Here is a 115,343-nt window from a genome sequence, read left to right as displayed (position 1 = left end):
GGCGGCGACTATGACGCGTACCGGCCGACTTTCGCGGAGAACGTGATCGACTTCAACGGCCGCAAGGGATACGACAGCACTGCCGTCGAAGCTGGCGTGCCCATCGTGCCGGCGGTGTCCATCGGTGGCCAGGAAAGCCAGCTCTACCTGTCCCGCGGCACCTGGCTCGCCCGGCGGCTAGGGCTCAAGCGACTGCTCCGCAGCGACATCCTGCCGATCTCGTTCGGCTTTCCGTTCGGGTTCTCCGCCGCGATCCCGCCCAATCTGCCGCTGCCCGCCAAGATCGTCATGCAGGTGTTAGACCCGATCAACCTCACCAAGCAGTTCGGCGAGGACCCTGATGTCGACGCGGTCGACGAGCACGTACGGTCGGTGATGCAGCAAGCCCTCAACGACCTCGCCGCCAAGCGCCGCTTCCCGATTCTGGGCTAAGCCATGCGTATCAGACAAGCATTCGGCTTGATCGCCACCATGCGCCGGGCAGGGTTGATCGCTCCGCTGCGACCAGACCGCTACCTGCGGATCGTCGCCGCCATGCGCCGCGAAGGCATGGGGTTTACGGCGGGGTTCGCCGGTGCGGCCCGACGCTGCCCGGACCGCCCCGGCCTGATCGACGAACTGGGCACGCTGACCTGGCGCCAGCTCGACGAACGCGGCAACGCGCTGGCCGCGGCGCTTCAGGCCCTGCCAGCCGGACCCCCCAGGGTCGTCGGCATCATGTGCCGCAATCATCGCGGCTTCGTCGATGCGCTGTTGGCGGTCAACCGGATTGGCGCGCACATCCTGTTGCTCAACACCTCCTTCGCCGGTCCGGCACTGGCCGAGGTGGTTACCCGCGAAGGCGTCGACACTGTCGTCTATGACGAAGAGTTCAGCGCGACGGTGGATCGCGCGCTGGCGGAAAACCGCAGGCCACCCGTATCGTGGCGTGGACCGACGAAGACCACGACCTGACCGTTGAGAAACTTGTAGCCGCGCACGCCGGACGGCGGCCCGAGCACACCGGCAGCCACGGAAAAGTGATCCTGCTGACCTCCGGAACCACCGGAACACCCAAGGGCGCCAGGCATTCTGGCGGTGGCATCGGGACACTGAAGGCGATCTTGGACCGCACGCCGTGGCGGGCCGAGGAGGTCACCGTGATCGTGGCGCCGATGTTTCATGCCTGGGGCTTCTCGCAGCTGGTGCTGGCCTCCTCGCTGGCCTGCACGATCGTCACGCGACGCAGGTTCGACCCGGAGGCGACGCTGGACCTGATCGACCGCCACCACGCGACGGGTCTGGTGGTGGTGCCGGTGATGTTCGATCGCATCATGGACCTGCCGGCCGAGATTCGAAACCGCTACGACGGCCGGTCGTTGCGGTTCGCCGCCGCGTCGGGTTCTCGGATGCGGCCCGATGTCGTGATCGCATTCATGGACCAATTCGGCGACGTGATCTACAACAACTACAACGCGACCGAGGCCGGGATGATCGCCACCGCCACACCGGCGGACCTGCGGACCGCACCCGACACCGCGGGTCGGCCCGCCGAAGGAACCGAAATCCGGATCCTGGACCAGCAGTTCACCGAGGTGCCCACCGGCGAGGTCGGCACCATCTACGTCCGCAACGACAGCCAATTCGATGGCTATACATCTGGCGCCGCAAAGGATTTCCATGCCGGGTTCATGTCATCGGGCGACGTCGGCTACCTCGACGAGAACGGCCGGCTGTTCGTCGTCGGGCGCGACGACGAGATGATCGTCTCCGGCGGTGAGAACATCTACCCGATCGAGGTGGAGAAGACGCTGGCCACCCACCCCGACGTGGCCGAGGCCGCGGTGATCGGCGTGGACGACCAGCAGTACGGCCAGCGGCTGGCGGCCTTCGTGGTGCTCAAGCCCGGTGTTTCGGCCACCCCGGAAACCCTCAAGCAGCATGTCCGAGACAACCTGGCCAACTACAAGGTACCGCGCGACATCGCCGTCCTCGACGAGCTGCCACGCGGCATTACCGGCAAGATCCTGCGCACCGAGCTGCAATCACGGGTCGGCAGCTAATGCGATTTCGGCGGATGGCACGCCCGAGACCGTTAACACGTGCAGCGGTGGAATTGCTCAATGCCGCCAACGGATTACGCCCACTGTCCGGTAGCGGCTACAGCACGGTTCTGGCGTTTTGGTTGGGCTGGCCGACGTCGGAAGTGCCAGGAGTGTACCTAGGCGCCTCCGTGCTGGACGCACTGCGCCGCGGCCGCCGAGGCGACTTCGGTGGGCTGAAAGGAAAGGCGGCACTGGCCTTAACGGCAGCGGCCTGGGTGATCCTTGCGTTGATCCGCTACCGCGGCGCCACCACCCCTGGACCGGTGCTCGAAGCGGGCCTGACCGAACAGCTCGGGCCCGACTACGCTAAGGAACTCGCTACCCTGCCCACGGAACCGATGCGTAGCAGAGGTCGCAATCTCCCGCTGCGTACCGCCATGGCACGCCGGCGCTACGTCGAGACGACGAACGTCGTGTGCTACGGCCCATACGGGCGGGCCAACCTGGCCGACATCTGGCGCCGCCGCGACCTGCCACGCGACGCCAAGGCACCGGTGCTGGTACAGGTGCCCGGCGGCGCCTGGGTACTGGGGTGGCGCCGCCCGCAGGCGTATCCGTTGATGAGCCATCTGGCTGCGCGCGGCTGGGTATGCGTGTCGCTGAACTACCGGGTGTCGCCGCGCCACACCTGGCCCGACCACATTGTCGACGTGAAGCGCGCGCTGGCGTGGGTCAAGGAAAACATCGCCGCCTACGGCGGGGATCCGAATTTCGTTGCCATCAGCGGCGGTTCGGCCGGCGGCCATCTGTACGCCCTGGCGGCGTTGACCCCCAACGATCCGCGATTTCAGCCCGGGTTCGAACAGGTCGACACCTCGGTGGCGGCAGCGGTTCCGGTATACGGGCGTTACGACTGGTTTACGACCGATGCGCCGGGGCGTCGGGAATTCGTCGGGTTGCTCGAAACGTTCGTGGTGAAACGGAAATTCAGCACGCACCGCGACATCTTCGTCGATGCCTCACCGATCCACCATGTGCGGGCCGACGCCCCACCGTTCTTCGTTCTGCACGGCCGCCACGACTCCCTGATCCCCGTGGCCGAAGCCCATGCGTTCGTCGAGGAACTGCGGGCGGTGTCGAAGTCGCCCGTCGCCTACGCGGACCTGCCCCACGCCCAACACGCCTTCGACGTCTTCGGCTCCCCGCGGGCGCATCACACCGCCGAGGCCGTGGCCCGCTTCCTGTCTTGGGTGTACGCGACCAACCCGCCGGCCACGTAGTCAGCTATAGGCCAGCTATTGCTATTCCGCGGCACGCTCCAGCTCGGCCAGTGCCGGTTCGATGGCATCGGCCATCTCGTCGATGTCGTTGGCCACCTCGGGTGTGGTCACCAGGCCGAAATCCAGATAATCCTGGTAGGAGAAGCAGGTGATGTTCAGCGCCACGTCCATCACCGGCGGCCCCAGGGGCACCAGCGAATCCAGCCGCGCGCCGGCCATATATAGCGGGAAGGGTGGACCGGGGACATTGGAGACGACGAGGTTGATTGGGGCCAGGTTGTGTGACAGCCCGCTGGCCGTATAGGCCCGGGCGGCCAGCTGCAGCAGACCCGGTGGCGTGGTCTCGGTCAGCCCCATGATCTGGTGCGCGGAGAGCGCCTTAGCCATTTCCTTGGCGCTGAGGGTGCTCTCGTGGATGGCCGCCAGGCGCTTGGCCGGATCCTCGATATGGGTTGCCAGCGACGCGGTCATCGAGCTGACCTGGTTCCCGACGTCGGCCTTCGTTTCCTCGCTGCGGGTGGAGACCGGAATCTGCGCGATCAACGGCTTGGCGGGCAGCTCGTCACGCTTCTGTAGGTATTGCCGGGCCGCCCCGGCCACCAGCGCCAAGACGACGTCGTTGAGCTTGACGCCGAACGCGTCCTTGACCGCTTTGGCCCTAGCCAGCTCGACGCGTGTGCCGGTAACCCGCCGGTGCGGCGACACCGGCGCATTGAACCGCGTCTTGGGCGCTTCGAAGTATCGCGCCGGTTTGCCGGCCACACCCAATGCCGCGATCTGTTGACGCACGGTTTGCTCCAGCAGCCTGACGATGCGGAAGGGCGTCATGATGCCCACGTTGATCAGCGCACCTATCGCCCGGCGTTCCAGGCCCGGAATCTGGAATCCCACGAAGCCGACCGTTTCCTGTTGCGGTGGTCGTGGTTCTGGTGTGATGTCCAACAGGATTTCGCCCAGCCCGGCACCGGAGACACCGTCGACGATGGCGTGATGCATCTTGGTCAGCGTGGCGATGCGGCCGCCCTCGACGCCCTCGATGACCCACAGTTCCCACAGCGGCCGGGAACGGTCCAGTTTGTAGGACATCAGCCGTCCGACGAGCTCCTCGAGTTCGCGCCGCCCACCGGGAGCCGGAACACCGATGCGGCGGATGTGAAAGTCGATGTCGAGTTCCTCGTCCTCGACGAACCACGGCCGGTCCAGTCCGAGCGGGGCGCCGGTGACCCGCCACCGCAACTGCGGGATCTCCGGCAGCCGTTCGATGATCAACTCGCGGAGCCGCTGAAAGCTGTATTCGGGCGCGTCGCTGGGATCGCAGATCGCCAGTGCGCCCACGTGCATATGCCAGCCTGCGGTTTCCGCGGACCAAAACGCAGCATCAACGCTCGAAAGCCGCTTCATGGTATGACCGTAGTCCCCGGCGCGCCGTCGAGGCCAGCTTCTGCGGTCTCGCGACCAAGTTATCGTCAATGTGTGCAAGCTTCGGCCCAAACATCGGCGAGGCGGTATAGCTTCCCGTCGTACCGGCGACCGCCAGCCGAGAAGCTCGTTTTCCCAGTGTTGCTGGGGATTCTCACGCTGCTGCTGAGTGCGTGCCAGACCGCTTCCGCTTCGGGTTACAACGAGCCGCGGGGCTACGATCGTGCGACGCTGAAGTTGGTGTTCTCCATGGACTTGGGGATGTGCCTGAACCGGTTCACCTACGACTCCAAGCTGGCGCCGTCTCGTCCGCAGGTCGTTGCTTGCGATAGCCGGGAGGCCCGGATCCGCAATGACGGATTCCATGCCAACGCTCCGAGTTGCATGCGGATCGACTACGAATTGATCACCCAGAACCATCGGGCGTATTACTGCCTGAAGTACCTGGTGCGGGTCGGATACTGCTATCCGGCGGTGACGACCCCCGGCAAGCCGCCATCCGTGCTGCTGTACGCGCCGTCGGCGTGCGACGAATCGCTGCCTTCACCGCGGGTAGCCACCGCGCTTGTGCCTGGAACACGTTCTGCAAACCGGGAGTTCAGCCGATTCGTCGTCACCGAGATCAAGAGCCTCGGTGCCGGAGGGCGCTGCGATTCCGCGTCAGTCTCTCTGCAGCCGCCCGAGGAAATCGAAGGGCCAGCAATACCCCCGGCAAGCAGCCAATTGGTGTGCGTGGCACCGAAGTAAGTCAGCCCGCTAGGCGTCTTCCAGCAGATCGGGCGTCACTACGGACTCCGTATCGGGGATGCCGTCCACCTTCGCCTTACGATCCGCCATCGACAACAATCGCCGAATACGTCCGGCTACAGCGTCTTTCGTCATCGGAGGATCGGCAAGCCGGCCCAGCTCCTCCAGCGACGCCTGCCGGTGCTCGACACGCAATTTGCCGGCCGAGGCCAAGTGCTCGGGCACCGTATCGCCGAGGATCTCCAAGGCACGCTCCACCCGGGCGGCCGCGGCAACCGCGGCCCGCGCCGAGCGGCGCAGATTGGCGTCGTCGAAATTGGCGAGCCGGTTGGCCGTCGCACGCACCTCACGACGCAGCCGCCGCTCCTCCCAGACCAGCCGGGTGTCTTGGGCCCCCATCCGGGTCAGCAGTGCGCCGATCGCCTCACCGTCGCGCACCACCACGCGATCGGCACCGCGCACCTCACGAGCCTTGGCGCCGACCCCAAGCCGGCGTGCCGCACCCACCAGCGCCAGCGCGGCCTCCGGGCCCGGGCAACTGACCTCCAACGCCGAGGAGCGTCCCGGCTCAGTCAGCGACCCGTGCGCCAAAAATGCTCCTCGCCACGCAGCTTCAGCGTCATCGATGCTGCCGCCGACGACCTGGGCCGGCAGACCCCGCACGGGACGACCGCGCATGTCAAGCAGTCCGGTTTGGCGTGCCAACGCCTCGCCGTCGTTGGCGACCCGCAGCACGTAGCGGGTGCTCTTGCGAATCCCGCTGGCCGACAACACATGCACCACCGCCGTGTAGCCGTAGAGCTCGAAGATCTCCTTACGCAGCCGCCGTGCGATACTGCCCAGGTCCAGCTCGGCTTCGACCACCACGCGGCCGCCCACGATGTGCAACCCGCCGGCGAATCGCAGCAGAGAGGTGACCTCCGCGCGCCGCGCGCTGACGGACTTCACCACCAGTCGGCTCAGCTCGTCTTTGACATCGGTCGTCATCGCCACGCGTCGTCACCCCTCGGTCGTCCACCGTCGATCGGTATCTCCTGTGTGGCCGCCACCGGAGGCTCCGACGCGCCGACGTCGCGCGCACACACCCCGTCGAGGACCGCCGCCAGCTTGCCCGGGTCATGTAAAGGTGTACCAGGTCTGGCGACATCGGCGAAGTGGACCTCGGCCTGCAGCATCGTCGCCGTGCGGCGCAGTTGCTCCCGCTCCCGTTCGCTCGGCACTCGTTCGGCGTCGATGATGATGTCGTGAACGGTGAACCCGGGCGCGTGTTGGGCTAGCACGTGCAGATGACGCTCCACCGAGAAACCGGCCGTCTCTCCCGGTTCAGCCACCAGGTTGAGCACCAGGGCACGGCGGGCCGACGTTGCTCGCAGCGCTGCGGCCAGACCCGGCACCAGCACATGGGGTATCACGCTGGTGAACCACGACCCGGGCCCCAGGACCACCAGATCGGCAGCCATGATGGCGTCGACAGCCTGCCGGGTCGCCGGCGGGTCAGTCGGCAGCAGCCGCACCCGGCGCACCTTTCCGGGCGTGGTCGCGATCGCCACCTGGCCACGGATCAGGCGGAACATGCGCGGGTCGGCCTCCAGACCGGAGACATCGGCCTCGATCTGAAGCGCGACCGGGCACATCGGCAGCACCCTGCCTTTCACCCCGAGGATGCGCCCGAGTTCGTCAAGAGCCGCGACCGGATCGGCCAGCACCTCGGACAGGCCCGCTAGCATCAGATTGCCGATCGGATGTCCGGCCAGCGCACCACTGCCGCCGAATCTGTGCTGCAGAATAGTTGCCCACAGGCGTCCGTGCGGGCTATCGGATGCCAACGCCGCCAAGGCCATTCGCAGATCGCCCGGCGGCACCACATCGAGCTCGCTGCGCAGCCGGCCCGACGAGCCACCGTCATCGGCGACGGTCACCACGGCGGTAACGTAGGGTGTCAACCGGCGGGCCGCAGACAGCGTCGCATACAAGCCGTGTCCGCCGCCCAGCGCGACGATGCCATCGGTCATTCGCGACCCAGATCCCGGTGCAGCGCCCGCACCGACAGTTGCTGATCGGAGCGCAGAAGTCCCATCAGTGCTTCAGCGATCGCGACGCTGCGATGCTTACCACCGGTACAGCCGATGGCGATTGTCATATAGCGCTTCCCCTCTCGGCGGTAGCCGTCGACAACCAGGGATAGCAACCGATGGTAGGACTCGAGGAACTCAGCCGCGCCCGGCCGGTGCAGCACATAGTCGCGCACGGCCGGATGTTGGCCGGTCAGTGGCCGCAACTCGTCCACCCAGTGCGGGTTCGGCAGGAACCGCACGTCCATGACCATGTCGGCGTCCATCGGCAGGCCGTACTTGAACCCGAAGGATTCAACGGTGACACTGGTGGTCGCGCCGCCATCACCGCCGAAGGCACGCTCGATGCTATCCCTTAAGCCCCCCACCGACAGTGTCGACGTGTCGATGATCAGGTCGGCGGTGGCGCGAACCGGTGCTAGCATCCTGCGCTCTGCGGCAATGCCCTCGGCCAGAGTCTGCTCACCCTGCAGCGGATGACTGCGGCGATTCTGTTCGTAGCGGCGCACCAACGTGTCATCGGACGCCTCCATGAACACCACACGCGGGGTGATGGCACGCGTGGCCAGCTCGTTGCGGACCGAATCGAGGTCGCCGGTGAATCCGCGCGATCGCACATCCATTACCACCGCCAGCTGGGTGATCCGTGATCCGGCGGCCAGCCCGAAGTCCACCATGCGGGTAATCAGCTGGGGCGGCAGATTGTCGGCCACATACCAGCCCAGGTCTTCCAGCACTTTAGCCGCCGTGCCGCGCCCGGCCCCGGACAGCCCGGTTACCAAGACGACGTCGATACCGCCGCCTTCCGAACGATTCTCGACGCCCCTAGCATGGTTCATCATCGCGCGGCCCCCGATGAGTCAGGTCGCAGTGCGTCGTGGACGGCCGTGGCCGTGGCCACGCCGATACCGGGAACAGCGGTGATTTCGTCGACGGTGGCCTCCTTGAGGCGAGCGATCGATCCGAAATGGGTGACCAGCGCTTTGCGGCGATGCTCCCCCAATCCCGGCACCGAGTCCAGCGCTGAGGCAGTCATCCGCGTCGACCGCTTGCTGCGATGGTAGGTGATAGCGAACCGGTGTGCCTCGTCTCGCACTCGCTGCAGCAGATAGAGTCCCTCACTGTTGCGCGGCATGATAATCGGGTCCGGCTCCGACGGCACCCATACCTCTTCCAGCCGCTTGGCCAGGCCGATCACCGCGACGTCGGTAACACCGAGTTCGTCGATTACCGCACTGGCCGCGTTGACTTGCGGCGCGCCGCCGTCGACGACGTACAGATTGGGCGGATAGGCGAATCTACGCGACTTCCTTTCCGGAGAAAGAAGATCCGGATCGCTCTGATCGCGCAGGTGCCGCAGGAAGCGGCGCCGGGTCACCTCGGCAATACAGGCCACGTCGTCGGAGCGCCCCTGGCCTGCGGCTTCCCGGATCCCGAAGTGGCGGTAGTCCGACTTGCGCGGCAGGCCGTCTTCGAACACCACCAGTGACCCGACCACGTCGGTGCCCTGCACATGGCTGACGTCGACACACTCGATCCGCAAGGGTGCGTCTGCCAGGCCCAACGAGTCCTGAATGCTCTGCAGCGCAGCGGATCTGGCGTTGAAATCGCTGGCCCGCTTCAGCTTGTGTTGTTGCAGTGCATCTTCTGCGTTTCGGTGCACCGTTTCGGCCAGTGCCCGCTTGTCCCCGCGGCGCGGCACCCGCAGCACGACCCTTGAGCCGCGCAGGCCGGACAGCCAGCTGGCCAGCTCCTCGGCGTTGGACGGCAAACAGGGCACCAGCACCTCGCGGGGAACCGGGTTGGCGGATTCGTCGGCGGCGTCGTCCAACGCCGCCTGGTCGCCGTAGAACTGTGTCAGGAATTGCTCGACCAACTGGATTCCGGAATCTCCTGGCTCTCCTGGCTTTTCGACAATCCAGCCACGCTGGCCGCGGACCCGTCCGCCGCGCACGTGGAACACTTGCACCGCCGCCTCGAGTTCGTCGTCGGCGAATGCCACCACGTCGGCGTCGGTGCCGTCCCCGAGCACCACGGCCTGCTTTTCCATGGCACGCTTCACTGCGGACAGGTCGTCGCGAAGCCGCGCCGCTCGTTCGAAGTCCAGTTGCTCGGCCGCGGCGTTCATTTGCTGTTCCAAGGCGCGGGCGAACCGGTCGGTCTTGCCGGACAGAAAGTCGCAGAAGTCTGCCACGATCTGGCGGTGCTGGGCCGCATCGACCCTGCCAATACACGGCGCGGAACATTTGTCGATGTAGCCGAGCAGGCATGGACGATCGATCTGCCTGTGCCGCTTAAACACCCCCGCCGAGCAAGTTCGCGCCGGAAACACCCGGGTGAGCAGATCCAGCGTTTCCCGGATTGCCCACGCGTGCGAGTACGGCCCGAAATAGCGCACACCCTTGCGCCGCGGACCGCGATAGACCATCAACCGGGGAAATTCCTCGCCCAGGGTGACCGCCAGCACAGGGTAGGACTTGTCGTCACGGTAGCGGACGTTGAATCGCGGATCGAACTCCTTGATCCAGGTGTATTCCAGCTGCAGTGCCTCAACCTCGGTCCCCACGACCGTCCATTCGACCTTGGCCGCGGTGGTCACCAGCTGCCGGGTCCGCGGCGCTAGGCTGGCCACGTCGGCAAAATAGGACGTCAGCCGGCTACGCAGGCTCTTGGCCTTGCCGACGTAGATGACTCGCCCATGCTGGTCCCGGAATCGGTACACGCCCGGCTCGACCGGGATGGACCCGGGCGCGGGGCGATACGTTGCGGGATCTGGCACGTATCTAGGCTAGTGGTCGCTTCGACGGCGCCCAGAAAGGCGGGGGTTCGCCGGGCAGGCCGGTTACGGCACGCTATCCCACTGTTGGTCGGGTGCATTGGGGTCGCACCAGCGGGTGGACACCCAGGTCCCAGGATCCGGACCGCCGAGAACCGTGAGGCAGGCATCAAGATCACTCTTGACCAGGCCGTCGGGCTGGACAGTCCAGTGCTGGCTGATCCAGTTCACACAGGGCTGCAGGCGCGCCCACAAAGCATTTCCGATATTCACGCATTCCCCGGGGAAGGCCACGCTCTCGACCTGCCGGTCATCGGTGAGATTCCAGCGCTGAAAGTCGGTCCCATTGCAGGGGTTGATCACCAGCGGGCTGAACCAGCTCCCACTCGGGGCGTCCAGGCAAACATCGCCCAATCGGCTCTTCAGCTGGACCGGGCCGTCGGCACTAGCCGCACCGGCGTTTAGCACCGCCACATCGAACACCGCACCGACCACGACAAGGACCCGGAGCACACCGCCCACCAACCGTAATTCACCCATTTCCCCGCCATTCTCTCATCGTGGTCTGGGTAATGCACCACGAGCGGCGCAGTTCACAGTGGGCCGTCGTCGGGATCCGATGGTGGGCCGTGGGACACATTTGAGTATGCCGAGGCCGCCGTGACTTTGACCCCGTTTGGCCGGTTCAAACCCGCCCGCGAAGAGCATGGGGGCTGGCGTTAAACCTGGCTGTCCAGTTGGGCCCGCCGTTTCGACGCCCATTCCGCCATGGGGAATCCGGGCTTGAAGCCACACGCCGATAACACCAGCACCGCGTGCGGGACCACAGCCAATCCGTAATCACACGTCCAGCGCGGATTGCTCATGGTCCATACCAGGACACCGTCTGACAGCGTAGCGAAGTACCTGAGTCGCATGGGCGTCGATCTGCCGGCCCGGCTCACTCCGACGGCATCGCCACGGCAGTGGGACACGTCGCGGAACCCGTTCCAGACCACATCGTGGACGTTCAGGACATTCGTGTAGACATCGACCGACTCTGCGTACGGCAGCGGACCGGTGACGTTATAAGCCGCCTCGGCGTGGTCCGACGAGCCGTCAGGCCGCAGCGGGGAACCTTTGAACAGCAGCGCCGCCGAGCACTCGGGTGGAACGGCGCTGGTGAAGTAGCTGTCGCCGACGCGAGACTGGGTTACCTGGCCGAACGGAGCGCGATCCCCGTCCTGCAGCAGCAGGTCGCGCGCCCTCGCCGGCTTGGCGGATGTGGGCAGCCCGGACGACCGGTCGGTAGCACGCATCGCGCGGCCCGCTACCGACTCGGTGCAAGCAGCCAGGGCCAACACCACCACAAGGACCAAGCTCGCCCCCGCCCAACCCCTACAGCCAGGGCGCCCAAGACATGCCATTTCGCGATCGTACGGGAAGTCGCTTCAGCGGGCGCACAGGTCAGGCCGGTATCGAGCCAGCAACGAGCGCACCGTGTCCATGGCGGCCACGGCGCGGTCCTTATCCACTGCTTGGATCGCCATCACCGGGATGTACTCGTCGTCGGCCAGGTCGATCCGCGCCCACCGGCTACCGCCGGGAAACGACACACCGATCACTTCAGACCACCCAACGATCCTGTCACCCAACAGATTCCGCACCGAAAGCCCGGCAGAACCCACCCGCAGCCGCGGCCGCGCGAACAGTAGCACCGCCCCGGCGAGGACCAGCCCCAGGGCACCCATTGCCACCTGATCAGCGGTCTGGAAGACCACGCCACTGGACCCGACCTTGAGCAGCAGGCCCCCCGCGACGTGCGCTACCGCGATCAGAAACGCTGCAGCGTAGGCAAATAACGGCGTCCAGTGAGGACGCAACACGACGTCCCAGTCGTTCGGTGCGGCGGTCACGAGTGAGCGCGCAGCTCGCGCAGGGTCAACGCGGTGGCCAGGGCTGCCACAGTCGCCTGGGCGCCCTTGTCCTCGGCCGACGTCGGTAGCCCCGCCCGATCCAGCGCCTGCTCCTCGGTGTTGGTGGTCAGCACGCCGTTGGCGATCGGCGTCGAGGAATCCAGCGATACCCGGGTCAGTCCCTGGGTTACCGCATCGCACACGTAGTCGAAATGTGGTGTCTGACCGCGGATCACGACGCCAAGTGCGACGACGGCATCATGATTGCGGGCCAATTCCTGCGCCACCACCGGAATCTCGATCGCGCCGAGCACCCGAACCACAGTCGGGTCATCGAGGCCACACCCGGCGGCCACCTTGCGGGCGCCGTCCAACAGCGCGTCGCAGATCTTTCCGTGCCAGCTGCTGGCGACAATCGCCAGCCGCACACCAGACGCATCCAGCGACGGCAGATCCGGCACCCCGGCGCCACCCTTCACAAGGCACCGCCGAATTCTCCGGGCAGATGCACGGATTCGTGAAAATCGTCCAACCCAGCCAAGTCGTGCCCCAATTTGTCACGCTTGGTCATCAGGTAACGGATGTTCTCCGCGTTGGCCCGCACCGGCAGCGGCACGCGCTCGATGATGTGCAATCCGTATCCATCCAGTCCCACCCGCTTGGCCGGGTTGTTGGTCAGCAGCCTCATCGAACGTACCCCAAGATCGACCAGGATCTGTGCGCCGATCCCGTAATCCCTTGCGTCGGCAGGTAGTCCAAGCTTGAGATTGGCGTCAACGGTGTCGGCACCGGCGTCCTGCAGTTGGTAGGCCTGCAGTTTGTGCATCAGGCCGATGCCGCGGCCCTCGTGGCCACGCATGTACAGCACCACGCCGCGCCCCTCACGGGCGACCATCGCCAGCGCGGCGTCCAGCTGAGGCCCGCAATCGCAGCGGCGTGACCCAAACACATCGCCGGTCAAGCACTCCGAATGCACCCGGACCAGCACGTCGTCACCGTCGGCGTTGGGCCCGGCGATCTCGCCGCGGACCAGCGCGACATGTTCCACGTCCTCGTAGATGCTGGTGTAGCCGATGGCGCGAAACTCCCCATGACGAGTCGGAATCCGCGCCTCGGCGACCCGCTCAATGTGCTTCTCGTGCTTGCGCCGCCATTCGATCAAGTCAGCAATGGTGATCAGCGCCAGACCGTGCTCATCGGCGAACACCCGCAATTCATCGGTGTGCGCCATCGAGCCCTCATCTTTTTGGCTGACGATCTCGCAAATCGCCCCCGCGGGTTGCAGCCCGGCCATCCGGGCCAGGTCCACGGCGGCCTCGGTGTGGCCGGGCCGGCGCAGAACCCCACCATCCTTGGCCCGCAAGGGGACCACGTGACCGGGGCGGGTGAAATCGTCGGCCACACTGGTCGGATCGGCCAGCAACCGCATGGTGGTAGCCCGATCGGACGCCGAAATGCCAGTTCCAATGCCATTCCGTGCATCGACTGTGACGGTGTATGCCGTCCCGTGCTTGTCCTGGTTCACCGCGTACATGGGCAACAGGCCCAGCCGGTCGCAGATGGCACCGTCCAGCGGAACGCACAGGTATCCGGAAGTGTAGCGGACCATGAAGGCCACCATCTCCGGCGTTGCCTTCTCGGCGGCGAAGATCAGGTCACCCTCGTTCTCCCGGTCTTCGTCGTCGATGACGATGACGGCCTTACCCGCCGCAATGTCGGCAACCGCCCGCTCGACGGAGTCCAACCTCGTCATCTTTGCTACCTAGCTGTCAGGCCTGGCCGCACGCGAAGCCCACGTGTTCCATTCAGTATGAACCATTGAGCCAGGCGGTATTGCCGTGACCAAGTGCGACAGGATCAATGGTTCTTACCGCGGGCGGCGACTTTCCAGCGATCAATCAGGGTTGCGTCGCGCACCACGGCGACATCATCTACGAGGTTGGTGGTCAGGCACACGTGGTTGGGAATCACCCGCAGACGTGTTCCCACCGGCGGGAGCGGGGCGTCGTCGGGCCAGACAACGGTGGCGTGATGCTCCGACAGCGCCGCGATGCGCGCATCGGCGTGGTCGATCAGACGGCCGAACCCAGTCGCCCAGGCCGGACGATCGCTGCCGAGAATCTTGCTACCGCAGTCAAGGACAATTCGGCGCAAGCCGGACCTGCAGTCCTGGCGGCTCACTACGGTGGCGGCAACGGTCAGCGCGATGTCCGCCGGCGCGCAGCGCCCGAGTTCCAGTTGCTGGGCGTCACCGAGCACATAGACGCCGGGACGTCTCGGAGGCCCCGTCCGCGGCGGTGAGCAATGCGGTGGGAGTGGACCCACCGCTGCGGCAGCTGATCGGGAAGCCCACCGCGACCAGCGCGTTCGCCGCGTCGTTGAGAGCGCGCCGCTCTTGCTCGCCGGCTTCACCGGGTTTACCTGGCGCATAACTGTGACCGGGGAAGGTGAACACCCCCACCAGGTGAAGCCCAGCCTCACCGACGGCGTGGGCGACCTCCAACACTTGTTCGGCACGGACGCCGCTGCGGTGATGGCCACTGTCGATTTCGATGAGAACATCGATCGCGCCAGCGGCGTCTGCGAGCCGTGCGCCGGTGTTCGAAGCGCCCTCGGCGGTGCCCGCACCGACAGCGATGCGAGCGCGGTCAGCCAGCTGACGGAGCCGGTCGGCTTGGCGTGTGCCGATCCACAATGGGTAGGTGATGAATACGTCGTCGGCGCCGTGGTCGACGAATACCTCGACTTCCCCGATGGTGGCCACCGTCAGGCCGCGCGCCCGCGCGGAGTTGCATATGGGCGATCTCAGGCAGCTTGTGCGTCTTCACGTGGGGACGCAGGGCGATCCCTTTCGCGGCGACGGCGGAACTCATTCGCCCGATGTTGCGGTCAAGGATGTCGCGGTCGATCAGCACGTCGGGCGTATCGATCTCGTCCGGAATGCAAGACATGGGGCTCCCTCCCTCGGCGAGCGATGTCAGCCGGCGCTCCGCATTAACCGCTCAACATACTTTGCGACTACGTCGACTTCGAGGTTCACCCGGGTTCCCACCGCAGCGGACCCCAGCGTGGTCAGCTCCCGGGTCGTCGGGATCAGCGAGACCTCAAACCAGTCCCGCTGTTCGGCGCCGAGCCCGGAGACCGTCAGAGAAATCCCGTCGACGGTGATCGAGCCCTTTTCGACGACATAGCGAGCCACCGAAGCCGGCATCTCGATGCGCACCACTTCCCAGTGCTCGGAGGGACAACGAGCCACGATTTCACCGGTGGCGTCCACATGTCCCTGCACGATGTGCCCGCCGAGCCGGCTGCCCAGCGCCGCGGCGCGTTCCAGGTTCACCCGGCTGCCGGGCCGTAGCTCACCCAGGTTGGACCGGTTCAGTGTCTCGGCCATCACGTCGGCGGTGAATTGGCCGTCGGGCAATACATCGACGACCGTCAGACACACGCCGTTGACAGCGATCGAGTCGCCGTGGCCGGCGTCGGCGGTAACCATCGGACCGCGGATGGTCAGCCGCGCCGCATCGACCAGGGCCTCACGCCCGGTCACTTCTCCGCGTTCCTCAACAATTCCGGTGAACATCGCACCAGGTTAGGCAGCAATCCCGCGGACCCGCACCCCACTCGCCGACCGGCCAACTCACAGACACCCTCTACGATGCAGGGTATGCGGACCCCCAGACGCCACTGCCGTCGCATCGCCGTCCTCGCCGCCGTTAGCATCGCCGCCACTGTCGTTGCCGGCTGCTCGTCGGGCTCGAAGCCAAGCGGCGGACCACTTCCGGACGCGAAGCCGCTGGTCGAGGAGGCCACCGCGCAGACCAAGGCTCTCAAGAGCGCGCACATGGTGCTGACGGTCAACGGCAAGATCCCGGGACTGTCTCTGAAGACGCTGAGCGGCGATCTCACCACCAACCCCACCGCCGCGACGGGAAACGTCAAGCTCACGCTGGGTGGGTCTGATATCGATGCCGACTTCGTGGTGTTCGACGGGATCCTGTACGCCACCCTGACGCCCAACCAGTGGAGCGATTTCGGTCCCGCCGCCGACATCTACGACCCCGCCCAGGTGCTGAATCCGGATACCGGCCTGGCCAACGTGCTGGCGAATTTCGCCGACGCAAAAGCCGAAGGGCGGGATACCATCAACGGCCAGAACACCATCCGCATCAGCGGGAAGGTATCGGCACAGGCGGTGAACCAGATAGCGCCGCCGTTCAACGCGACGCAGCCGGTGCCGGCGACCGTCTGGATTCAGGAGACCGGCGATCATCAACTGGCACAGGCCCAGTTGGACCGCGGCTCGGGCAATTCCGTCCAGATGACCTTGTCGAAATGGGGCGAGAAGGTCCAGGTCACGAAGCCCCCGGTGAGCTGATCAGCATGCGAGCAGGACGTCGAGTCGCGATTAGCGCGGGCAGCCTGGCAGTACTGCTGGGCGCCCTGGACACCTATGTCGTGGTCACCATCATGCGCGACATCATGAACAGCGTTGGTATACCGATCAACCAACTCCACCGGATCACCTGGATCGTCACGATGTACCTCCTGGGCTACATCGCCGCCATGCCGTTGCTGGGCCGGGCTTCCGACCGATTCGGGCGCAAGCTGATGCTGCAGGTCAGCCTGGCCGGGTTCATCATCGGCTCGGTAGTGACCGCGCTGGCCGGGCATTTTGGCGATTTCCACATGCTGATCGCGGGCCGCACGATCCAGGGTGTTGCCAGCGGCGCGCTATTGCCGATCACGCTGGCGCTGGGCGCCGATTTGTGGTCGCAGCGCAACCGCGCCGGCGTGCTCGGCGGTATCGGCGCCGCGCAGGAGCTCGGCAGCGTTCTGGGCCCGTTGTACGGAATCTTCATCGTTTGGCTATTGCACGACTGGCGTGACGTGTTCTGGATCAACGTCCCGTTGACCGCGATCGCCATGGTAATGATCCACTTCAGCCTGCCCTCACACGACCGCAGCACGGAGCCCGAGCGAGTCGACCTGGTCGGTGGTCTGCTGCTGGCACTCGCGTTGGGCCTCGCCGTCATCGGGCTGTACAACCCCAATCCCGACGGCAAACACGTACTGCCGGACTACGGGGCTCCGTTGCTGGTCGGCGCTCTCGTTGCCGCGGTGGCGTTCTTCGGTTGGGAACGTTTCGCTCGCACCCGGCTGATCGACCCGGCCGGTGTGCACTTCCGGCCGTTCCTGTCCGCGCTGGGTGCCTCCGTCGCCGCCGGCGCGGCGCTGATGGTGACGCTGGTTGATGTCGAGCTGTTCGGCCAGGGCGTGCTGCAGATGGACCAGGCTCAGGCGGCCGGAATGCTGCTGTGGTTCCTTATCGCCCTACCGATCGGGGCAGTGACGGGCGGGTGGATCGCCACCAGGGCCGGTGACCGTGCGGTGGCCTTTGCCGGACTGCTTATTGCGGCGTACGGTTACTGGCTTATTTCCCACTGGCCGGTGGACCTGTTGGCCGATCGGCACAACATCCTCGGATTGTTCACCGTGCCGGCGATGCACACCGACCTGGTGGTGGCTGGTTTAGGGTTGGGGCTGGTGATCGGGCCGCTATCGTCGGCCACCCTACGGGTTGTCCCGTCGGCCCAGCACGGCATCGCTTCGGCGGCGGTGGTGGTCGCCCGGATGACCGGCATGTTGATCGGCGTGGCCGCGCTGAGCGCCTGGGGGTTGTACCGGTTCAACCAGATCCTGGCGGGGTTGTCGGCGGCCATCCCGCCCAACGCCAGCCTGCTCGAGCGCGCGGCCGCAATTGGAGCCCGGTACCAGCAGGCGTTCGCGCTGATGTACGGCGAGATATTCACCATCACCGCGATCGTGTGCGTGTTCGGCGCGGTGCTAGGTCTGTTGATCAGCGGCCGCAAGGAACATGCCGATGAACCGGAAGTCCAGGAGCAACCGACCCTGGCGCCCCAAGTGGAGCCGCTCTAACGAGCCACCAAGCTCAGCAACAGATCCGGTCCGACCTTTTCGACGCTGTCGAACTGCCAACGCAACGCGTTGGTGATGTTGGACACCCCGACGTCATCGACCGCGGTAACCGGACCGCCCAACAGGATCGGTGCGACGTAGGCCAGGATCCGGTTGATCGCACCCGCTCGTAGGAAGGCGCCGGCGAGGGTGGGACCTCCTTCCAGCAGCACGTCGGTGCGATCCGACAACGCCCTGAGCACCTCCATAGGTTCGTGGGTGCGGATCATCATGGTGCGTGCCTCGTCGTTGAGGACCCGTGCTTCCGGCGGTATGTCGCGCTTGCCCACCACCACGCGCAGCGGCTGCTGCGGCGCCAGCGAGCCGTCGGCCAGCCGCGCGGTCAGGGCCGGGTCGTCGGCGAGGACGGTGCCGGTGCCGACCAAGATCGCGTCGGCGATGGCGCGGCGGCGATGCAGATCCAGGCGTGCGGCCTCGCTGGAGATCCACTGGCTGGAGCCGTCGGCGGCGGCGCTGCGGCCGTCGATGCTGGTGGCGTACTTCCAGGTGACATGCGGCAGACCGGTGCGTTGCTTGTGGAGCCACTCCCGCAGCGGTCCGGCCGCCACCTGTTCAGCCAACACCCCGGACCGCACCTGTAGGCCCGCTGCTGACAGCCGGCCCGCGCCACCCCCAGCGATCCCGTTCGGGTCGGCGACGGCGTAGACCACCGTCCCCACCCTGGCTTCGATCAGAGCGTTCACGCATGGCGGAGTCTTGCCGTAGTGGTTACAGGGTTCCATGGTGACCACCACGATGGCGCCGGTAGCCAATCCGCCGGCCCGGCGCAGCGCCACCACCTCGGCATGATCGCCACCGGCCGGCTCGGTGCCGCCGGCGCCGACGATCCGACCGTTGGGATCCACAATGACGGCCCCCACTGGGGGGTTTGGATAAGTCGTGCCTTTGACCTGGTAGGAGTGCTCGATGGCGAGACCCATAGCCTCGTCGATGCTCTTGACCTGCTCCACGTTCATAGGCTCAGGTGGAGTGAGGCGGCACCGGCCTGTCGCCGTAGTGCCGCAACCGCCGCGGCCGGGTCATCGGCGCCGTACACCGCCGATCCGGCGACAAAGCAGTCGACGCCGGCCTCGGCAGCCTGCTCAATCGTGTCGTCGTTGATGCCGCCGTCGATCTCGACCAGGATCGTCAGCTCGCCCGCGTCGACCATCTTGCGCACCGCACGCACCTTGCTCAGCACCTCGGGAATGAACCGCTGGCCACCGAAGCCAGGCTCTACCGACATGACGAGCAGGGTGTCGAAATGGGGCAGGATGTCCAGGTATGGCTCCAGCGGGGTCCCCGGCTTCACGCTGATCCCGGCTTTGGCCCCCGCGGCCCGGATATCGCGGGCCACGCCGACCGGGTTGTCGGTGGCCTCCGCGTGGAAGGTGACGTTGTAGGCGCCCGCCTCGGCATACGGCGGAGCCCACCGGTCCGGGTTGTCGATCATTAGATGGCAATCCATCGGGATGTCGGTGACCGCCAGCAGGCTCTCCACCACCGGCAGGCCGATGGTCAGGTTTGGCACGAAGTGACCGTCCATCACGTCTACATGCAACCAGTCGGCGCCGTTGACCGCGGCCGCTTCGTCCGCGAGTCTGGCGAAATCAGCGGCTAGGATCGACGGCGCTATCAGCGGTCCCCCCGTGCTACCGGCCATGAGCGAACACATTACTGAGCCGCTGCGGCGAACCTCACGTCAGGCGGCGCAACGCCGCGGCGAACATGGCGTCGGTACCGTGCCGGTGCGGCCACAGCTGAACGTGGGGCCCCTCCCCCAGCCCCGCGAGCACCGGCTCGAACAGTGGGCGGGTATCGAGCGCGTGAACCGGATGTCGGCGTAGCGCGTCGGCGACAGCACCCACAGTCTCGGCCAGGTGCGGCGAGCATGTGGCATAGAGCACGACACCGCCGGGCCGAGTCAGCGCGATGGCGGCGCTCAACAACTCGCGTTGTAGCTTGGCCAGTGCCGCTACGTCCGCCGGCTGACGACGCCAACGGGCCTCCGGCCGACGGCGTAACGCGCCCAGCCCGGTGCAGGGCGCATCCACCAGCACCCGGTCGAAACCCGGGTCGAGGTCGGTGTGCCGCCCGTCGACACGCAAGAGCTCAACCGGCAGCCCGCGGGTGTTCTGTGCTACCAGGTCCGCGCGGTGTGGCGAGGGTTCCACCGCGGTCACCCGGGCTGCGCACTGCAAACCCAGCCCGGCCAACAGCGCGGTCTTGCCGCCCGGTCCGGCACACAGGTCCAGCCACCGTCCGGTATCGCCGTCGACTGGCGCCAGGGTCAATGCTCGGGCGACTAACTGGCTGCCCTCGTCCTGGACCAGCGCTTGGCCGTCGCGCACCGGCGCCAGTCGCCCCGGGTCACCGCGCGGCAGATACACCGCAAACGGCGAATACCGACCGACGGTTCCGCGCACCGCGCGGGCCAGTTCGCCGGCGGTCAGCACCCCGGGGCGTGCCGCCAGGTGCACCGCTGGCCGTTCGTCGTCGCTGGCCAAAACTGCCTCGAGCTCCCCGACCGCCGCGCCCAACGCGTCAGCAAAGGCCTGGGCGATCCATCGGGGATGCGCATGCACGAACGCGGCATGCCCGATCGGATCGTTCTGCGCATCAGGAGCGAGTTCGCCAACCCAGGACCGCTCGTCTCGGCCGGCGATCGTTCGTAGTACACCGTTGACGAAACCTGCTCGCGCCGAATCGAATTCGATTCCGGCCTGCTCGACGGTGGTCGACACTGCGGCGTGTGCGTCGACCCGCGTGCGCAGCAATTGGTAGGTGCCGAGCCGCAACAGGTCTAGCAGCACCGGATCGATCGCCTGCGGCGAACGCTCGGCGGCCGCACCGATGACCGCGTCGAGCAGGCCGCGGGCTCGGCAGGTGCCGTATGTCAGCTCGGTGGCGAACGCGGCGTCGCGACCGCCGATACCGCGTTGGGCCAGCAGCGCGGGCAACACCAGGTTCGCGTAGGCGTCGCGCGCACTAACCGCCCGCAGCGTCTCGAAGGCCGCACGACGCGCCGGGTCCAGCGGCCGGCGGCGCGGCCCACGCGATCTAGGGGTCATGTTGCCCGTGCGGCCAGGTCCAGCCGTGCGCCCCGCGCCCAGTCGGCCGCGTTCATGAGTTTCTTGCCGGGCGGCTGAATCTGGCCCAGCCGCACCGGTTCCGAGCCGGTGCCGATCCACACGCTCGTGCGTTCCACGTGGATTCCACCGGGCGGCAAGGGCTTCGATGGCCGGTGAGCGGCGTCGAGGTGCACCGGTCCAAGTTTGACCCGTAAGTCACCGATGAGCGTCCAGGCGCCGGGGTTGGGAGTGACGGCGCGGATCCGCCGCTCCACGACCGCCGCCGGCAAGTCCCATCGCACCCGGGCATTCGCTACGGTGATTTTCGGCGCCACGCTGACCCCGTCTGCCGGTTGCGGCCGCGGCGTCAGCCGCTGATCGGCGATGCCATCCAGCGTGGTCGATAGCAGCGCTGCCCCCGATACCGCCAGTCGCTTAAGTAGATCGCCCGCGGTGTCGGTCGGCTGGATCACCTCGGTGACGACACCGTATATCGGTCCCGAGTCCAGGCTTGGCTCAATCTGGAACGTCGTGGCTCCGGTGATCGTGTCTCCCGCGGCGATGGCGGCCTGCACCGGCGCCGCGCCACGCCAGGCCGGCAGCAGCGAGAAGTGCAGGTTGACCCAGCCATGCGGCGGCACGGCCAGCAAGGGACCGCCGAGCAGGGCTCCGTAGGCAACCACGGCGCAGCACTCTGGCGCCAGATCCGACAGTTCGGCGACGAACTCTGCCGAGTTCGGTCGCGATGGCCGCAGCACCGGAATGCCGCGCTCTGCCGCCTCACGGGCCACCGGTGACGGCTGCGGCTTGCCCCGCCGGCCGGAGGCGGCATCCGGACGGGTCAACACGGCGATCACGTCGTGACTGGGCGATTCGATGAGCCTGCGCAGCGAGGCCAGCGCGGGTTCGGGGGTGCCGGCAAAGACAAGGCGCACGCGCCCAGTCTAAGAAGCGCCGCCGACGTGGCGTGGGCCACAATTCCGACACGCGCGATAGTTAGAGGAATACACTATTTCTGATGCATACTGTATCCGGTGGGTACGCAAGGCACGCTACTGCCCAGGCTCCCGCCGTGCCCGCGACAACGATGTCGAAGTTCGCAGCCACATCACTTACTTCTCAGGAGACCTGATGACTATCGACACACCTGCTCGCGAGGACCAAACGCTTGCGGCCACACACCGGGCGATGTGGGCCCTGGGTGACTACGCCCTGATGGCAGAAGAGGTGATGGCGCCACTCGGCCCGATCCTGGTTGCCGCCGCGGGCATCGGGCCGGGTGTTCGGGTGCTCGACGTCGCCGCTGGCTCTGGCAATATTTCGCTGCCCGCAGCCAAGACGGGTGCCACGGTCATTTCCACCGACCTGACGCCCGAGCTGCTGCAGCGGTCCCAGGCCAGGGCCGCCCAACAGGGGCTGACCCTGCAATACCAGGAAGCCAACGCGCAAGCCCTGCCGTTTGCCGACGACGAGTTCGACACGGTGATCTCAGCGATCGGCGTGATGTTCGCACCGGATCATCAGGCCGCGGCCGACGAGCTGGTCCGCGTCTGCCGGCCTGGCGGGACGATCGGTGTGATCAGCTGGACGTGCGAGGGATTCTTCGGCCGGATGCTGGCAACCATTAGGCCATACCGGCCCAGCGTGTCGGCGGATCTGCCGCCGTCGGCGTTGTGGGGACGTGAGGCCTATGTCACTGGTCTGCTGGGCGATGGAGTCACTGACCTCAAGACGGCCCGTGGCTTGTTGGAAGTGAAGCGGTTCGACACCGCCCAGGCCGTCCACGACTACTTCAAGAACAACTATGGCCCGACGATCGAGGCCTACGCGCACATCGGTGACAACGCGGTGCTGGCCGCCGAGCTCGACCGCCAGCTTGTCGAACTCGCAGCGCAATACCTGTCGGACGGTGTCATGGAATGGGAGTACCTGCTGCTCACCGCCGAAAAGCGCTGAGGCGGGCAATCCGGCCTGTGTCGGGTCGTCCCAGCACGTAACGGACGGCCCGACACGGGCTCGGCCGCTAGCTACTCGATTTCGTAGCGTGCGTCGGGCTCACCGCCCGCCTCGGTGAACGCCGTCAGGGCACGCACCAGCCCATGGCGTTCCGCCGGTGCCATCTGTTCCACGATGCGGGCGATCTCGGTGCGCCGGTGCTCGGTGACCTGACGGACGACATCTCGTCCACGCTTGGTCAGCGCCGCCAGCAGCTCCCGTCGAGAGGTGGGGTGCGGTAACCGGTCGATCAGTTCGGCGCCGACCAACCGGTCGACCATGCGGCCGGTGGCCGACGGTTGCACACCCAGCAACGTCGCCAGCGTAGCCAGGTTAATCGGACCGTGATTAGACAAAATCACCAGGGTCCGGAACTGCGGGATGGTGATGTTTTCATCGACCTGAGCGATTGAATGGGCCGAGATGGCTACCAGCAACCGGGACGCCGTCAGCAATGCATCGGTGATCACGTCCACGGATTCCTCGGCTGTCGCCGGATATTCCGTTGGCATCATTACCCCTTTCCCGGGGCCGTCCCCGGCGTCAACTTCGTCGTACACCGTGCGGGTAAGTCAGGAAAGTCTAGCATCTGACCATCGTCGACATTGATTATTTAGAACGTATACTGTTGTCTGCTGACACAATTCGGTACCAGCCTCACCCGACGTCTCGCAGGAGTTCCGATGACTGTCTACACACCCACCAGCGAGCGCCAGGCGCCGGCGACCACGCATCGGCAAATGTGGGCATTGGGCGACTACGCCGCCATCGCCGAGGAGCTGTTGGCCCCGCTTGGCCCAATCCTAGTCTCCACCAGCGGTATTCGCCGCGGCGATCGCGTGCTTGACGTGGCCGCGGGCTCGGGCAACGTATCGATCCCGGCAGCCATGGCAGGTGCCCACGTCACTGCCAGCGACCTGACGCTCGAGCTGCTGCGCCGCGCCCAGGCGCGTGCTGCGGCAGCCGGACTGGAGCTCGGCTGGCGGGAAGCCAACGCAGAAGCCCTCCCGTTTAGCGCCGGCGAATTCGATGCGGTGCTCTCGACCATCGGGGTGATGTTCGCCCCGCGTCATCAGCGCACCGCCGACGAACTGGCCCGGGTCTGCCGGCGCGGCGGCAAGATCAGCACCCTGAACTGGACCCCCGAGGGTTTCTACGGCAAATTGCTGTCCACCATCAGACCGTACCGGCCGACGCTGCCGGCGGGAGCGCCGCACGAGGTGTGGTGGGGAAGCGAGGATTACGTGAGTGGCCTGTTTCGCGACCATGTGTCCGACATCCGTACCCGGCGAGGATCGCTGACAGTGGACCGGTTCGGTTGCCCGGACGAATGTCGCGACTATTTCAAGAATTTCTACGGCCCGGCGATCAACGCCTACCGCTCCATCGCCGACAGCCCCGAGTGCGTCGCCACACTCGACGCCGAAATCACCGAACTTTGTCGCGAATACCTCTGCGACGGCGTGATGCAGTGGGAATACCTTATCTTCACCGCCCGGAAGTGTTGAGCTAGCGGTTACTCCGTTTACCCGATATGCAGCGGGTCAATCTGTACCCGAACCAGGCTACGGGTTTGCCGGGTTTGCCGCGCACTGAGCACACCGATGCCGCGCCGCAGACTCGCCGCCAACTCCAGGCCCTGCTCGCGGCACACCCGCAGCAACATCCTGATGACCGGCGCATCGGCGGGGATGCCCGCCGGGCGACGGACGCCGGGTGGCAGGTCCACCGGGCCCAGCAGATCGGCTTGGAGGCGATCCGGGTCGGGCAGCCGAGCCGCCTCCAGCAATGCCGTCACGGTGCCGGCAGGGCCGTCAAGAGCAGCGATGTGCACACTTGGCGGCAGGCCGACTTCGGTTCGGGCTGCCAGTTCGGCCTCCGCGTGACCGACCGGATCCCACCGGATCAGCGATTGCACTGTCGGAATGGACGATTCGGCGACCACGGTCACCACACCGCCCGCCCCGCGCGGCCGAACCAGGGCGGCCGCCGTCATCCAGCGCCACAGCGCGTCCTCGGCCGCGCGCAAGTCTTGACGGCCCAGCAGCGCCCAGCTATCCAGCAGCAGCGCCGCCCCATACCCGCCGGGCGCCCGGGGTTCGGCTCCTGGAGTGGCGACCACCAGGGCTGGGCCGGCGTCGAGCTGGGGCACCAGGGTGTCGCCGGCCGACGTAATCACCGCCGTACCCGGGAATGCCCGGCCGAGCTCTTCGGCAGTGCGCCGGGCCCCCACCACCACGGCACGCACCACGTCCGACCCACAGCGCACGCATCGCAGTGTCGGGTCCACCCGTCCACACCAGCGACATACCGCACCGGGCGAGCCGGCGCCTTGCAGCGATAGCGGACCCGTGCACGACCGGCAACGAGCGATCGCCCGGCAGCGCCCGCAGGCCAGCGAGGGGATGTACCCGCGCCGCGGCACCTGCACCAGCACCGGCGCCCCGGACTGCAGCGCTGAGCGCGCGGCGCGCAGCGCGATGGACGGTAGCCGTGCGGTGCGGGCGGCCGGGTCTCGCGCGTCGTCGTATCCGCTGTCGTCGAGGGCAACCACGCGAGGAGAGCGTGCACGCACCTCCGGCCGGGGTGCAACCACGTCGTGCGCCCAGCCGCTACGCACCAGCGCGTGGGCCTCGGCCGTGCGGGCGTAGCCGCCGATCAGCGCTGCGCACCGCGCCTGATGCGCCCGCAGCATCGCCACCTCACGGGCGTGCGGATAGGGTGCCCGCGGCTCAGCCAGGGAGTCGTCGGCGTCGGCCCAGACCATGACCAGGCCCAGCTCGCTCAACGGCGCGAACACCGCGCTGCGGGTGCCAATCACCAGCCGCGCGCTGCCCCGCAACGCGGCCAGCCAGCGCCGATAGCGTGCCTCCGGGCCCAGGCCGGCCGACAGTGCTACCACACTGTGCTCATCGACGAGGGCCGTCGCGGCCTGCCACAGGGTGTCCAGATCCCGCTGATCGGGCACGATCGCCAGTACCGTGCGCCCGGCACGTACGGTCTGCGCGGCAGCCTCGGCGAATCGGTCCGCCCACAGCTCGCCCGGTAGCGCCTGCCAAACGGCCCGCGCAGCGCGCGAGTCGGCCAGCGCGGCCAGGAATTGCCGACCGCGACCGTAGGCCGCCCAACCCGACGGGTCGACCGGCGCTACCACCGGCCGACCCGGGGCCGTGGTGATTTCCCGCTCCACCCGTGCGTGCCGGGCGGGCACTGCGAGCCGCAATACGTCCTGGCGGGTCCCGGCGTAGCGCGCCGCCACCGCATCGACCAACCGGCGGATCTCCGTGGTGAGCACCGGTTCGGGCGACACCACACGATCCAGCCAGCCCAGCTTGCCGTGGTGATCGCTGTCGCTGCGGCGCTCTAGGACAAACCCGTCGACCAGCCGACCGTGAAACCGCACCCGTACCCGCACCCCCGGCTGGGCATCGTCGGAGTGTTCGGCGGGCACCAAGTAGTCGAAGTCGCGGTCCAGGTGCGGCACCGACAACATCGGCAGCACCCGCGCGATCGGCTCTACTTCGACGGGCGTGCGGGCTTGACCGCGAGATCCGCTGCTAGACAACCGGTCCGCTAGCTATCCGTAGGTGCTGCGGCGTTATCAGGAACCTCGCGGCCGAAGAAGAACCCGGCCGTAATCAAGATCTCGGCTGCGGCGTAGGACCACCAGATCGGCACCGCCAACGCCTCGTTGCCGAGGATGAACCGGCCAATGCCGATCATCGAGTCCGACGCGGCAAAACACACCGCCCCGACCGCGGTCCAAATCGTCGGCAGCCGTGCCAGCAACGCGGTGCACACCATCGCCGACAGCGCGACGATGTATACCGTGACCGGGATGGTCAGGTTGTCCTTCCCCAGGTGCGGCCAGAACCACACCAGCAGCCCCGCGGACGCAACGCACATCGCCACCACGGCAGCGACCCGGCCACGCGATGGAGCCGCCTGCCGCGCCAGTGGCAGCAGGGCACCAATGAAGCACAAGTGCGCCAACAGGAATGCCCCCAAGCCGAACACGAACGCCCACGTCCACCAGGGGATCGCCAACAACCAGTCGCCGGTGGCCGACAACAGCAGCGCCGGTACCAACCACCGCCGCTCGCGGCCGATGGGATGGGCAACCGCGGCCGCGGCCAGCAGCACCGCCATCGATGCCTTGAACGCGGGCTGCAACATCGCGTGCCCGGTCAACTCGCTGCCCGGTGGCAAGCGCAATGCGATCACGGTCAAGTACACGCCGTAGGCGAGGCCCGCCCAGCCGGCGACCACCCAGCCGCCGGCCAGCAAGCGAGGTGCGTACGGTACCGGTATGCCCAGTTTGGACAACACCGCCGACGAGAAACCCGCGATCGACCCCATCCTGCTGAAGGTACTGGATGCGGTTCCGTTTCGGCTATCGATCGACGATGGGATCGAGGCCGTGCGCCAGCGGTTGCGCGATCTACCGCGCCAGCCGGTGCACCCCGAGCTGCGGGTCGTTGACCTTGCGATCGATGGACCGGCGGGGCCGATCGGGACCCGGATCTATTGGCCGCCAACGTGTCCCGATCAAGCCGAGGCGCCCGTTGTGCTGTATTTCCATGGCGGCGGATTCGTCATGGGCGACCTCGACACGCACGATGGCACCTGCCGCCAGCACGCCGTCGGCGCTGACGCGATTGTCGTGTCCGTCGACTACCGGCTGGCGCCTGAGCACCCCTACCCCGCTGCCATCGAAGATGCTTGGGCCGCAACGCGGTGGGTCGCCGAGCATGGCCGCCAGGTCGGTGCTGACCTCGGCCGCATCGCCGTCGCCGGAGATTCCGCCGGCGGCACCATCGCCGCGGTGATCGCGCAGCGAGCCCGCGATATGGGCGGCCCGCCCATTGTGTTTCAGCTGTTGTGGTATCCCTCCACTCTGTGGGACCAATCGCTGCCGTCGTTGGCCGAGAATGCCGACGCACCGATCCTCGACGTCAAGGCAATTGCCGCGTTCTCCCGTTGGTACGCAGGCGAAATCGACTTGCACAACCCGCCAGCGCCAATGGCGCCCGGCCGAGCGGAGAACCTGGCCGACCTGCCGCCGGCCTACATCGCTGTCGCCGGCTACGACCCTTTGCGCGACGACGGGATTCGGTACGGCGAGCTGCTGGCCGCCGCCGGTGTTCCCGTCGAGGTGCACAACGCCCAGACGCTGGTGCACGGCTACGTTGGCTATGCCGGTGTGGTGCCCGCCGCCACCGAGGCCACCAACCGTGGGCTGGTGGCGCTACGGGTTGTGCTACACGGATAGGCCTGGCGGTCGTACGGTAGGCCCATGACAGAGCCGACCGCCGCCCGGCCTGATATCGATCCCGTGCTGAAGATGCTGCTCGATACCTTTCCGGTGACCTTCACCGCGGCCGACGGTGTCGAAGTCGCCCGCGCGCGGCTCCGCCAGCTGAAGACACCCCCGGAGTTGCTGCCGGAGCTACGGATCGAGGAACGGACCGTTGGCTACGACGGGCTCACCGACATTCCGGTCCGCGTCTACTGGCCGCCGGTCGTTCGCGACAACCTGCCCGTGGTTGTCTACTACCACGGTGGCGGCTGGTCGCTCGGCGGTCTGGACACCCACGACCCCGTCGCCCGCGCCCACGCCGTCGGCGCGCAGGCCATCGTGGTGTCCGTCGACTACCGGCTTGCCCCGGAACATCCCTACCCGGCCGGGATCGACGACAGCTGGGCGGCATTGCGCTGGGTCGGCGAAAACGCCGCCGAACTGGGCGGTGACCCGAGCCGGATCGCCGTGGCCGGTGACTCTGCGGGCGGCAACATCTCGGCGGTCATGGCGCAGTTGGCCCGGGATGTCTGCGGACCGCCGCTGGTGTTCCAGCTGCTGTGGTACCCGACGACCATGGCCGACCTGTCGCTGCCGTCTTTCACCGAAAATGCCGATGCGCCAATCCTGGACCGTGACGTCATCGACGCGTTCCTGGCCTGGTATGTGCCGGGGCTGGACATCAGTGATCACACGATGCTGCCCACGACACTGGCCCCGGGAAACGCTGACCTGTCCGGCCTGCCTCCCGCCTTCATCGGCACCGCCGAGCATGATCCGCTGCGCGACGACGGTGCTTGCTACGCCGAATTGCTCACGGCCGCAGGGGTTTCCGTAGAGCTAAGCAACGAGCCCACCATGGTGCACGGCTACGTCAACTTCGCCCTGGTGGTGCCCGCCGCGGCCGAAGCCACCGGCCGCGGCTTGGCGGCGCTGAAGAGGGCGTTGCACGCATAACGTCGGCGGCATGCCCGGTCGGCTGAATCGCCGCCCGCCGCGGTGCCGCCCGGGCCGCACATTGTGATGTATGATATGGTGTATGAAGCGGACCAACATCTACCTCGACGAGGAGCAGACGGCAAGCCTCGACAAGTTGGCCGCGCAAGAAGGTGTTTCGCGCGCCGAGCTGATCCGCCTCCTGCTGAACCGAGCCCTCACCACCGCTGGGGACGACCTTGCATCGGACCTGCAGGCTATAAACGATTCGTTCGGCACGCTTCGCCACCTGGATCCGCCGGTGCGTCGCTCCGGTGGTCGTGAACAGCACCTTGCCCAGGTGTGGCGCGCCACCTCATGATCCTTGTCGACTCCGATGTGCTGATCGCGCATTTGCGGGGTGTCGTTGCTGCTCGCGATTGGCTTGTCAGCGCCCGCAAGGACGGACCGCTGGCGATCAGCGTGGTGTCCACCGCCGAACTCATCGGCGGAATGCGGACCGCCGAACGGCGCGAGGTGTGGCGCCTGCTTGCATCGTTTCGGGTACAGCCAGCAACCGAGGTAATCGCACGCCGCGCCGGCGACATGATGCGCCGATATCGTCGCAGCCACAACCGGATTGGACTTGGCGACTATCTGATAGCTGCTACCGCCGACGTCCAGGGCCTGCAATTGGCAACCCTCAACGTGTGGCATTTCCCCATGTTCGAGCAGCTGAAACCACCATTTGCGGTGCCGGGGCACCGACCGCGGGCATGACACCGACGACACCTCGCTGCGGCCCCCATAGTTGCATCGTGTCGCCGCTGTCCGACGGAGGTCCCAGGCCGCGGGCCGCGCGACATTAATAAACAAAGTTGCAATAAGACCGCACTCCTTGTCGAACAATTTGACAAGGTCAAGATCACCTATAACGTTTCTATAACATTACCAATGATGGCCTATATCACCTGCGCTTATGCTGCACGATCACGACAAGTCTGCTCATACCCACAGGATTCAGGGGGACGGTCATGTCGTTTTTGTTTGCACAGCCGGAAATGCTGGGCGCGGCGGCGACGGATCTGGCAAGCATCGGCTCGGCGATCAGCACGGCCAATGCTGCGGCCGCGGCCGCCACGACGCGTGTGCTGGCCGCCGGTGCCGATGAGGTGTCCGCCGCCGTGGCGGCGCTGTTTAGCGGCCACGCGCAGACCTATCAGGCGCTGAGCACTCAGGCGGCGGCGTTTCACCAGCAGATCGTGCAGACCCTCACGAGCACGGCAGGCGCGTATGCCAGCGCCGAGGCCGCCAACGTCGAGCAGCAGCTGCTGGGTGCGATCAACGCGCCGACCATGGCGCTGCTGGGGCGCCCGCTGATCGGCCACGGCGCCGACGGGGCGCCGGGGACCGGGCAGGCCGGCGGGGCCGGCGGGATCCTGTACGGCAACGGCGGCAACGGCGGGTCCGGCGCCACCGGTCAGGCCGGCGGTGCGGGCGGGGCGGCCGGGCTGATCGGCCACGGCGGGGCCGGCGGCCTGGGTGGCACCGGCGCGTCCGGTGGTGCCGGCGGGGCCGGCGGATGGCTGTGGGGCAACGGCGGGGCCGGCGGCAATGGCGGGGTCGGGGTGGCCGGCGACCCCGGTGGTGTCGGCGGTGCCGGCGGTGCCGGCGGCGCCGCCGGATTGTGGGGCAGCGGAGGGTCCGGCGGCACCGGCGGGCAAGGGGGGGTCGGTGGCGGCAAGTCCGGCGACGGCGGCACGGGGGGTATCGGCGGCGCCGGTGGCGGTGGTGGCTGGCTGCACGGCGACGGCGGCGCCGGCGGACACGGCGGGCAGGGCGGAACCGGCGTCAGCTCAGGAGGCAACGGCGGGGCCGGCGGCACCGGCGGCGACGGCCGCGGCCTGTCGGGCAGCGGCGGGGCCGGCGGGCACGGCGGGCAAACTGGGGTTGGAGGCAAAGTCGGGGAGAATAACTTCGGGGGCGCGGGCGGTGCCGGCGGTACCGGCGGGCTCATCGGCAACGGCGGTGCCGGCGGCACCGGCGGGCAAGGCGCAATTAGCGGCGCCGGCGGGGCCGGTGGCAATGCCTGGCTGATCGGCGACGGCGGTGCCGGCGGCAACGGCGGTGATATCCGTGGCCAGGGCGGCGGCGCCGGTGGAGCCGGCGGCGCTGGTGGGCAACTCATTGGCAACGGCGGCACCGGGGGGGCAGGCGGGACCGTCACCAGTCCGAACGGTCTTGGCGGTGCTGGCGGAGCCGGCGGGTCCGCCGGTCTGATTGGCCACGGCGGCACCGGCGGGGCCGGCGGGCACAGCGCCCAGGGGCCCGACGGCAATGGCGGAATTGGTGGTGCCGGCGGGGCCGGTGGCAACGGCGGACAACTCTACGGCACCGGCGGCACCGGCGGCACCGGCGGCAAGGGCGGCGACGGCTTCGGCGTGTTCGGCAAGGGCGGCGCCGGCGGGACCGGCGGGCGAGGCGGTGCCGCCGGCCTGATCGGCGACGCCGGGACCGGCGGGACCGGCGGAAAGGGCGGCACCGCCGGCGAGGACGGTACCGGCGGCAACGGCGGGACCGGCGGAAACGGTGGGGCCGCCGTCCTAATCGGCAACGGCGGGGGCGGCGGCGCCGGCGGAAACGGTGGGGCCGGCAACGATGGCACCCCCGGCAACGGCGGGGGCGGCGGCGTCGGCGGGACCGGGGGAACCCTGTTCGGCCAGCCCGGCCAACCCGGTCCGCCCGGCCAGCCCGGCCCCGCCTAACCCGACCAAACCGACGCGGGCCGCGAAACCCTGAAAAGGGCTGGTCTACCCGCGGCGCGAATATTCGCTGGGCGCAACGCCATACCAGCGTTTGAACGCATGCGAGAACGTCGAGACTTCGGTGTAGCCCAGCCGGGTGGACACCTGCTGCACCGTCAGCCCGACGTTGCGTAGCAGGTCGACGGCCACGGTGGAGCGCGCCTCGCCCAGCAAGGCCCGAAACGAAGTGCCTTCCTCGGCAAGTCGACGCCGCAGCGTCCGCGGATGCATGTCAAGTTCGCCAGCAACGTCGGTAAACGTTGGGAAAAGCCCGGAATCGCGAAACAGCTTGCTGCGCACCAAGGCCGTGATGCCACGGCGTCGCTCGTTGCGTTGCATCAGCACGTCGCATTGTGCAATACACATTTCCAACGTATGGCGGTCGGCCTGCGGCAACGGCTCGTCGAACATGGCACGCGGGAAGTGCACCCGGTTGTGCGCGCGCCCGAATGCGACGTCGTGCACCGGCACAAGCTCGAGCAACGGGCGCAACAATTCCGCGTCAACCGCCAGTTCGGCCGATACTTGATCCGCATACTTCGCGGCTAACGGAAGCGCGAAACTCGTTGTCGTCGCGATGATTCCGGCAATATCGCGCTCGATGAAGAATCCACGGACATCGGCCGGCAAGTGGCTGGCATCCAGTTCGACCAGGCAATCGTCGGCGGTTTCAAACAACGTGATGTCGACGTGCATGGTGGTCAACGCGAAATAGCGCATCGCGATGGTAAGCAGTTCGCGAAGGGTGCCACATGACATCACGGCAAACCCGAACAACCCGAAGTGGGTGAGCGCGAACCGGCTGCCTACGTCGATCCCGATACCGGCGTCGTCGGGCAATCGGGCCAGCAACCGGCGCACCGCGGTGATCTCGTCAAGCGCACCGACCACCGCGTCCGGATCGTCGAGGTCGGCCGGCTCGATCGCCGTGCCCGCCAGCACATCAGCGGTCGGCACCCCGCGCTCGTTGGCCACCTCACACAGCACCCGGGTCGCATACACCGGATGCCTCACCTCGGCCGGAGGCGGTAGATGTCCCACGAGGCTGTCCTAAACTCACAACACTTTGTCCCATAGTCTCATTTCGGGCCAGTCAGCGTCATCCATACAGTGAAGTCATGGCCACCGCCACCACCCAGCGGCCCCTGAAGGGACCGGCCAAGCGGATGAGCACCTGGACGATGACCCGGGAAGCCATCACCATCGGATTCGACGCCGGCGACGGCTTCCTGGGCCGGCTACGCGGCAGCGACATCACCCGATTTCGTTGTGCTGGCAGACGTTTTGTCTCGATCAGTCACCCCGACTACGTCGACCATGTGCTGCACGAGGCCCGCCTGAAATATGTCAAATCCGACGAATACGGACCGATCCGGGCCACCGCCGGTCTTAACTTGCTCACCGACGAGGGCGACTCATGGGCAAGACATCGCGGCGCGTTAAACTCGACCTTCGCCCGGCGCCACCTGCGCGGACTCGTCGGTCTGATGATCGACCCAATCGCCGACGTCACCGCCGCGCTGGTGCCCGGCGCGCAGTTCGACATGCACCAAAGCATGGTCGAGACGACATTGCGGGTAGTCGCCAACGCCCTGTTCAGCCAGGACTTCGGGCCGTTGGTGCAGTCCATGCACGATCTTGCGACTCGCGGCCTGCGGCGGGCGGAAAAGCTGGAGCGGCTGGGGCTGTGGGGGCTGATGCCGCGGACGGTTTACGACACGCTGATCTGGTGTATCTACTCGGGTGTTCATCTGCCGCCGCCGTTGCGGGAAATGCAAGAGATCACGCTGACCCTGGATCGCGCCATCAACTCGGTGATCGATCGGCGACTGGCCGAGCCGACTAACTCCGCGGACCTGCTCAACGTGTTGCTGAGCGCCGACGGCGGAATCTGGCCCCGCCAGCGAGTACGCGATGAAGCTCTGACGTTCATGCTCGCCGGCCACGAAACCACCGCCAACGCCATGTCCTGGTTCTGGTATCTGATGGCGCTGAACCCGCAGGCCCGCGACCACATGCTCACCGAGCTGGACGACGTGCTGGGCATGCGCCGCCCGACCGCCGACGACCTGGGCAAGCTGGCCTGGACCACCGCGTGCCTGCAGGAATCGCAACGCTACTTCTCGTCGGTGTGGATAATCGCGCGCGAGGCCGTCGATGATGACATCATCGACGGACACCGAATTCGCCGCGGCACCACCGTCGTCATCCCGATTCACCACATTCACCACGACCCGCGCTGGTGGCCCGACCCGGATAGATTCGATCCTGGCCGGTTTTTGCGGTGCCCCACGGACCGTCCTCGCTGCGCATACCTGCCGTTCGGTGGCGGCCGACGCATCTGCATCGGACAGAGCTTCGCCCTGATGGAGATGGTTTTGATGGCGGCAATCATGAGTCAACACTTCACCTTTGACCTCGCCCCTGGCTATCACGTCGAACTCGAGGCGACGCTGACCCTGCGACCCAAGCACGGAGTACACGTCATCGGGAGGAGGCGATGATGCCCGACTACCACGCACTGATCGTCGGCGCCGGGTTCTCCGGGATCGGCGCCGCAATCAAGCTCGACCGGGCGGGATTCAGCGACTACCTCGTGGTCGAAGCCGGCGACGGTGTCGGCGGGACCTGGCACTGGAACACCTATCCCGGTATCGCCGTGGATATTCCGTCCTTCTCCTATCAGTTCTCTTTCGAGCAGAGCCGGCACTGGTCGCGCACCTATGCACCCGGACACGAGCTGAAGGCCTACGCCGAACACTGCGTCGACAAATACGGCATCCGGTCGCGGATCCGGTTGAACACCAAGGTGCTTGCCGCCGAGTTCGATGACGAGCACAGCCTGTGGCGGGTGCAAACGGACCCGGGCGGCGAAATCACAGCCAGGTTCCTGATCAGCGCATGCGGCATTCTGACGGTGCCCAAACTACCCGACATCGACGGGGTGGACTCGTTTGAAGGCGTCACCATGCACACCGCACGCTGGGATCACACCCAGGACCTGACCGGCAAGCGCGTCGGGATCATCGGCACCGGGGCCTCGGCGGTGCAGGTCATTCCCGAGATGGCGCCAATTGTCTCCCACCTCACCGTTTTTCAGCGCACCCCTATTTGGTGTTTCCCCAAATTCGACGTTCCACTGCCCACAGCCGTCCGCTGGGCGATGCGGATTCCCGGCGGCAAAGCCGTCCACCGGCTGCTCAGCCAGGCCTTCGTGGAAGCAACGTTCCCCATCGCGGCGCACTACTTCGCGGTGTTTCCGTTGGCCAAGCACATGGAGTCAGCGGGACGGCGCTACCTGCGCCAACAGGTCCACGATCCGGTGGTGCGCGAGCAACTCACCCCCCGATACGCGGTGGGGTGCAAGCGGCCCGGCTTCCACAACACCTATCTGTCGACGTTCAACCGGGACAACGTGCGGCTGGTCACCGAGCCGATCGACAAGATCACACCCACTGCGGTGGCCACCACCGACGGCGCCAGCCACGAGATCGATGTGCTGGTGCTGGCGACCGGCTTCAAGGTGCTAGACACCGACAGCATCCCGACCTATGCCGTCACCGGAACTGGCGGTGCGTCCTTGAGCCGGTTCTGGGACGAGCATCGGCTGCAGGCCTATGAGGGCGTCAGCGTTCCCGGCTACCCGAACTTCTTCACCGTGTTCGGACCGTACGGCTACGTCGGGTCGTCGTACTTCGCGCTCATCGAGACGCAGGCACACCACATCATCCGGTGCCTGAAGCGAGCCCGCCGCACCGGCGCCACCCGCATCGAGGTGACCGAAGAAGCCAACGCTCGCTATTTCGCGGAGGTGATGCGCCGCCGGCACCGCCAGGTCTTCTGGCAGGACAGTTGTCGGCTGGCCAACAGCTATTACTTCGACAAGAACGGTGACGTCCCGTTGCGCCCAACCACCACGGTCGAAGCCTACTGGCGCAGCCGGCGGTTCGACCTCGGCGACTACCGCATCAGCAGCTAGCGCCGAGCAGACGCAGAATCGCACGCGGAAGCCTTTCCGCGTGCGATTCTGCGTCTGCTCGCGCCCTCGACGCTAGATGGCGCGCTTGAGGTCGTCGACCTTGTCGAGCTGCTCCCACGGTAATTCGACGTCGGTGCGGCCGAAGTGCCCGTAGGCGGCGGTCGGCGCATAGATCGGGCGCAACAGGTTCAGGTCGCGGATGATGGCACCGGGGCGCAGGTCGAATACCTCGCCGATGGCCTTCTCGATCTTGACCGGGTCTTCCGTCTCGGTACCGAACGTCTCGACGAACAGGCCGACGGGTGCCGCTTTACCGATGGCGTAGGCCACCTGCACCTCGACCCGTTCAGCCAACCCGGCGGCGACGACATTCTTGGCCACCCAGCGCATCGCGTACGCCGCCGACCGGTCCACCTTGGACGGATCCTTGCCGGAGAAGGCGCCGCCGCCGTGGCGGGCCCAGCCGCCGTAGGTGTCGACGATGATCTTGCGGCCGGTGAGCCCGGCATCGCCCATCGGCCCGCCGAGCACGAACTTGCCGGTCGGGTTCACCAGCACCCGCACCGTCGACGCGTCCAGGGTTTCGTGGGCCAGGTCGTCGAGCACGGTGTTGAGCACCTTTTCCCGGATGTCGGGATCAAGCGTCTTCTCCAGGTCGATATCGGCCGCGTGCTGGGTGGAGATGACCACGGTATCCAGCCGCACCGGAACGTTGTCCTCGTAGGCGATAGTGACCTGCGTCTTGCCATCCGGACGCAGGTAGGGCAGCACCCCGTTCTTGCGGACCTCGGTCAGCCGCCGCGACAGTCGGTGGGCCAGCGCGATGGGCAGTGGCATCAGTTCCGGGGTGGCATTGATCGCGTAGCCGAACATCAGGCCCTGGTCACCGGCGCCCTGGGAGTCCAGCGGATCGGCCGCGCCCTCGACCCGGGCCTCGTGGGCGGTGTCGACCCCCTGGGCGATGTCGGGTGACTGTGCGCCGATGCCGATGTTCACCCCGCAGGTCGCCCCGTCGAAACCCTTGTCCGACGAGTCGTAGCCGATCTCGAGGATCCGTGCGCGGACCGTGTTGGTGATGTCGGCAAACGCCTCCTTAGCCGAGGTGGTCACCTCACCCACCACGTGCACCTGCCCGGTGGTCACCAGCGTCTCGACCGCGACACGTGAGCGCGGGTCCGCCGCTAGAAGCGCGTCCAGAACCGAGTCGCTGATGGCGTCACAGATCTTGTCGGGATGTCCCTCTGTCACCGACTCACTGGTAAACAGCCGACCCTTTTCGCTCACTATCGTCATCCTTCCGATAAATAGTTAGCCGAATTATATCCTCAGGCATCAATCTCAGCTCGTCCAATCGAGCAAGGGATCGTCCAGCACCTGTCCAGGACCCGTACAGAACCGGCCGCCGGACCCGTTAGCTGCTACAGCCTGCCAGGAACGTGACGATTGCATCAACGATACGGCTCGCCATCAGTGTCTTGGAGCCGTGCTGCAATGCCGACTCGGTACCATCGGACGCCAGTAGCCAGCCGTCGTTGCTGTCTACCTCAAAGGCCCTGCCTTCGCCGACGGCATTGACGACTAACAGATCGCAGCCTTTGCGTCGCAGTTTAGCTCGGGCATGAAAGAGCACGTCGCCATTGGCGTCGCCGGTCTCGGCTGCGAAGCCCACAATGGCCCGCATGTTGGGCAGTTGTCCATGGGCTCGGGCCCGCACCACCCCGGCCAGCACGTCGTCGTTGCGCAGCAGCTCGATGGTCGGTGGGCCTTCGACGCCTTTCTTGATTTTGGCGGTGGCAACCTGCGCGGGCCGGAAGTCGGCGACGGCCGCCGCCATCACCAATACGTCGGCGGTCGGAGCGTGCTTGGACACCGCGTCGGCGAGTTGCTGGGCCGAGCTGACGTGCACCACCTCGACGCCGGCGGGATCGACGAGCCCTGCGGTATGCCCAGCGATCAAAGTAACGTCGGCGCCGCGCTGGGCGGCCACCCGCGCCACCGCATAGCCCTGCTTGCCGGAGCTGCGGTTGCCGATAAAGCGCACCGGATCGATCGGCTCGCGTGTGCCACCGGCGGTAACCAGCAGCTTTCGCCCCGCGAGATCGTAGGGCAGGGCGTCGTGCCGCTCCAGCAGCAGCTGGGCGAGGGTGGTGATCTCCTCCGCCTCGGGCAGTCGGCCGGCCCCGCTGTCGGCGCCGGTAAGCCGTCCTGTCGCGGGCTCGAGCACCACCGCGCCGCGGCGGCGCAGCGTGGCCACGTTGTCGACGGTGGCCGGATGCAACCACATCTCGGTGTGCATCGCCGGCGCGAACAGCACCGGACACCGCGCCGTCAGCAGCGTCGCGGTCAGCAGATCGTCGGCTCGACCGGCCGCCGCGCGGGCCAGCAGGTCGGCGGTGGCCGGCGCCACTACGACCAGATCGGCCTGCTGGCCGAGGTGAACATGCGGGACCGCCGGAACGTCGGCGAAAACGTCGGTGCACACCGGCTCACCGGAGAGCGCCTCGAAGGTCGCGGCACCGACGAAGCGCAGGGCGGATTCGGTGGGAATGACTCGGACGCGATGACTGGCCTCGGTGAGTTGACGAACAACCGTGCACGCCTTGTAGGCGGCGATGCCCCCGGAGACACCGACTATTACCTGCTTGGGGATCCGTTTATGGTCCACCACCTCAGGCCTGCCCTGCTACTCGCCCTCGGTGTGCTCGAGCAGATCGGCGTGGATCTCGCGCAACGCGATGGACAACGGCTTCTCTTGCAACCCCGGCTCAACCAGCGGACCGACATATTCGAGGATGCCCTCGCCAAGCTGGTTGTAGTAGTCGTTGATCTGCCGGGCACGCTTTGCCGCATAGATCACGAGGGCGTATTTGCTCGAGACGCGGTCCAGCAACTCGTCGATGGGCGGATTGGTGATGCCCAGCGGGGTGTCGTAGCCACCTGATGCACCTGACGACGGATCGAACTGATCCACGGCGGGGACGGCGGCCAACGACGCGTCGGACTGCGAGATACTCACGTGAAATTTCTCCTGGCGGCGTAGAGCGGCTTGGAAAGCTAAATACTGACTAGTCACGACGTGGGTCACGGGGAGCCCGGTGCCGTTCCCACCAGCAAGGATACCAATTCCGCACACGCAGACTCTAATCGCCTGTTCACCACGACCTTGTCAAAGTCGCCCTGCGCTGCCAATTCGATCCGCGCGGTGTCCAGGCGGCGTTGGATAACGTCAGCTGTTTCGGTGCCGCGGCCAATCAGTCTGGCCTGAAGATCCTGCCAGCTAGGTGGCGCCAGAAACACGGTGACAGCCTCGGGCATCGTCTTCTTGATCGCCCTGGCCCCGGCCAGGTCAACCTCGATAAGCACCGGCACACCAGTCGCCGCGGCCGCCCGCACCGGCTGGGCCAAAGTGCCCGACCGGTGCAGGCCGCCGTGGATTTCTGCCCATTCCAGCAACTCACCCTGGTCGATGAGCTGCTGAAAGCGGGTGGGGTCGATGAAGTGGTAGTCGACACCGTCGACCTCGCCCGGGCGTGGCGCCCGCGTCGTGGCCGAGACACTGAAATGCAGATTCGGGATCCGCTCGCGCAGACACCGAACCACCGTGGATTTGCCGACCGCGGAAGGACCGGACAGCACCACCACACGTCCCACTGCCGCCGGTTGGCCACGCGCGGTGGGCTTGGTGTCCGGTCCCTCGCCGACGCTCACTGGCGCTCCTGGGCGGGTTCCCCCCACGGGGCGTTCGGCCTGAATTGTGAGCTGGCCCTGTCAGGCCGCCTCTCCCCCGTATGCGGGGGTACGCCCACCACAGGCCTTCCGGCCCGCATCGTCGGCCGGCGGGGTTAGGCGGAGCCGAACTTTTCCAGCAGGGCCTTGCGCTGACGGTCACCGAGGCCACGAAGGCGGCGGGTGGGCGCAATTTCCAGCTCGGTCATGATCTCCTGCGCCTTGACCTTGCCCACCTTTGGCAAGGCCTCAAGCAGCGCAGACACCTTCATTTTGCCCAAGACTTCATCGCTCTCCGCGTCCTTGAGGACCTGGGTGAGGTTGGTGCCGCCACGCTTGAGCCGATCCTTGAGCTCTGCTCGCGCTCGACGTGCGGCAGCAGCCTTCTCCAACGCGGCCGCGCGCTGCTCGTCGGTCAACTGGGGAAGGGCCACGATTCCTCCGTCTCTCATCGATATCAATCGATCGTTGTTTGTCCCGGCCGGGTACGCCGGCCAGCGCAGACGACCGTACTCAGGCTTCCTGACGAAATCTAACCCGACCCCCTGGTTTTGGGGACAAACGTGCAGCGTGGGAGTAGCACGTGCCACCGGCCAGCGGTCCGCCGGGCGACCTCGAAGGCCTCTCGACGGAGCCCCGTGTCCGTGCCGGCATGGCTGGCATGGAACATGAATAGTGTTGCCTAACAATGGATTTAGGCTTTCCGGACCTGCTCAACCGGTCGACGACGGCCGACGACTGGTGGCGGCAGGTGGCGTCGCAACTCGCAGTGCCGGGGATCACTCGCGGTTGGGCGACCTATCGCGCGTGTCGCGCCATGGTTGCGTCAACGCAACCCTGCCAATTTTCGCCGACATCTCCGCGGTGCAACCCAACAAGGATCATCGTGGCTGCTAGTGCCCCAAACGCGGGTGCTCAGCATCATCGGACATTGCCCTGACGATAGCTCTCGAGTGCTCTCTCAGCTGTTTGCCAGCCACTGCCCAGTCAGCTATCAGCGATGCTCGTCGAACACGCCCTGATCATGGGTCCAGGTGCCGGGCATCATCGGCATCGTTGGGCCGCCGCCGAAGTCGTCACCGGCCAGCGTGGTCAACCCCGCCGCTTTCACGACCGCCTCTTTGCGCACCGTGCCAGCAAATCCGATAGGTCCCGCACCACAGTCGGACGCCCGGGCACCCGGCTGGTGCTCTGGGGCCGGAGCTGCCGCGTCGAAACCCATGTCCATCGTGACGAATTCGTCACGATGGCCACGTGCCTTCGCCGCCGAGCGGCCCCGCCGTGCAGCACGCGCCTGCGCACGCGCCGAGGCCTGGGCCGCCGACTCGGCTGCAGCGGAATCGGACGCCGCGGCCTTGGCGTGGGCCGACTGTCCCGAGCCGAACCCTATTCCTGGGCCGCCACCGCCGACCAGGTAGGGCGGGAAGCCTCCGAAACCAGTCGCCGGCGGCGTCGGGCCGGCTGCGGTGGCGCCGGCCGCTGCCGCCGGTGCGGGTGCTGAGGCGGGGAGCATGCCCGGCGCGGCGACTGCAGGGCCCACCCCGGCGACCGCCAACATAGGCGGCGCGGCCGCGACGGGTGTCAGCTCCGGTACAACGGCGGGTATCGCAGCAGACGGAATGGCGCTCAGGCCGGATAGGCCCGCCAAACCAGTTATTGCTCCCAGGTGGGCGATGACGCCAGTGAGGGCAGCCGACAGCAACTGCGGGTACTGGCCCAGCCAGGTAGCGATCTGGGCTATGTGCGTCGGCAAATCCACCACAACGACGTAGAGGAGGAACTGAAAAGCCCCAGTCGGATTGGTGAACAACAGTTCGCCAAATTGTTCACCATCCTGAAAAAACTCGAGGCCTCGAGCCAGCCACCAGATCGCGTGACCGGGGTAGACGTAATCGTCGTAGTCGAGTCCGTTGAGGGTGCCGTTGACGGGGTCCCAAACAATGCGGCCCGCGCTGACGCCACGCAGGATTTCGGCAAAGAAGTTATCGATCATCCTGGCGTGACCGCCATGACTGTGACCGCCATGGTTGTGGCCGTCTTCATCGGAGTCCTCCCCGGTGTCGGGGAGCAGTTCATCGGATTTCAGGATCAGCGGCGGGGGGCTGGTGTGCGGCATCGCGGAGAGCGCCGATCTGGAGACTGTTGAATAGGTCGCCATCGTGGTGGCGGCCCGAACCCACATCTCCACGTACTCGGCCTCATTGATCGCAATGGGAATGGTGTTGATGCCAAAGAAATTGGTCGCTACCAACACCGCGAGCTTGATTTGGTTGGCGGCCAGTTCGACCTGAGTAGGCATCAGCTCTACCGCGGCAGTGTAGGCCTCGATGACGACGTGTTGCTGGGCGGCCATTTCCACGCAGTCGGCGCTGGCTTGGATCAGCCACGCCAGAAACGGCATGTACGCGGCGACAAACGCCTCGGCGGCTTGCCCCTGCCATCCCTCGGAGGCCACCACCCCCAACAATTCCTCGACCTCTGATGCCGCTTCTGCGTATTGGGCGCTGAGCTCCCCATTCTGCGTGGCGGAGATCAACATCGGCCCAACGCCCGCACCGTAGTTCAGCATCGCCGAGTGCACCTCGGGAGGGAAGGCTATCCACGGCTCGGTCATAGCCCACCGCTGAGATACGACGCCGCCGCCAGCGCATCCCTAGCGGCATAACTGGCACCCGATTCGGCCACCCCGACCCCCGAGCGGCCGAGCTCCTCAACCCCCTGAGCGGCCATTGCCACATGCTGACTACCGTGAACGCTGAACTCAACGGCGTTGCACACCGAAACCGAGTCGGACCCAGGCGGGATGACCGCCGCGATAAACGGGGCCGCCGCGGCGTGCGCGGCGGCCAGGCGAGCGGTCACTGCTTCGATGGCAGCGCTGGCGCCTGCCAGGCTTTCGGGAACGACTCGCAACGTCACGACACAGACTCCATCTGTTGGGGGTTCAACGGGGATTCAACCGGACACTTAGCGCCACTATTGAATATGAATATCATTTGAACGAGAGGTTAACACAGCGTGACGACGGCCCAGGGCGGTGAGTTTGGTCACACGAGCGCTGGGCTCACCACCCCATGCTGGTGGGATTTAGCGGCGCGGTGGCAGGGCACCCGCTACACGGCAGCGAGATAGGCGACGGCATCGCGCATCCGTTCGCCCGCGGCGCGCAATTCGGGCACGCCGGGGCCGGCCCGCAAGACCTCGCGCGCCACCGCGGGCAACAGCTGGCTCGATGCGGCCCCGCCCAGACCGCCCAGCGCCTCCGGGCGCCCGCCCTGCACCCCCACGCCGGGCACCAGCACCGGCCCGGTGAAGGCGCTGAGATCGGGGGCCTGTGGCGCCGTTGCGCCGACGACCACGCCGATGGATCCGGGCCCGGGTCCTGCCGCCTCGTTGGCCGCCCCCACCTGGTCCACGACCAACTGGGCCACGCTGCGGCCGTCGGCGGCGGCATTCTGCACCGCCGCACCTTCGGGATTGGAGGTGGCCGCCAGCACGAACACCCCTCGGCCGTGGGCGGCCGCGACCTCTAGCAGCGGCCGCAGCGAACCGAAGCCCAAATAGGGCGAGGCCGTCACGGCGTCGGCGGCCAGCGGCGAGTCGCCCACCCAGGCCGTCGCATACGCCGACATGGTCGCCCCAATGTCGCCGCGCTTGGCGTCGGCCAACACCAGCACGTCTGCGGCCCGCAGTTCCGCGATGGTGCGCTCCAGCACCGCGAATCCGGCAGCCCCGTATGACTCAAAAAACGCCACCTGCGGTTTGACCACCGCGAAATCAGCGAAGGCCCGTACGCAGATGTCGCAGAACGCGGCCAGCCCGTCGGCCGTGGTCGCCAGATCCCAGCCCCGCAGCAGCTCGGGATGCGGATCGATGCCCAGACACAACGGGCCGCGGCGTGCCTTTGCCTCGGCCAACCGGAGACCGAACCCGGTCACCGCTCGACGCCCCCGATCACCCGGTGCAGCTCCTGCAGGGAGCGCACCCCGATGTCGCCGCGGATCCCGGCCTCTATCCCCTGCACGGCGGCGGATGCGCCCTGCACCGTGGTGATGCACGGGATGTTGCCGGCCACCGCCGCCGAACGGATCTCATAGCCGTCGATGCGCGGACCGGAGTTGCCATAGGGAGTGTTGATCACCATGTTGACCTCGCCGGCTCGGATCGCGTCCACCGCCGACATTGTGGGGCGGCCGGGCTGCGCCGGCTCGAAATGTTTGCGGACGTCGTCGCAGGGAATACCGTTGCGGCGCAACATCTCTGCGGTGCCTTCGGTGGCAAGGACGCGAAAACCCAGGTCGGCCAATCGTTTGACCGGAAACACCAGCGACCGCTTGTCCCGGTTGGCCACCGACACGAACACTGTGCCCTGGGCCGGCAGCGACCCGTAGGCGGCGGTCTGGCTCTTGGCGAACGCGCTGCCGAAGTCGCGGTCGATGCCCATCACCTCGCCGGTCGATTTCATCTCCGGGCCGAGTAGCGAGTCGATGGCGGCCCCGTCGGCGCGCCGGAACCGGTGAAACGGCAACACGGCCTCCTTGACCGCGATGGGGGCGTTTCGCGCCGCGTGGGCGCCATCCCCGGTGACCGCCAGCAAGCCTTCGGCGCGCAGCTGGGCAATGGTGGCGCCCAACATGATCCGGGCGCATGCCTTGGCGAGTGGCACCGCTGTGGCCTTGGATACAAACGGAACGGTACGGCTCGCTCTCGGGTTGGCTTCCAGGACGTAGAGCACGTCATCCTTGAGCGCGTACTGCACGTTGAGCAGCCCCACCACGCCGATGCCGTGCGCAATGGCTTCAGTGGCCTTACGCACCTTCTCGATGTCGCTGCGGCCCAACGTGACCGGTGGCAGCGCACAGGCCGAGTCACCGGAGTGGATGCCGGCCTCCTCGATGTGCTCCATGATCCCGCCGATATAGACCTCGGCGCCATCACACAGCGCGTCGACGTCGATCTCGACCGCGTCCTCGAGGAAGCGGTCGACGAGCACCGGGTGTTCGGGGGATAGCTGAGTGGCGCGGGTGATGTAGCCCTGCAACGTTTCTTCGTCATACACGATCTCCATGCCGCGACCACCGAGCACATACGACGGCCGCACCAGCACCGGATAGCCGATCTCCTCGGCGATCCGGCGGGCCTGGGCGAAAGTGGTTGCGGTGCCGTACTTTGGCGCCGGCAGTCCGGCGGCGCTCAGCAGGTCGCCGAACGCGCCGCGATCCTCGGCCAGGTCGATGGCCTCCGGTGGGGTGCCCACGATCGGGACCCCGGCGTCGGCGAGCCGGTGCGCCAGCCCGAGCGGGGTCTGGCCGCCGAGCTGCACGATGACGCCGGCCACTCCCGGGCCACCGCTACCGGATTCCATTTCGGCGTGGTAGACCTCCAAGACGTCCTCGAACGTCAACGGCTCGAAGTACAACCTGTCCGCGGTGTCGTAGTCGGTGGACACCGTCTCCGGGTTGCAGTTGACCATCACGGTCTCAAAGCCAGCCTGGCTCAACGTGGTTGCCGCGTGTACGCAGCTGTAGTCGAACTCGATACCCTGGCCGATCCGATTGGGCCCCGAACCGAGGATCAGCACCTTGGGCCTTTCGGTCTGCGGGGCCACCTCTGTTTCGGCGGCGGGGTCGAGCTCGTAGCTGCTGTAGTGGTAGGGGGTTTGGGCTTCGAACTCCGCCGCGCAGGTGTCCACCGTCTTGTATACCGGGTGGATGCCCAGGCGCACGCGCAGTGACCGCACGCCGGCCTCGCCGGCCAATTCCGGTCTCAGCGACGCGATCTGGTGATCCGATAGTCCGCTGTGCTTGGCGCGCCGCAGCAGCTCGGCGTTCAGCACGGGTGCCGCGACGAGTTCGTTGCGCAGATTGACCAGCTCGTTGATCTGCGCGATGAACCACGGGTCGACACCGCTGGCCTCGGCCACCCGTTCCACCGTCGCACCCAGCCGCAACGCCAGCTCGATGTCGTAGAGCCGGCCTTCGGCCGGGGTCCGCAGCCGGGTCAGGGCTTCCTCGATGCCGCCGTCGGGATCCGGTGCCGTCCAGAACCCGGCGCGGGTCGTCTCCAGCGAGCGCATCACCTTGCCGAGCGCCTCGACGAAGTTGCGGCCCAACGACATTGCCTCACCGACAGATTTCATGGTGGTGGTCAGGGTGGGATCGGCACCGGGGAACTTCTCGAACGCGAACCGCGGCGCCTTGACCACCACGTAGTCCAGGGTGGGTTCGAAACAGGCCGGCGTTTCCCCTGTGATGTCGTTGACGATCTCGTCGAGGGTGTAACCGATGGCCAGTTTGGCGGCGATCTTGGCGATCGGAAAGCCGGTCGCCTTGGACGCCAACGCACTGGAACGCGACACCCGCGGGTTCATCTCGATGACGATCAGCCGACCGTCGCGCGGGTTGACCGCGAACTGGATGTTGCAGCCGCCGGTGTCCACACCCACCTCGCGCAGGATCGCGATGCCCAGGTCGCGCATCCGCTGGTATTCCCGGTCGGTCAACGTCATCGCCGGCGCGACGGTGACCGAGTCGCCGGTGTGCACACCCATCGGGTCGACGTTTTCGATCGAGCACACCACCACCACGTTGTCGTGGCCGTCGCGCATCAGCTCGAGTTCGAATTCCTTCCAGCCGTAAATCGATTCCTCGATGAGCACGTTGGCGCTGGGCGAGGCCGCCAGCCCGGCGCCGGCCATCCGGTCGACCTCGTCGGTGGAGTACGCTATCCCCGAACCCAGCCCGCCCATGGTGAAGCTCGGCCGCACCACCACCGGCAGGCCGAGCTCGGCGACCGTCTCACGCACTTCGGCCATGGTGAAACACACTCGGCTCCGGGCGGATTCGCCACCGGCCTTGGCGACGATGTCCTTGAACCGCTGCCGGTCCTCGCCGCGCTGGATGGCGTCGAAATCGGCGCCGATGAGTTCCACGCCGTACTTTTCCAGCACCCCGCTCTCGTACAGCGCGACCGCGGTGTTCAGCGCGGTCTGCCCACCCAGGGTCGCCAGCAGGGCGTCGATCTTGTTGCCCCGCTCGGCCTGTTGGGCGATAACCCGCTCCACGAACGCCGGGGTGATGGGCTCTACGTAGGTGTGGTCGGCGAACTCCGGGTCGGTCATGATGGTGGCCGGATTAGAGTTCACCAGGCTGACCTGCAAGCCCTCGGCGCGCAGCACCCGGCACGCCTGAGTCCCGGAGTAGTCGAACTCGCACGCCTGGCCGATGACGATCGGCCCGGAGCCGATGACCAGCACGTGGTGCAGATCGGTGCGACGGGGCACTAGCGGCCCTCCCCTGCCATCAGCTCCACGAACTGGTCGAACAGGTACTCGGCATCGTGCGGGCCGGCGGCGGCTTCCGGGTGGTATTGCACCGAAAACGCCCGCCCGTCAACGAGCTTGACGCCTTCGACCACACCGTCGTTGGCGCAGGTGTGGCTGACCACCGCGGGACCGAACGGGGTGGCGAAGGATTGGCCCGCCTCCCCCTGAAGGGCGAAGCCATGGTTTTGCGCGGTCACCGCCACCCGACCGGTGGCGTGGTCGACGACCGGGATGTTGATGCCGCGGTGCCCAAACACCATCTTGTAGGTCGACAGGCCCAGCGCGCGGCCCAGGATCTGGTTGCCGAAACAGATGCCGAACAACGGGATTCCGGCGCCCAGCACCTCGCGGGTAAGCGCGACGACGTGATCGGCGGTGGCCGGGTCGCCGGGGCCGTTGGACAAGAACACGCCATGCGGGTTGAGTTCGGCGATCTGCTCGAAGGTGGTCGATGCCGGCAGCACATGGCAGCGAATCCCGCGCCGGGCGAAGTTACGCGGAGTGTTGGTCTTGATACCAAGATCTAGGGCGGCCACGGTGAACCTCGAAACACCCGGTGGCCCGTCGGGTTCGACGACATACGGCTCCGCGGTGCTGACCTCGCCGGCCAGATCGGCGCCCAGCATCGACTGTTGTGCTCGCACCCGCGCGATCAAGTCGGCAGGCTCGGCCAGCGCCCCGTCGGAGAACACCCCCGCCTTCATCGACCCGCGGCTGCGCAGATGGCGCACCACGGCCCGGGTGTCGATGCCGGCGATCCCGACGATGCGCTGGCGGATGAGTTCGTCTTCCAACGTGCCGGTGGCGCGCCAGTTGGACGCGCGCGGCGACGGGTCGCGCACCGCGTAACCGGCGACCCAGATCCGCTCCCCTCGGCTTTCGGAGTCCTCGCCGTTCCAGCCGGTGTTGCCGATCTGCGGCGCGGTGGCCACCACGATCTGACGGTGATAGCTGGGATCGGTCAGCGTCTCCTGATAACCGGACATGCCGGTGGAAAACACGGCCTCCCCGAGCGCTTGTCCGGTCGCGCCGAACGGCCTGCCGGTGAACACCCGGCCGTCTTCGAGGACCAATACGGCTTTGCTCAAACGGGTTCCTCCAGCCACTCCTGGTATTCGTCGCGGTTGTCTGCCCGAAACCCGACATCGATCTCGGTGCCGGACGGCAGTCGCCAACGGATCGCGAGTATCCCGATGCCGGCCACCACCTTGCCGGCGACGCCGCGTTCCATGCGAATGGCGGCGATCGACTCCGTAGGAATCCAAATCGGCTGAGCCCGTGCGCGTTCCACCATGATGCCCGACGGATACCGGGTGAGCACCGCCTTGCTGCGATACCCGAGATCACCGACGGTGACCCGCTCGTTCCAGGCCGGCGACAGCGTGGCGCCCACGTACAGGCCGCGGGTGGTGACCGTGGCCGAGCTCACGTGCTCGGGCACGTCGGGCAAGTCGCCGAGCAGCTCCGCCTGCCGCTCCGAACGGCGCCGCCAGCCGCGCATCATCAGCCGAGCGAGCACCGCGATCAGCATGACGAGCACCGCCGCGAAGATCAGCGACCCCGCCAGCGTGCCGGAGTTCATGCCCGGATCTTCCCGTCGCGCGCGGTCACCTTCCCGCGCAGCAGGGTCGCGGTCACGGTGGCGGGCAGGCTCATCGACTCAAACGGCGTGTTGGCCGACCGGCTGGCCAGGTCGGCGCCGGTGACCGTCCAGGTGGCGTCGGGGTCCACCACCGTCAGGTTGGCCGGCTCCCCCACCTCCAGTGGCCGGCCCTGATCGGGCAAGCGTGCGATGCACGCCGGGTTCTCACTCATCACCCGCGCGATATCGCGCCAACTCAACAAGCCGGGCGCCACCATTGTCTGCACCACCACCGACAATGCCGTCTGCAACCCGAGCATGCCGGGCCGGGCCGCGGCGAATTCGACGCATTTCTCGTGCTCGGCATGCGGGGCGTGATCTGTGGCCACACAGTCGATGATCCCGTCGGCCAGCGCCTGTCGCAGGGCGACCGCGTCGGAAGCTTCGCGCAGCGGCGGGTTGACCCGGTTCACGCCGTCATAGCTGGCCAATCTGGCATCGTCGAGCAACAGGTGGTGGGGGGTGACCTCGGCGGTGATCGAAATACCCTGGTCCTTAGCCCATTTCAGGATTTCGACGGTGCCCGCGGCCGACGCGTGACAGATGTGCACCCGGGCGCCGGCGTCACGGGCCAGCAAGGCGTCGCGGGCGACGATCGATTCCTCGGCGGCCCGCGGCCATCCCGCCAGGCCCAGCCGCGCCGCCATGGGTCCCTCGTGCGCGACGGCGCCGACCGTCAGCCGGGGCTCCTCGGCGTGCTGGGCGATCAGCACGCCCAAACCGGTGGCATATTCCAGGGCGCGGCGCATGATCAGCGGGTCATGCACGCAGACCCCGTCGTCGGAGAACATCCGCACCTGGGCGGCGCCGGCGTTCATCATGCCCATCTCGGTCAGCTCGGCTCCGGCCAGCCCGACGGTGACCGCGCCGACGGGGTGCACGTCGACCAGGCCGACCTGCTGGCCGCGGTGCCAGACGTGGTCGGTGACCACCGGGCTGTCGGCCACGGGGTTGGTGTTGGCCATCGCGAACACCGCGGTGTAGCCGCCCAAAGCGGCCGCGGCCGAACCGGTTTCGATGTCCTCGGCATACTCGCGGCCCGGCTCGCGCAGATGGGTGTGCAGATCGACGAACCCGGGCAGCAGCACGTGTCCGGTGGCGTCAATGACATCGGCCGTATCGGGGATCGCCAGATCCGGTCCTATCTGGGCGATCTGGCCGTCATCGACGAGTACGTCGACCCGCTCCCCCTCGCCGTAGGGCCGCACACCACGAATCAGCACGCTCACGCCGCACCCTCTTTACCGGCATCCTGCGCTCCCACCAGCACATGGAACAGCACCGCCATCCGCACCTGGACTCCATTGGAAACCTGTTGCAGCACAGCCGATTGCGACGAGTCCGCGACCGAAGATGTGATCTCCATGCCACGCACCATCGGTCCCGGGTGCAACACCACGGCGTGGCCGGGAAGCATCGCCTGGCGCCGCTCGGTTAGCCCGTAGCGGACCGAGTACTCCCGTACGGACGGGAAAAAACCGCCGTTCATCCGCTCGGCCTGTACCCGCAGCATCAATACCGCGTCGGCGGCGGGCAGCTCGGCATCGAAGTCGTGGGAGACGGTGGCCGGCCAGCCGGTCACCCCGACCGGTAGCAATGTGGGTGGCGCCACCAGCACCACCTCGGCGCCCAGGGTGTCCAGCAGCATGACGTTGGAGCGGGCGACCCGGCTGTGCAGGATGTCGCCGACGATCACGATGCGCCGGCCTTCGATGCCGCCGAGGCGCTGACGGATGGTCAGCGCATCAAGCAGCGCCTGCGTGGGGTGTTCATGAGTGCCGTCACCGGCGTTGATCACCGCCGGCCCATCGTTGTGGGCGCCGGTCCACTGCGCCAGCAGATGGGCGGCGCCGGACGCGGGATGGCGGATGATCAGCGCGTCAGCCCCGGCCGCGCGCAGGGTCAGCGCGGTATCCCGCAGCGACTCACCCTTGCCTACCGAAGATCCGGCAGCGCTGACGTTGATCACGTCGGCGCTCATCCACTTACCCGCTACCTCGAACGACACCCGGGTGCGGGTGGAGTTCTCATAGAACATCGTGACGACGGTCCGGCCCCGCAGCGTCGGCAGCTTCTTGATGTCGCGACCGACCAGCGCCTGCGCAAACCGGTCGGCGTCGTCGAGGATGGCGGTGGCGTCGTCGCGGCTGAGGTCGGCGGCGGTCAGCAGGTGCCTTGGGGTCATCGCGAGATCACCACGCCGTCACGGCCGTCGTGCTCGCGCAGCCGCACGTGCACGCTCTCGCTGCGCGAGGTCGGAACGTTCTTGCCCACATAGTCGGCGCGCAGCGGCAGTTCCCGGTGACCCCTGTCGACCAGCACCGCCAATTGCACCGCCCGCGGCCGGCCCACGTCGCGCAGCGCGTCCAGGGCGGAACGCACCGAGCGCCCGGAGTAGAGCACGTCATCGACCAGGATCACCAGCGCGTCATCGATCCCACCGGCCGGGATCGACGTCGACGCCAAGGGCCGCGGCGGCTTGATCATCAGATCGTCGCGGTACAGGGTGATGTCCAGCGCGCCATGGCCGACGTGGATGCCGCTGTATTCGGTGATATTGCCGGCCAGGCGATTCGCCAGCGTCACGCCACGGGTCGGGATTCCCAGCAGCACCACCCGCGGCGCGTCGGGTCCGACTGGGTCATCTAACGCGGTCTTCTCGATAATCTGATGCGCGATGCGCGAAATCGTGCGGCCGACGTCGGCCGCGGACATCAACTCGCGGGACTCCCGGCCGATTGCGGCATCACCCGCAGCACCCATGGGAAACCTTGACCTCCTTCTCCGCCTCTCTGGACGGATCGTTAAAGGATGTCGACCGCTCGGCAGCGTAGCACTCGCACGCTGCGGGCCCGCGGTGCGGTGGCCGTGGTGGCCCAGGCCTGCTATACTCGAACACATGTTCGATTTAGTGAGCCTCGCGGGCGTGGATTCGCGCGACGATGAGGCGAGCCTGACCGCGCGGATCGCCGAGCTGGAGCGGGTCAAATCGGCCGCGGCCGCCGGTCAGGCACGTGCTGCGGCGGCGCTGGACAAGTTGCGTCGCTGCAATGAGGCGGATGCGGGGGTGCCGGCACGGCGGCGCGGGCGTGGGGTGGCCAGTGAAGTAGCGCTGGCGCGACGGGATTCGCCGGCGCGCGGCGGGCGCCACCTGGGGTTCGCGAAGGCGTTGGTGTATGAGATGCCGCACACACTCGCCGCGCTCGAGGTCGGGCGGCTATCGGAGTGGCGGGCCACGCTGATCGTGCGGGAGTCGGCCTGCCTGGACGTCGAGGATCGCCGCGCACTCGACGCCGAGCTGTGCGCCGACATGTCCGCATTGGACGGGATGGGTGATGCGCGGATCGCCGCCGCGGCCCGGGCGATTGCCTACCGGCTCGATGCCCAGGCGGTGGTGGAGCGGGCCGCCAGGGCCGAGACCGAACGCACGGTGACGATCCGCCCGGCCCCCGACACCATGACCTGGGTGACGGCGTTGCTTCCGGTGGCCCGAGGCGTGTCGGTCTATGCGGCGCTCAAGCGGGCCGCCGACACGACATTCGACGATCGGACACGGGGCCAGGTAATGGCCGACACGTTGGTCGAGCGGGTCACCGGACAACCCGCCGAGGCGGCCCAACCGGTAGCGGTCAACCTGGTGCTCTCCGACGAGACACTGTTAGCTGGCGACCGCGCCCCGGCGGTGGTCGACGGGTATGGCCCCATCCCGGCGGCCGTGGCCCGCAACCTGGTGCGCGACGCGGTTGCCGATACGCGGTCACGGGCCACGCTGCGCCGGCTCTACCGTCATCCGCGCTCGGGGGCCTTGGTGGCGATGGAATCGCGGGCACGCCGGTTCCCGAAGGGGCTGGCCGCGTTCATCGGGTTGCGCGATCAGCGCTGTCGCATGCCCTACTGCGATGCCCCGATCCGCCACCGTGACCACGCCCAGCCGCATCATCGAGGCGGCCCGACCACCGCGACCAACGGCCTCGGATCGTGTGAACGCTGTAACTACGTCAAGGAAGCTCCCGGCTGGCGCGTCAGCACCGACACGGACGAAACCGGCCGTCACACAGCTGAATTCACCACGCCCACCGGGATGTACTATCACTGCACCGCGCCACCACTGCCCGGGCCGTTGGAGATAGACGTTAGCCAGGTGGAAGCCAGAATCGGTGTCGCCCTCACCCACCTACACGCCGCCTAAGCTGGCCAGCATGCCAGGTATAGATTTCGACGCGCTCTACCGTGGCGAAAGCCCCGGCGAGGGCCTCCCGCCGATCACGACACCGCCGTGGGACACCAAAGCGCCCAAGGACAATGTCATCGGCTGGCACACCGGCGGCTGGGTGCACGGCGACGTGCTCGACATCGGGTGCGGGCTCGGTGACAACGCGATCTACCTCGCCAGGAACGGCTACCAGGTGACCGGGTTGGACATCTCTCCCACCGCGCTGACCACCGCCAAACGGCGAGCCAGCGACGCCGGAGTCGATGTCAAGTTCGCAGTGGGTGACGCCACCAAGCTGACCGGCTACACCGGCGCGTTCGATACCGTGATCGACTGCGGGATGTTCCACTGCCTAGACGACGACGGCAAGCGCAGCTACGCCGCCTCGGTGCACCGGGCCACCCGACCGGGCGCCACCCTGCTACTCAGCTGCTTCTCCAACGCCATGCCGCCCGATGAGGAATGGCCGCGGTCGACGGTATCCGAGCAAACGCTGCGCGACGTCCTCGGTGGCGCTGGCTGGGATATCGAGTCGCTGGAGCCCGCCACCGTGCGCCGCGAGTTAGACGGAACCGAAGTCGAAATGGCGTTCTGGAACGTCCGCGCTCAGCGGCGCGGGTCCTAAGGTGCCGACCTCGATGCGCGGCAGTTGGTCGTCGACGGCCGCGACGGCGAACGGGGTGGCGGCAGCATAGAAGGCGTCCTCGGTCATCAGTCCACGCCGGGCCAACTCGATGCGGTTCACCTGGGTCCCCCATCGGGCCCCAAAGAGGCGCTTCAATTGCGTCGGATCGGGCCGGCCCAGGTTCAGGTGCGGCTTTTGCCGGGCCAGATCGTCGCGCTTGCAGAGTGCGTGGGCCGCCATGGCACGCCATCGGGGCAGTCGGGAGTCCTTCCGCAGCAGGTCAAGGAAATGGTCGATCGCCGGCAATAACCGGACGACGAACAACGTGCGGGTGATCACTCGCGCCGAGATCGAGATGGGGTCATTGCCCAGGCCGTGGCGCTCTTCGGTGGTGAGCCAATGCGCTGCGACCGCCTCGGGAAAGCCGGTCTCGTCGATGATGCCGGTGGCAAGTGCGTAGCGATAGGCAATGAATTCCAGGGCGCGCCCGTAGCCCTCCGATGCCACCTCGGCGACGGCTCGTGCGGCACGCTCACCGACGCTTCCGGATTGTTCGGGGTGTTTCAACGTCCAGTACCAGGCAGCGACCTGTTGCAGTGCTGGCCGGTAGGCCCAGTAGTCAACCGAGCTCACGCTCAAAAACGACAAGACCTCCAAGTCGGTGACGTCGACAAAAGACTCGCCGTGGTCGGCCGATGCGGCGACGGAGGTGGGCGGTGCCCATCGCTGCCGCCACCGCCGCGACCACACGGTGGGCGGCGGACCCGGACGAAGCGGCTCCACCCGGGGGCGCTGGCCGAGCTGCCGCAACGCCAGCAGCGCATCGGCGTGTTTGACATCGACCCGCAGTGACCGCAACTGTGCGGCGAGGCCGCGCTGGTCCGGGGCGCCGACCTCACTCAGCAGCCGCGCCCAGGTGCGCATGGTGAACGGTGTGGCCCGCGCGGTCTCGATGATCCGCTCGGCCAGCTCGGAGCACACCACACCAGTTGCGACGGCCCGCGCCAGGGTGTGGCGCATGTTCACCAGCGCGTCGACGAAGACCGGGTAGCCGTCGTCGGCGTCGCCGTGCACCACGCCGACCTCATCGTCGGCCTCGAGTACCCCATCTCGGTAGCTTTCGAAGACCCAGCCATAGCCCTCCATGCCAAATGGATGCAGCTCAGCGGCCCGCAGGGCGCCCATGCTCGACGATCCGACGACTCGGACACCGTCGGCCATCAACGTCAAAAGCTCCTTATGTCGAACCGACGGCTGCTGAAAGAACAATCCGTCGACAATCAGCAGCGTGTCACCCGACCGCAAGTCATAGGAGAGCGCCTGGCCAAACGCAATCGGCGGCGCCACCTCGGCATCCGGCACCACCGAGCGGATGTCCGCGGCGCTAATCGTGGGCCCAGCGGTGACGACAATCCTGCCGCAGGCCGTCATTCAGCCTCCTGTAGGGGTGTGCGCATCGGCGATGCGCTCGACAGCACGAGGCCCGGGGCGAGCACCTTCACCACGGGGACACAGGCATCGGCGAAGTCGCACACGACCGCCAGCGGCTCGGTGCCGGATCGGTTGGCCACCGCCGTCGCCGCCGACGCCACCAACTCGGGCAGCGAGTCGACATCGGGCACCCGCCACGGTGTCGGCCGCGCGCGGTTCAGCCGCAACGACGTCTTTCGCGCCTTCGCGTATGTATGCACCCGGCCGAACCGGTGGTAGATCGCCGACGGGAGGTCCTCGCGGGCTCCGCTGATTGCCGTGATGCGCGACTGGGCGGCTTCGGTGATCGCCCGCGATAACGCCACGTTAGGGTCGTGGTGTAACCCGAACCCGCCGAAGGTCACCTCCAGCGTCGCGGAGGTGAGCTCGGCGGCAAAACAGTAGTAACCGTCCCAGACATCGATGCGGGCAAGGTCCACATCGTCCCCGGCGTCACGGATCATCTCAACCAGGTGGGCGCTGTCAGAGCCGGCGACATCGTCAGTTGGCACCTCGAACATGGTCTCTCCGGCGACCGCTGCAGCCACGCTATGCCGCTCCATCACCTCGTACAAGGCGTGCAAGGTGGCCTCGTCGTAGCAGTTGCCGGAGGCCAGTCCGGTGGTGTCCATCTCGAACATCGGCGGTTCCCAGCAATCGCGGGTTGCCACGTTCACCAGCACCGCCGTCCACGGTACCCAGGTCCGGCGACCGGTCAGCAACGTCGTCGCGACCATCCAATCGAGCTTGACGCCGGCGTGGTAGAGGCTGCCCGGCCGGTGGCGAAGTTGGGCGGGGTCGTAAGTCAGGTCTGCCTCGAGATCCCGGGCGGTCGCAGACCACAAGTCGGCAGTGACGTTCTCGGCGTGCCATCCCTCCAAGGACTCCATCACCGCCGAGACCTGGGCAGCCCGATAGCTGGCGGCTTTGCCCTGGCTGACCGACAACGTCAGCGATGCCGGGCGCACCGCCTGAACCGTTGGAATGCCAAGACAATCCAGCCATGTCACGTCGGCGACCCTGGTAATGCCTGCTGGCGCGAGAAAGGGCTGCAGGGCCAGCCAGGTCTCGTCCGGGCTAGTGATGCGGTGGGTGCCGTGCCGGTGAGCGATCGTCGTCGGGTCCGCAGACCCTAATACACGGCTTGGCCAGTACGACCAATTCGGGCCCGACAACACACCTGTCGTCGAGCCCTGACTCAGGGTCGACCCCACGTCATCGTCTTGCGCTACGCCAGCCCTGAATGCGGGGAATCGCGCCAATCGGCGACCGGTCATTCACCGTCGGCCGCAAAGAAATACGCGGCGTAGAGCGCTTGGCTTTCTTGGAACAAGGTTTCCTGTGACATGCGATTCACCTCCTCTCCTCTCTGGGAGTGGCGCCCCCGATGACCGCAGCTTCACTCGCTGTCGGTCGTAAACGAGATAATGCAAAACGCCGAGAATGCCTTTTCGTCCGCGTCAAACAAGATTTCGTGGGGCACGCGATTCCCTCCTCCGTTCTCTGCACCGCAAGACAAGCTACCGACAATTATCTGTATGTGCAATAGTTTCTGCCAAAATGGGTATGGTGTGACTTGTGGTAACTAGCGTTGCGGATGAGAATGTGGCCAGCCGCATCGCATCTTGGGGCACTGGGCCAGCTCCCGACCCTCGACTGGACTACGCACATGCGCACTTAAAGGGGCGACGGGGGCGGTCGCCCGCCCGGCCTAACGCACCGATCGGCGCTCGCTCATTCGCCGTTGGGCGAAAAATATGCCGTGTAGAGCGCTTCACTCTGTTGGAACACGGATTCGTGGGACATGCGCTTCACCGCGTCCCCTGTGCTGGGCTCGTAGCCCTGGTGATGAGCGCCTGCTCACTCGCCGTCTGTCGTGAAGTTGGCAACTACGCACAGCGCCGCGTAGGGCGCTTCGCTTTCTTCGAACAGACTTTCGTGCGACACGCGCTCACCCCTCGGTGCAGTCGTACAGACAGCAAAGCAAGCTACACACAACTAAATCGCATATGCAAATTTCCCCCACACTGGGTGTGACTGCTGACATTTAATGTTGTCGCAGCGCATTGAGCGTCTAAAGTGCAGCAACTGACAGGAGAGAATGCGGCACTGAACCTCAGTTGGCCGGGTCGTATCCCCGGCGGCCCTCGTGTGCCCAGGCCAGCAGATCAGGTGGCGCCAGCTGGTTGATGCGGTGGTAGTAGCGCAGGTGCTCGGCTTCGGTGAAGAACTGCTGCCAGTCGCCACTCCCGCCCCGGCGGAAGAAACGCTCGTCACTGTGCCAGATGCCGTCGGTGGTGTTAGGAGCGATTTCTGACGCGCGGGAGCGCATCGCATCCAGCGTGGCGTACTGCGCCAGGTCCCGGGCTCGATCGCGGGTCGCGGCGATACCGAGGACCCTTGCCAGCCGGAGCAGCTCGCCCGCCAAGTCCGCCTGGTAATCGGCGTAATGAAACAAGGCCACGTTGGGTAGGTGACGGCGGACCCATACCGTGCCTAGCTGGTGCAGGATGTTGGCCAGAGTGCCGATCCCCTTCAGATGTGTGAAACCTATGCCAGGGGGAGGCTGATTCGGCCCCTCCATCCAATCCCGGAACTCCTCGGTCGGGCTGCGCGCATGACCGAGTTCCGCAAACGGGGGGGCGATTCGCTCGTGAAACGGCACTACGGCCTCGTGCAGAATCCGCATCCGGTCTTCGTTCATGTTGGCCGATTGGTACAGCATTGACACCGCGGCATCGCGCGGGTCGCGTCCTACGCAGATGTAGCTGACGCGGTCGTCGAGCACCAGGCCGTCCAACGGCGTGTGGGTCTTGATGAACCGGCGGTGCTGCTGGGCATCGAGAGTAGCGACCACTTCCTCGATGGGCCGAATGGTCTGGTCGAGCCACGGGGACACCGTCGACAAGGGTCCGGGCAAGTCGGGCCCGTCGAACACCAGCAGGGACACCAGGCGCTGTGTCCAGGTCAGGCCGCTCTTGGACGGCGCCGAGATAATGATGTCGCCGTCGCGCAATTGCAGGGCATCCCATCGCAGGTTGTCGGCCATCAACGATCGATACACAACCCGGTCGGTCATCGGGTGTTCTGAATTCATGGCGGTCACCGTCGGATGATGTCGAACAGCATGCCTTCGACAGTGACGCCCGGCCCGAACGCGAACGCCACCCCCGTCGAGATGGCTTTGGCCGACTCCGCCTGCTGCACCATCGTCTCTAGCACAAAGATAAGCGATACGCTGAGCATGTTGCCGAAGCGGGCGAGCACGTCCCAGCTCTGCGCCGCCAGCTCCGCGGAGATCCCCAGCGAGCGCACCGACTGCTCGATGATCTTGGGGCCACCCGGATGGATCGCCCAGAGATCGATATCGGATATCTGTAATCCATTGTCCCATAACATCTCTGTCACCACCGGTGCGACCCCGCTGAAGATGTAGCCGGGGAGATTCTCCGACAGCTCGCAGGTGATGCCGTTGTGATTGACGCCAAGCACGATACCGTCTTCGGTGTTGTCGAGCAGCTGACTGAAACTACTGCGGACTACCACCTTGCCTGGCTCGAGCTTCTCCTGAACCTGGCTGGCGCCGATCACCAACGCCGCGCACCCGTCGCCAAACAAGCTGTGAATGACGACGTCGTTGATGTCGTCGGCAAAAACAGCGTTCACCGAGCACAATTCGATACACACCACCAGCGCCTTCATGGCCGGGTGGGCACGAACATAGTTGGTGGCGGTGCCCAGGGCATTCATCGCGGCGGCACATCCCATGAAATTGACCACGACACGTGATATCGACGGGGAGAGCCCGAGCTCTTTGACGATCGCAACGTCCACGCCCGGCGCGATGAATCCGGTGCTGGTGGCCAACACCAGCAGCCCGATCTCGGCGGCACGGTATGGCAGGCCGGCCAGGGCACGCTTGCTCACGTCCACCGCCAGCGGAACCGCGTGTTCGTAGAACAGATGCATCCGATCACGGATCGTCGCAGATTCCCGCCTGAAGACATCAAATTTGGCGTCGAGCGGGTCGACCGCCATCCGGCGCGTGGTGATCCGCGATTTTTGATACACCCGCGGAATCCGTTCCCGCTGACCGGGATCGAGGAAAAGCTCGGCGACCCGATCGGCGGCGTCGGACTGGTTGACTACCCGACGCGGCGTGCCCGTCGCAAGCCCTTCAATCACCGCCACCGTGGTGGGCGGAGCCGGCGGCAACTGGGCAAGGCCAACCTCATGCCTCTGGCCGGCCCGGCGCGGCGCACCGCTCTCAGCTGAGACGTTCATACCGACCCGATTCCGACGAAACCCGCAACCACGTAGCTGGCACTGGCTTTCAATGCCGCCGGCGAGCAGTGCTCGCGGACGAAACCCCAATGACGCTCCTTGGCTTGGCGCGACGGCGTCAACAGATACTTCCGACACAGCCTCGGCAGCCGATCGGTGATGAAACCCTTTGCGGGAAGCCACTCGACACCGAACTTCGCTGCTTCCTCACGCAAAACGTCCTCGGTGACGATGTTCGCGAAGCCGCTGCGCTGAAACGGCAGCACGTGATGGACTCGGTGGGAGCTCAGGCCGGCTGACAGGAAGCAGTCGACGTAGCGGTTCCCGATCACCGTTAGGTCATTAGCGTGCTCGAGTTGATCTATGCCCCAGTCCTCGCCGTTGACGGCACCGCCCTGGGTGTCGTCCTCGAACTCATGGCTCGCCACCACCAAGAAGGTACTAACCCACAGCGTCGCTACGAATTGCAGTGCCCAGGGCCAGAAGTCGCCGGCGATCGCGAAGACCACCAATTCACTCACCAGAAGCAAGCGCACCCCGGCCGATCCAAGGAAGTGTGGAAGCGCGGCACGCCAGCTTCCGTAGGATTCCTCGACACCTACCTTGCGCGTGATCCTGAAGACGTCGACGATCCGGATCGCCATGCCGCTGAGCATGTGGCCAAATTTGTGAATCGTATGTACGGGAACGCGATACAACCACGGTAGCCGCATCATCATCGTGAACACGTTCTTCTTGATGTCCACCTCGCTCTGGGTATACGGGTGGTGCAGCAGGGTGTGTCCGTCGGCGGTGACTAAGGACAAGGCCACATAGTTGAGATCGAAGGCATTGTTGAAAACCCGGTTGAGGCCTCGTTGCGCGCGGTGCAGTGCGTAATGACCGAACCCGGCCAACGAACTGCGCAGCAGAACCATCGCAATCACGAAGGCCCACAGCGGCATCCAGCTCGGTTCCACCAACCGCACACCCTGAACCGCGAAATAACCCACGGCCAGTACTGCAACGATGGCGTTGAAGAGTGTGTCCATGCGCTTGATCCGGGCGGCCAGCGCTGGCTCGGCTAGCCGCGCTTTGACCCGGTGCAGCAGATCGTTGGGGTCGTCGAATCGATACTTCGGGGTGTCCCGCCAGCTGTTGAAGTCGTCTTTGAACAGAAATGCCGGTGCATTGTGCTTGGGGTGGATGTCCCTAGGGGTTGCGTCGCGGCCCAACGCGTACCTCCGCTGCAGGATTCGCTCGACAATCGCCGGATCACGATGGTAGGACTTGACGATTGCGGTGATGTCGCGGTTCTTGGTCCGCCCAATGAAGAAGGCGCCGCCGGGATGCTTGGAAATCCACTCACTCAGGTCGTACGCCCGCCCGTTGTAAACCCACACGTCTGACAAGCGTGGCCCGCCAGCAGGAGGAGCGGGACGTGGACCGCCGTCACGCTCTCGGACGTCTGGGAGGTCGTTTGTCACTGGTATTCCTCCAGGTCTTTCTCGAGCGGGAACGGTTGCCAGCCGGCGCGGCTGGCGAGCTGACCCCATGCTGGGTCGACGGCCTTGGCGAATTCTCAAAGGATTTCTTCGAAGGCGGCCTCCGCCCGCGGACGAGTACCGGACCGGCCAGGCCATCGACCAGCGATGGGGCTGGACCGGGCCGGTTCGCGCCTGTTATCCCGCCGGGTTCGGGATGGTGACCGGCGCACCCCAATTGGACAGCGTGATGTCGACGTTGCCTTGGTCCTTGTCAATGACCATCCGCACCAGGTTCGCGGCGGGTGCCGGCGTTGAGGCGTTGGTGTCGACGATCCACAAGGTTATCGGGAGCCTGCCCCCACCCTTACCTAGCTGAGGCACGATCGGATCGATCACCGCGGCGTCGATGGTCCCGGACACCTTGACGGTGGCCAGGCCGTCGATGGCGTCACGTCCCTGGATTGTCGGGTTTTGCACTTGCCCGACGACCGCGCCCAGCCCCCGGTCCTTGTCCAGGATGATGCCCGGGTCATAGATCTTCTCCGCCGGACCCACCGAGACATAGTCGCCGCCCCGCTTCGTGTACATGGTCTTGTTCGTGACCAGGAACTCGGTGGCCACCACCGGGGTGTTGGGCTTCATTCTGACCTTGGCGTTGCCCACCGCCTGGCCATTGCCCTGCGGTTGGTTGGTCACGTCGGCATCGACGCTCTCAAACGGGAGGGTCGAGAGATTGTTTACCGTCACCACCACGTGGACGGAATGCAGGCCCTTCGTCGCCTTGGAACTGTCTTGCAGGATCTGCTGGGCTTCCGGCGACGGCGACCCGGGACTCGGGGAGCTCGCCGTGGTCGGTTTTTTCCCGCACCCCGCAACGACAGTCGCGAAAAGTGTCGCCGCGATCAGGATCGCGACAGCCCCCAGGCTCGAGGGGCGCCGGGGTCGGTGGGAGCCGCACGCTTGTGAGATCAAGCCATTCATGTTCAGCCTTTGTTATCCAACCGATGGTATTGAGCAGCTGGGCGCTACCCCTAGTCGTACGGCATGCACGGAGCCTCGAATCCAGCCCCGTCCATGGTTGCGGGTCTCGGTGACTGCCTACCCACACCCTGGTTCACCAGCAGCGACACCATCGTCACTAGCATGCCGCCGCGCTCACAGCATGTTCCCCAGATCACATTCGCCGGAGAGCGCGACAGTAACACGCGACCGGTGCGCGGGAAAACGTTCGCACAATCAGTAATCCGCCGAGCCGCGCTGGCTCGGACAGTATCCTGAACCGGGTGAATCTCGACGGCAATCAGGCGTCCATCCGCGAGGTATGCGACGCGGGCCTGCTTTCCGGCGCGGTAACCATGGTCTGGCAGCGCGAAAAATTGTTGCAAGTCAACGAGATCGGCTATCGCGATATCGACGCGGGCGTGCCCATGCAACGCGACACGCTGTTTCGCATCGCGTCGATGACCAAGCCGGTCACGGTGGCGGCGGCGATGAGCCTGGTCGACGAGGGCAAACTGGCACTGCGTGACCCGATCACGCGTTGGGCACCGGAGCTCTGCAAGGTGGCCGTGCTGGACGATGCCGCCGGCCCGCTGGATCGCACACATCCCGCGCGACGAGCCATTTTGATCGAGGACCTGCTCACTCACACCAGCGGCCTGGCTTACGGTTTCTCGGTGTCGGGGCCAATTTCGCGGGCCTATCAGCGACTGCCGTTCGGCCAGGGTCCCGACGTTTGGCTGGCAGCGCTGGCAACCCTTCCGCTCGTGCACCAACCTGGCGACCGGGTGACCTACAGCCACGCCATCGACGTCTTGGGTGTCATTGTCTCCCGCATCGAGGACGCACCGCTGTACCAGGTCATCGACGAGCGAGTGCTGGGTCCGGCAGGAATGACCGACACCGGCTTCTACGTGTCGGCCGACGCGCAGCGACGGGCCGCGACCATGTACCGGCTCGACGAACAAGACCGGTTGCGGCACGACGTGATGGGGCCGCCACACGTCACGCCGCCGTCGTTCTGTAACGCCGGCGGCGGGTTGTGGTCGACCGCCGATGACTACCTGCGGTTCGTGCGGATGCTGTTGGGCGACGGGACGGTCGACGGGGTCCGGGTGTTGTCACCTGAATCGGTGCGCCTGATGCGCACCGACCGGCTGACCGACGAGCAGAAACGGCACAGCTTTCTGGGGGCGCCGTTCTGGGTGGGCCGCGGCTTCGGGCTGAACCTATCGGTGGTGACCGATCCGGCGAAGTCCAGGCCGCTGTTCGGGCCGGGCGGGCTCGGGACCTTCAGCTGGCCCGGCGCGTACGGGACATGGTGGCAGGCCGACCCGAGCGCCGACCTGATACTGCTGTATCTGATCCAGCATTGTCCCGATCTGTCCGTGGACGCTGCCGCGGCCGTCGCGGGTAACCCATCCCTGGCGAAACTGCGGACCGCGCAACCAAAATTCGTCCGCCGCACCTATCGGGCGCTCGGGCTCTAGTGCCGGGTAGACATGTTGACCGAACCTCCCCATGTCGACCGGACCCGGCACACTCGCGGAAACCCAAGGGCCTACCGCGCGCCGTTTCCGACGTTCAGCTCTTCACCAGTGAAGTACCGCGAATGCGTTTGCTTCAGGGTTCCCAACGACTTACTGACGAGCGCAACGATCTCGATATTGCTGTCGGTGCGCTCGGCTTCCAGCTTCAACCGGTGCTCCATCGCTTCTTGCGGGGTGGCGAACTCGGTGATGCGACGCACGTGGGTGCGCCGGTTGTATTCGACGACATAGCCAGCCACCTCACCCACCTCCCCCTGCCGACTCGGCCTCATTGATGGCCCTTTCCAGCCTAAACTTGGTCGTTGCGAGCACCGTCGCCTTGTTCTTGCTCGCCTCGCCAAGCGCCATCGCCCGCTGGCCGGGGTATTCGATCTCTGCACAGTGTTGCCACTCGGCTTCATGCATCGCCAGATCCGCTGAAGCGTCTTGCATAACCCCTACCAGCTCTTGAAGCTGTGCCGGGACAACGCCGGCCGCTAGCTGCTCCGGCCGCTCGTCATAGCGGATGCCCCGACCGTACGCGTCAGCGAGAAGCTCGTAGAAGTTGGCCCACAGGCTCTGCAAAATGGTGCGAATCTGTATCTCGACACGACCGGCAGGTAACCGAAGCCAGACATGAACGGCCCGGTAGCCGGCGTGCGGGTGGTCACGCAGATCATGAATAGCGGGCTGGTCAGCACCGAAGTGGTCGGCGATCTCGCGAGCAAGTCTCGTCTGCTCGCCCAGCAGGAGGTCGGCATCGATGCGGACACCTGCGATGTCTTGGATGGTGTTCAGTTGCAGGTAAGGCCGACGCCGCAGCTTTGCTAGCAGGGTGTCTTGGCTCTTCGCACGTGAGGTAACCAATAACTCCGACGCAGACCAACTCCGGCCCTCGATCCGGTCCTGGACTTCGGCGGCCAAGTCCGCATGCCACAGCATCACCTCGGCGTACGACGGGCAGTCGACCGGCGGGTCAACTCCGTCGCGCAGTGCCACGCCAAGACGACGCACCGCGTTGTTCGACCACGGTGGTCGTGAATGCAAGTCCACGATTGCTGAGCCTACGAGGGCTACCACCACCTGTCCGGAGCGAGTCGGCGGGGTTGCTGGATCGCATCTGCGGGGCCACCCGCGCGGAGAATGGGGTCGGCTCCGAGGACGCCGAGAAGCTCATTGGCCGCCGGCTTCGGCGCTATAGACGGAGCGGGCCGGCCTTGCTATACAAAGACGACGGTTTTCCGCGGCGCGCAGGACCGGCAATCCAATTGGGGGCTCGGGTGCCGCCGATGAGGAGTGCACCATGAACCCGACTCAGGCAGGGTCATTCACTACTCCGGTGAGCAACGCGCTCAAGGCGACCATCCAGCACCACGACTCGGCTGTGATTATCCATGCGCGTGGCGAGATCGACGCCGCCAATGAGCACACTTGGCAAGATCTGGTCACGAAGGCGGCCGCGGCCACCACCGCGCCGGAACCACTCGTGGTCAACCTCAACGGCCTCGATTTCATGGGCTGCTGCACAGTCGCCGTCCTTGCTCACGAGGCCGAACGGTGTCGACGCCGGGGCGTGGACGTGCGCCTGGTAAGCCGCGACCGTGCTGTCGCGCGCATCATCCACGCCTGCGGATACGGCGACGTGCTGCCCGTACACCCGACCACGGAGTCCGCGCTGTCAGCGACATAAGTGGCGGCCTGCCCCAAACGCACTTTTGCTTTTCCGGCAAGCTGGTAGGGCACGTTGATAACCTGGTTGCGTTGCCTGGCGAATTGGTCTGCGCACGTTGACCCGTTTGCTACATCGGTCCGTAGGAGGGACGGCCAAATGGCGGCCGAAATGGACTGGGACAAAACGGTCGGTGCGGCCGAGGATGTACGACGCATTTTCGAGCACATCCCTGCGATTCTGGTTGGCCTCGAGGGGCCTGACCATCGCTTTGTCGCAGTGAACGCGGCCTATCGCGGCTTCAGTCCATTGCTTGACACCGTGGGACAGCCCGCTCGGGAGGTCTATCCCGAACTGGAGGGTCAGCAGATCTACGAAATGTTGGACCGGGTCTATCAAACCGGTGAGCCGCAATCAGGATCGGAGTGGCGACTACAAACTGATTACGACGGTTCCGGAGTTGAGGAACGATACTTCGACTTTGTCGTCACACCGCGCCGCCGGGCGGACGGATCGATCGAGGGCGTGCAGCTCATTGTGGACGACGTCACCAGCCGAGTGCGAGCCCGGCAGGCGGCCGAGGCGCGCGTGGAGGAACTGTCCGAGCGCTATCGCAATGTGCGCGATTCAGCCACCGTTATGCAGCAGGCGTTGCTGGCCGCGTCGGTGCCCGTGGTTCCCGGCGCCGACATAGCCGCCGAGTACCTGGTCGCCGCCGAGGATACCGCGGCCGGCGGCGACTGGTTCGACGCGCTGGCCCTCGGGGATCGGTTGGTGCTCGTCGTTGGCGACGTCGTGGGCCACGGCGTGGAGGCCGCAGCGGTCATGTCGCAATTACGTACGGCGTTACGCATGCAGATCTCGGCGGGGTACACGGTCGTCGAGGCGCTTGAGGCAGTGGACCGCTTCCATAAACAGGTACCTGGATCGAAATCGGCCACCATGTGTGTCGGCTCGCTCGACTTCACCTCGGGCGAATTCCAGTACTGCACAGCCGGACACCCGCCACCGCTGCTGGTGACCGCGGACGCGAGTGCGCGGTATGTCGAACCAACCGGCGCGGGTCCGCTCGGCAGCGGAACCGGATTTCCAGTGCGCAGTGAAGTGCTCAACATCGGCGACGCGATCCTCTTTTACACTGACGGCCTGATCGAGCGGCCCGGTCGGCCGCTCGAGGCCAGCACCGCCGAATTTGCCGACCTAGCGGCCAGCATCGCCAGCGGCAGTGGCGGCTTTGTGCTCGACGCCCCGGCACGGCCCATCGACCGACTCTGTTCGGACACACTTGAATTGCTGCTGCGGTCCACCGGCTACAACGACGATGTGACCCTGCTTGCGATGCAACGCCGGGCGCCAACGCCGCCGCTGCACATAACGCTGGATGCGACGATCAACGCGGCACGAACCGTTCGAGCCCAGCTTCGTGAGTGGCTGGCAGAGATCGGCGCCGACCACTCCGACATCGCCGATATCGTGCACGCGATCTCCGAATTCGTCGAGAACGCGGTCGAACACGGATACGCCACGGACGTCTCCAAGGGCATCGTTGTCGAGGCCGCGCTGGCCGGCGACGGCAACGTGCGGGCATCGGTAATCGACCGGGGCCAATGGAAGGACCACCGCGACGGCGCCCGTGGCCGTGGGCGCGGCCTGGCGATGGCCGAGGCCCTAGTGTCGGAGGCGCGCATCATGCATGGCGCCGGCGGAACGACTGCCACACTTACGCATCGCCTGTCGCGGCCGGCGCGGTTTGTCACCGACACGATGGTTCGCCGGGCAGCTTTCCAACAAACCATCGACAGCGAATTCGTCTCCCTAGTTGAATCCGGCCGCATCGTTGTCCGGGGCGACGTCGATTCGACCACCGCAGCCACATTGGACCGCCAGATCGCCGTCGAAAGCCGTTCTGGCATAGCACCCGTGACGATCGACCTCAGTGCCGTCACCCACCTTGGTTCGGCCGGCGTCGGCGCCCTCGCTGCCGCTTGTGACCGGGCACGCAAACAGGGGACCGAGTGCGTGCTGGTGGCCCCACCCGGCAGCCCGGCGCACCATGTCTTGTCGCTGGTCCAGCTGCCCGTTGTCGGCGCCGACACCGAGGACATCTTCGCCCAGGAGTAGGCGGCTCAACGAGCCTGCACGGGCGTTCCGTCGACCATCACCTGCACGCGTTCACGACACGACATGGCACAACCGGGAATCTTTTGGAGAAACGCTTGGAGGGTCGAAGTAAAGAGTATGTTTTCGAGAGAGTCAACACCAGTCATGCTGCCGGGGAAAACTCAGGTGGGTGATCGTCTGCCTGATCGGTCCTCGTAGGAGTTCGCTGGGGCCTCGAATGTTAGCAATGGGCAATACTGTGAGCGATACCGGAGTTCAGTCGAGAATGATACTGACGGGCTGTATCCACGATGGCTGAGACAACCGAACCACCGTCGGACGCGGGGACATCGCAAGCCGACGCGATGGCGTTGGCCGCCGAAGCCGAAGCCGCCGAAGCCGAAGCGCTGGCCGCCGCGGCGCGGGCCCGTGCCCGTGCCGCCCGGTTGAAGCGTGAGGCGCTGGCGATGGCCCCAGCCGAGGACGAGAACGTCCCCGAGGAGTATGCAGACTGGGAAGACGCCGAAGACTATGACGACTATGACGACTATGAGGCCGCAGACCAGGAGGCCGCACGGTCGGCATCCTGGCGACGGCGGTTGCGGGTGCGGTTACCAAGACTGTCCACGATTGCCATGGCGGCCGCAGTCGTCATCATCTGCGGCTTCACCGGGCTCAGCGGATACATTGTGTGGCAACACCATGAGGCCACCGAACGCCAGCAGCGCGCCGCGGCGTTCGCCGCCGGAGCCAAGCAAGGTGTCATCAACATGACCTCGCTGGACTTCAACAAGGCCAAAGAAGACGTCGCGCGTGTGATCGACAGCTCCACCGGCGAATTCAGGGATGACTTCCAGCAGCGGGCAGCCGATTTCACCAAGGTTGTCGAACAGTCCAAAGTGGTCACCGAAGGCACGGTGAACGCGACAGCCGTCGAATCCATGAACGAGCATTCCGCCGTGGTGCTCGTCGCGGCGACTTCACGGGTCACCAATTCCGCTGGGGCGAAAGACGAACCACGTGCGTGGCGGCTCAAAGTGACCGTGACCGAAGAGGGGGGACAGTACAAGATGTCGAAAGTTGAGTTCGTACCGTGACCGATGACGTACGCGACGTCAACACCGAAACCACTGACGCCACCGAAGTCGCTGAGATTGACTCAGCCGCAGGCGAAGCCGGTGATTCGGCGACCGAGGCATTTGACACCGACTCTGCAACGGAATCTACCGCGCAGAAGGGTCAGCGGCACCGTGACCTGTGGCGAATGCAGGTTACCTTGAAACCCGTTCCGGTGATTCTCATCCTGCTCATGTTGATCTCTGGGGGCGCGACGGGATGGCTATACCTTGAGCAATACCGACCCGATCAGCAGACGGACTCCGGCGCCGCCCGTGCTGCCGTCGCCGCGGCGTCTGACGGGACAATCGCGCTGTTGTCGTATTCACCCGACACGCTCGACCAAGACTTCGCTACCGCCAGGTCGCACCTCGCCGGCGATTTCCTGTCCTACTACGACCAGTTCACGCAGCAGATCGTGGCTCCGGCGGCCAAACAGAAGTCACTGAAAACCACCGCCAAGGTGGTGCGCGCGGCCGTGTCGGAGCTACATCCGGATTCGGCTGTCGTTCTGGTTTTTGTCGACCAGAGCACTACCAGTAAGGACAGCCCCAATCCGTCGATGGCGGCCAGCAGCGTGATGGTGACCCTAGCCAAGGTCGACGGCAATTGGCTGATCACCAAGTTCACCCCGGTTTAGGTTGCCGTAGGCGGTCGCCAAGTCTGACGGGGGCGCGGGTGGCTGCTCGTGCGAGATACCGGCCGTTCTCCGGACAATCACGGCCCGACCTCAAACAGATCTCGGCCGCTGTCTAATCGGCCGGGTTATTTAAGATTAGTTGCCACTGTATTTACCTGATGTTCAGATTGTTCAGCTGGATTTAGCTTCGCGGCAGGGCGGCTGGTGCACTTTGCATCTGGGGTTGTGACTACTTGAGAGAATTTGACCTGTTGCCGACGTTGTTTGCTGTCCATCATTGGTGCTAGTTATGGCCGAGCGGAAGGATTATCGAAGTGGTGGACTTCGGGGCGTTACCACCGGAGATCAACTCCGCGAGGATGTATGCCGGCCCGGGTTCGGCCTCGCTGGTGGCCGCGGCTCAGATGTGGGACAGCGTGGCGAGTGACCTGTTTTCGGCCGCGTCGGCGTTTCAGTCGGTGGTCTGGGGTCTGACGACGGGATCGTGGATAGGTTCGTCGGCGGGTCTGATGGTGGCGGCGGCCTCGCCGTATGTGGCGTGGATGAGCGTCACCGCGGGGCAGGCCGAGCTGACCGCCGCCCAGGTCCGGGTTGCTGCGGCGGCCTACGAGACGGCGTATGGGCTGACGGTGCCCCCGCCGGTGATCGCCGAGAACCGTGCTGAACTGATGATTCTGATAGCGACCAACCTCTTGGGGCAAAACACGCCGGCGATCGCGGTCAACGAGGCCGAATACGGGGAGATGTGGGCCCAAGACGCCGCCGCGATGTTTGGCTACGCCGCCACGGCGGCGACGGCGACCGAGGCGTTGCTGCCGTTCGAGGACGCCCCACTGATCACCAACCCCGGCGGGCTCCTTGAGCAGGCCGTCGCGGTCGAGGAGGCCATCGACACCGCCGCGGCGAACCAGTTGATGAACAATGTGCCCCAAGCGCTGCAACAACTGGCCCAGCCCACGAAAAGCATCTGGCCGTTCGACCAACTGAGTGAACTCTGGAAAGCCATCTCGCCGCATCTGTCGCCGCTCAGCAACATCGTGTCGATGCTCAACAACCACGTGTCGATGACCAACTCGGGTGTGTCGATGGCCAGCACCTTGCACTCGATGTTGAAGGGCTTTGCTCCGGCGGCGGCTCAGGCCGTGGAAACCGCGGCGCAAAACGGGGTCCAGGCGATGAGCTCGCTGGGCAGCCAGCTGGGTTCGTCGCTGGGTTCTTCGGGTCTGGGCGCTGGGGTGGCCGCCAACTTGGGTCGGGCGGCCTCGGTCGGTTCGTTGTCGGTGCCGCAGGCCTGGGCCGCGGCCAACCAGGCGGTCACCCCGGCGGCGCGGGCGCTGCCGCTGACCAGCCTGACCAGCGCCGCCCAAACCGCCCCCGGACACATGCTGGGCGGGCTACCGCTGGGGCAACTGACCAATAGCGGCGGCGGGTTCGGCGGGGTTAGCAATGCGTTGCGGATGCCGCCGCGGGCGTACGTAATGCCCCGTGTGCCCGCCGCCGGGTAACGCCGATCCGCACGCAATGCGGGCCCTCTATGCGGGCAGCGATCTTGGTGGCCTCATCCACCGATGGCGCGCTCAACGGCGAAAGTCCTGCAGTGCGGCGTTAATACACTCCTGAGATGCGGCCATGAAAATCGGCAAGACGCGGTCGACGACGCCCTCACAACGATTGCGAAGGGCACCGGCGATCGTGTCCACCGGACCGACCACCGCGAAAGCACCGAGCATCTCGTCGTCGATTAGCCCACCCATGGCCTCCCACTCACCCAGCTTGGAGAGGCGGTGCAGCTCCGGGTGCAGATCGCCCCAGCCATGCTGCTCGAGGACTTTGCGGTAAGCCGGCGTGGATCCGTAGAAGGCGATTTGCTTGCGCGTGGCAGTGCAGGCGGCCGCCAGTTCGGCGTCGTCCGCGCCAGTGGCCACCATCACCTCGCACGACACCTCGAAGGCACTGCGATCGCGACCCGATCGCGCCAGGCCACGTAGCAGCGCCGGCACCGACACCTCGGTGAGGTACCGTTTCGAGACCATAGGGTGACCGAGGTGGCCGTCGGCGACTTCGCCGCACATTTCGGTCATCGCTTCACCGACAGCGGCGATGAAGACTCTCGGAACGGGATAGGGCTGCGGCTCGGGTGTGAACATCGGGGTCATGATCTTGTGGGTGTAGAACTCACCCTCGAAGCAAAGCTTGGTCCCGTCCTGCCAAGCCAACCAGATCGCACGCAGCGCGGCGACGAATTCACGCATCCGACGTGCCGGATGACCCCAGGGCATGCTGAATCGTTTCTCGATGTGCGGCCGGATCTGGGTTCCCAGACCGAGGATCAATCTTCCCTTCGAGTACGTCTGTAGGTCCCAGCCCACGTTGGCGACAATCATCGGATTGCGCGCGAACGCTACCGCGATGTTGGTGCCAAGCTCAAGTCGCGACGTGTGCTCGGCAGCCAGTAGCAGCGGGAGAAAGGGATCATGGCTGGCTTCAGCTGTCCAGCCCCCATCGAAACCATTGCGCTCAAGTGCGACGGCCGCGTCGGCCGCCCGGGCGAGCTGGTTGGGGATGCTCCCGTCGAGCTTGAGCCGGCGGGCACCACCCATTTGGGTGACTTTACAGTAAGAAATCCAGTATGCAGGACACGCCGAGGTTGAACATCAACTCGCCGTGCCACACATTGCGCGCTGGGCAGCCGACGACATACGTGGATGTGCTGATGATTTGCAGCTGCTAGCCGGCGAATGATGGCTCTGATGAATGAGATTGATCTGTATGAGCACAAGACACCGCTGCCGATCTCGCCGACGAGCGAAGGCACCCCGATGACCGAAACGCATTTCCGCCAGACGCTCTACGAGTGCGCGGTTAAGTTGCGCGAGCTGGCCTACACCTTGCCGCAGGGAGTGGGCGAGCACGCTCTCTTGCGAATGTCCGAGCAGATGATCGTAACCGCCGGTCAGGTCGCGCCGAGAGTCTGAGTTGAGGACGTCGCTGGCCAACCTATCGTCTGGCCCTCAATGGCGCTTCACCCAGCAAGGACCATCCCCGCTGCGGCACACCCTCCTTCCCAGTGGGGAACTACCTGAACGTTAACCAGAATCCGCCCCACATAAGGAATTCCGCTCGCATCGGCGATGCGCATGCGCAGCGGCGGAAAGGTGTTGCGAAGGTTCGGATGGCACAATTGTGCTATGCGTTGTGACTGGGGGAAGTTATGCCCTTCCGGGGACCCTTCCATGGGCCTCAAGCCAATTAGCCAAGCGCGCATGGGAAGCCGGCCGAGTACCGCATCCTCGGTAGCACCCGACATCACGGTCTGCCCACCATGGGCTAAATCCCGTAGCTCTGCAGCCAGGTTCATTGTGGCGCCGGCGTAGATGCGCTCGTCGACCAACTGCGCCTCACCGGTGTGAATCCCGATGCGCAGGACGATCGGGGACAACGGAGCCTGGTGCAACTCCAGAGCACATGCGACGGCATCGCTGGCATGGGCGAACGCGGCGACGAAGCCATCGCCCACGCCCTGATCAACTAGGCGCACACCGCAGTGTCCGGCAATGATGGCCGATACCTTCCGGCTAAGCACCATCGCGGCAGTTATCGCCTCGGATTGGACGCCCCACAGCCGCATCGGGTGTTCCACTCCAGCATGGAGCAACGTCACCCTCCGCCTCGACGTAAGCCGGCCACCTCGCCGCTCGAGCCAATTGACCGGCGCGTCATCTGTATGCAAACCGTTCATGCGCTCAAGCATGGGGGCGCGAAGAGCCATGAACATCAGCGACAACGCGCAGAAGAGCCCAGATTGGTTGCGTATTGCATCCGATTCGAACTCCGGGCCTGCGCTGGCCGCGCAATCCTAGGTCGAGTGTTGCGCGGCCTCCTGTACAAGTTGGACACGGGAGGTGACGTCGAGCTTGGTGTAGATGTGGGTGAGGTGTGTTTGCACGGTACGCGGTGAGACGAAAAGCCTCGCGGCGATGTCCTTGGTGACCAGTCCTTCGGTGACGAGCTTTACGATTTTGTGCTCGGCCGGGGTCAGCGCGTCCCAGCCGTTGCTTGGGCGTTTGCGTTCGCCGCGACCGCGTTGTGCGTAGGCGATCGCCTCGTCCAAGGGGGCCGCGGCACCCTCAGCCCAGGCGGCAGTGAAATCTTCGTCGCCCATCGCATCACGAAGCGCCGCCGTGGCGGCCTCATAGCCGGCGTCCCAAATCTTGTGGCGAACCTCCCCCGTACGCTGCCGCTGGGCCGCGGCCGCGCCGAAAAGGCGCACTGCTTGACCGTGGTTACCGGCCTCACCGGCCAGACCTGCGAGAAGTTCTAGGGCATCCGGCATCGCGAGGTACGTCTGCACACCGACGCCGCACGCCACCGCGGCGTGGGCGTCATCGCGTGCCTTTCCCAGCTCGTCCTGCGCAATCGCCACTCGCGCCCGTGCTATCAGCGCCATCATCAGATGCCATCCGGTGCTCGCAAGCACAGCTTCGTCGGCGAAACGTCTTGCCGTGGTCACATCGCCGCGAACCAGGGCTGCCTGCGCCATCAGCTCGTGGTGTGCCGTTACCACGTTGTGTTGATTGCGAAGATCCCAGCTCGCTTCGCTAGCCTCAATGGCCGCTACGTCGCCCGCGGCCAACGCCGCGCGAGTTATCGCTCCGTAACCCAGATCTTGGTAAATCCCGCCTAACTCGGTGGCAGCTTCGAGAGCCGCACCAGCGATGGTCCGGGCGGCGCTGTCGCCGATGTAAGACAGTGCCATGGCTTCGACATACAAACCGAGTACCTTAGTAACGACATCGTTTGCCACCTCGGCCTCGGCGGTAACGTCGCGAGATAGTGCCAATGCTCCGTTCGCGTCGCCTTCCCATATCTGCGCCAGGCAGGCAAACAGGCGGCATTGACGTGAGACGAACCGGTTTCCGATGCTGTCGGCGAGCTCTCGAGCTTGTTCGGCCGCAGCTCGCAAAGGAATTGGCTGACCCGATATGAAGATCCCGACCACCTGCCAATAATCGATTTGGCTCAATGTCCACTCATCGTTAATGGCGCGCGCCAGCTCGATCGCCTCGGCGAAGTAGGGTTGAGCGGCTTCCGTGTCGCAACCACTGCCGCAGCCACATGCGACGAGCGCTCGAGCCAACACTGCGCAGTCGCCTGCGTCGCGTGCCAGCGCCAAGGCATGGTGAGCCTGCGCGACGATGTCGGGGGCGCCCATCGGGCTCGTGGCCGGCCAAGCCTTGAGTATTACCTTCTCCGCAAGCGCCCGCGCCCAAACCCCCGCCGGCACAAGATGATTGTCGCCTTCCCGCTCGAGGATGGATTCGAGCCAGGCCAGCCCTTCGCGCATGCGCCCCTGCGACCACAGCGGTTGCAATGCGGATGCGAGCTGCAATGCGGCTGCAATATCGCCGTTTCCACGGCTCCAGGTGAATGCGGCACGCAAATTATCGATTTCGGCTTCAGCCTGCAGGAGGCGTTGTTCATAGTCGGTGGAGGCGGGAACGTTCAGCCCTGCCGCCATGGTTGCGTAGTGGGTCCGGTGCCTAGCGCGCACCCCGTCGATTTCTTCGGATTCGTTCAGTTTTTCTAGCGCATACTGGCGTACGGTTTCCAACAGCCGATAGCGCGTACTGCCTCGGCTTTCTTCGGCTACCACCAGCGACTTGTCGACAAGCAGCGTCAGTTGATCAAGCACTGAATACCGCTCGACGAAGTCGTCGCCGCCGGCGGCGGCGACTTCGCTCGCCGCGGTGAGGTCGAAACCGCCCACAAACACCGCAAGGCGGCGGAACAGGATCCGTTCGGTGTCAGTCAGCAGTGCGTACGACCAATCCATAGATGCCCGTAATGTCTGCTGGCGCTGCACCGTACTGCGAGCACCACCGGTCAGCAGGCGGAATCGGTCATCCAAACTGTTGGCGATCTCGTTTGGCGACAACGACCGCAATCGTGCCGCGGCCAACTCGATTGCCAGGGGCATACCGTCTAGCCGCCGGCAGATCTCGCTCACGGCGTCGAAGTTGTCAGCAACGATCTCAAAATTGGGTTGGACTAGGCGCGCACGTTCAGTGAACAACTGGATTGCTTCGTTCGCCGGAGACAACGACGGCACCACCCATGTGACCTCGCCGGTCACGCCGATCGACTCGCGGCTGGTCGCCAAAATGCTTAACTCCGGGCAGGCACCCAGCAGCTCAACGACCAGCTCGGCGCACGCATCCAACACGTGCTCACAGTTGTCCAACACCATTAGCATGTGGCAGTTGCCGATGGCATGACTAAGAGTGTCGAATGTTGAGCTGCCCGGCCGATCGATCAGACCTAGAGCATGGGCCGCGGTGGTGGACACCATGCCGGGATCGGCAATCGGTGCCAAGTCGACGAAACACAGACCATCGCGAAATTCCGACGCGGCCGCGATCTGGATCGCCAGACGCGTCTTACCTACACCGCCCTCGCCGCGCAGCGTCACCAGCCGGTAGTTCGTCAGGACCTCTTGCACCTCGTTGATCTGTGCGTCACGGCCTACAAAAGTGGTGAACTGGGCCGGAAGGCTGGATCTGTTACCGACCGACATCCGCAGCGGCGGAAACTCATTGCGTAGGTCTCGATGACACAACTGGATAACCCGTTCTTGGCGATGCAAACCCCGCAGGGGGTACTTGCCGACGTCGGTCAGCCAGGTATTTGCCGGAAGCTGGTCGATGACCAGATCGCCAGTGGCGGCTGAAAGCAAAGTCTGGCCTTCGTGTGCGAGGTCGCGCAGACACGCACTCTCGTTGATCGCGGAGCCGGTGATGGTGCCGTCGCCGCGCAGCCGGACATCGCCGGTGTGCACACCGACACGCGGCCGCATAGGCGCCAACGTTGAGAGCTGCAGTTCCAAAGCGCACGCGATCGCGTCGCCAGCACGCAGGAACGCGACGACGAGACCGCTACCCACCTCCTGGTCTACCGGTCGCGTCACCCCGCCATGGGCCGCGACAGCTTCCGATATGTTCTGATCCAAGGTTGGGTAATCGGCCGCTAGCTCGTTGAGTCGCGTCTGCGACAGCCGTGTCGAGCCCTCGACGTCAGCAGTGAGCAACGTCACAGCCTCCACCAGCGCAGCCACGCCCAGATCAAGCTCCCTTCTCGCGGCGTTTCGTGCGCTGATCCAGATCAGATCAAGACGCCTCACTGGCATGTGACCCGTACGAGCGATTTGATCGGCGATCTGCAGCGAGCGCAACATCTGCCACCTCGGGCCGTCAGCGAAGCGTCGATGACGCGCCCACCGTAGTGCCGAGTGGCGACTACGCGTTGGCTCAACTCTGAAGGCCGGTGCGGACAAGAACATCAGCGATAGCGCGTAACTATTGCACCCGGAAGTCGTATCTTTGCACCCAGCGCCCGTAGGAAACCGCTGGCCTGGCTAACTCAGATGCGGGCGGCCGTCGATTCGAGAGGTAACCGATCGCCCGCCGACAATGGGTTACCCACCGAGACTGATTGCCGCGCAGCCGCCTTCGACGTGTAAGCGCCGGTTCGTGCATGCCCGGAACGGCTGCACTCACGGACCTTCTACGTAGTACGTGACGGACTTTTACGCATTATCGCTGACGATCTTTGCCTCCCAGGACTCCAGAATCTACTGCGACGGTTCGGGTCAAGACGACTTCGGTGGTGTGCTTCGCGTTGCCACCGCGGTCGGCGAGGTGCCCACCGGGCTGTGAATCCTGATGCAGCCCTTGGATGGATCGTTGTTGTCAGCGCGCTACAGCGTTCGCTTGCGCGCTCAGGCCGACCAAGTTGATCGACTACGAAGAGATGTTTAGGGGCGCGATGCAAGCGCGAGCGATGGTAGCCAATCCTGACCAATGGGCGGACTCCGACCGCGACCAGGTCAACACTCGCCATTATCTGTCCACTTCGATGCGCGTGGCACTGGATCGCGGTGAATTCTTCCTCGTCTACCAGCCAATCATCCGGCTTGCCGACAACCGCATCATCGGCGCCGAGGCCCTGCTGCGCTGGGAACACCCGACGTTGGGCACGCTACTCCCGGGCCGGTTCATCGACCGTGCCGAGAACAACGGACTGATGGTGCCGCTCACGGCCTTCGTGCTCGAGCAGGCCTGCCGCCACGTCCGCAGTTGGCGTGACCACAGCACCGACCCGCAACCGTTTGTCAGCGTCAACGTCTCCGCCAGCACCATCTGCGATCCCGGCTTCCTGGTGCTGGTCGAAGGTGTGCTCGGCGAAACCGGCCTGCCCGCCCATGCCCTGCAGCTCGAACTGGCCGAGGACGCGCGCCTTAGCAGAGACGAGAAGGCGGTGACCAGGCTACAAGAATTGTCCGCTCTCGGCGTCGGCATCGCCATCGACGACTTCGGCATTGGATTCTCCAGCCTCGCCTACCTTCCCCGCCTCCCCGTCGACGTGGTCAAACTCGGGGGAAAGTTCATCGAGTGCCTCGATGGCGACATTCAAGCTCGGCTGGCCAACGAACAGATCACCCGGGCAATGATCGACCTTGGCGACAAGCTCGGTATCACCGTCACTGCAAAGCTAGTCGAAACCCCCAGCCAAGCCGCCCGGTTGCGCGCCTTCGGCTGTAAAGCCGCACAAGGCTGGCACTTTGCCAAGGCACTGCCGGTCGACTTTTTCAGAGAGTAGGTCGCGTGGGTGTAGATCGATGGCAACGGCGTGTTTCACCAAGCCGTAGAACAGTATGCCCCGCACGCATGAGAGGTGGGTGGGACCGGTTGAATCGGAATGAATACTCGTCAAAGTAATATTTTGCATGATTCATTCGATTACCCCGATGAACGGGGTCCACCATCGATAGGGTCTACGCCACCCGGGGTAAATACGATCAAGAGCCGTGACCAACACTGAACAACGCTTTGCCGGTCCGGAAAAATCTGGCTATCTGGTCATGTAGTTTTCGAGCGCGTGCGCGTGGTATTTGTGAACGCGCGTGCGCACGATTTCGTGACAATTTGTTCACGGCTCTCGCAGCGACTCGATAAATACCAGCGCGGCCGGGCGTTGAACCCTGCCGTGCGGCGCCGTTCTGCGCAACGGCAGCAATTCTCCGGGCGCAGCCCCAACGTCTGCGCTGCTCGATACAGGGGCAGCAAATCTCGTGTTAATTGCCGGATACCTAACAGATTGGAGAATCATGACCACCGCTCAACTTCGTCCTATCGCACCGCAGAAGTTGCATTTTTCGGAAAATCTCAGTGTGTGGGTTTCTGATGCGCAATGCCGGCTTGTGGTATCGCAACCCGCGCTCGATCCCACGTTGTGGAATACATACCTTCAGGGTGCGCTTCGCGCCTATAGTAAGCACGGAGTCGAGTGTACCTTAGATCTCGACGCCATCAGTGACGGTTCCGATACACAGTTGTTCTTTGCCGCCATTGATATTGGAGGAGATGTAGTCGGGGGCGCTCGGGTAATCGGACCGCTGCGGTCAGCCGATGACTCGCATGCGGTAGTCGAATGGGCTGGCAATCCCGGATTATCCGCGGTGCGCAAGATGATCAATGACCGGGCGCCATTCGGGGTCGTGGAAGTGAAGTCCGGGTGGGTTAATAGTGACGCGCAGCGCAGTGATGCGATTGCTGCCGCCTTGGCGCGCGCCCTACCGCTAAGCATGTCCCTGTTGGGGGTTCAGTTTGTGATGGGGACCGCGGCGGCCCACGCGCTGGACCGGTGGCGTTCTTCGGGGGGAGTAATAGCAGCGAGAATCCCGGCGGCAGCATACCCGGACGAGCGCTACCGGACCAAGATGATCTGGTGGGACCGCAGAACCTTGGCTAACCATGCCGAGCCAAAACAACTGTCAAGAATGCTTGTCGAGTCGCGCAAGCTTCTGCGCGATGTAGAAGCGTTGAGCGCAACCACCGCAGCGACCGCTGGAGCCGAACAGTGACCATCCCACACGAGGGCGGCAGCACCGGCATTCTCGTCCTTCGTGACGATGACCACGACGATGTCCTGGTGCTCGATCGACTACGCTCAGATCCGAGCATCGAGTTCGTCGACCGATTCGCAGAACAGCTAGCGGGCGTGCGGCGCCTGCTGCCACAGCCTGATCCAGATCTGCTAGAAGAAGCGAAGCGATGGGCCTATTATCCCTGGCGGCGCATGGTTGTTGCCATTCTGGGTCCCCGGGGGTTCCGTGCCGTGCGCTTGGACCGCAACAGGCACCTCATCACCGCTGAGGAACAACGCGCACTGCACGCGCTACGGGTCGGCGTCGTCGGACTCAGCGCCGGCCATGCGATCGCATACACCCTTGCCGCCGAAGGTGCCTGTGGCACACTGCGGTTGGCCGATTTCGACAAAATTGAGCTGTCGAACCTGAATCGCGTGCCGGTCGGCGTCTTCGACATTGGCCTCAACAAGGCGATGATTGCGGCGCGCAGGATCGCGGAGCTGGATCCCTACCTGGCCGTGGACCTCGTTACATCCGGGCTCTCGCCGGAATCCGTCGACGAGTTCCTCGACGGCCTTGACGTCGTTATCGAAGAATGCGACTCGCTGGATATCAAAGTGATACTGCGACAAGCCGCGTGCGCCCGTGGTGTCCCCGTACTGATGGCGACCAGTGACCGCGGCCTGGTCGATGTCGAACGCTACGACGTCGAACCTGGGCGACCGATCTTTCATGGGCTATTGGGCGACATCGACGCCGACAAGCTGTGTGGACTGACCACAAAAGACAAAGTCCCCCACGTTCTCAACATCCTTGATTGCCAAGAGCTCTCGGCGCGTTGTGCGGCGTCGATGATCGAAGTTGACCAGACGTTGTGGGGATGGCCGCAGTTGGCAGGCGATATCTGGGTGGGCGCAGCGACGGTAGCTGAAGCGGTACGCAGAATCGGTCTGGGAGAACCACTTGAGTCTGGCCGGGTACGGGTGGATGTGTCCGCAGCGCTAGATCGCCTCGATCAACCGCCCATGCCGTCTCGCGGGAACGGATGGTTGCTCGAGTCCGTGCCGCCAACAGCGCCAGCCGAGCCGCAGCCAACCAGCGAAATCGTGGCTCAGGCGGCGATTCGCGCGCCTTCAGGGGGCAACGTTCAGCCATGGCATATTGTGGCCAAACAGCATTCGCTGACCATCCGACTAGCACCTGAGCACACCAGCGCAATGGATATCGCGTTTCGTGGTAGCGCAGTGGCCGTCGGCGCGGCCATGTTTAACGCGCGTGTCGCTGCCGCTGCACACCGGGTCCTGGGATCAGTAGAGTTCGACGAATCCCAGCCCGACTCGCCGCTGCAAGCGACAATGCATTTTGGCCGTGGTGATGATCCAAGCCTTGCGGCCCTTTACCGGCCGATGCTGCTCAGAACGACCAATCGCCACCACGGTATGCCCGGTCACGTCCACCCCGCGACCGTTGAGTTGTTAACGAACACCGCCGCGGCTGAGGGTGCGCGGTTACAGCTGTTGCTGTCACGAAACGAGATCGACCGGGCTGCAACAATTTTAGCGGCTGCAGACCGAATCCGCTATCTCACCCCGAGGCTACATGAGGAAATGATGTCCGAGCTCCGGTGGCCGGGCGACCCTTCGCTCGATGCGGGCATCGATGTCCGAAGCCTCGAACTGGATTCCGGCGAATTGCGGGTTCTCGATATCCTGCGACGCTCCGACGTCGTGGCACGGCTAGCGCAATGGGATTGCGGAACAGCCCTCGAAGACAACACCAATGAGCGCGTGTCGGCGAGTTCAGCGCTCGCAATCGTCTACGTTGATGGCGCCACGCTCACCGATTTTGCGCGTGGCGGATCAGCCATGCAGGCGGTGTGGATTGTGGCCCAACAACATGGACTGGCCGTACAACCGATGTCACCGATCTTCCTGTATGCACGTGGCCGCCACGACCTCGACCAAGCGTCACCCCATTTCGCCGCACAGCTGCACCGCCTGCAACTCGACTTTCGGGAACTGGTCAAGCCGGGCAAAGAAGGGCACGAGGTGTTGATCTTCAGGTTGTTCCACGCGCCACCGCCGTCGGTGTGTAGCCGCCGACGCGTACGGCACGCCATACCAGAGCCGCACAGATAGCATCCGAGATGTGCAACGACACCGCGACGCCGCAGCTTGAGGAGCTCGTCACCACCGTAGCCAACCAGCTCATGACAGTCGACGCTGCCACGTCAGCCGAAGTCAGTCAGCGCGTTTTGGCCTATCTAGTGGAACAGCTGGGCGTAGATGTCAGCTTTTTGCGTCATAACGATCGCGACAGGCGCGCGACGAGGCTGGTGGCCGAATGGCCACCTCGCCTCAACATACCGGACCCCGATCCGCTCAGGCTGATCTACTTCGCTGATGCCGACCCGGTGTTTGCGCTATGCGAACACGCCAAAGAGCCTCTCGTGTTCCGGCCCGAGCCGGCCACCGAGGACTATCAACGCCTCATCGAGGAAGCCCGCGGGGTTCCGGTAACGTCGGCTGCCGCCGTGCCGCTGGTATCTGGCGAGATCACCACTGGACTGCTGGGGTTCATCAAGTTCGGTGATCGGAAATGGCACGAGGCCGAGCTTAACGCCCTCATGACCATCGCTACACTCTTCGCCCAGGTGCAGGCTCGCGTCGCCGCCGAGGCGCGGCTTCGCTATCTGGCCGACCATGACGATCTGACCGGACTGCATAACCGTCGCGCGTTGCTGCAGCACCTGGACCAAAGACTGGCCCCCGGACAACCTGGCCCGGTCGCGGCGCTATTTCTCGACTTGGACCGCCTCAAGGCCATCAACGACTACCTGGGCCACGCCGCCGGTGACCAGTTCATCCATGTGTTCGCCCAACGGATCGGTGACGCACTCGTTGGCGAGAGCCTGATCGCCCGACTCGGCGGCGACGAATTCGTCCTCATACCCGCATCTCCAATGAGTGCCGATGCCGCTCAACCGCTCGCCGAACGTCTTCGCGACCAGCTCAAGGACCACGTCGCTATCGGCGGTGAGGTGCTCACCCGCACCGTCAGTATCGGTGTCGCCTCAGGGACTCCCGGACAGCACACACCGTCGGACCTCCTGCGCCGAGCCGACCAAGCCGCTCTGGCAGCCAAACACGCCGGCGGAGATAGCGTCGCGATTTTCACCGCGGACATGTCGGTCAGCGGCGAACTGCGCAACGATATTGAACTACACCTTCGACGTGGTATCGAATCCGACGCCCTTCGCCTGGTCTACCTACCCGAGGTCGACCTACGGACCGGCGACATTGTCGGGACCGAGGCATTGGTCCGGTGGCAGCACCCCACCCGTGGGCTGCTGGCACCGGGCTGCTTCATCCCTGTGGCCGAATCCATCAACCTTGCAGGCGAATTGGATAGATGGGTGCTGCGGAGGGCCTGCAATGAATTCTCCGAGTGGCAGTCAGCCGGTTTGGGCCACGACGCGCTGCTGCGTATCAACGTCTCAGCTGGACAGCTGGTGACGGGCGGGTTTGTTGACTTCGTCGCAGACACGATCGGCCAGCACGGTCTGGACGCCTCGTCCGTGTGTTTGGAAATCACCGAAAACGTTGTGGTGCAAGACCTACATACCGCCAGAGCCACCCTGGCTCGACTCAAAGAAGTCGGCGTTCACATCGCTATCGACGATTTCGGCACCGGCTATAGCGCCATATCACTGTTGCAGACGCTACCGATCGACACGCTCAAGATCGACAAAACATTCGTGCGGCAACTCGGAACCAACACTAGCGATCTGGTCATTGTGCGCGGCATCATGACACTCGCCGAAGGCTTCCAACTCGATGTAGTAGCCGAAGGCGTCGAGACCGAGGCTGCCGCCAGAATTCTATTGGATCAGCGCTGTTACCGTGCGCAAGGCGTCTTGTTCTCCCGGCCTGTCCCCGGGGAGGCCATGCGGCACATGTTGTCCGCACGACGACTACCGCCGACCTGCATACCTGCAACTGACCCGGCGTTATCTTGATGGAGGTGCCGTAACGGCAATGCAGACAACCCCAGGCAAGCGTCAACGACGGCAGCGCGGATCCATCAACCCCGAGGACATCATCAGCGGCGCATTCGAACTCGCCCAGCAGGTATCGATAGACAACTTGAGCATGCCATTGCTCGGCAAACACCTTGGCGTCGGGGTCACCAGCATCTACTGGTACTTCCGCAAGAAGGACGATCTGCTCAACGCGATGACCGACCGCGCTTTGAGCAAGTACGTGTTCGCTACCCCGTACATCGAAGCCGGCGACTGGCGCGAAACGTTGCGCAATCATGCCCGCTCGATGCGGAAGACGTTCGCGGACAACCCCGTACTGTGCGATCTGATACTGATTCGAGCGGCGCTGTCCCCGAAAACGGCGCGGTTGGGCGCCCAAGAGATGGAGAAGGCCATCGCCAATCTGGTGACGGCGGGCCTGTCGCTCGAAGACGCTTTCGACATCTACTCGGCGGTTTCGGTCCACGTGCGCGGATCGGTGGTGCTAGATCGGCTCTCCCGCAAGAGCCAGTCGGCGGGCAGCGGACCATCCGCCATTGAACACCCCGTGGCCATCGATCCCGCGACGACTCCGCTGCTTGCTCACGCAACTGGGAGGGGGCATCGGATCGGGGCCCCCGATGAAACCAATTTCGAATATGGTCTCGAATGCATCCTCGACCATGCTGGCCGGTTGATCGAACAAAGCTCGAAAGCCGCTGGTGAGGTCGCAGTGCGCCGCCCCACGGCCACCGCCGATGCGCCTACGCCGGGCGCGCGGGCCAAAGCGGTGGCGCGTTGAGGGCTTACTGCGCTTCCAGTTCCGGCACGTGGTAGGCCCGCGGCCGGTACCGGGTACGCCGGCCCCTATGAGATCCGCATCCAAAGCTTGCAGTTATGCGTCTGGAAGGCTGCCACGGTCGGCGGGATCACCACTGACATCGGGCCCATAGAGGTGTTGGTGTCGACAATGTTCTCATTGCTCACCTCGGGTGCGCTGTGTGTCGACCATGAGCAGGTTGAGAGCTCGGACACCCTGCCGAACACCAAAATAAGGGGATTCGACGGCCCCTCCGTGCGGTAGGTGCCTGGCGCAATGTCAGTTCCCACGAGAAACACCCCATCCCCGGGGAATTGCTCACCGGTTTCGGCGCGGGCCCCAGGTGCGAGCGTGATCGCGGCCATTGCCATACCCGCGACGAGTCCCGCCGATGCGCGCAACGCAAGCGTGCGGGCCATATTCTCCTCCCTATCATGCAGGTTGCCTGCCCTCCAAGATGGCAGCCTATGCCCAGATGTGCTCAAGCGACAACGCCCCTGGCGGCAATCGCGATGCAACTGCACATCATCGATGGACTCCGGAGGCCAGCCTTCGAGTCCTCAGAGGCTTCTGGATCGCGCTGGTTCCCGCTCCGCTGAGCAGCAACGGGCGCATCAGGCATCAGCCGTTCAATCTGATATTCCGCGGAGTATCGGTAGCCGCCATGCATACCGTTCGGCAGCGACGTGGTGGCGCTCGTCCGACGTTGACCATCGTCAAGTACCTATGACGGTGCTGGGCAGCGCGCACCGCCAGCTCGAATGCGCCGGCACGCCCGAGAATGAACTCGGTGGTGTCGATACCCTTGCAGCCGGCGACCGAGCAAGCCAATAACACCCAGCCGATCGACGATTTCTTGCGGGTAGCTGTTGCCACGTTCGAGGGCCGGTGCATTGGGAAAGATTTCCTTCTTGACGAATTGCCGTACCGTGGCAATGATCTCGGTGTCATATGAACCGGCCGCCAGTCACGTCCAACACGGTGCCGGTCATGTACGAGGATAGATCCGAAGCCAAGAACACGGCCACGCTAGCGACTTCGCTGGGCTCGCCGGCGCGACCCATCGGAACTTCGGCAAGCTTCTGGTCCCAAATGCGTTGCGGCATAGCTTCTGTCATCGCTGAACGGATCAACCCCGGAGCTATTGCGTTTACCCGAATGCCGAGGTGTGCAAGTTCTTTGGCGGCCGCCTTGGTCATTCCTACGATGCCGGCCTTGGCCGCTGAGTAGTTGGTTTGGCCGACCATACCGACCTTGCCTGACACCGAAGACATGTTCACAATGGCGCCCCGCTTGCGTTCCCGCATGATTGCCGCCGCCAGCCGGGTACCGTTCCATGTTCCCTTCAGATGCACCGCGATGACCTGATCGAACTGCTCTTCGGTCATCGTGCGCATCGTTGCGTCGCGGGTGATCCCGGCGTTGTTGACCATGACATCCAGACCGCCGAAACGCTCGACAGCGGTCCGGATGAGGATGTCGACGTCGTCGGCTTGAGTCACATCGCACCGCACCGCCAGAGCAACGTCATCGCCGCCCAGCCGCTTGGCTGCGACCTCGGTCGCTTCGAGATTCACATCACCAAGCACAACCCGTGCACCCTCGGCAACGAATCGCTGGCCGATAGCTAACCCCAGCCCTTGTGCACCGCCGGTAATTACGGCAGTCCGAGCGTTCAGCAATGACGCCATGCGAATATCATATTTTGCACCGTCGGCGGCGAAGCTCTTCTACACCGAACTAGCTGGCAAGGTGGCCGACCTCGCGATGCAGATTCACGGAGGAAGTGGCTATCTGCGTGGCGCGGTGGTTTCTCGCGTTACTCGGCGAGGATCTGCCACTCGGCGGCCTCGTGCTGTTGGCGCCAGAACTGACTGAAACGCCCACCCGCGGTGAGCAACTCGGAGATCGAACCGTCCTCGACCACTCGGCCATCGTCAACAAACAGGACGCGGTCGGCATGACGGATGCTTGCCAACCGATGGGCGACGATCACCCGGGTGCGTGATCGCGGATCGGCCGCAAGCGCGTCGACCACCGCGGCCTCATTCTCGGCGTCCAGTGCGCTGGTCGCCTCGTCGACCAGTAGCACCGGAGCGGCTTTCAGCAGAGCCCGTGCGATGCTTACGCGTTGCCGCTCGCCGCCGGACAGCGCCGAGCCGGCTTCGCCAACGATTGTGTTTGCGCCGTCTGGCAGCCTGGCGATGAGCTCGTCCACCCGCGCCAGCCGGACGGCTTGCGCAAACTGATCGTCACTAGCGCCCGGGTCTGCAGCGAACACGTTGTCGCGGATCGTCCCGTGGAACAGGTAAGGATGTTGGAACACGACACTGCAGACCGCCTGCTGCGCCCGGGCATCCAGCGTCGCGACATCGGTGCCGTCGATGAGGACACGACCGCGAGTGGGCTGGTGCAGGCCCGCGATCAGCGCCAGGATCGTGCTCTTTCCGCAGCCAGACGGTCCGACGATCGCCGTCGTGGTTCCCGGCTGCAAGCAGAAGCTGACCCCGTCGAGGACCGGCCCGCTGCCGCCGTCGTAGCCGAAGGCGACGTCGTCGAACTCGATACGCGGGACCACGGCGCCGTCACGCCACGTGCCAGACCCGGCCACCATGACCGGTGCGGTAAGCACCGATCCGATGCGCCCCAGGGTCGCGCGGGTGCTCTCGAGGGCCGGCGCCAACTCGCTGACAGCGGTGAACGGCTCGAGGTAACGGACCATCACCACGATCAGGGCGATGGCCTCGGGAACCGTGAGCGTTCCCGTGATGGTCAGCGCCGCGGTGGTGCCGGCGAGCACGATCAAAGCCAGTTGGCTGGCGATGCTGAACAACAGCTGGCCCGGTATCTGCATGCCCAGCAACCGCATCGTCGCGGTGTGCTGGCTGGCCAGAGCGTTGCCGACCAGACTTCGAGCCGGCTCGACGCGCCGGGCGGCCCGCAATGCCTGTTGAGTCCGAGCGAACTCGATAATCCGTTCGGTGAGCGCGGTATTGGCTTTGTCTGCTGCGGTATCGGCACGCCGCGCAAAGGCTGCGGAGGCCCACAGCGCCCCCAGCAGCAACGGCACGCCGGCCAGTGCAGCCACGCCGAGCTGCCAGGAGATCGGCAACAGGGCCAGCGCGATCACTGCCGGCAGCAGGATCGCGCTGGTCAACGGTGTCACCAGATTAACCACCAGGCCAACAAGTTCCGGCCCGGTGGCCGCGATCGCCTGCCGTGCCGTCGCGGTGTTTTCGGCGGTAAACCAATCCAACCGGACAACCGGAAGCCGGTCCGCCACATCATGTTGGGTGTGGTTAAGGACGGCGAAACCCAGCTCGATACCGATGCGTGCGGTCACGGCGTCTAGCACCCACCCGGCCACGGTCGCGGCGGACAGCCAGCCCAGCCACAGCCACGCGCGCTGCGGCGCCTCCCCGAACAACGCCGCCATCAGCGGCACCAGCAACACGGTGCCCACCGCTCGCGCGACAACGGAACAAAACGCGAGCAGCGCAAAGCCGATTAGCCTGGCGCGGTGGTCGTTCGGAACAAGGGCTATCCAGGTGCGGATCATCGGGTGCCGTCCTGCGCTGCGGCGACCGCCACCCGGCTGCCCTGGCCGGTGTCCCACAGCCGGCAGTAGCGTCCGCCCGCGGCAAGCAACTCCTCGTGGGTGCCGCGTTCGACGATCCGACCATGATCGAGCACGACGATCTGGTCGGCCCGGGTGATGGTATGCAGTCGATGGGCGATTACCAGCACGGTGCGGTCCCGGGTCAGCCGGTTAAGCGCCTGTTGCACAAGGTATTCCGATTCCGGATCGGCAAACGCGGTGGCCTCGTCGAGGATGAGGACCGGAGTGTCGCCGAGGATGGCACGGGCAATGGTGAGCCGCTGTCGCTCCCCGCCCGAAAGACCACTGTTGGCTCCGAGCACGGTATCGTAGCCGTCCGGCAGCCGAAGCACCCGGTCGTGGATTTGCGCTTCGCGGGCCGCGACCTGGACCTGTTCGGCGGGGGCATCCGGTACCGCCAGCGCGATGTTTTCGGCGGCGGTGCCATGCACAAGCTGGGCTTCCTGTAGCACAAAGCCGACTCGCGTGTACAGCTCGTCCGCGGCCAGTGATCGAATATCCTGTCCACCAACGCGTATCGCACCTCGCTCGACATCGTGGAATCGAGCCAGCAGGGTGGCCAGTGTCGACTTGCCGGAGCCGGACGGGCCGACGAGCGCGGTGACCGTGCCCGGCCGCAGCGTAAGCGATACATCCTGGATCACCGGCACTCCAGGGCGGTACCCGAAGGTGACGTGGTCGAACACCACAGTTGCTGGCGCCTCGCCGTCGAGCGGTTCGCGCGGATGTTCCCGCACGGCGAGTTCGGTTTCGTCGAGTGTGACTTGCAGGTGCCGGGCCGCCAGAAGTCCCGTGCGTAGGCCGCCGAGCCCGTAGGCGATCCCGAGCAGGCGGGCACCGAACGTGGTACCCAAGAACATGAACGGCAACAAATTCACCGGATCCATTCGATGCGTGGCTACCAACAAGGTGCCGGTAGCGGCGATGAGCCACAGGAACGTTGCTGGGCGAGTGGCCAGATCCATCAGGGTTTTCTTGCCGGCCAGCGGCCGCTGCCAGGCGACCAGGAATCCGATGTACTCGTCCAACCGGCGACGGAAGCTCGATGACGCGGCGCCGAAGACGCGAATCACCGGCTGACCCTCGAGGTAACTACCCGCTTCGCCGTTCATCTTCTCTGCCCACCGCTGCGCTTGAACAATGCGGGGCCCGGATTGGATCGTGAGCGATGACGTGATGGTCAGGTAGACCAGAACCGGCCCGAACAAGACCAGCGCCACTCGCCAGTCCACGACGAACAGATAGACCAGCACCCCCACCGGGGCGACAACCGCGGCGACCGCGTCCGGAACGGCATGGGTGACCAAGTAGTGCAACGCCAGCGTGTCGTCAGTGACCAATTTTTTGATCGATCCGGACCCGCGGCTGGTGAACCAGCCCAGCGGCAACCGGGACAGCTTGCTCAGCAGCCGCAAGCGCAACGCCCTGGCGAAGCGGGCATCGATCACGTGCAGCCACAGCGTGAGGGCGGCTGCCAGCAAGGCCCCGGTCCCCAGCAACCCCACCGCGGCGAACCCGACCGTGAACAACCGGTGCGCGCCGGCGCCGGAGAACAGCAGCCTTGACAGCTCGACCAACAGCACGAACGGCGCCAACTGCGCCAGCGTGACCAGAGCCGCAAGCACACCCGAGAGCACCAGCGGCAGCTTTAGCGGCGCCAGCAGCCGGCTGGCAGCCTGAGCGCGCCAGCTGCCACGCGCCGGGGCAGGCACCGCCGATTCTGGCTGCGGGGCTGCGCCCACCTCAGGTTCGGTGGCCGCCGGTTCGGTTGCTCGGTGGGTGCCCATGGCACGCCCGGCGTTCCAGTAAGCCTGAGCGTGGATCTCGGACTTAGGGAACCCGAACTCGTCGCGCAGCCGCACCCGGACGCATTTCAGCGCGGCAGCCTCTGGCGTCGCCCACGCATACCAGTCCGACCAGTCGCGGTTCTCGATCGCCTCGGCCAGCGATTTCTCGTCGCGGCGCATAACCCAGCGCACCCGCAGCCGGGGATGCTTTGCGAGCGGGATCAACGTGTCGTTGTCGTCGTGTTGTTCAAGGTACATCTCGATCGGGACGTCGTTCGGGACCGTTTCGATGATCCCGTTCATCCCCGGAATCGACGCCGAGTCGCCGATTAGCAGATACCCGGCGGGCTGCTCCTCGGGCACGTCGAACCGCGATGAGCCCATCAGCGACATGACCGCTATGGTTGCGCCAGGTTTGACGGTGCGCGCCCACGACGAGGCCGGACCCGCCGGGTCATGCAATACAACGTCGACCGCGAAGCGGCCCGCGGCGGGGTCAGCTTCGGAGATCGTATAGGCGCGCTGGAACTCGGTGTTGGACCCGTTCGGGTCGGGGAACCAGAACCGCAGCCATGCGGCGGGCTCAGCCTCCGCATCCTGGAAGAGCGTCGGCGAAACCATCCGGACCCGCACGAAATGCGGTGCAATCGAAATGGTTTCGATCACCGTTGCGGTGTGGTCGCGCGCGCCGAAACTGCGCAACATCACACCCTGCAACCCGCGTGCCATCAGCGGTCCTCTCTCGCGGCGGCCTAATCCGCCACGACTTCTCAGATCGGGCGACCACGAACGCTGGGTTACCGGCCAACCGGCGTGCAACGGCGTCGCGCTCCGCCGATACCCCGAGCTGCGCCGCGACCGCGCTGATACTCAGCCCGCGCATACAACCCAGTCGGCCCCAGTCGGACGATCTCGTCCAAACTAAGGGTTGCCTTACCGAAGGTCAAACTCGGGGACCATGGAGTGCGGGCGGAGGGACTCGAACCCTCAAACTCTTTCGAGCACCGGCACCTAAAACCGGCATGTTTGCCAATTTCATCACGCCCGCGGGCGTAGCGATCGTACCGCCTCGACCCCCGGACAGCCGGGCAGCGGGCGACGTGATCCCGGCTCACGCATGTATGGCATGCCTAACCTAAGCAGCGAGCCCTCCGGTAAGCTCGGCCCGCAATGACCAAACCCACATCCGCTGGCCAGGCCGACGACGCGCTGGTTCGGCTAGCCCGCGAGCGATTCGACCTACCTGACCAGGTACGACGCCTCGCCCGCCCGCCCGTTCCATCGTTGGAGCCGCCATACGGGTTGCGGGTCGCACAGCTGACCGACGCGGAGATGTTGGCGGAGTGGATGAACCGTCCTCATCTGGCGGCGGCCTGGGAGTACGACTGGCCGGCGTCACGTTGGCGTCAACACCTGAACGCCCAACTTGAGGGAACCTATTCGTTGCCATTGATCGGCAGCTGGCACGGAACAGATGGTGGTTATCTCGAATTATACTGGGCAGCAAAGGATTTGATTTCTCACTACTACGACGCAGACCCCTACGATTTGGGGCTGCACGCGGCCATCGCGGACTTGTCGAAGGTCAATCGGGGCTTCGGCCCGCTGCTGCTACCGCGGATCGTGGCCAGCGTCTTTGCCAACGAGCCGCGTTGCCGGCGGATCATGTTCGACCCCGATCACCGCAACACCGCGACCCGTCGGTTGTGTGAGTGGGCCGGATGCAAGTTCCTCGGTGAGCATGACACGACAAACCGGCGCATGGCGCTCTACGCTTTGGAAGCTCCGACCACGGCTGCGTAACCGTCGTGATCGGGCGTCATGCCGGCAGCCACCAATTCCCACAGCACCTCGTCGGTGCCGCCGCCGACCCGGGCGAGCTTCATGTCCCGCCACCATTTGCCAAGCGTCGTTTCGTCGACAAGATAACCCGCCCCACCGAAGATGTGCATGCATTCGGAGATGACTTCCTCACCGAGCCGGGCGGCGGTGACTTTGACCGCTGCCGCCGTGCGCAGTTCCAGTCTCCCCTGTTCAGCGATGCCGTGCAGCGCGTACCGCAGCAGATCGACACGCGCCTGCAGGTCCGCCATACGCAGCCGCAGCGCCTGGTGTTCGAACAGCGTCTGACCGAACTGACGTCGACTCATCATGCGGGCCAGGGTGATTCCGATCGCCCGTTGACACGACGCTGCGATCTGCCCGGCGATCGACATCCGCTCATGAGCCAGTCCCCAACTGATGGCTGCCAGCCCCGTGCCGGCCCGCGCAACCAGTGCATCGGCCGGTACCCAGGTGTCGATGCAGACCGCGGCGGTATCCAGCGGTCCCGCACCGACCTTGCGGTAGGGGGTCTGCACGCTGACTTGTGCGGCCGGCACGGCCACGACCGCGACATTGCCGTGCCTACTGGTCGGATCGTGGTCGACGCTGCGGGCCACCACCATGATGTGGTCGGCGATCGGAGACAGCGACACGAATTTCTTGACGCCGCGGACCTCGAAACCACCGTCACGGGACCGTATCTCGGTTTCGACGATCTGCAGGTCGGATCCGCCGGACTCCTCCGAGGCTCCGATGCACAGCACCGCGGCGCCACGGATCGCCTGATCGCAGATATCCCGCAAGTAGTCCGACTTACCAAACCGGCGCAAAATCGCGATCGCCGAGTCATGCAAGCTGACACCCACACCGATGCCGGCAGAGGCCAGCTGGCCCAACGCGAAAGCGAGTTCGACGAGTTTACCGACGTCGGGACGGGCGTCGGTCGCCCACTTCGCATCGAATACGCCGCAGACACCCAGGTGTTCGATCAACTGGCGCGGAAAACGTTCCTGCGCTTCCGCTTCTGCGGTCCATGCCACCACCCGCTCGTCGAACGCTTTGGCGAGCAAACCGCGGAAGTCGTCGAGGTCGGAGCCGGCCGTCATCAGTCCGCCATCTCCAGGGAGCGCCGGACTGCCAAGCGGCGCAGTTTTCCAGACGACGTCCGGGGCAGTGATCCAGGCGACACGAAGACGACGTCGGACGGGACGATACCGCACTCGGACGCAACGCGTTGGATCAGTTCGGCGCGGGCGTTCGCCTCGTCTGGGCCGCGGAACTCGGCCGCGACCACCAGACCGGGGCGGGTCGAGCGATCACCGGTGCCCAAGGCGACCACGGCGCCTTCGCGCACTCCGCGAACTTGCGCTGCCACCAGCTCGACCTCCGTCGGAAAGATGTTGCGTCCCGCGATGGAGATGACTTCCTTCGCGCGACCACACACCACCAGGCCGCCAGCGCCAAGATAGCCGAGGTCGCCGGTGGCAAACCAATCGTCAGGGTCGATCGGCTGCTGACCCAGGTAACCCGCCATCATCGACGCACCGCGAATCTCGATTTCGCCAATTTCACGGCTCGCATTGCCTGCCGCCTGATCACCGCACGAGATCCGTACCTCCATACCGGGGATGGGGTTACCCAGGACCGCGTGCTTATGCGCACCGCTGCCGTCGATGACACGGTCGGCAAGCAACCCAATTCCGGGGACCGGCACGGTCACCGCGCACGTCGACTCGGCGAGCCCGTAGGAGGGCAACACGGCGCCGGCATCGAATCCGAACGGTGCCATCGCCTCCGCGAACCGCGTCAGCCCATCGCAGTCAACCGGCTCTCCACCGTTGAGCGTCACTCGCAGGGCACCCAGGTCGACCTCGGATACCCGCCTGGCGTATTTGCCGATGAGGTTGTAGGCGAAGTTCGGTGCCGCGGTCATGGTGGCACCACTGTCCGAGAGCCAACTCAACCAACGGAACGGCGACGCCGTGAACGCCGTCGTCGGGGCCAACCAGAGCGGCGCACCGGCCAGCGCAGCAGAGAGCACGAAAGCGAGCCCCATGTCGTGGTACAGCGGTAACCATGAGCAACCGACGTCGGTCGCAGCATCGGTGCCCACGCGCTGATTGAGCCCACGCAAGTTGCTGAGCACCGCGCCCGGCGAAAGGATGGCGGTACGGGGCGCGCCCGTCGATCCCGCGGTACCTTGAAGGACCGCGGGCCCTTCACTCGCCACCGGTGTGGCCGAACGATTGGTGTGCGCCGCCGTGCTGAGATCTCCGATCGTTACGCCGGCCGTATCGACCGATCGCAGGCGGGCAAGGTAGGAACCCTGGCTCAATACGGTGCGCACCCCAATCCCGAGGAAACGGGTCAACGTCGCGTCCGCCCATCGCTGGTCATTGGCGCCACGTACCGGCCCGGGCAGGATCGACACGGCAGCGCCGGCAAGCCAGGCACCCTGGATCGCGGCGACCAACTCGACCGTCGGTTCGCCGACCAGACCCACCGCGGCGGGTCGGTCATGGTCTAGCAGCCAGGCCGCTACGCTCTCGGCCAGCCCGTGTACCTCGGGCCACGGGTGCCGACACCACAGCGAGGTCTCGCGGTCGAGGACCATCAAGTCGCCGGCAGAGGCCTGCATGGACCGCGTGAGCACGGCCGCGAGCTCACTCATCGCGGTATTTGGCCGCGATCGCTGCCTCCAGTTCTCCGACCGTGTCGCACGTCAAGAGCTCCTCTTCGGACAGTGCGACTCCGAGCCGCTCCTCGATGGCCACCATACCGACCGCGAAGGCCACCGAATCCAGTCCCACATCGTCGACCAACCTGGCATCAGGCGTGACTCGAGTCAGGTCAATGTTGAGGTCGTCGCGCAGGATGCTCAGCAACGTAGTGCTGACGGTGGACGGCGATGAGGTCATGGCGAAGGAGGCTACACCTGGGGTATTAGGCAAGGCTAGCCTTGTACTTAGTGGATATCGCCACATCGCGCCCGGGCGCCCAATAGAGCAGTGCGCGGTAACGTCGTGGGGTGTCCACTACCCGCCGTCGCAGACCCGCGCTGATCGCGTTGGTGATCATCGCGACCTGTGGTTGCCTGGCCCTGGGTTGGTGGCAGTGGACCAGGTTTCAATCGACCTCGGGCACCTTTCAAAATCTGGGTTACGCGTTGCAGTGGCCATTGTTTGCTTGGTTCTGCGTCTACGCGTACCGCAACTTCGTTCGGTATGAAGAGACGCCCCCGCAACCGCCCACCGGCGGCGCCGCCGCCGAGATACCTGCCGGATTGCTGCCCGAGCGGCCGAAGCCGGCGCAGCAGCCACCCGACGATCCCGTACTACGGGAATACAACGCCTACCTAGCCGAGCTAGCCAAGGACGATGCCAGGAAGCAGAACAGGACCACCGCATGACCGCACCCGAAACGCCCGCGGCGCAGCACGCCGAGCCTGCCATCGCCGTCGAGAGGATTCGCACCGCTTTGCTCGGCTACCGGATCATGGCGTGGACGACGGGCCTCTGGCTCATCGCACTGTGCTACGAGATCGTGGTCCGCTACGTCGTCAAGGTTGACAATCCGCCGACGTGGATCGGTGTGGTGCACGGCTGGGTGTACTTCACGTATCTGCTTCTGACGTTGAACCTGGCGGTCAAGGTCCGCTGGCCGCTCGGCAAAACAGCCGGTGTTCTGCTCGCCGGCACAATTCCGCTGCTCGGCATCGTCGTCGAGCACTTCCAGACCAAAGAGATCAAGGCCCGCTTCGGGCTTTAGCCTGTCGCCAGGGAGCGCAGCGCCGGCAGCAGCAGAGCCAACGCGCGACCGCGATGGGATACCGCGTCCTTTTCCGCCGGGCTCAGCTGGGCCGCTGTGCGGTCGTCACCGTACGGGACGAAGACCGGGTCGTAGCCGAACCCGCCGTCACCGCGCGGCTCACGGGCGATCGTGCCGGGCCATTCACCGCGCACGACAACTTCGCCGGACCCCGAGACCAACGCGCAGGCCGACACGAACGCTGCTCCGCGCCGCTCATCGGGCACATCGCACAACTGCGCCAGCAACAGCGCGGTGTTCGCGGCATCGTCGCCATACCTGCCGGACCACCGGGCCGACAGCACGCCAGGCATGCCGCCCAGTGCGGCCACCTCCAAACCGGAGTCGTCGGCAACGCTGGCAAGTCCGGTCGCGGAGAACGCGTCGCGCGCCTTGGCCAGCGCGTTGTCCTCGAATGTCACACCGGTTTCTGGTGTTTCAGGCAGCGGCGACACATCGCCCAGCGACAACAGCGTCAAACCCGATAGTCCGGCGCCGTCCAACACCCGGCGCAGTTCGGCCAGCTTTTTGCGGTTGCGGCTGGCGACCAGAAGCTTGGTCACAAGCGCCACTCCTCCTCATCGCTCCGCTCTGCATCGTCGCGGCGCGGTCAGGTGCCAAACGCCTTCGGCGGTGGCGGTCCCTGCGGCAGCACACCCGGATACGGCAGCGCCAACGCGTCGCGTTGTGCGGCAAACAACGTGTCGCAGGCGCCCAGTGCCATGTCCAGCAGCTTATCCAGTGTCGAACGTGCGAACGTCGCGCCTTCGCCGGTGCCCTGAATCTCTACCAGGGTTCCGGTGTCGGTAGCGACGACGTTCATGTCGACCTCGGCGCGCGAATCTTCCTCGTAGGGCAGATCCACCCGGATCCTGCCGTCGACAACACCGACGCTGACCGCGGCGATGGCACACGACAATGGCCTGGGGTCGGACAACTTACCCGCCGCCGACAAGTAGGTCACTGCGTCGGCCAATGCCACGTAGGCGCCGGTGATGGCCGCGGTTCGAGTGCCACCATCGGCCTGCAACACATCACAATCGATAGCGATCGTGTTCTCCCCCAGCGCCGCCAGGTCGATGCATGCGCGCAGCGACCGGCCGATGAGCCGACTGATTTCCTGAGTACGCCCGCTAAGCCTGCCTCTCACCGACTCGCGATCAGAGCGGCTGTGGGTGGCCGACGGCAGCATGGCGTACTCCGCGGTGAGCCACCCCAGACCGGTTGCTTTACGCCACCGGGGCACCCCTTCGGTGACGCTGGCGGTGCACAGGACCTTGGTGTGACCGAATTCGATGAGCACCGATCCCGCCGGGTTTTCGGTGAAACCGCGGGTGATGATCACCGGGCGAAGCTCGTGGTCGAGCCGGCCGTCTTCTCGCTTGGACACGACGCCAACCCTAGACCTAGCCGGCTCGCCGGACTTCGAACGTCTCGTCGCATACCACCGCGTGCACCGGGCCGTCGAACTCGGCCTTGGCCTCGCTGATGACGTCCTCACGCGAAGTCCACGGCGGGATATGCGTCAGCAGCAGCTCACGAACGCCGGCTTGCGCGGCAACCATACCGGCTTCGGTGCCCGACAGGTGTAGATCGGGTGGATGTTTGGGCGAGTGTGTCCAGGAGGCCTCGCAGAGGAAAACGTCGACGCCGCGAGCCAGCTCGACGAGCTGGTCACAAATGCCGGTGTCGCCGCTATAAGCCAGTGACGCACCGCTCGGATCGGTGATCCGCAGGCCAAACGACTCAGTCGGGTGGGCAACCAGCCGCGGCACTATCGTAAGGGCGCCCAACGTCACTGGCTCACTGTCGGCCCAGTGGTGAACATCGAAGATATCCGAACAGTCGTCAATCTCCCCACCGTACGGGGACGACGCCGCCCCCAATCGCGACCAGGTGTCGCTGGGGCCGTACAACAATGCCTTGCCAGAGGGACGCGACGGGTGGTAACGCCGCCACACAAAAAGTCCCGGCAAGTCCAGACAATGGTCCGCATGCAGATGCGACAGCAGCACATGCACCGACGCGGGATCCGCGTGCCGTTGCAGCGCGCCGAGCACACCCCCGCCGAAGTCGATAACCAACGGCGGTGTGTGCGGCGCTCGGAGCAAATACCCCGACGCAGGCGAATCCGGCCCCACGACGCTACCGGAGCATCCGAGCACGGTTATTCGCACGGACACTACTGTGCCATGCCCGATACAACGATGCGGAATACATCGACGCATTCGGTGACGAGAATCTCTTCCATGGCCTAATGAATGCGCGATGGGTGAACGGGTTGCACACCACCGAGCACCGGACCCAGGAATCGTGCGGCCAATTTGGTAAACGCTTCGGGGTCGCCCGTAGCTTCAAATATCCGAGTTGCCGGCGGCGCGTCATGCGGACGCAATAAGTCGATCTCGGTGAGCACCCGGACCACTTCCTTAGCGGTCTCCTCGGCGCTGGAGACCAGCGTGACGTTCTCGCCCATCGCCAGTTGAATCAGTCCGGACAGCAGTGGATAGTGCGTACAGCCCAGCACTAGCGTGTCGACCTCGGCGCGCTGCAGCGGTTCCAGGTAGCCCTGCGCCAGACCGAGCACCTGACGACCGCTGGTGACGCCGCGCTCGACGAAGTCCACGAAGCGAGGGCAAGCCACCGCGGTGATTTCGGTGTCGCGGGCCGCAGCGAACGCGTCCTGATAGGCGTGTGAAGTGATGGTCGCCCGCGTGCCGATTACCCCGATGCGGCCGTTGCGGGTGGCGGCCACCGCACGCCGCACCGCCGGCAGTATCACTTCGACGACGGGCACCTGGTAGCGCTCGCGAGCATCCCGCAGGCACGCCGACGACGCCGAGTTGCAGGCGATCACCAACGCCTTGACGCCTCGGCCGACCAGATCGTCGCCGATGGCCAGCGCGTGCGCCCGGATCTCCGGGATGGTCAGCGGACCGTACGGGCCGTTGCCGGTGTCGCCGACGTAGACGATGTCCTCGTCGGGCAGTTGGTCGATGATGGCCCGCGCGACCGTCAGTCCCCCGACGCCGGAATCAAAGACTCCGACGGGCGCCAACGGCGAATTCATAACTTCGGATGCCCGGAACGCGCGCCGGCCCTTTTCAGTGCACGGGCCTTACGCTCCGGAGCGGACAACAGATACGCCGCCACGACGCCAGCAACCGCACCACTTAAATGACCCTGCCATGACACGCCACCACACTGGCCCAGCACCGGCATCGCGCCGAGCAGGATGCCGCCATAGACAAACAAGACCACCAGCCCAATGACGATATCCCATCCCTTGCGCACAAAAAGCCCGAACACCAATAGGAAGGCCAGCCAGCCAAAGATCAGGCCAGAGGCGCCGATATGGTCGGTCGGGCCACAGCTGCTGCCCACATTGCCGATCAGCCAAGTGCCCAAGCCGCCCAGAATCCAAATGATCGCGGTGGCCCAGACAAACCGGGACAGCCCGGCCAGCGTCATAAGAAACCCCAGCACCAGCAGCGGGATGGTATTGGCCATTAGGTGGTGCCAGTTCGCGTGCAAAAGTGGCGCAAAGATGACGCCCCACAGGCCGTCTGTTTTCAGCGGCCTGATGCCGTTGACGTCCAGCCGACTCCCGGACAGCTGGTCGATCAGTTCGACGAGATAGAGCAGCGCGACGAAGGTGAGGATCGTCGTCCCGCCGACCACCCAGCGCGGGCGCTTCGTCGTCTGCGTTGTCGGTGTTCGCGGACGGCCTGTGGGCCGTGTTATCTGCACCGCTCCTCCCCGTCGCTTCCGGCGCGGGGTCATGCCCATAGTTGCCCTTCCAGAGCGGTCTCGGCGTCATCCAGGCTACCGGCGTAGGCGCCGGTGGACAGATACTTCCACCCGGCGTCGGCGACCACCAACGCAATGTCGGCCCGCTCGCCGGCCGCCAGGGCGCCGGCCCCGACTCCGAGTGCGGCGTGTAGCACCGCGCCGGTTGAGATGCCCGCAAAGATGCCTTCGGTGTGCACCAACTCGCGGGTGCGGCGCACTGCGTCCACCGCGCCGACAGAATATCGCGCGGTCAGTATTTCCGGGTCATACAGCTCGGGCACAAAGCCTTCGTCCATGTTGCGCAGGGCGTATACCCCCTCACCGTAGCGGGGTTCGGCCGCCACGATCTTGACGTTGGCAACGTGCTCGCGCAGGAAACGGCCAGTGCCCATCAGCGTGCCCGTGGTGCCTAGGCCGGCGACGAAGTGCGTGATTTCGGGCAGGTCGGCCAGCAGCTCGGGGCCGGTGCCGCAGTAGTGCGAGTCGGTGTTGGCGGGATTGCCGTACTGGTACAGCATCACCCATGACGGGTTGGTCGCGGCCAGCTCTTTGGCGGTGGCCACCGCAGTGTTGGACCCGCCTTCGGCCGCCGAGAAGATAATCTGCGCGCCGTAGAGCTCGAGCAGCTGCCGCCGTTCAACCGATGTGTTCTCCGGCATCACGCAGATCAATCGGTACCCCTTCAACCGGGCCGCCATCGCCAGCGAAATGCCGGTGTTTCCGCTGGTGGGCTCCAGGATGGTGGCGCCCGGCCGCAACAACCCGTCGGCCTCGGCCTGCTCGATCATCCGCACAGCCGGGCGGTCCTTGATCGACCCGGTCGGATTGCGGTCCTCGAGCTTGGCCCACAGCCGCACGTGCGGTCCGTCTCGCCCGTCATCCCAGCGTGGCGACAATCGCTGCAGGCCAACCAGCGGCGTGTTGCCCAAGGCCTGCAACAGCGAGTCGTATCGTGTCATGTGCTCCGCTCACCCACCGGCCACGGCGGGGAGGATGGTGACCGAGTCACCGTCAGCGATCGCGGTGGCCAAGCCGCCGGAGAACCGCACGTCCTCGTCGTTGACGTAGATGTTCACGAAGCGGTGCAACTTACCTGGGGAAGACGGGTCCATCAGGCGCTCGGAAATGCCCGAATAGTTGGCCTCCAGGTCGCTGATGACGGCACCCAAGGTATCGCCGCTGGCCGAGACACTCTTCTGGCCGCCGGTGTGGGGCCGCAGGATGGTCGGAATGGATACGGTGACGTTCATGCTGGCCTTTCTCGGAACGGTTCAGTACTGCTCGACGACATTGACAGGTTCCTCGGTGACAGCGCCATCGACGATGCGGTAGCTGCGTAGCTCGTGCCGGTGCGGGTCGCGGGTGGACACCAGCACGTAGTGCGCGTCGGGTTCGGTGGCAAGCTTCACGTCCGTACGGCTCGGGTACGCTTCGGTCGCAGTGTGCGAGTGATAGATGACGACCGGGACCTCGTCGGCATCTTCCATAGCCCGCCACACCTTCAGTTGCTCACCGGAATCCAACCGGTAGAAGGTCGGCGAGCGCTCGGCATTGGTCATCGGGATATGCCGCTCGGGACGGTCAGAGCCCTCGGGTCCGGCCAGCACTCCGCAGGCTTCGTCGGGGTGGTCGCGACGCGCATGGGCCACCATCGCATTCACCAGGTCTGCGCGAATCACCAGCACGTAGACGGTTCCTTTCCTAAGCAACACCGAAGTTTCAGGACCCGAATGCTCCGGGAAACATGTCACGGTAGGTCGGTATTCCGGCTACCGGCTGAGCATTGAGCACGCCGGCCAGCACCGCACGAGCCAGGCAATCAGCCGCCGCCGCACCGACCGCGGTGACCAGCTGAGTCTCCGGAGACAATGCGGCCGGCACGCCGGCCTCCGGCGGCACCGCTACCGCGCCGGTGGCCAGCGCGAAAACCGTGTCGCCATCCAAGGGGGTGTGTGCCGGCCGGATGGTGCGGGCCAACCCGTCGTGGGCGGCAATCGCGATGCGCCGGCAAGCCGCAGGGCTCAGCGCGGCGTCACACGCAATCACACCGATCGTCGTATTGAACGGGGTGTTGAAGGCTCCCAGCGGGGACGATAACTGCGCCAGCGCAGCAATCTGCTCGGCCGGCGGGGCCCTCAACGCGAACTCGCCGACTAGGTCGGCCATCCACGGCAAGCCGGTGGCTGGATCGACGACGTTGCCAGCGGCATTTACCACAGCAAGGACACCGACGGTCACACCGGACTGCAGGGTAGCCGATGCAGTCCCGACACCGCCCTTGAGCGCTCCGGCGCGCGCCCCAACCCCCACGCCCACCGTCCCGACCGCGACGTCGACTCCGGCTGCCGCACAGGCCGAATAGCCGAAATCGGCCGTCGGCCGACAATTCCAGCCGCCGACCGGAAGGTCGAAAATCACCGCGCCCGGCACGATGGGCACCACGCCGCTGTCCATCGCGACGCCGCGCCGGTGTTCCTCTAGCCAGCGCATGACGCCATCGGCGGCGGCCAGACCGTAGGCGCTGCCGCCGGCGAGCAACAGGGCGTCGACGAAGCGCACGCTGTTGGCCGGGTCCAGCAGATCAGTCTCGCGGGTTCCAGGGGCGCCGCCGCGGCAATCGACCGCACCGACCGTCCCGGGCGGCGGCAACACCACCGTGACGCCACAAGCCCACCCGGCGCCGAGGGACGCGTCGGGGTCCAGTCTCTGGTAGTGGCCAACCCGGATGCCCCCGACGTCGGTGATGGAGTTCATCGGGCCGCCGCGCAGATCATCGAGACCCCATCAGCACCAGCACGAGGTATTCCTGCAGGACTGTCAGCCACTGGTAGACATTGAAGTGCGCGGCCAACGGGTGGTTCCCCGGCAGGCGCTCCGGCCCACGCGGGCCGATCTCAAGCATCACTCCGAGCGCCAGCCGAAGGTCGTTGACGGCGGCGATCCAAGCATTGGCGTCGGATTCCGTCAGCTCCAACCGGCCGCCATTGTCCGGAACCGTGTCTAATAACTGCTGCGCGGCAACACGTTTGGCGTCGATAATCTCAGGTTCGTGCAGGCTGCGCAGGGCAGCGTTGAAGCTCTCGGAGCCGTCGACGGCCGTCGGATCATCGTCATCCAGGTCATCGGGACGGTAGAAATCCGGCAACAGCCGACGCAAGGTCGGGTCACCCGGACGCTGCGCATGCCCGGTCTTGATGCCGGTGATCTCCTCGAGTTCGTCTGACGGCGAAGAAGAGTCGCGATCGTCGAGCAGCCCGATCATCGCGCCTGCCAGGTTCTTGAGCAGGGCGGCCTCATGCGGAGCCAACGACGATCGAAAGCGGGGACCATCGCGGGTCTCGACGCGCTTCCACCTGCGCACGATGGATCCCGAATATCCTCGAATCTCACCGGTCCTGCTGCATCGTCGCCCACAAACCGGCGGCATGCAGCTTGGACACGTCGACTTCCATGGACTCTCGGCTGCCCGCGGACACCACCGCCTTACCTTCGTTGTGCACCTGCAACATCAGCTTGGTGGCATGCGGCTCGCTGTAGCCGAACAACTTCTGAAACACGTAAGTCACGTAGCTCATCAAGTTGACCGGGTCGTCCCACACGATGGTGACCCATGCCCTGTCCGTCACGTCGACCGGAGCAGACTCGCGCTGCCAGGTGGTACCTGGCTTGGCGGGCGCTGACACAACAGCCATGGCCCCAGGATACCCAGCGCACCGTGGCCGCGAGCCGATACCGTGGCGGTGTGAACGACTGGGTCCCAACCGGGCGACGCTGCGGACCGCGTCGGACCGCTGTGGGGCCACCCCCAGCCGCCAGGCGGCGAGAGGGAGAGCCCGACAATCAAGACCCAGCCGGGCTGTTGACCGACAAGTACGAGTTGACCATGCTGGCGGCTGCCCTGCGCGACGGCAGCGCCAATCGCCCCACCACATTCGAGGTGTTCGCTCGCCGACTCCCCACCGGCCGTCGCTACGGAGTTGTCGCCGGAACCGGCCGGTTGCTGGAAGCGTTGCCGCAGTTCAGGTTCGACGCTGACGCGTGCGAGTTGCTGGCCCAATTCCTCGACCCGGCCACGGTGCGGTATCTTCGCGAATTCCGGTTCCGCGGCGATATCGACGGCTATGCCGAGGGGGAGCTGTATTTTCCCGGGTCACCGGTGCTCTCGGTACGCGGCAGCTTCGCCGAATGCGTCCTGCTCGAAACGCTGGTGCTGTCAATCTTCAACCACGACACAGCGATCGCCTCGGCAGCGGCGCGCATGGTCAGCGCCGCCGGGGGGCGCCCACTGATCGAGATGGGCTCGCGGCGCACCCACGAACGCGCCGCGGTGGCAGCGGCCCGGGCGGCGTATATCGCCGGTTTCGCCGCGTCATCCAACTTGGCGGCGCAGCGACGCTACGGAGTGCCCGCGCACGGCACCGCGGCACACGCATTCACCATGTTGCACGCCCAGCATGGCGGCCCCACCGAACTAGCCGAGCGAGCCGCATTCCGCGCCCAGGTCGAAGCGCTGGGACCCGGTACCACGCTGCTGGTGGATACCTATGACGTCACGACCGGTGTGGCCAATGCCGTTGCCGCCGCCGGCGCTGAGCTCGGCGCGATCCGCATCGATTCCGGTGAGCTTGGGGTACTGGCCCGCCAAGCGCGGGAGCAGCTCGACCGGCTAGGAGCCACCCGGACGCGCATCGTGGTGTCCGGCGACCTTGACGAGTTCAGCATCGCCGCGTTGCGCGGTGAACCCGTCGACAGCTACGGCGTGGGCACGTCGCTGGTCACCGGGTCGGGCGCGCCGACCGCCAACATGGTCTACAAACTGGTCGAGGTAGACGGTGTACCGGTGCAAAAGCGCAGCAGCTACAAAGAATCCCCCGGCGGCCGCAAAGAGGCACTGCGGCGCTCCCGTGCGACGGGCACCATCACCGAGGAGCTCGTGCATCCGGCGGGCCGTCCGCCGGTCATTGTCGAGCCGCACCGGGTTTTGACGCTGCCACTGGTCCGCGCCCGGCAACCGGTAGCCGATACCAGCCTGGCCGCGGCACGGCAGCTGGTGGCATCCGGGTTGCGCAGCCTGCCAGCCGACGGGCTGAAATTGGCACCCGGCGAGCCGGCGATTCCGACACGCACGATCCCGGCCTGAGCGCAAGGATGTGACCACGTCCCGTGTCCGAGTCGGTATCCATGTCTGTGCCTGAGCTGCTTGCCATCGCCGTGGCGGCACTTGGCGGCACCCGGCGTCGCGGCCAGCAAGAGATGGCCGCCGCGGTAGCGCATGCGTTTGAAACCGGTGAGCACTTGGTGGTCCAGGCCGGCACCGGAACCGGCAAGTCGCTGGCGTATCTGGTTCCCGCGATCATCCGCGCTCTTTGCGACGACGCGCCGGTCGTGGTGTCGACGGCGACGATCGCTTTGCAACGTCAACTCGTCGATCGTGACCTGCCCCAGCTGGTAGATTCGCTCACCAATGCGCTCCCCCGCCGACCGAAGTTCGCCCTGCTCAAAGGTCGACGGAACTACCTGTGCCTGAACAAGATCCACAACTCAGTCACAGCCAGTGACCATGACGACGAGCGGCCGCAGGAGGAGCTCTTCGACCCGGTGGCGGTCACCGCGCTGGGACGCGATGTGCAACGGCTAACCGCCTGGGCTTCGACGACCGTGTCTGGTGATCGCGACGACCTTAAGCCCGGTGTGGGAGACCGATCCTGGTCGCAGGTCAGCGTTTCGGCGCGGGAATGCCTCGGCGTGGCCCGCTGCCCGTTTGGCTCGGAGTGCTTCTCCGAACGGGCTCGTGGAGCGGCCGGCCTGGCCGATGTCGTCGTCACCAACCACGCGCTGCTGGCCATCGATGCCGTCGCCGAATCGGCGGTACTGCCAGAACATCGGCTGCTGGTTGTCGACGAGGCTCACGAATTGGCCGACCGGGTGACCTCGGTAGCCGCCGCTGAGCTGACGTCTGCCACGCTCGGTATGGCCGCACGACGGATCACCCGGCTGGTCGACCCGAAAGTGACCCAGCGGCTTCAGGCGGCTTCGGCTACCTTCAGTTCGGCGATTCACGACGCCAGACCGGGCCGCATTGATTGCCTCGATGACGAGATGGCGACCTATCTGAGCGCGCTGCGCGATGCGGCCAGTGCGGCGCGCTCAGCGATCGATACCGGCAGCGACACCACGACGGCGTCCGTGCGCGCCGAAGCGGGCGCGGTACTGACCGAAATATCCGATACCGCGTCACGAATCCTGGCGTCGTTCGCCCCCGCTATCCCTGACCGCAGCGACGTGGTTTGGCTGGAGCACGAGGACAACCACGAATCGGCTCGCGCGGTGCTGCGGGTGGCTCCGCTATCGGTGGCCGAGCTGTTGGCCACCCAGGTGTTCGCCCGTGCAACGACCGTATTGACCTCGGCAACGCTGACAATCGGCGGGTCGTTTGACGCGATGGCCACGGCATGGGGCCTGACTGCAGACACGCCCTGGCGTGGCCTGGACGTGGGCTCGCCTTTCCAGCACGCAAAGTCGGGAATCCTCTACGTGGCCGCCCATCTCCCGCCGCCGGGCCGAGACGGCAGCGGCTCGGCCGAACAACTGACCGAGATCGCCGAACTCATCACCGCTGCAGGTGGGCGCACCCTGGGGCTGTTCTCGTCCATGCGGGCCGCCCGGGCAGCCACCGAGGCCATGCGCGAACGGCTGTCCACGCCGGTGTTGTGTCAGGGCGACGACAGTACGTCCACGCTGGTGGAGAAGTTCACCGCCGATGCGGCGACCTCCCTGTTCGGCACGCTGTCGCTGTGGCAGGGGGTCGACGTGCCGGGACCGTCGCTGTCGTTGGTGTTGATCGACCGCATCCCGTTCCCCCGGCCGGACGATCCCCTGCTGAGTGCCCGCCAGCGTGCGGTGGCCGCCCGTGGCGGCAACGGCTTCATGACGGTCGCCGCCAGCCACGCGGCGCTGCTGCTGGCACAGGGATCCGGCCGGCTGTTACGGCGCGTCACCGATCGGGGCGTGGTTGCGGTGCTCGATTCACGGATGGCTACCGCCCGCTATGGCGAATTCCTGCGAGCCTCGCTGCCGCCCTTTTGGCAGACCACCAACGCCACGCAAGTGCGCGCGGCCCTGCGGCGCCTTGCGCGAGCAGACGCAAAAGCCCACTAAATCGGCCAGATTTAGGAGCTTTTGCGTCTTCTCGGCGGGTCAGGCCAGGGTGACCAGGCCGAGCTCGTTGCTGGCGGCCAGCATCGGGTGGCGAGGCAGCACCCGCACGGTGTATCCGACTGGCCCCGCCAGCGGCAGCGGCGTCGTCGTCGAGAAGATCTCGTAGCCGCCGTCGCCGGTGCCGGTATGCGCCATCTCGACGGTGACCGGATCCATTAGCACATCGCCGGAGTCGACCCTGCCCAGCACCCCCTGCACCGTCACGTCGTTTGGCCTCAGCCCGGCCAGCCGCACGGTTGCCGTCAGGGTCAGCTGGGACCCGAGCAGTGGAGTATCCGGCAGACCGGTGCTGTCGACGTCGGCAATCTCGATCTTGGGCCACGCTTCTTCCGCGCGCCGGCGGTAGTCGGCCAGCTCGCGGGCCGCGTCGAACTGGGCGCCCGCGGTCCGGCGAAAAGACTGCGCCGCCGGCGCGTAGTAATGCTCGACGTAGTCGCGCACCATTCGAGAAGCCAGCACCTTGGGCCCGAGCGTTTGTAGGGTATGCCGGACCATCTCTACCCACCGCTGCGGCACCCCGCGTTCATCGCGCTCGTAGAACTTCGGTGCCACGGCTTGTGCCAGCAGGTCGTAGAGCGCGCCGGCCTCCAGGTCGTCGCGACGGTTCTCGTCCGCCACACCGTCGGCAGACGGTATCTCCCAACCGTTTTCGCCGTCGTACCACTCGTCCCACCAGCCGTCACGGATCGACAAATTCAGCCCGCCGTTAAGCGCGCTTTTCATGCCCGAGGTACCACACGCCTCTAGCGGCCGCAGCGGGTTGTTCAACCAGACGTCGCAGCCCCAGTACAACAGCCGGGCCATCGACATGTCGTAGTTCGGCAGGAAGGCGATGCGGTGGCGGACCTGCGGCCGGTCGGCGAACCGCACCACCTGCTGGATCAGCGCTTTGCCCCCGTCGTCGGCCGGGTGCGACTTCCCAGCCACTATCAGCTGGATCGGCCGCTGTTCGTCGAGCAGCAGTTGCTCGAGCCGATCGGGATCGCGCAACATCAACGTCAGCCGCTTGTAGGTCGGGACCCGCCGGGCGAAGCCGACGGTGAGCACATTCGGATCGAATGCCGTCGCGATCCAACCCAGTTCGGCATCCGTTGCACCACGTTCCAGCCATGATTGCCGCAACCGCGCCCGGACGTCCTCCACCAGCATCGACCGCAGTTGTGAGCGGATCCACCACAGATGAGCAGGATCGACCTGATGCAGTCGCTGCCAAACGACGGGCTCGCGCAAAGAGTCCGACCCGGCCAGCTCGCGGCCCAGCTGCAACCACTGCGGCGCCGCCCAGGTGGGCGCGTGCACACCGTTGGTGACGGAGCCGATCGGCACCTCATCGGGGTCGAATCCCGCCCACAGCTCGTTGAACATGGCACGACTGACCCGGCCATGCAGCAACGAGACGCCGTTGGCCCGCTGCGCCAGCCGCAGGCCCATGTGTGCCATGTTGAATTTGGCCGGATCGTCCTCGGCGCCCAACGCGACGATGCGGTCGGCCGGCAACCCAGGCAACAGCCGAGACCGGCCATCGCCGCGCTGGTCATTGACGTAGCGCTGCACCATCTCGAGCGGGAACCGGTCGATCCCGGCGGGGACGGGAGTATGAGTGGTGAACACCGTGCTGGACCGCACCACAGTCAATGCGGTGTCGAAATCCAAACCCGCATCGGTGACCAGTTCACGGATGCGTTCGATGCCGAGGAATCCGGCGTGGCCCTCGTTCATGTGGAAGACCTCAGGCGGGGTGAGCTTTTCGACGGCGGTGTACGCACGAATCGCCCGCACCCCGCCGATGCCGGCCAGGATCTCTTGTTTGATGCGATGTTCCTGGTCGCCACCGTAGAGGCGGTCGGTGACGTTGCGCAGGTCGTGCTCGTTCTCCGGGATATCAGAATCCAACAAGAGCAACGGAACCCTACCCACCTGCGCTACCCAGATCCGGGCGCGCAACACGGCGTTGTCTCCCAGGGCGACCTCGACCAGCACTGGATCCCCGTTGGCGTCGGTGAGCAGACGCAACGGCAGCCCTTGCGGGTCCAGCGATGGGTAGGTCTCGTGCTGCCAGCCGTCCGCGGTAAGCGATTGCCGGAAGTAGCCGGAGCGGTAGTACAACCCCACCGCGATCAGCGGCACGCCCAGATCGGACGCGGATTTCAGATGGTCGCCGGCGAGAATCCCAAGACCGCCCGAGTAATTAGGCAACACCTCGGCTACCCCGAACTCCAGCGAGAAGTACGCGATCCCGGTCGGCAGGGCTTGTGCGGCTACCCCGGCGTCCTGCTGCTCCTGATACCACAGCGGACGGCTCAGGTAGTCGTTCAAGTCGGCCGCCAGCTCATCGAGGGCGCCCAAAAATTCTGCGTCCAGCGCAAGTTCGTCGAGACGCGCTGGGTTCACCGCGCCCAGCAGCGCCACCGGATCATGACCGCATTGCTCCCACAGTGCAGGGTCGATCGCCGCGAACAGATCCTGTGTCGGTTTGTCCCAGGACCACCGCAGATTGGTAGACAGCTGGTCCAGGGCGGCAAGACGTTCGGGTAGGTGGGCTCGGACGGTAAACCGGCGAAGGGCTTTCACGCGTCCTTACCTTACTGAGGATGCCACCGCGTGCAGTGCGCCCGCCGACCGCTGTGCCTTCGCGGGTGTGATCGGATACTAGGGTGGGTATCGGGCGCAAGAAGGACACACAAGGAACGACACATACAAGATGTCCCGGTGAGTGGCCGGGCAATCGGAACGGAAACGGAGTGGTGGGTGCCCGGTCGTGTCGAAATCGATGACGTCGCGCCCGTCGTTTCGTGCGGCGTATATCCCGCCAAGGCGGTGGTCGGCGAGGTGGTCCCGGTCAGCGCGGCGGTCTGGCGTGAAGGCCACGAGGCCGTCGCAGCGACGCTGGTCGTGCGCTACCTCGGAGTGCGTTACCCACACCTCACCGACAGACCCCGGGCCAGGGTGCTTCCGACGCCGAGCGAGCCCCAACAACGCGTCAAGCCGCTGCTGATCCCGATGACGAGCGGCCAGGAGCCCTTCGTTTTCCACGGCCAGTTCACCCCCGACCGGGTCGGATTGTGGACCTTCCGGGTGGATGGTTGGGGTGACCCGATCCACACCTGGCGCCATGGGCTGATAGCCAAGCTAGATGCCGGCCAGGGAGAGACCGAGCTGTCCAACGACCTGTTGGTAGGCGCGGTGCTGTTGGAGCGCGCGGCGACCGGTGTGCCGCGCGGGTTACGCGATCCCCTCCTGGCGGCCGCGGCAGCGCTGCGGACCCCCGGTGACCCGGTGACCCGCACCGCGTTGGCCCTGACACCGGAAATCGAAGAGCTGCTGGCCGACTATCCGCTGCGGGACCTGGTCACCCGGGGCGAGCAATTCGGCGTCTGGGTGGATCGGCCGTTGGCCCGGTTCGGCGCTTGGTATGAGATGTTTCCGCGCTCAACCGGCGGGTGGGACGACGACGGCAACCCGGTACACGGCACCTTCGCCACCGCTGCGGCAGAACTTCCGCGCATCGCCGGCATGGGGTTCGACGTGGTGTACCTGCCGCCGATCCATCCAATTGGCAAGGTGCATCGCAAGGGTCGCAACAACTCGCCCACCGCCGCACCGACAGACGTGGGATCGCCGTGGGCGATCGGTAGCGATGAGGGCGGTCACGATACCGTTCATCCCAGCCTGGGCACCATCGACGACTTCGACGACTTCGTCTCCGCGGCACGCGATCTGGGCATGGAGGTCGCGCTGGACCTGGCGCTGCAATGCGCACCGGATCATCCGTGGGCCCGCGAACACCGGCAGTGGTTCACCGAGCTGCCGGACGGCACCATCGCCTACGCGGAGAATCCACCGAAGAAGTACCAGGACATCTATCCGCTCAACTTCGACAACGATCCCGAGGGCCTGTACGACGAAGTGCTGCGCGTGGTGCAACATTGGGTTAACCACGGCGTCAAGTTCTTTCGCGTCGACAATCCCCACACCAAACCACCCAACTTCTGGGCCTGGCTGATCGCGCAGGTGAAGACCGTCGACCCCGACGTGCTGTTCCTGTCCGAGGCTTTCACCCCGCCCGCCCGCCAGTACGGGCTGGCCAAGCTCGGCTTCACGCAGTCCTACAGCTATTTCACCTGGCGCACGACCAAGTGGGAGCTCACCGAATTCGGCAACCAGATAGCCGAACTCGCCGACTACCGTCGGCCCAACCTGTTCGTCAACACCCCGGACATCCTGCACGCGGTGCTGCAGCACAACGGTCCAGGCATGTTCGCCATCCGCGCGGTGCTGGCCGCCACCATGAGCCCAGCCTGGGGGATGTACTGCGGTTATGAGCTTTTCGAGCACCGTGCGGTGCGCGAGGGCAGCGAGGAGTACCTGGACTCGGAGAAGTACGAATTGCGTCCCCGCGACTTTGCCAGCGCGCTGGACCAGGGTAGATCTTTGCAGCCGTTCATCACACGGCTCAATATAATTCGCCGGCTGCACCCGGCGTTTCAACAGTTGCGTACCATTCATTTTCACCACGTTGACAACGACGCGTTGCTGGCCTACAGCAAGTTCGACCCGGCCACCGGCGACTGCGTGTTGGTGGTGGTGACACTCAACGCATTTGGTCCTGAAGAAGCTACGCTGTGGTTGGACATGGCGGCGTTGGGCATGGAGGACTACGACCGGTTTTGGGTGCGCGACGAGATAACCGGCGAAGAATACCAATGGGGGCAAGCCAATTACATCCGCATCGACCCAGCACGGGCAGTCGCCCACATCATCAACATGCCAGCCGTGCCCTACGAGAGCCGAAACACGCTGCTGCGCAGGAGGTGACGGGCTCATGAGTCGATCCGAGAAACTCACCGGGGAGCACCTTGCACCCGAGCCGGCCGAAATGGCGCGCTTGGTGGCGGGTACACATCACAACCCGCACGGCATCCTGGGCGCCCACGAATACGGCGACCATACCGTCATCCGAGCGTTCCGTCCGCATGCCGTCGAGGTCGTCGCGCTCGTTGGTAAGGACCGGTTCTCGTTGCAGCACCTCGATTCTGGCCTGTTTGCCGTCGCATTGCCGTTCGTCGACCTCATCGACTACCGCCTGCAGGTGACCTATGAAGGTTGCGAGCCACACACCGTGGCCGATGCGTACCGATTCCTGCCCACCCTGGGCGAGGTCGACCTGCACCTGTTCGCCGAGGGCCGCCACGAACGGCTTTGGGAAGTCCTGGGTGCCCACCCCCGCTCGTTTACCACGGCCGACGGTGTGGTGAGTGGCGTGTCGTTCGCCGTGTGGGCGCCCAACGCCAAGGGCGTCAGCTTGATCGGCGAGTTCAACGGTTGGAATGGCCACGAAGCCCCCATGCGGGTGCTCGGCCCATCAGGGGTATGGGAATTGTTCTGGCCCGACTTCCCTTGCGACGGTCTGTACAAGTTCCGCGTGCACGGCGCCGACGGCGTGGTTACCGATCGGGCCGACCCGTTCGCGTTCGGCACCGAGGTGCCGCCGCAGACCGCATCGCGGGTGACGTCGAGTGACTACACCTGGGGTGACGACGACTGGATGGCTGGGCGTGCGCTGCGCAACCCGGTGAACGAGGCGATGAGCACCTACGAAGTCCATCTCGGTTCGTGGCGGCCTGGACTCAGCTACCGCCAGCTTGCTCGTGAGTTGACGGATTACATTGTGGATCAAGGGTTTACCCATGTGGAGCTGTTGCCCGTCGCCGAGCATCCATTCGCCGGATCATGGGGGTATCAGGTCACGTCCTACTATGCGCCGACATCACGATTCGGCACACCCGACGACTTCCGGGCGCTGGTCGACGCCCTGCACCAGGCCGGCATCGGCGTCATCGTGGATTGGGTCCCAGCGCACTTCCCGAAGGACGCGTGGGCCCTGGGACGGTTCGACGGCACTCCGCTCTACGAACATTCCGATCCCAAACGCGGCGAGCAACTGGATTGGGGCACATACGTGTTCGACTTCGGCCGCCCGGAAGTGCGCAACTTTCTGGTAGCCAATGCGTTGTACTGGCTACAGGAGTTCCACATCGACGGCCTGCGGGTGGACGCGGTGGCCTCAATGCTCTATCTAGACTACTCGCGACCCGAGGGCGGCTGGACCCCCAACGTCCACGGCGGCCGGGAGAACCTGGAAGCAGTGCAGTTCCTGCAGGAGATGAACGCCACGGCGCACAAGGTCGCGCCGGGAATCGTCACCATCGCCGAGGAGTCCACGTCGTGGCCTGGGGTGACCCGCCCGACCAACATTGGCGGCCTGGGCTTTTCGATGAAGTGGAACATGGGCTGGATGCACGACACGCTCGACTACGTCAGCCGAGATCCGGTGTACCGCAGCTACCACCACCACGAGATGACGTTCTCGATGCTGTATGCGTTCAGCGAAAATTACGTGTTGCCGCTCAGTCATGACGAGGTGGTGCACGGCAAAGGCACGCTGTGGGGGCGGATGCCGGGCAACAATCACGTCAAGGCCGCCGGCCTGCGTAGCCTGCTTGCCTACCAATGGGCACACCCCGGCAAGCAATTGCTGTTCATGGGTCAGGAATTCGGCCAACGCGCCGAATGGTCCGAGCAGCGCGGCCTGGACTGGTTCCAACTCGACGAAAACGGCTTCTCCAACGGGATTCAGCGGCTGGTGCGCGACATCAACGACATCTACCGATGCCACCCGGCGCTGTGGAGCTTAGACACCACCCCCGAAGGCTATTCTTGGATCGACGCCAACGACTCCGCCAACAATGTGTTGAGCTTTATGCGCTACGGCAGCGACGGCTCGGTGCTGGCCTGCGTGTTCAATTTCGCAGGTGCCGAACACCGTGACTATCGACTCGGGCTGCCGCGCGCGGGCCGCTGGCGCGAGGTGCTCAATACCGACGCGACGATCTACCACGGCTCAGGGATCGGCAACCTCGGCGGCGTGGACGCCACCGACGACCCCTGGCATGGCCGCCCGGCGTCCGCGGTGCTGGTGCTGCCGCCCACTTCGGCGCTGTGGCTGACGCCCGCCTAGCGCCTGCCATGAGCAGATTGCACATGCCTGATGAGCCGATTCGATGCACTCTGCACACTGCACTCCGAGATTGATCAGAAAGGCTAAGCGATAGCGCTACCCTGTGCTAACTCGAGCTGGATACTCGACGCACAGCTGATCGGAGGAAAGCATGTCGTTTGTAATCGCCGCTCCCGAGACGCTGGTGAGGGCCGCTTCGGATTTGGCGAACATCGGGTCGACGCTGGGGGCCGCCAACGCCGCGGCATTGGGCCCGACGACGGAACTTCTGGCAGCCGGTGCTGATGAGGTGTCGGCGGCCATCGCGTCGCTGTTCGCCGCGCATGGCCAGGCCTATCAGGCGGTGAGCGCTCAGATGTCGGCGTTTCATGCCCAGTTCGTTCAAACCTTTACTGCGGGCGCTGGCGCGTACGCGAGCGCTGAGGCCGCCGCCGCGGCGCCGTTGGAGGGCCTGCTCAACATTGTGAACACGCCCACCCAGCTGTTGCTGGGGCGTCCGCTGATCGGCAACGGCGCCAACGGCGCACCGGGGACCGGGCAAGCCGGCGGGGCCGGCGGGCTGCTGTACGGCAACGGCGGGGCCGGCGGGTCCGGGGCGCCCGGCCAGGCCGGCGGCCCAGGTGGAGCCGCGGGGCTATTCGGCAACGGCGGGGCGGGTGGGGCCGGGGGTGACGGCCCGGGCAACGGCGCGGCTGGCGGGGCCGGCGGGGCCGGCGGGCTGCTGTTCGGCTCCGGCGGCGCCGGTGGGCCCGGCGGAGTCGGGAACACCGGCACAGGCGGGCTCGGCGGCGACGGCGGGGCGGCCGGGCTGTTCGGAGCCGGTGGCATCGGCGGGGCCGGCGGGCCAGGCTTCAACGGTGGCGCCGGCGGGGCCGGCGGTCGCAGCGGGCTGTTCGAGGTGTTGGCCGCCGGCGGTGCCGGCGGCACCGGCGGGTTGAGCGTCAACGGGGGCACCGGTGGCACCGGCGGCACCGGCGGGGGCGGCGGGCTGTTCTCCAATGGCGGTGCCGGCGGCGCCGGCGGGTTCGGAGTCTCCGGCTCGGCCGGAGGGAACGGCGGCACCGGAGGCGACGGCGGCATCTTCACCGGCAACGGCGGGACCGGCGGCACCGGCGGAACTGGCACCGGTAACCAACTCGTGGGCGGTGAGGGCGGGGCCGGCGGGGCGGGCGGCAACGCCGGCATCCTCTTCGGCGCTGGCGGCATTGGCGGCACCGGCGGAACCGGTCTCGGCGCGCCCGACCCCGGCGGCACCGGCGGCAAAGGAGGCGTCGGCGGCATCGGCGGTGCCGGCGCACTGTTCGGTCCCGGCGGCGCCGGGGGCACCGGAGGGTTCGGCGCCTCCAGTGCGGACCAAATGGCCGGCGGCATCGGCGGGTCCGGTGGCAGCGGCGGGGCCGCCAAGCTGATCGGCGACGGCGGCGCCGGCGGTACCGGCGGCGACAGCGTCCGGGGCGCGGCCGGTAGCGGCCGCACCGGCGGCACCGGCGGGTTGATCGGTGACGGCGGCGCTGGTGGCGCCGGCGGGACTGGCATCGAATTCGGGTCGGTCGGGGGGGCCGGCGGGGCCGGCGGCAACGCCGCCGGGCTCTCGGGTGCGGGCGGGGCCGGCGGAGCCGGCGGGTTCGGCGAGACCGCCGGCGACGGTGGGGCCGGCGGCAACGCCGGCCTGCTCAACGGCGATGGCGGCGCCGGCGGCGCCGGCGGACTCGGCATCGCCGGCGACGGGGGGAACGGCGGCAAGGGTGGCAAGGCCGGGATGGTCGGCAACGGCGGCGACGGCGGCGCCGGCGGCGCAAGCGTGGTGGCAAACGGCGGTGTCGGCGGCTCCGGCGGCAACGCCACCCTGATCGGCAATGGAGGCAACGGCGGAAACGGCGGAGTCGGCAGTGCGCCGGGTAAGGGTGGCGCCGGCGGCACCGCCGGGCTGCTCGGCCTGAACGGATCACCCGGGTTGTCGTAGCCGCCCAGCGCGAGCAGACGCAGAATCGCCTAAACCCGTGCGGGTTTAGGCGATTCTGCGTCTGCTCGCCAGCCGGCCTCAGTACAGCGCGTTGGCGAGGTTGCGCCGACCGGCCACGACCTCGGGATCGGCGGGGTCGAACAGCTCGAACAGCTCGATCAGCCGGGTGCGCACCCGGGTGCGCTCTTCTCCAGATGTCCGACGCACCAACGCGATCAGGCGCTCGAAGGCCGCACTCACATCCTGGTTGAGGACTTGCACGTCGGCTGCCGCAAACGCGGCGTCGATGTCATCCGACAAGCTGTCGGCGACCGAGACGGCGTCGGGCCGTTGTGCGGTTGCGCGGATGAGGAATTCGATCTGGCGGATGGCCGCCTTGGCTTCGACGCTTCCTGGGTTGGCATCCAAAATCGCCTGATATGACTTGCGCGCGGCAACAAAGTCGCCATCCTCGAGCTGCTGGCGCGCCTGTGCCACCGCTGGATCGACTT

At 65.7% G+C, this 115,343-nt stretch carries 103 protein-coding genes, 1 tRNA gene and 3 pseudogenes (2 of these 107 only partly in view); 40 read left to right on the top strand and 67 right to left on the bottom strand.

The features are described 5' to 3' along the window. From FF952_RS07595 to FF952_RS07585, 3 genes and pseudogenes are all read left to right on the top strand, one after another. Positions 1-432, top strand: partial view of a lysophospholipid acyltransferase family protein gene (locus FF952_RS07595; RefSeq protein WP_003903449.1) — the 3' portion only. It extends 396 nt beyond the left edge of the window; the window shows 432 of its 828 coding nt (coding positions 397-828); its start codon lies off the left edge, out of view; the stop codon is at positions 430-432. Positions 433-435: 3 nt separating this feature from the next. Next, a pseudogene (gene fadD12, locus FF952_RS07590) lies at positions 436-2,042 on the top strand (acyl-CoA ligase FadD12). Further along, entirely contained in the window at positions 2,042-3,304 is a 1,263-nt protein-coding gene (locus tag FF952_RS07585; RefSeq protein ID WP_031680779.1) for an alpha/beta hydrolase, read from the top strand. The pseudogene fadD12 and the gene FF952_RS07585 overlap by 1 nt, the downstream one beginning before the upstream one ends. A 21-nt stretch (positions 3,305-3,325) precedes the next feature. On the opposite strand, the gene FF952_RS07580 is transcribed toward FF952_RS07585, so the two are convergent. Then, on the bottom strand, positions 3,326-4,705 hold the full coding sequence (locus tag FF952_RS07580; RefSeq protein ID WP_003407366.1) for a WS/DGAT/MGAT family O-acyltransferase: 1,380 nt from the start codon (positions 4,703-4,705) through the stop codon (positions 3,326-3,328). 3 nt (positions 4,706-4,708) lie between these two features. Here FF952_RS07580 and FF952_RS07575 point away from each other — a divergent pair, with 3 nt between their 5' ends. Then, positions 4,709-5,470, top strand: a complete 762-nt coding sequence (locus tag FF952_RS07575) for a membrane protein (protein WP_003407359.1) — start codon at positions 4,709-4,711, stop codon at positions 5,468-5,470. A 9-nt stretch (positions 5,471-5,479) separates the two neighbouring features. On the opposite strand, the gene whiA is transcribed toward FF952_RS07575, so the two are convergent. The 11 genes and pseudogenes from whiA to FF952_RS07520 form a co-directional block, all read right to left on the bottom strand. Beyond that, complete coding sequence (gene whiA, locus FF952_RS07570) at positions 5,480-6,457, bottom strand: DNA-binding protein WhiA (RefSeq protein ID WP_003901156.1); 978 nt, start codon at positions 6,455-6,457, stop codon at positions 5,480-5,482. Next, positions 6,454-7,482 carry a carbon utilization/virulence protein CuvA gene (gene cuvA / locus FF952_RS07565; protein WP_003407352.1) on the bottom strand — a complete coding sequence of 343 codons (1,029 nt, stop codon included), beginning with the start codon at positions 7,480-7,482 and terminating at the stop codon, positions 6,454-6,456. Before cuvA ends, whiA begins: the two co-directional genes overlap by 4 nt. Further along, positions 7,479-8,384, bottom strand: a complete 906-nt coding sequence (gene rapZ, locus FF952_RS07560; RefSeq protein ID WP_003898873.1) for an RNase adapter RapZ — start codon at positions 8,382-8,384, stop codon at positions 7,479-7,481. The genes cuvA and rapZ overlap by 4 nt, the downstream gene beginning before the upstream one ends. After that, positions 8,381-10,321 carry an excinuclease ABC subunit UvrC gene (gene uvrC / locus FF952_RS07555; protein WP_244736162.1) on the bottom strand — a complete coding sequence of 647 codons (1,941 nt, stop codon included), beginning with the start codon at positions 10,319-10,321 and terminating at the stop codon, positions 8,381-8,383. The genes rapZ and uvrC overlap by 4 nt, the downstream gene beginning before the upstream one ends. 63 nt (positions 10,322-10,384) lie before the next feature. Beyond that, a complete protein-coding gene (locus tag FF952_RS07550) occupies positions 10,385-10,858 on the bottom strand; it encodes a lectin (protein WP_003407345.1) in 474 nt (157 codons plus the stop codon). Between the two features lie 179 nt (positions 10,859-11,037). Further along, entirely contained in the window at positions 11,038-11,724 is a 687-nt protein-coding gene (locus FF952_RS07545; protein WP_003407343.1) for a hypothetical protein, read from the bottom strand. Positions 11,725-11,748: 24 nt separating this feature from the next. Continuing rightward, the gene (locus FF952_RS07540; protein WP_003407340.1) at positions 11,749-12,213 is read right to left on the bottom strand and encodes a PH domain-containing protein; all 465 of its coding nucleotides are present in this window, start codon (positions 12,211-12,213) and stop codon (positions 11,749-11,751) included. Next, positions 12,210-12,692, bottom strand: a complete 483-nt coding sequence (gene ribH, locus FF952_RS07535) for a 6,7-dimethyl-8-ribityllumazine synthase (RefSeq protein ID WP_003898872.1) — start codon at positions 12,690-12,692, stop codon at positions 12,210-12,212. The genes FF952_RS07540 and ribH overlap by 4 nt, the downstream gene beginning before the upstream one ends. Continuing rightward, positions 12,689-13,966, bottom strand: coding sequence for a bifunctional 3,4-dihydroxy-2-butanone-4-phosphate synthase/GTP cyclohydrolase II (locus FF952_RS07530; RefSeq protein ID WP_003407334.1), 1,278 nt, complete (start codon positions 13,964-13,966; stop codon positions 12,689-12,691). Before FF952_RS07530 ends, ribH begins: the two co-directional genes overlap by 4 nt. 104 nt (positions 13,967-14,070) lie before the next feature. Then, positions 14,071-15,164: pseudogene (locus tag FF952_RS07525) on the bottom strand (alanine racemase). 26 nt (positions 15,165-15,190) lie between these two features. Then, entirely contained in the window at positions 15,191-15,796 is a 606-nt protein-coding gene (locus FF952_RS07520) for a riboflavin synthase (protein WP_003407318.1), read from the bottom strand. 84 nt (positions 15,797-15,880) lie between these two features. Here FF952_RS07520 and lprG point away from each other — a divergent pair, with 84 nt between their 5' ends. Together lprG and FF952_RS07510 are read left to right on the top strand one after the other, a co-directional pair. Next, entirely contained in the window at positions 15,881-16,591 is a 711-nt protein-coding gene (gene lprG / locus FF952_RS07515) for a lipoarabinomannan carrier protein LprG (RefSeq protein ID WP_003407315.1), read from the top strand. A 5-nt stretch (positions 16,592-16,596) separates the two neighbouring features. Further along, positions 16,597-18,153: an aminoglycoside/tetracycline transporter gene (locus FF952_RS07510; protein ID WP_003407310.1), complete on the top strand. Its 1,557-nt coding sequence runs from the start codon at positions 16,597-16,599 to the stop codon at positions 18,151-18,153. On the opposite strand, the gene ribD is transcribed toward FF952_RS07510, so the two are convergent. Genes ribD through fmt form a run of 4 tightly spaced genes read right to left on the bottom strand, consistent with a single transcriptional unit; the run spans position 18,150 to position 22,198 of the window. Then, positions 18,150-19,169 (bottom strand): bifunctional diaminohydroxyphosphoribosylaminopyrimidine deaminase/5-amino-6-(5-phosphoribosylamino)uracil reductase RibD, encoded by a 1,020-nt coding sequence (gene ribD, locus FF952_RS07505; protein WP_003407308.1) that lies wholly within the window; start codon positions 19,167-19,169, stop codon positions 18,150-18,152. The genes FF952_RS07510 and ribD overlap by 4 nt on opposite strands. Continuing rightward, complete coding sequence (rpe, locus tag FF952_RS07500) at positions 19,166-19,867, bottom strand: ribulose-phosphate 3-epimerase (protein ID WP_003904620.1); 702 nt, start codon at positions 19,865-19,867, stop codon at positions 19,166-19,168. Before rpe ends, ribD begins: the two co-directional genes overlap by 4 nt. Positions 19,868-19,889: 22 nt before the next feature. Beyond that, positions 19,890-21,263: an RsmB/NOP family class I SAM-dependent RNA methyltransferase gene (locus FF952_RS07495; RefSeq protein ID WP_003407303.1), complete on the bottom strand. Its 1,374-nt coding sequence runs from the start codon at positions 21,261-21,263 to the stop codon at positions 19,890-19,892. Beyond that, complete coding sequence (gene fmt, locus FF952_RS07490) at positions 21,260-22,198, bottom strand: methionyl-tRNA formyltransferase (protein WP_003900336.1); 939 nt, start codon at positions 22,196-22,198, stop codon at positions 21,260-21,262. Before fmt ends, FF952_RS07495 begins: the two co-directional genes overlap by 4 nt. A gap of 196 nt (positions 22,199-22,394) precedes the next feature. Between fmt and FF952_RS07485 the strand changes: the two genes are divergently transcribed. After that, positions 22,395-23,219: a virulence-associated methyltransferase gene (locus FF952_RS07485; protein ID WP_003903445.1), complete on the top strand. Its 825-nt coding sequence runs from the start codon at positions 22,395-22,397 to the stop codon at positions 23,217-23,219. A 71-nt stretch (positions 23,220-23,290) separates the two neighbouring features. Here the strand turns inward: FF952_RS07485 and FF952_RS07480 are convergent, their stop codons facing one another. Continuing rightward, a complete protein-coding gene (locus FF952_RS07480; RefSeq protein WP_003407295.1) occupies positions 23,291-23,773 on the bottom strand; it encodes a MarR family transcriptional regulator in 483 nt (160 codons plus the stop codon). 168 nt (positions 23,774-23,941) lie between these two features. Here FF952_RS07480 and FF952_RS07475 point away from each other — a divergent pair, with 168 nt between their 5' ends. After that, positions 23,942-24,766 (top strand): class I SAM-dependent methyltransferase, encoded by an 825-nt coding sequence (locus tag FF952_RS07475; protein ID WP_003904617.1) that lies wholly within the window; start codon positions 23,942-23,944, stop codon positions 24,764-24,766. Between the two features lie 17 nt (positions 24,767-24,783). Here FF952_RS07475 and FF952_RS07470 read toward each other — a convergent pair whose 3' ends face one another. Then, positions 24,784-26,751, bottom strand: coding sequence for a primosomal protein N' (locus FF952_RS07470; protein WP_003407285.1), 1,968 nt, complete (start codon positions 26,749-26,751; stop codon positions 24,784-24,786). An 80-nt stretch (positions 26,752-26,831) separates the two neighbouring features. After that, positions 26,832-27,617 (bottom strand): lysoplasmalogenase, encoded by a 786-nt coding sequence (locus FF952_RS07465; RefSeq protein WP_003898862.1) that lies wholly within the window; start codon positions 27,615-27,617, stop codon positions 26,832-26,834. On the opposite strand from FF952_RS07465, the gene lipI reads away from it, so the two are divergent. The 5 genes from lipI to FF952_RS07440 all read left to right on the top strand — a co-directional run bounded on the left by lipI (position 27,568) and on the right by FF952_RS07440 (position 32,237). Continuing rightward, positions 27,568-28,530 carry an esterase LipI gene (gene lipI / locus FF952_RS07460; protein WP_003407279.1) on the top strand — a complete coding sequence of 321 codons (963 nt, stop codon included), beginning with the start codon at positions 27,568-27,570 and terminating at the stop codon, positions 28,528-28,530. The genes FF952_RS07465 and lipI overlap by 50 nt on opposite strands. A gap of 24 nt (positions 28,531-28,554) precedes the next feature. Continuing rightward, positions 28,555-29,514, top strand: a complete 960-nt coding sequence (locus tag FF952_RS07455; RefSeq protein ID WP_015631299.1) for an alpha/beta hydrolase — start codon at positions 28,555-28,557, stop codon at positions 29,512-29,514. Between the two features lie 82 nt (positions 29,515-29,596). Then, on the top strand, positions 29,597-29,854 hold the full coding sequence (locus tag FF952_RS07450; protein ID WP_003407272.1) for a ribbon-helix-helix domain-containing protein: 258 nt from the start codon (positions 29,597-29,599) through the stop codon (positions 29,852-29,854). After that, on the top strand, positions 29,851-30,252 hold the full coding sequence (locus FF952_RS07445) for a type II toxin-antitoxin system VapC family toxin (protein WP_003407268.1): 402 nt from the start codon (positions 29,851-29,853) through the stop codon (positions 30,250-30,252). Before FF952_RS07450 ends, FF952_RS07445 begins: the two co-directional genes overlap by 4 nt. Before the next feature lie 254 nt (positions 30,253-30,506). After that, complete coding sequence (locus tag FF952_RS07440; RefSeq protein ID WP_031653809.1) at positions 30,507-32,237, top strand: PE family protein; 1,731 nt, start codon at positions 30,507-30,509, stop codon at positions 32,235-32,237. Positions 32,238-32,282: 45 nt separating this feature from the next. Here FF952_RS07440 and FF952_RS07435 read toward each other — a convergent pair whose 3' ends face one another. Then, complete coding sequence (locus FF952_RS07435; RefSeq protein WP_003407264.1) at positions 32,283-33,317, bottom strand: AraC family transcriptional regulator; 1,035 nt, start codon at positions 33,315-33,317, stop codon at positions 32,283-32,285. A gap of 77 nt (positions 33,318-33,394) precedes the next feature. On the opposite strand from FF952_RS07435, the gene FF952_RS07430 reads away from it, so the two are divergent. Further along, positions 33,395-34,780: a cytochrome P450 gene (locus tag FF952_RS07430; RefSeq protein WP_003407260.1), complete on the top strand. Its 1,386-nt coding sequence runs from the start codon at positions 33,395-33,397 to the stop codon at positions 34,778-34,780. Continuing rightward, on the top strand, positions 34,777-36,255 hold the full coding sequence (locus FF952_RS07425; protein WP_003407257.1) for a flavin-containing monooxygenase: 1,479 nt from the start codon (positions 34,777-34,779) through the stop codon (positions 36,253-36,255). The genes FF952_RS07430 and FF952_RS07425 overlap by 4 nt, the downstream gene beginning before the upstream one ends. Before the next feature lie 72 nt (positions 36,256-36,327). On the opposite strand, the gene metK is transcribed toward FF952_RS07425, so the two are convergent. From metK to pyrR, 14 genes are all read right to left on the bottom strand, one after another. Then, positions 36,328-37,539 (bottom strand): methionine adenosyltransferase, encoded by a 1,212-nt coding sequence (gene metK, locus FF952_RS07420; protein WP_003900333.1) that lies wholly within the window; start codon positions 37,537-37,539, stop codon positions 36,328-36,330. Positions 37,540-37,666: 127 nt separating this feature from the next. Next, on the bottom strand, positions 37,667-38,923 hold the full coding sequence (gene coaBC / locus FF952_RS07415; RefSeq protein ID WP_003898859.1) for a bifunctional phosphopantothenoylcysteine decarboxylase/phosphopantothenate--cysteine ligase CoaBC: 1,257 nt from the start codon (positions 38,921-38,923) through the stop codon (positions 37,667-37,669). 15 nt (positions 38,924-38,938) lie between these two features. Further along, the gene (rpoZ, locus tag FF952_RS07410; protein WP_003407248.1) at positions 38,939-39,271 is read right to left on the bottom strand and encodes a DNA-directed RNA polymerase subunit omega; all 333 of its coding nucleotides are present in this window, start codon (positions 39,269-39,271) and stop codon (positions 38,939-38,941) included. A gap of 65 nt (positions 39,272-39,336) precedes the next feature. Continuing rightward, positions 39,337-39,963 (bottom strand): guanylate kinase, encoded by a 627-nt coding sequence (gmk, locus tag FF952_RS07405; RefSeq protein ID WP_003900331.1) that lies wholly within the window; start codon positions 39,961-39,963, stop codon positions 39,337-39,339. A 134-nt stretch (positions 39,964-40,097) separates the two neighbouring features. Then, the gene (gene mihF, locus FF952_RS07400) at positions 40,098-40,415 is read right to left on the bottom strand and encodes an integration host factor, actinobacterial type (RefSeq protein ID WP_003407240.1); all 318 of its coding nucleotides are present in this window, start codon (positions 40,413-40,415) and stop codon (positions 40,098-40,100) included. A 560-nt stretch (positions 40,416-40,975) separates the two neighbouring features. Beyond that, positions 40,976-42,595 (bottom strand): PPE family protein, encoded by a 1,620-nt coding sequence (locus tag FF952_RS07395; RefSeq protein WP_003407230.1) that lies wholly within the window; start codon positions 42,593-42,595, stop codon positions 40,976-40,978. Further along, entirely contained in the window at positions 42,592-42,900 is a 309-nt protein-coding gene (locus FF952_RS07390) for a PE family protein (RefSeq protein WP_003407225.1), read from the bottom strand. Before FF952_RS07390 ends, FF952_RS07395 begins: the two co-directional genes overlap by 4 nt. Before the next feature lie 194 nt (positions 42,901-43,094). Next, positions 43,095-43,919 (bottom strand): orotidine-5'-phosphate decarboxylase, encoded by an 825-nt coding sequence (gene pyrF / locus FF952_RS07385; RefSeq protein ID WP_003407220.1) that lies wholly within the window; start codon positions 43,917-43,919, stop codon positions 43,095-43,097. Further along, positions 43,916-47,263, bottom strand: a complete 3,348-nt coding sequence (gene carB / locus FF952_RS07380) for a carbamoyl-phosphate synthase large subunit (RefSeq protein ID WP_003407211.1) — start codon at positions 47,261-47,263, stop codon at positions 43,916-43,918. Before carB ends, pyrF begins: the two co-directional genes overlap by 4 nt. Further along, complete coding sequence (gene carA, locus FF952_RS07375) at positions 47,263-48,393, bottom strand: glutamine-hydrolyzing carbamoyl-phosphate synthase small subunit (RefSeq protein WP_003407208.1); 1,131 nt, start codon at positions 48,391-48,393, stop codon at positions 47,263-47,265. Before carA ends, carB begins: the two co-directional genes overlap by 1 nt. Beyond that, positions 48,390-48,887: a PH-like domain-containing protein gene (locus tag FF952_RS07370; protein WP_003898853.1), complete on the bottom strand. Its 498-nt coding sequence runs from the start codon at positions 48,885-48,887 to the stop codon at positions 48,390-48,392. The genes carA and FF952_RS07370 overlap by 4 nt, the downstream gene beginning before the upstream one ends. After that, entirely contained in the window at positions 48,884-50,176 is a 1,293-nt protein-coding gene (locus FF952_RS07365; protein ID WP_003407204.1) for a dihydroorotase, read from the bottom strand. Before FF952_RS07365 ends, FF952_RS07370 begins: the two co-directional genes overlap by 4 nt. Continuing rightward, positions 50,173-51,132: an aspartate carbamoyltransferase catalytic subunit gene (locus FF952_RS07360; protein WP_003407200.1), complete on the bottom strand. Its 960-nt coding sequence runs from the start codon at positions 51,130-51,132 to the stop codon at positions 50,173-50,175. The genes FF952_RS07365 and FF952_RS07360 overlap by 4 nt, the downstream gene beginning before the upstream one ends. After that, entirely contained in the window at positions 51,129-51,710 is a 582-nt protein-coding gene (gene pyrR / locus FF952_RS07355; RefSeq protein ID WP_003407196.1) for a bifunctional pyr operon transcriptional regulator/uracil phosphoribosyltransferase PyrR, read from the bottom strand. Before pyrR ends, FF952_RS07360 begins: the two co-directional genes overlap by 4 nt. Positions 51,711-51,846: 136 nt before the next feature. Here pyrR and FF952_RS07350 point away from each other — a divergent pair, with 136 nt between their 5' ends. Next, the gene (locus FF952_RS07350) at positions 51,847-53,136 is read left to right on the top strand and encodes an HNH endonuclease (RefSeq protein ID WP_003911527.1); all 1,290 of its coding nucleotides are present in this window, start codon (positions 51,847-51,849) and stop codon (positions 53,134-53,136) included. A 10-nt stretch (positions 53,137-53,146) separates the two neighbouring features. Continuing rightward, complete coding sequence (locus tag FF952_RS07345; protein ID WP_003898852.1) at positions 53,147-53,785, top strand: class I SAM-dependent methyltransferase; 639 nt, start codon at positions 53,147-53,149, stop codon at positions 53,783-53,785. Here the strand turns inward: FF952_RS07345 and FF952_RS07340 are convergent. Both FF952_RS07340 and FF952_RS07335 read right to left on the bottom strand, forming a co-directional pair. Further along, the gene (locus tag FF952_RS07340; protein WP_003900327.1) at positions 53,723-55,216 is read right to left on the bottom strand and encodes a TfuA-like protein; all 1,494 of its coding nucleotides are present in this window, start codon (positions 55,214-55,216) and stop codon (positions 53,723-53,725) included. The genes FF952_RS07345 and FF952_RS07340 overlap by 63 nt on opposite strands. Continuing rightward, entirely contained in the window at positions 55,213-56,532 is a 1,320-nt protein-coding gene (locus FF952_RS07335; protein WP_003407188.1) for a YcaO-like family protein, read from the bottom strand. Before FF952_RS07335 ends, FF952_RS07340 begins: the two co-directional genes overlap by 4 nt. 301 nt (positions 56,533-56,833) lie before the next feature. Here FF952_RS07335 and FF952_RS07330 point away from each other — a divergent pair, with 301 nt between their 5' ends. Beyond that, positions 56,834-57,292 carry a hypothetical protein gene (locus tag FF952_RS07330; RefSeq protein ID WP_003901145.1) on the top strand — a complete coding sequence of 153 codons (459 nt, stop codon included), beginning with the start codon at positions 56,834-56,836 and terminating at the stop codon, positions 57,290-57,292. A 79-nt stretch (positions 57,293-57,371) separates the two neighbouring features. On the opposite strand, the gene FF952_RS07325 is transcribed toward FF952_RS07330, so the two are convergent. The 4 genes from FF952_RS07325 to lprF all read right to left on the bottom strand — a co-directional run bounded on the left by FF952_RS07325 (position 57,372) and on the right by lprF (position 61,986). After that, the gene (locus tag FF952_RS07325; protein WP_003903426.1) at positions 57,372-58,352 is read right to left on the bottom strand and encodes a glycolipid sulfotransferase; all 981 of its coding nucleotides are present in this window, start codon (positions 58,350-58,352) and stop codon (positions 57,372-57,374) included. A gap of 5 nt (positions 58,353-58,357) precedes the next feature. Next, a complete protein-coding gene (locus FF952_RS07320) occupies positions 58,358-59,539 on the bottom strand; it encodes a type III polyketide synthase (protein WP_003904612.1) in 1,182 nt (393 codons plus the stop codon). After that, positions 59,536-61,005, bottom strand: coding sequence for a fatty acid desaturase (locus FF952_RS07315; RefSeq protein ID WP_003900326.1), 1,470 nt, complete (start codon positions 61,003-61,005; stop codon positions 59,536-59,538). The genes FF952_RS07320 and FF952_RS07315 overlap by 4 nt, the downstream gene beginning before the upstream one ends. 195 nt (positions 61,006-61,200) lie before the next feature. Further along, positions 61,201-61,986: a lipoprotein LprF gene (gene lprF / locus FF952_RS07310; protein ID WP_003407180.1), complete on the bottom strand. Its 786-nt coding sequence runs from the start codon at positions 61,984-61,986 to the stop codon at positions 61,201-61,203. Positions 61,987-62,288: 302 nt separating this feature from the next. On the opposite strand from lprF, the gene FF952_RS07305 reads away from it, so the two are divergent. Continuing rightward, positions 62,289-63,494, top strand: coding sequence for a serine hydrolase domain-containing protein (locus tag FF952_RS07305; protein ID WP_003918234.1), 1,206 nt, complete (start codon positions 62,289-62,291; stop codon positions 63,492-63,494). A 71-nt stretch (positions 63,495-63,565) separates the two neighbouring features. Here the strand turns inward: FF952_RS07305 and FF952_RS07300 are convergent, their stop codons facing one another. Then, positions 63,566-63,802, bottom strand: coding sequence for a hypothetical protein (locus FF952_RS07300; protein ID WP_003407167.1), 237 nt, complete (start codon positions 63,800-63,802; stop codon positions 63,566-63,568). Continuing rightward, positions 63,795-64,616: a GTP pyrophosphokinase gene (locus tag FF952_RS07295; RefSeq protein ID WP_003407164.1), complete on the bottom strand. Its 822-nt coding sequence runs from the start codon at positions 64,614-64,616 to the stop codon at positions 63,795-63,797. The genes FF952_RS07300 and FF952_RS07295 overlap by 8 nt, the downstream gene beginning before the upstream one ends. A gap of 220 nt (positions 64,617-64,836) precedes the next feature. Here FF952_RS07295 and rsfA point away from each other — a divergent pair, with 220 nt between their 5' ends. The 5 genes from rsfA (at position 64,837) to ppe19 (ending at position 70,563) form a co-directional block, all read left to right on the top strand. Then, positions 64,837-65,223 carry an anti-sigma-F factor antagonist RsfA gene (gene rsfA, locus FF952_RS07290; RefSeq protein WP_003904611.1) on the top strand — a complete coding sequence of 129 codons (387 nt, stop codon included), beginning with the start codon at positions 64,837-64,839 and terminating at the stop codon, positions 65,221-65,223. 138 nt (positions 65,224-65,361) lie between these two features. Then, entirely contained in the window at positions 65,362-67,323 is a 1,962-nt protein-coding gene (locus tag FF952_RS07285) for a sigma-F factor regulator (protein ID WP_003407159.1), read from the top strand. 290 nt (positions 67,324-67,613) lie between these two features. Further along, positions 67,614-68,399 carry an Rv1363c family protein gene (locus FF952_RS07280; protein ID WP_003407157.1) on the top strand — a complete coding sequence of 262 codons (786 nt, stop codon included), beginning with the start codon at positions 67,614-67,616 and terminating at the stop codon, positions 68,397-68,399. Next, positions 68,396-69,058, top strand: a complete 663-nt coding sequence (locus FF952_RS07275; RefSeq protein ID WP_003407152.1) for a membrane protein — start codon at positions 68,396-68,398, stop codon at positions 69,056-69,058. Before FF952_RS07280 ends, FF952_RS07275 begins: the two co-directional genes overlap by 4 nt. Before the next feature lie 314 nt (positions 69,059-69,372). After that, entirely contained in the window at positions 69,373-70,563 is a 1,191-nt protein-coding gene (gene ppe19 / locus FF952_RS07270) for a PPE family protein PPE19 (protein WP_003904610.1), read from the top strand. Positions 70,564-70,635: 72 nt separating this feature from the next. On the opposite strand, the gene FF952_RS07265 is transcribed toward ppe19, so the two are convergent. Continuing rightward, positions 70,636-71,658, bottom strand: coding sequence for an LLM class F420-dependent oxidoreductase (locus FF952_RS07265; RefSeq protein WP_003898842.1), 1,023 nt, complete (start codon positions 71,656-71,658; stop codon positions 70,636-70,638). Positions 71,659-71,796: 138 nt separating this feature from the next. Here FF952_RS07265 and FF952_RS07260 point away from each other — a divergent pair, with 138 nt between their 5' ends. Beyond that, a complete protein-coding gene (locus FF952_RS07260; protein ID WP_003407054.1) occupies positions 71,797-72,033 on the top strand; it encodes a hypothetical protein in 237 nt (78 codons plus the stop codon). Between the two features lie 47 nt (positions 72,034-72,080). Here FF952_RS07260 and FF952_RS07255 read toward each other — a convergent pair whose 3' ends face one another. Next, on the bottom strand, positions 72,081-72,719 hold the full coding sequence (locus FF952_RS07255; RefSeq protein ID WP_194164305.1) for a nucleotidyl cyclase domain-containing protein: 639 nt from the start codon (positions 72,717-72,719) through the stop codon (positions 72,081-72,083). A gap of 195 nt (positions 72,720-72,914) precedes the next feature. Then, the gene (locus FF952_RS07250; protein ID WP_003901139.1) at positions 72,915-76,394 is read right to left on the bottom strand and encodes a helix-turn-helix transcriptional regulator; all 3,480 of its coding nucleotides are present in this window, start codon (positions 76,392-76,394) and stop codon (positions 72,915-72,917) included. 235 nt (positions 76,395-76,629) lie between these two features. Between FF952_RS07250 and FF952_RS07245 the strand changes: the two genes are divergently transcribed. The 6 genes from FF952_RS07245 (at position 76,630) to FF952_RS07220 (ending at position 83,806) form a co-directional block, all read left to right on the top strand. Continuing rightward, positions 76,630-76,770: a hypothetical protein gene (locus FF952_RS07245; protein ID WP_003406990.1), complete on the top strand. Its 141-nt coding sequence runs from the start codon at positions 76,630-76,632 to the stop codon at positions 76,768-76,770. A 19-nt stretch (positions 76,771-76,789) separates the two neighbouring features. Then, complete coding sequence (locus tag FF952_RS07240; RefSeq protein WP_003406987.1) at positions 76,790-77,713, top strand: cyclic diguanylate phosphodiesterase; 924 nt, start codon at positions 76,790-76,792, stop codon at positions 77,711-77,713. A gap of 508 nt (positions 77,714-78,221) precedes the next feature. Beyond that, on the top strand, positions 78,222-78,977 hold the full coding sequence (locus FF952_RS07235; RefSeq protein ID WP_003911502.1) for a hypothetical protein: 756 nt from the start codon (positions 78,222-78,224) through the stop codon (positions 78,975-78,977). Next, complete coding sequence (locus FF952_RS07230) at positions 78,974-81,121, top strand: Rv1355c family protein (protein WP_003904609.1); 2,148 nt, start codon at positions 78,974-78,976, stop codon at positions 81,119-81,121. Before FF952_RS07235 ends, FF952_RS07230 begins: the two co-directional genes overlap by 4 nt. 8 nt (positions 81,122-81,129) lie before the next feature. Continuing rightward, positions 81,130-83,001 (top strand): putative bifunctional diguanylate cyclase/phosphodiesterase, encoded by a 1,872-nt coding sequence (locus FF952_RS07225; RefSeq protein ID WP_003904608.1) that lies wholly within the window; start codon positions 81,130-81,132, stop codon positions 82,999-83,001. A gap of 19 nt (positions 83,002-83,020) precedes the next feature. After that, positions 83,021-83,806, top strand: coding sequence for a TetR/AcrR family transcriptional regulator (locus FF952_RS07220; RefSeq protein WP_003898836.1), 786 nt, complete (start codon positions 83,021-83,023; stop codon positions 83,804-83,806). A 65-nt stretch (positions 83,807-83,871) separates the two neighbouring features. Here FF952_RS07220 and FF952_RS07215 read toward each other — a convergent pair whose 3' ends face one another. The 3 genes from FF952_RS07215 to fabG form a co-directional block, all read right to left on the bottom strand. After that, positions 83,872-84,243 (bottom strand): Rv1352/Rv1906c domain-containing protein, encoded by a 372-nt coding sequence (locus FF952_RS07215; protein WP_003406967.1) that lies wholly within the window; start codon positions 84,241-84,243, stop codon positions 83,872-83,874. A gap of 305 nt (positions 84,244-84,548) precedes the next feature. Then, a complete protein-coding gene (locus FF952_RS20935; protein WP_501591866.1) occupies positions 84,549-84,728 on the bottom strand; it encodes a hypothetical protein in 180 nt (59 codons plus the stop codon). A 43-nt stretch (positions 84,729-84,771) separates the two neighbouring features. Next, positions 84,772-85,515 carry a 3-oxoacyl-ACP reductase FabG gene (fabG, locus tag FF952_RS07205; protein ID WP_003406963.1) on the bottom strand — a complete coding sequence of 248 codons (744 nt, stop codon included), beginning with the start codon at positions 85,513-85,515 and terminating at the stop codon, positions 84,772-84,774. On the opposite strand from fabG, the pseudogene FF952_RS07200 reads away from it, so the two are divergent. Then, positions 85,481-85,651, top strand: a pseudogene (locus FF952_RS07200) (acyl-CoA dehydrogenase family protein); the annotation flags it as partial. The gene fabG and the pseudogene FF952_RS07200 overlap by 35 nt on opposite strands. Here FF952_RS07200 and irtB read toward each other — a convergent pair. From irtB to FF952_RS07185, 3 genes are all read right to left on the bottom strand, one after another. Continuing rightward, complete coding sequence (irtB, locus tag FF952_RS07195) at positions 85,644-87,383, bottom strand: iron ABC transporter ATP-binding protein/permease IrtB (RefSeq protein ID WP_003900322.1); 1,740 nt, start codon at positions 87,381-87,383, stop codon at positions 85,644-85,646. The pseudogene FF952_RS07200 and the gene irtB sit on opposite strands and share 8 nt — an antisense overlap. Then, the gene (gene irtA / locus FF952_RS07190; protein ID WP_003904606.1) at positions 87,380-89,959 is read right to left on the bottom strand and encodes an iron ABC transporter ATP-binding protein/permease IrtA; all 2,580 of its coding nucleotides are present in this window, start codon (positions 89,957-89,959) and stop codon (positions 87,380-87,382) included. Before irtA ends, irtB begins: the two co-directional genes overlap by 4 nt. A gap of 235 nt (positions 89,960-90,194) precedes the next feature. Beyond that, positions 90,195-90,278, bottom strand: a tRNA-Leu gene (locus tag FF952_RS07185). 122 nt (positions 90,279-90,400) lie between these two features. Here FF952_RS07185 and mbtK point away from each other — a divergent pair. Then, complete coding sequence (gene mbtK, locus FF952_RS07180) at positions 90,401-91,033, top strand: lysine N-acyltransferase MbtK (protein WP_003406956.1); 633 nt, start codon at positions 90,401-90,403, stop codon at positions 91,031-91,033. Here mbtK and mbtN read toward each other — a convergent pair. Genes mbtN through mbtL form a run of 3 tightly spaced genes read right to left on the bottom strand, consistent with a single transcriptional unit; the run spans position 91,000 to position 93,972 of the window. Next, a complete protein-coding gene (gene mbtN / locus FF952_RS07175; RefSeq protein ID WP_003406953.1) occupies positions 91,000-92,160 on the bottom strand; it encodes an acyl-ACP dehydrogenase MbtN in 1,161 nt (386 codons plus the stop codon). The genes mbtK and mbtN overlap by 34 nt on opposite strands. Then, complete coding sequence (mbtM, locus tag FF952_RS07170) at positions 92,160-93,725, bottom strand: long-chain-fatty acid--ACP ligase MbtM (protein ID WP_003406950.1); 1,566 nt, start codon at positions 93,723-93,725, stop codon at positions 92,160-92,162. The genes mbtN and mbtM overlap by 1 nt, the downstream gene beginning before the upstream one ends. After that, a complete protein-coding gene (mbtL, locus tag FF952_RS07165) occupies positions 93,718-93,972 on the bottom strand; it encodes a mycobactin biosynthesis acyl carrier protein MbtL (RefSeq protein ID WP_003911484.1) in 255 nt (84 codons plus the stop codon). Before mbtL ends, mbtM begins: the two co-directional genes overlap by 8 nt. Before the next feature lie 110 nt (positions 93,973-94,082). Between mbtL and FF952_RS07160 the strand changes: the two genes are divergently transcribed. Then, entirely contained in the window at positions 94,083-94,463 is a 381-nt protein-coding gene (locus FF952_RS07160; RefSeq protein WP_003898833.1) for a hypothetical protein, read from the top strand. Further along, positions 94,460-94,822, top strand: coding sequence for a DUF3817 domain-containing protein (locus FF952_RS07155; RefSeq protein ID WP_003406937.1), 363 nt, complete (start codon positions 94,460-94,462; stop codon positions 94,820-94,822). Before FF952_RS07160 ends, FF952_RS07155 begins: the two co-directional genes overlap by 4 nt. On the opposite strand, the gene rdgB is transcribed toward FF952_RS07155, so the two are convergent. The 11 genes from rdgB to clpS form a co-directional block, all read right to left on the bottom strand. After that, complete coding sequence (gene rdgB / locus FF952_RS07150; RefSeq protein ID WP_003406931.1) at positions 94,819-95,433, bottom strand: RdgB/HAM1 family non-canonical purine NTP pyrophosphatase; 615 nt, start codon at positions 95,431-95,433, stop codon at positions 94,819-94,821. The two genes, FF952_RS07155 and rdgB, sit on opposite strands and share 4 nt — an antisense overlap. Before the next feature lie 38 nt (positions 95,434-95,471). Beyond that, positions 95,472-96,251 (bottom strand): ribonuclease PH, encoded by a 780-nt coding sequence (rph, locus tag FF952_RS07145; RefSeq protein ID WP_003406926.1) that lies wholly within the window; start codon positions 96,249-96,251, stop codon positions 95,472-95,474. A 16-nt stretch (positions 96,252-96,267) separates the two neighbouring features. Next, positions 96,268-97,044 (bottom strand): cyclic nucleotide-degrading phosphodiesterase, encoded by a 777-nt coding sequence (locus FF952_RS07140; protein ID WP_009936344.1) that lies wholly within the window; start codon positions 97,042-97,044, stop codon positions 96,268-96,270. A 71-nt stretch (positions 97,045-97,115) separates the two neighbouring features. Then, entirely contained in the window at positions 97,116-97,931 is an 816-nt protein-coding gene (murI, locus tag FF952_RS07135; RefSeq protein ID WP_003406919.1) for a glutamate racemase, read from the bottom strand. Next, a complete protein-coding gene (locus FF952_RS07130) occupies positions 97,928-98,650 on the bottom strand; it encodes a rhomboid family intramembrane serine protease (RefSeq protein ID WP_003898831.1) in 723 nt (240 codons plus the stop codon). Before FF952_RS07130 ends, murI begins: the two co-directional genes overlap by 4 nt. After that, positions 98,641-99,612 carry an O-phosphoserine sulfhydrylase gene (gene cysM / locus FF952_RS07125; protein ID WP_003406912.1) on the bottom strand — a complete coding sequence of 324 codons (972 nt, stop codon included), beginning with the start codon at positions 99,610-99,612 and terminating at the stop codon, positions 98,641-98,643. Before cysM ends, FF952_RS07130 begins: the two co-directional genes overlap by 10 nt. A 9-nt stretch (positions 99,613-99,621) precedes the next feature. Beyond that, positions 99,622-99,903 carry a sulfur carrier protein CysO gene (gene cysO / locus FF952_RS07120; protein ID WP_003406910.1) on the bottom strand — a complete coding sequence of 94 codons (282 nt, stop codon included), beginning with the start codon at positions 99,901-99,903 and terminating at the stop codon, positions 99,622-99,624. 21 nt (positions 99,904-99,924) lie between these two features. After that, positions 99,925-100,365 carry a CysO-cysteine peptidase gene (gene mec / locus FF952_RS07115; protein WP_003898830.1) on the bottom strand — a complete coding sequence of 147 codons (441 nt, stop codon included), beginning with the start codon at positions 100,363-100,365 and terminating at the stop codon, positions 99,925-99,927. A gap of 7 nt (positions 100,366-100,372) precedes the next feature. Then, on the bottom strand, positions 100,373-101,407 hold the full coding sequence (locus FF952_RS07110) for a P1 family peptidase (protein WP_003406908.1): 1,035 nt from the start codon (positions 101,405-101,407) through the stop codon (positions 100,373-100,375). A 16-nt stretch (positions 101,408-101,423) separates the two neighbouring features. Continuing rightward, positions 101,424-102,014, bottom strand: coding sequence for an oxidative stress transcriptional regulator AosR (gene aosR, locus FF952_RS07105; RefSeq protein ID WP_003406907.1), 591 nt, complete (start codon positions 102,012-102,014; stop codon positions 101,424-101,426). Between the two features lie 25 nt (positions 102,015-102,039). Further along, positions 102,040-102,345, bottom strand: coding sequence for an ATP-dependent Clp protease adapter ClpS (gene clpS / locus FF952_RS07100; protein ID WP_003406906.1), 306 nt, complete (start codon positions 102,343-102,345; stop codon positions 102,040-102,042). Positions 102,346-102,446: 101 nt separating this feature from the next. Here clpS and FF952_RS07095 point away from each other — a divergent pair, with 101 nt between their 5' ends. Further along, positions 102,447-103,793 carry a nicotinate phosphoribosyltransferase gene (locus FF952_RS07095; RefSeq protein ID WP_031653797.1) on the top strand — a complete coding sequence of 449 codons (1,347 nt, stop codon included), beginning with the start codon at positions 102,447-102,449 and terminating at the stop codon, positions 103,791-103,793. Positions 103,794-103,816: 23 nt separating this feature from the next. Then, positions 103,817-105,811 (top strand): ATP-dependent helicase DinG, encoded by a 1,995-nt coding sequence (gene dinG, locus FF952_RS07090; RefSeq protein WP_003898827.1) that lies wholly within the window; start codon positions 103,817-103,819, stop codon positions 105,809-105,811. Between the two features lie 39 nt (positions 105,812-105,850). Here dinG and FF952_RS07085 read toward each other — a convergent pair whose 3' ends face one another. Continuing rightward, positions 105,851-108,442, bottom strand: coding sequence for a glycosyltransferase family 1 protein (locus FF952_RS07085; protein ID WP_003406899.1), 2,592 nt, complete (start codon positions 108,440-108,442; stop codon positions 105,851-105,853). Between the two features lie 177 nt (positions 108,443-108,619). Between FF952_RS07085 and glgE the strand changes: the two genes are divergently transcribed. From glgE to FF952_RS07070, 3 genes are all read left to right on the top strand, one after another. Continuing rightward, the gene (gene glgE, locus FF952_RS07080) at positions 108,620-110,686 is read left to right on the top strand and encodes an alpha-1,4-glucan:maltose-1-phosphate maltosyltransferase (protein ID WP_003915171.1); all 2,067 of its coding nucleotides are present in this window, start codon (positions 108,620-108,622) and stop codon (positions 110,684-110,686) included. A 7-nt stretch (positions 110,687-110,693) separates the two neighbouring features. Then, a complete protein-coding gene (gene glgB, locus FF952_RS07075) occupies positions 110,694-112,889 on the top strand; it encodes a 1,4-alpha-glucan branching protein GlgB (protein ID WP_003406892.1) in 2,196 nt (731 codons plus the stop codon). Between the two features lie 151 nt (positions 112,890-113,040). Then, entirely contained in the window at positions 113,041-114,852 is a 1,812-nt protein-coding gene (locus tag FF952_RS07070) for a PE family protein (RefSeq protein WP_031653795.1), read from the top strand. Positions 114,853-114,930: 78 nt separating this feature from the next. Here FF952_RS07070 and FF952_RS07065 read toward each other — a convergent pair whose 3' ends face one another. Further along, positions 114,931-115,343, bottom strand: the 3' portion of a protein-coding gene (locus FF952_RS07065; RefSeq protein ID WP_003406887.1) for a thioredoxin family protein. Its footprint extends 502 nt past the window's final position; the window shows 413 of its 915 coding nt (coding positions 503-915); its start codon lies off the right edge, out of view; its stop codon occupies positions 114,931-114,933.

Source organism: Mycobacterium tuberculosis complex sp. N0072 (assembly GCF_030323725.1).
Lineage (GTDB): Bacteria > Actinomycetota > Actinomycetes > Mycobacteriales > Mycobacteriaceae > Mycobacterium > Mycobacterium tuberculosis.
The sequence above is the reverse complement of the archived record's forward strand: the minus strand, read 5'-3'. Positions and strand labels throughout refer to the sequence as shown.

Bases quoted from the DNA above. Each gene is read 5' to 3' on its own strand.
- FF952_RS07585 (WP_031680779.1), top strand. From the start codon at position 2,042: ATGCGATTTCGGCGGATGGCACGCCCGAGACCGTTAACACGTGCAGCG.
- FF952_RS07580 (WP_003407366.1), bottom strand. From the start codon at position 4,705: ATGAAGCGGCTTTCGAGCGTTGATGCTGCGTTTTGGTCCGCGGAAACC.
- FF952_RS07575 (WP_003407359.1), top strand. From the start codon at position 4,709: ATGACCGTAGTCCCCGGCGCGCCGTCGAGGCCAGCTTCTGCGGTCTCG.
- whiA (WP_003901156.1), bottom strand. From the start codon at position 6,457: ATGACGACCGATGTCAAAGACGAGCTGAGCCGACTGGTGGTGAAGTCC.
- cuvA (WP_003407352.1), bottom strand. From the start codon at position 7,482: ATGACCGATGGCATCGTCGCGCTGGGCGGCGGACACGGCTTGTATGCG.
- rapZ (WP_003898873.1), bottom strand. From the start codon at position 8,384: ATGATGAACCATGCTAGGGGCGTCGAGAATCGTTCGGAAGGCGGCGGT.
- FF952_RS07550 (WP_003407345.1), bottom strand. From the start codon at position 10,858: ATGGGTGAATTACGGTTGGTGGGCGGTGTGCTCCGGGTCCTTGTCGTG.
- FF952_RS07545 (WP_003407343.1), bottom strand. From the start codon at position 11,724: ATGGCATGTCTTGGGCGCCCTGGCTGTAGGGGTTGGGCGGGGGCGAGC.
- FF952_RS07530 (WP_003407334.1), bottom strand. From the start codon at position 13,966: ATGACGAGGTTGGACTCCGTCGAGCGGGCGGTTGCCGACATTGCGGCG.
- FF952_RS07520 (WP_003407318.1), bottom strand. From the start codon at position 15,796: ATGTTCACCGGAATTGTTGAGGAACGCGGAGAAGTGACCGGGCGTGAG.
- lprG (WP_003407315.1), top strand. From the start codon at position 15,881: ATGCGGACCCCCAGACGCCACTGCCGTCGCATCGCCGTCCTCGCCGCC.
- FF952_RS07510 (WP_003407310.1), top strand. From the start codon at position 16,597: ATGCGAGCAGGACGTCGAGTCGCGATTAGCGCGGGCAGCCTGGCAGTA.
- ribD (WP_003407308.1), bottom strand. From the start codon at position 19,169: ATGAACGTGGAGCAGGTCAAGAGCATCGACGAGGCTATGGGTCTCGCC.
- rpe (WP_003904620.1), bottom strand. From the start codon at position 19,867: ATGTGTTCGCTCATGGCCGGTAGCACGGGGGGACCGCTGATAGCGCCG.
- FF952_RS07495 (WP_003407303.1), bottom strand. From the start codon at position 21,263: ATGACCCCTAGATCGCGTGGGCCGCGCCGCCGGCCGCTGGACCCGGCG.
- FF952_RS07485 (WP_003903445.1), top strand. From the start codon at position 22,395: ATGACTATCGACACACCTGCTCGCGAGGACCAAACGCTTGCGGCCACA.
- FF952_RS07480 (WP_003407295.1), bottom strand. From the start codon at position 23,773: ATGATGCCAACGGAATATCCGGCGACAGCCGAGGAATCCGTGGACGTG.
- FF952_RS07475 (WP_003904617.1), top strand. From the start codon at position 23,942: ATGACTGTCTACACACCCACCAGCGAGCGCCAGGCGCCGGCGACCACG.
- FF952_RS07470 (WP_003407285.1), bottom strand. From the start codon at position 26,751: ATGTTGTCGGTGCCGCACCTGGACCGCGACTTCGACTACTTGGTGCCC.
- lipI (WP_003407279.1), top strand. From the start codon at position 27,568: ATGCCCAGTTTGGACAACACCGCCGACGAGAAACCCGCGATCGACCCC.
- FF952_RS07465 (WP_003898862.1), bottom strand. From the start codon at position 27,617: ATGGGGTCGATCGCGGGTTTCTCGTCGGCGGTGTTGTCCAAACTGGGC.
- FF952_RS07455 (WP_015631299.1), top strand. From the start codon at position 28,555: ATGACAGAGCCGACCGCCGCCCGGCCTGATATCGATCCCGTGCTGAAG.
- FF952_RS07450 (WP_003407272.1), top strand. From the start codon at position 29,597: ATGAAGCGGACCAACATCTACCTCGACGAGGAGCAGACGGCAAGCCTC.
- FF952_RS07445 (WP_003407268.1), top strand. From the start codon at position 29,851: ATGATCCTTGTCGACTCCGATGTGCTGATCGCGCATTTGCGGGGTGTC.
- FF952_RS07440 (WP_031653809.1), top strand. From the start codon at position 30,507: ATGTCGTTTTTGTTTGCACAGCCGGAAATGCTGGGCGCGGCGGCGACG.
- FF952_RS07430 (WP_003407260.1), top strand. From the start codon at position 33,395: ATGGCCACCGCCACCACCCAGCGGCCCCTGAAGGGACCGGCCAAGCGG.
- FF952_RS07425 (WP_003407257.1), top strand. From the start codon at position 34,777: ATGATGCCCGACTACCACGCACTGATCGTCGGCGCCGGGTTCTCCGGG.
- FF952_RS07395 (WP_003407230.1), bottom strand. From the start codon at position 42,595: ATGACCGAGCCGTGGATAGCCTTCCCTCCCGAGGTGCACTCGGCGATG.
- FF952_RS07370 (WP_003898853.1), bottom strand. From the start codon at position 48,887: ATGAACTCCGGCACGCTGGCGGGGTCGCTGATCTTCGCGGCGGTGCTC.
- FF952_RS07360 (WP_003407200.1), bottom strand. From the start codon at position 51,132: ATGACCCCAAGGCACCTGCTGACCGCCGCCGACCTCAGCCGCGACGAC.
- pyrR (WP_003407196.1), bottom strand. From the start codon at position 51,710: ATGGGTGCTGCGGGTGATGCCGCAATCGGCCGGGAGTCCCGCGAGTTG.
- FF952_RS07350 (WP_003911527.1), top strand. From the start codon at position 51,847: ATGTTCGATTTAGTGAGCCTCGCGGGCGTGGATTCGCGCGACGATGAG.
- FF952_RS07345 (WP_003898852.1), top strand. From the start codon at position 53,147: ATGCCAGGTATAGATTTCGACGCGCTCTACCGTGGCGAAAGCCCCGGC.
- FF952_RS07340 (WP_003900327.1), bottom strand. From the start codon at position 55,216: ATGACGGCCTGCGGCAGGATTGTCGTCACCGCTGGGCCCACGATTAGC.
- FF952_RS07335 (WP_003407188.1), bottom strand. From the start codon at position 56,532: ATGACCGGTCGCCGATTGGCGCGATTCCCCGCATTCAGGGCTGGCGTA.
- FF952_RS07325 (WP_003903426.1), bottom strand. From the start codon at position 58,352: ATGAATTCAGAACACCCGATGACCGACCGGGTTGTGTATCGATCGTTG.
- FF952_RS07320 (WP_003904612.1), bottom strand. From the start codon at position 59,539: ATGAACGTCTCAGCTGAGAGCGGTGCGCCGCGCCGGGCCGGCCAGAGG.
- lprF (WP_003407180.1), bottom strand. From the start codon at position 61,986: ATGAATGGCTTGATCTCACAAGCGTGCGGCTCCCACCGACCCCGGCGC.
- rsfA (WP_003904611.1), top strand. From the start codon at position 64,837: ATGAACCCGACTCAGGCAGGGTCATTCACTACTCCGGTGAGCAACGCG.
- FF952_RS07285 (WP_003407159.1), top strand. From the start codon at position 65,362: ATGGCGGCCGAAATGGACTGGGACAAAACGGTCGGTGCGGCCGAGGAT.
- FF952_RS07280 (WP_003407157.1), top strand. From the start codon at position 67,614: ATGGCTGAGACAACCGAACCACCGTCGGACGCGGGGACATCGCAAGCC.
- FF952_RS07265 (WP_003898842.1), bottom strand. From the start codon at position 71,658: ATGGGTGGTGCCCGCCGGCTCAAGCTCGACGGGAGCATCCCCAACCAG.
- FF952_RS07260 (WP_003407054.1), top strand. From the start codon at position 71,797: ATGATGGCTCTGATGAATGAGATTGATCTGTATGAGCACAAGACACCG.
- FF952_RS07250 (WP_003901139.1), bottom strand. From the start codon at position 76,394: ATGTTCTTGTCCGCACCGGCCTTCAGAGTTGAGCCAACGCGTAGTCGC.
- FF952_RS07240 (WP_003406987.1), top strand. From the start codon at position 76,790: ATGGATCGTTGTTGTCAGCGCGCTACAGCGTTCGCTTGCGCGCTCAGG.
- FF952_RS07235 (WP_003911502.1), top strand. From the start codon at position 78,222: ATGACCACCGCTCAACTTCGTCCTATCGCACCGCAGAAGTTGCATTTT.
- FF952_RS07225 (WP_003904608.1), top strand. From the start codon at position 81,130: ATGTGCAACGACACCGCGACGCCGCAGCTTGAGGAGCTCGTCACCACC.
- FF952_RS07220 (WP_003898836.1), top strand. From the start codon at position 83,021: ATGCAGACAACCCCAGGCAAGCGTCAACGACGGCAGCGCGGATCCATC.
- FF952_RS07215 (WP_003406967.1), bottom strand. From the start codon at position 84,243: ATGGCCCGCACGCTTGCGTTGCGCGCATCGGCGGGACTCGTCGCGGGT.
- fabG (WP_003406963.1), bottom strand. From the start codon at position 85,515: ATGGCGTCATTGCTGAACGCTCGGACTGCCGTAATTACCGGCGGTGCA.
- irtB (WP_003900322.1), bottom strand. From the start codon at position 87,383: ATGATCCGCACCTGGATAGCCCTTGTTCCGAACGACCACCGCGCCAGG.
- irtA (WP_003904606.1), bottom strand. From the start codon at position 89,959: ATGGCACGCGGGTTGCAGGGTGTGATGTTGCGCAGTTTCGGCGCGCGC.
- mbtK (WP_003406956.1), top strand. From the start codon at position 90,401: ATGACCAAACCCACATCCGCTGGCCAGGCCGACGACGCGCTGGTTCGG.
- mbtN (WP_003406953.1), bottom strand. From the start codon at position 92,160: ATGACGGCCGGCTCCGACCTCGACGACTTCCGCGGTTTGCTCGCCAAA.
- mbtM (WP_003406950.1), bottom strand. From the start codon at position 93,725: ATGAGTGAGCTCGCGGCCGTGCTCACGCGGTCCATGCAGGCCTCTGCC.
- mbtL (WP_003911484.1), bottom strand. From the start codon at position 93,972: ATGACCTCATCGCCGTCCACCGTCAGCACTACGTTGCTGAGCATCCTG.
- FF952_RS07155 (WP_003406937.1), top strand. From the start codon at position 94,460: ATGACCGCACCCGAAACGCCCGCGGCGCAGCACGCCGAGCCTGCCATC.
- murI (WP_003406919.1), bottom strand. From the start codon at position 97,931: ATGAATTCGCCGTTGGCGCCCGTCGGAGTCTTTGATTCCGGCGTCGGG.
- FF952_RS07130 (WP_003898831.1), bottom strand. From the start codon at position 98,650: ATGGGCATGACCCCGCGCCGGAAGCGACGGGGAGGAGCGGTGCAGATA.
- cysM (WP_003406912.1), bottom strand. From the start codon at position 99,612: ATGACACGATACGACTCGCTGTTGCAGGCCTTGGGCAACACGCCGCTG.
- cysO (WP_003406910.1), bottom strand. From the start codon at position 99,903: ATGAACGTCACCGTATCCATTCCGACCATCCTGCGGCCCCACACCGGC.
- FF952_RS07110 (WP_003406908.1), bottom strand. From the start codon at position 101,407: ATGAACTCCATCACCGACGTCGGGGGCATCCGGGTTGGCCACTACCAG.
- clpS (WP_003406906.1), bottom strand. From the start codon at position 102,345: ATGGCTGTTGTGTCAGCGCCCGCCAAGCCAGGTACCACCTGGCAGCGC.
- glgB (WP_003406892.1), top strand. From the start codon at position 110,694: ATGAGTCGATCCGAGAAACTCACCGGGGAGCACCTTGCACCCGAGCCG.
- FF952_RS07070 (WP_031653795.1), top strand. From the start codon at position 113,041: ATGTCGTTTGTAATCGCCGCTCCCGAGACGCTGGTGAGGGCCGCTTCG.